86 protein-coding genes, 5 tRNA genes and 2 pseudogenes (1 of these 93 running past the window's edge) are annotated in these 115,343 nt (G+C 41.1%); 44 read left to right on the forward strand and 49 right to left on the reverse strand.

The window, feature by feature from the left end; translation table 11 throughout:
* Positions 1 to 34: the 3' end of a Rib/alpha-like domain-containing protein gene (locus DOD25_RS06520; RefSeq protein ID WP_162720541.1), read on the forward strand. Its footprint begins 2,033 nt before the window's first position; 34 of the gene's 2,067 nt are visible here — the last part of the coding sequence; the start codon falls outside the window, past its left edge; it ends in the stop codon at positions 32 to 34.
* Positions 1 to 1,149: pseudogene (locus DOD25_RS05290) on the forward strand (Rib/alpha-like domain-containing protein); the annotation flags it as partial. The gene DOD25_RS06520 and the pseudogene DOD25_RS05290, both read left to right, overlap by 34 nt.
* 66 nt (positions 1,150 to 1,215) lie before the next feature.
* Here the strand turns inward: DOD25_RS05290 and DOD25_RS05295 are convergent.
* The 12 genes from DOD25_RS05295 to DOD25_RS05350 form a co-directional block, all read right to left on the reverse strand.
* Positions 1,216 to 1,289, reverse strand: a tRNA-Gly gene (locus DOD25_RS05295).
* Positions 1,290 to 1,419: 130 nt separating this feature from the next.
* Positions 1,420 to 2,298 (reverse strand): M48 family metalloprotease, encoded by an 879-nt coding sequence (locus tag DOD25_RS05300; RefSeq protein ID WP_004106145.1) that lies wholly within the window; start codon positions 2,296 to 2,298, stop codon positions 1,420 to 1,422.
* Between the two features lie 105 nt (positions 2,299 to 2,403).
* Positions 2,404 to 3,882, reverse strand: coding sequence for an FAD-dependent oxidoreductase (locus DOD25_RS05305; protein ID WP_004119763.1), 1,479 nt, complete (start codon positions 3,880 to 3,882; stop codon positions 2,404 to 2,406).
* Between the two features lie 310 nt (positions 3,883 to 4,192).
* Entirely contained in the window at positions 4,193 to 6,505 is a 2,313-nt protein-coding gene (locus tag DOD25_RS05310; protein WP_112928827.1) for a heavy metal translocating P-type ATPase, read from the reverse strand.
* Between the two features lie 324 nt (positions 6,506 to 6,829).
* Positions 6,830 to 6,902, reverse strand: a tRNA-Ala gene (locus tag DOD25_RS05315).
* Between the two features lie 34 nt (positions 6,903 to 6,936).
* Positions 6,937 to 7,010: transfer RNA gene (locus DOD25_RS05320), tRNA-Ile, on the reverse strand.
* A 126-nt stretch (positions 7,011 to 7,136) separates the two neighbouring features.
* Positions 7,137 to 7,616, reverse strand: coding sequence for a Dps family protein (locus DOD25_RS05325; RefSeq protein WP_004106140.1), 480 nt, complete (start codon positions 7,614 to 7,616; stop codon positions 7,137 to 7,139).
* Positions 7,617 to 7,673: 57 nt separating this feature from the next.
* On the reverse strand, positions 7,674 to 8,969 hold the full coding sequence (locus DOD25_RS05330) for a hemolysin family protein (protein WP_064340211.1): 1,296 nt from the start codon (positions 8,967 to 8,969) through the stop codon (positions 7,674 to 7,676).
* A 76-nt stretch (positions 8,970 to 9,045) separates the two neighbouring features.
* Positions 9,046 to 9,816 carry a TIGR03943 family putative permease subunit gene (locus DOD25_RS05335; protein WP_004106138.1) on the reverse strand — a complete coding sequence of 257 codons (771 nt, stop codon included), beginning with the start codon at positions 9,814 to 9,816 and terminating at the stop codon, positions 9,046 to 9,048.
* A complete protein-coding gene (locus DOD25_RS05340; protein ID WP_112928828.1) occupies positions 9,813 to 10,907 on the reverse strand; it encodes a permease in 1,095 nt (364 codons plus the stop codon). The genes DOD25_RS05335 and DOD25_RS05340 overlap by 4 nt, the downstream gene beginning before the upstream one ends.
* A gap of 55 nt (positions 10,908 to 10,962) precedes the next feature.
* The gene (locus DOD25_RS05345; protein ID WP_004106136.1) at positions 10,963 to 11,622 is read right to left on the reverse strand and encodes a carbonic anhydrase; all 660 of its coding nucleotides are present in this window, start codon (positions 11,620 to 11,622) and stop codon (positions 10,963 to 10,965) included.
* Positions 11,623 to 11,849: 227 nt separating this feature from the next.
* Complete coding sequence (locus DOD25_RS05350) at positions 11,850 to 14,606, reverse strand: phosphoenolpyruvate carboxylase (protein ID WP_004119754.1); 2,757 nt, start codon at positions 14,604 to 14,606, stop codon at positions 11,850 to 11,852.
* A gap of 206 nt (positions 14,607 to 14,812) precedes the next feature.
* On the opposite strand from DOD25_RS05350, the gene DOD25_RS05360 reads away from it, so the two are divergent.
* A complete protein-coding gene (locus DOD25_RS05360) occupies positions 14,813 to 16,534 on the forward strand; it encodes a threonine/serine exporter family protein (RefSeq protein ID WP_004106133.1) in 1,722 nt (573 codons plus the stop codon).
* Between the two features lie 98 nt (positions 16,535 to 16,632).
* On the opposite strand, the gene trpS is transcribed toward DOD25_RS05360, so the two are convergent.
* Positions 16,633 to 17,724, reverse strand: a complete 1,092-nt coding sequence (gene trpS, locus DOD25_RS05365; protein ID WP_112928829.1) for a tryptophan--tRNA ligase — start codon at positions 17,722 to 17,724, stop codon at positions 16,633 to 16,635.
* Between the two features lie 145 nt (positions 17,725 to 17,869).
* On the opposite strand from trpS, the gene DOD25_RS05370 reads away from it, so the two are divergent.
* The gene (locus tag DOD25_RS05370; protein ID WP_004106131.1) at positions 17,870 to 18,250 is read left to right on the forward strand and encodes a DUF3073 domain-containing protein; all 381 of its coding nucleotides are present in this window, start codon (positions 17,870 to 17,872) and stop codon (positions 18,248 to 18,250) included.
* Positions 18,251 to 18,368: 118 nt separating this feature from the next.
* Here the strand turns inward: DOD25_RS05370 and DOD25_RS05375 are convergent, their stop codons facing one another.
* A complete protein-coding gene (locus tag DOD25_RS05375; RefSeq protein WP_004106130.1) occupies positions 18,369 to 18,785 on the reverse strand; it encodes a sterol carrier family protein in 417 nt (138 codons plus the stop codon).
* Positions 18,786 to 19,022: 237 nt separating this feature from the next.
* Here DOD25_RS05375 and DOD25_RS05380 point away from each other — a divergent pair, with 237 nt between their 5' ends.
* Together DOD25_RS05380 and DOD25_RS05385 are read left to right on the forward strand one after the other, a co-directional pair.
* Complete coding sequence (locus DOD25_RS05380) at positions 19,023 to 21,512, forward strand: glycogen/starch/alpha-glucan phosphorylase (protein WP_112928830.1); 2,490 nt, start codon at positions 19,023 to 19,025, stop codon at positions 21,510 to 21,512.
* A gap of 318 nt (positions 21,513 to 21,830) precedes the next feature.
* Positions 21,831 to 24,194 (forward strand): BspA family leucine-rich repeat surface protein, encoded by a 2,364-nt coding sequence (locus tag DOD25_RS05385; RefSeq protein WP_162720542.1) that lies wholly within the window; start codon positions 21,831 to 21,833, stop codon positions 24,192 to 24,194.
* 187 nt (positions 24,195 to 24,381) lie between these two features.
* Here the strand turns inward: DOD25_RS05385 and DOD25_RS05390 are convergent, their stop codons facing one another.
* Complete coding sequence (locus DOD25_RS05390; protein WP_004106126.1) at positions 24,382 to 24,591, reverse strand: hypothetical protein; 210 nt, start codon at positions 24,589 to 24,591, stop codon at positions 24,382 to 24,384.
* 161 nt (positions 24,592 to 24,752) lie between these two features.
* Between DOD25_RS05390 and DOD25_RS05395 the strand changes: the two genes are divergently transcribed.
* Positions 24,753 to 25,457, forward strand: a complete 705-nt coding sequence (locus tag DOD25_RS05395) for a rhomboid family intramembrane serine protease (protein WP_004106124.1) — start codon at positions 24,753 to 24,755, stop codon at positions 25,455 to 25,457.
* A 256-nt stretch (positions 25,458 to 25,713) separates the two neighbouring features.
* A complete protein-coding gene (locus tag DOD25_RS05400) occupies positions 25,714 to 27,030 on the forward strand; it encodes a THUMP-like domain-containing protein (protein ID WP_101885815.1) in 1,317 nt (438 codons plus the stop codon).
* A gap of 56 nt (positions 27,031 to 27,086) precedes the next feature.
* Here the strand turns inward: DOD25_RS05400 and crgA are convergent, their stop codons facing one another.
* On the reverse strand, positions 27,087 to 27,479 hold the full coding sequence (gene crgA / locus DOD25_RS05405) for a cell division protein CrgA (protein ID WP_004106118.1): 393 nt from the start codon (positions 27,477 to 27,479) through the stop codon (positions 27,087 to 27,089).
* A gap of 77 nt (positions 27,480 to 27,556) precedes the next feature.
* Between crgA and DOD25_RS05410 the strand changes: the two genes are divergently transcribed.
* Positions 27,557 to 28,312 (forward strand): DUF881 domain-containing protein, encoded by a 756-nt coding sequence (locus tag DOD25_RS05410; RefSeq protein WP_004106116.1) that lies wholly within the window; start codon positions 27,557 to 27,559, stop codon positions 28,310 to 28,312.
* 45 nt (positions 28,313 to 28,357) lie between these two features.
* The gene (locus tag DOD25_RS05415; RefSeq protein WP_004106114.1) at positions 28,358 to 29,464 is read left to right on the forward strand and encodes a class E sortase; all 1,107 of its coding nucleotides are present in this window, start codon (positions 28,358 to 28,360) and stop codon (positions 29,462 to 29,464) included.
* 401 nt (positions 29,465 to 29,865) lie between these two features.
* Here the strand turns inward: DOD25_RS05415 and pknB are convergent, their stop codons facing one another.
* From pknB to DOD25_RS05450, 7 genes are read right to left on the reverse strand one after another with little or no spacing between them, the layout of a single operon-like run.
* On the reverse strand, positions 29,866 to 31,869 hold the full coding sequence (pknB, locus tag DOD25_RS05420) for a Stk1 family PASTA domain-containing Ser/Thr kinase (RefSeq protein ID WP_004106112.1): 2,004 nt from the start codon (positions 31,867 to 31,869) through the stop codon (positions 29,866 to 29,868).
* Positions 31,866 to 32,828, reverse strand: coding sequence for a serine/threonine-protein kinase (locus DOD25_RS05425; RefSeq protein WP_112928832.1), 963 nt, complete (start codon positions 32,826 to 32,828; stop codon positions 31,866 to 31,868). The genes pknB and DOD25_RS05425 overlap by 4 nt, the downstream gene beginning before the upstream one ends.
* Positions 32,825 to 34,291, reverse strand: a complete 1,467-nt coding sequence (locus tag DOD25_RS05430) for a peptidoglycan D,D-transpeptidase FtsI family protein (protein WP_112928833.1) — start codon at positions 34,289 to 34,291, stop codon at positions 32,825 to 32,827. Before DOD25_RS05430 ends, DOD25_RS05425 begins: the two co-directional genes overlap by 4 nt.
* Positions 34,284 to 35,765 (reverse strand): FtsW/RodA/SpoVE family cell cycle protein, encoded by a 1,482-nt coding sequence (locus tag DOD25_RS05435; protein ID WP_004106107.1) that lies wholly within the window; start codon positions 35,763 to 35,765, stop codon positions 34,284 to 34,286. Before DOD25_RS05435 ends, DOD25_RS05430 begins: the two co-directional genes overlap by 8 nt.
* The gene (locus DOD25_RS05440) at positions 35,762 to 37,426 is read right to left on the reverse strand and encodes a PP2C family protein-serine/threonine phosphatase (RefSeq protein ID WP_101885817.1); all 1,665 of its coding nucleotides are present in this window, start codon (positions 37,424 to 37,426) and stop codon (positions 35,762 to 35,764) included. Before DOD25_RS05440 ends, DOD25_RS05435 begins: the two co-directional genes overlap by 4 nt.
* 3 nt (positions 37,427 to 37,429) lie before the next feature.
* Entirely contained in the window at positions 37,430 to 37,966 is a 537-nt protein-coding gene (locus DOD25_RS05445; protein ID WP_004119723.1) for an FHA domain-containing protein FhaB/FipA, read from the reverse strand.
* Between the two features lie 33 nt (positions 37,967 to 37,999).
* Positions 38,000 to 38,701 (reverse strand): FhaA domain-containing protein, encoded by a 702-nt coding sequence (locus tag DOD25_RS05450; RefSeq protein ID WP_004119721.1) that lies wholly within the window; start codon positions 38,699 to 38,701, stop codon positions 38,000 to 38,002.
* Between the two features lie 155 nt (positions 38,702 to 38,856).
* Here DOD25_RS05450 and DOD25_RS05455 point away from each other — a divergent pair, with 155 nt between their 5' ends.
* Together DOD25_RS05455 and mscL are read left to right on the forward strand one after the other, a co-directional pair.
* On the forward strand, positions 38,857 to 39,594 hold the full coding sequence (locus DOD25_RS05455) for a phosphatase PAP2 family protein (RefSeq protein WP_004106098.1): 738 nt from the start codon (positions 38,857 to 38,859) through the stop codon (positions 39,592 to 39,594).
* A gap of 23 nt (positions 39,595 to 39,617) precedes the next feature.
* Entirely contained in the window at positions 39,618 to 40,028 is a 411-nt protein-coding gene (mscL, locus tag DOD25_RS05460; protein WP_004106097.1) for a large conductance mechanosensitive channel protein MscL, read from the forward strand.
* Positions 40,029 to 40,113: 85 nt separating this feature from the next.
* Here mscL and DOD25_RS05465 read toward each other — a convergent pair whose 3' ends face one another.
* From DOD25_RS05465 to dnaA, 7 genes are all read right to left on the reverse strand, one after another.
* Positions 40,114 to 40,683, reverse strand: coding sequence for a DUF3566 domain-containing protein (locus DOD25_RS05465; RefSeq protein ID WP_407645754.1), 570 nt, complete (start codon positions 40,681 to 40,683; stop codon positions 40,114 to 40,116).
* 245 nt (positions 40,684 to 40,928) lie between these two features.
* Entirely contained in the window at positions 40,929 to 43,559 is a 2,631-nt protein-coding gene (gene gyrA, locus DOD25_RS05470; protein WP_112928834.1) for a DNA gyrase subunit A, read from the reverse strand.
* Between the two features lie 69 nt (positions 43,560 to 43,628).
* Entirely contained in the window at positions 43,629 to 45,704 is a 2,076-nt protein-coding gene (gene gyrB / locus DOD25_RS05475) for a DNA topoisomerase (ATP-hydrolyzing) subunit B (RefSeq protein WP_004106076.1), read from the reverse strand.
* Between the two features lie 181 nt (positions 45,705 to 45,885).
* A complete protein-coding gene (locus tag DOD25_RS05480) occupies positions 45,886 to 46,353 on the reverse strand; it encodes a DUF721 domain-containing protein (protein WP_004106074.1) in 468 nt (155 codons plus the stop codon).
* On the reverse strand, positions 46,353 to 47,654 hold the full coding sequence (gene recF, locus DOD25_RS05485; protein ID WP_004119711.1) for a DNA replication/repair protein RecF: 1,302 nt from the start codon (positions 47,652 to 47,654) through the stop codon (positions 46,353 to 46,355). Before recF ends, DOD25_RS05480 begins: the two co-directional genes overlap by 1 nt.
* Before the next feature lie 98 nt (positions 47,655 to 47,752).
* Positions 47,753 to 48,877, reverse strand: coding sequence for a DNA polymerase III subunit beta (gene dnaN / locus DOD25_RS05490; protein ID WP_004106071.1), 1,125 nt, complete (start codon positions 48,875 to 48,877; stop codon positions 47,753 to 47,755).
* A 429-nt stretch (positions 48,878 to 49,306) separates the two neighbouring features.
* Positions 49,307 to 50,920, reverse strand: coding sequence for a chromosomal replication initiator protein DnaA (gene dnaA, locus DOD25_RS05495; RefSeq protein ID WP_004106068.1), 1,614 nt, complete (start codon positions 50,918 to 50,920; stop codon positions 49,307 to 49,309).
* Between the two features lie 391 nt (positions 50,921 to 51,311).
* Between dnaA and rpmH the strand changes: the two genes are divergently transcribed.
* The 9 genes from rpmH (at position 51,312) to DOD25_RS05550 (ending at position 58,998) form a co-directional block, all read left to right on the forward strand.
* Entirely contained in the window at positions 51,312 to 51,446 is a 135-nt protein-coding gene (gene rpmH, locus DOD25_RS05500; RefSeq protein WP_004106067.1) for a 50S ribosomal protein L34, read from the forward strand.
* A 21-nt stretch (positions 51,447 to 51,467) separates the two neighbouring features.
* Complete coding sequence (gene rnpA, locus DOD25_RS05505) at positions 51,468 to 51,965, forward strand: ribonuclease P protein component (protein WP_004119708.1); 498 nt, start codon at positions 51,468 to 51,470, stop codon at positions 51,963 to 51,965.
* A 38-nt stretch (positions 51,966 to 52,003) separates the two neighbouring features.
* Complete coding sequence (gene yidD, locus DOD25_RS05510; protein WP_004119706.1) at positions 52,004 to 52,324, forward strand: membrane protein insertion efficiency factor YidD; 321 nt, start codon at positions 52,004 to 52,006, stop codon at positions 52,322 to 52,324.
* A complete protein-coding gene (gene yidC, locus DOD25_RS05515; protein WP_004106059.1) occupies positions 52,324 to 53,337 on the forward strand; it encodes a membrane protein insertase YidC in 1,014 nt (337 codons plus the stop codon). Before yidD ends, yidC begins: the two co-directional genes overlap by 1 nt.
* Before the next feature lie 136 nt (positions 53,338 to 53,473).
* Positions 53,474 to 54,028 carry a Jag family protein gene (locus DOD25_RS05520; protein WP_004106048.1) on the forward strand — a complete coding sequence of 185 codons (555 nt, stop codon included), beginning with the start codon at positions 53,474 to 53,476 and terminating at the stop codon, positions 54,026 to 54,028.
* A 138-nt stretch (positions 54,029 to 54,166) separates the two neighbouring features.
* Positions 54,167 to 54,877, forward strand: a complete 711-nt coding sequence (gene rsmG / locus DOD25_RS05525; RefSeq protein WP_004119703.1) for a 16S rRNA (guanine(527)-N(7))-methyltransferase RsmG — start codon at positions 54,167 to 54,169, stop codon at positions 54,875 to 54,877.
* A gap of 757 nt (positions 54,878 to 55,634) precedes the next feature.
* On the forward strand, positions 55,635 to 56,606 hold the full coding sequence (locus DOD25_RS05540; RefSeq protein ID WP_064340687.1) for a ParA family protein: 972 nt from the start codon (positions 55,635 to 55,637) through the stop codon (positions 56,604 to 56,606).
* Positions 56,606 to 57,964 carry a ParB/RepB/Spo0J family partition protein gene (locus tag DOD25_RS05545; protein WP_004106045.1) on the forward strand — a complete coding sequence of 453 codons (1,359 nt, stop codon included), beginning with the start codon at positions 56,606 to 56,608 and terminating at the stop codon, positions 57,962 to 57,964. Before DOD25_RS05540 ends, DOD25_RS05545 begins: the two co-directional genes overlap by 1 nt.
* A 383-nt stretch (positions 57,965 to 58,347) precedes the next feature.
* On the forward strand, positions 58,348 to 58,998 hold the full coding sequence (locus DOD25_RS05550) for a hypothetical protein (protein ID WP_112928835.1): 651 nt from the start codon (positions 58,348 to 58,350) through the stop codon (positions 58,996 to 58,998).
* 150 nt (positions 58,999 to 59,148) lie between these two features.
* Here the strand turns inward: DOD25_RS05550 and trxB are convergent, their stop codons facing one another.
* The 5 genes from trxB to DOD25_RS05575 all read right to left on the reverse strand — a co-directional run bounded on the left by trxB (position 59,149) and on the right by DOD25_RS05575 (position 67,455).
* Entirely contained in the window at positions 59,149 to 60,090 is a 942-nt protein-coding gene (gene trxB, locus DOD25_RS05555; RefSeq protein ID WP_064340308.1) for a thioredoxin-disulfide reductase, read from the reverse strand.
* 35 nt (positions 60,091 to 60,125) lie between these two features.
* Positions 60,126 to 62,345 carry a protein kinase family protein gene (locus tag DOD25_RS05560; RefSeq protein ID WP_004105807.1) on the reverse strand — a complete coding sequence of 740 codons (2,220 nt, stop codon included), beginning with the start codon at positions 62,343 to 62,345 and terminating at the stop codon, positions 60,126 to 60,128.
* Positions 62,346 to 62,511: 166 nt separating this feature from the next.
* On the reverse strand, positions 62,512 to 64,308 hold the full coding sequence (gene murJ / locus DOD25_RS05565; protein WP_101892174.1) for a murein biosynthesis integral membrane protein MurJ: 1,797 nt from the start codon (positions 64,306 to 64,308) through the stop codon (positions 62,512 to 62,514).
* Positions 64,305 to 66,728, reverse strand: coding sequence for a DUF6049 family protein (locus DOD25_RS05570; protein ID WP_004105811.1), 2,424 nt, complete (start codon positions 66,726 to 66,728; stop codon positions 64,305 to 64,307). The genes murJ and DOD25_RS05570 overlap by 4 nt, the downstream gene beginning before the upstream one ends.
* Positions 66,679 to 67,455: an NUDIX hydrolase gene (locus DOD25_RS05575; protein WP_112928836.1), complete on the reverse strand. Its 777-nt coding sequence runs from the start codon at positions 67,453 to 67,455 to the stop codon at positions 66,679 to 66,681. The genes DOD25_RS05570 and DOD25_RS05575 overlap by 50 nt, the downstream gene beginning before the upstream one ends.
* 42 nt (positions 67,456 to 67,497) lie before the next feature.
* Here DOD25_RS05575 and DOD25_RS05580 point away from each other — a divergent pair, with 42 nt between their 5' ends.
* Complete coding sequence (locus tag DOD25_RS05580; RefSeq protein WP_064340310.1) at positions 67,498 to 68,970, forward strand: CCA tRNA nucleotidyltransferase; 1,473 nt, start codon at positions 67,498 to 67,500, stop codon at positions 68,968 to 68,970.
* 58 nt (positions 68,971 to 69,028) lie between these two features.
* On the opposite strand, the gene DOD25_RS05585 is transcribed toward DOD25_RS05580, so the two are convergent.
* The 4 genes from DOD25_RS05585 to DOD25_RS05605 form a co-directional block, all read right to left on the reverse strand.
* Complete coding sequence (locus DOD25_RS05585; protein WP_004105817.1) at positions 69,029 to 69,655, reverse strand: LytR C-terminal domain-containing protein; 627 nt, start codon at positions 69,653 to 69,655, stop codon at positions 69,029 to 69,031.
* A gap of 129 nt (positions 69,656 to 69,784) precedes the next feature.
* Positions 69,785 to 70,681 carry a 16S rRNA (adenine(1518)-N(6)/adenine(1519)-N(6))-dimethyltransferase RsmA gene (rsmA, locus tag DOD25_RS05590; RefSeq protein ID WP_064340306.1) on the reverse strand — a complete coding sequence of 299 codons (897 nt, stop codon included), beginning with the start codon at positions 70,679 to 70,681 and terminating at the stop codon, positions 69,785 to 69,787.
* Between the two features lie 55 nt (positions 70,682 to 70,736).
* On the reverse strand, positions 70,737 to 72,197 hold the full coding sequence (locus DOD25_RS05595; RefSeq protein ID WP_004119612.1) for an aggregation-promoting factor C-terminal-like domain-containing protein: 1,461 nt from the start codon (positions 72,195 to 72,197) through the stop codon (positions 70,737 to 70,739).
* 449 nt (positions 72,198 to 72,646) lie between these two features.
* Positions 72,647 to 72,723: transfer RNA gene (locus DOD25_RS05605), tRNA-Thr, on the reverse strand.
* A 165-nt stretch (positions 72,724 to 72,888) separates the two neighbouring features.
* On the opposite strand from DOD25_RS05605, the gene DOD25_RS05610 reads away from it, so the two are divergent.
* Positions 72,889 to 74,727 carry a serine/threonine-protein kinase gene (locus tag DOD25_RS05610; RefSeq protein WP_004119604.1) on the forward strand — a complete coding sequence of 613 codons (1,839 nt, stop codon included), beginning with the start codon at positions 72,889 to 72,891 and terminating at the stop codon, positions 74,725 to 74,727.
* Between the two features lie 132 nt (positions 74,728 to 74,859).
* Positions 74,860 to 75,822 (forward strand): DsbA family protein, encoded by a 963-nt coding sequence (locus DOD25_RS05615; RefSeq protein ID WP_004105824.1) that lies wholly within the window; start codon positions 74,860 to 74,862, stop codon positions 75,820 to 75,822.
* Between the two features lie 95 nt (positions 75,823 to 75,917).
* On the opposite strand, the gene DOD25_RS05620 is transcribed toward DOD25_RS05615, so the two are convergent.
* A complete protein-coding gene (locus DOD25_RS05620; protein ID WP_112928837.1) occupies positions 75,918 to 76,877 on the reverse strand; it encodes a DsbA family protein in 960 nt (319 codons plus the stop codon).
* A 240-nt stretch (positions 76,878 to 77,117) separates the two neighbouring features.
* Here DOD25_RS05620 and DOD25_RS05625 point away from each other — a divergent pair, with 240 nt between their 5' ends.
* Together DOD25_RS05625 and DOD25_RS05630 are read left to right on the forward strand one after the other, a co-directional pair.
* Positions 77,118 to 78,245: an ABC transporter ATP-binding protein gene (locus DOD25_RS05625; protein WP_004105828.1), complete on the forward strand. Its 1,128-nt coding sequence runs from the start codon at positions 77,118 to 77,120 to the stop codon at positions 78,243 to 78,245.
* 248 nt (positions 78,246 to 78,493) lie between these two features.
* Positions 78,494 to 79,909 carry a DUF4032 domain-containing protein gene (locus DOD25_RS05630; RefSeq protein WP_004105830.1) on the forward strand — a complete coding sequence of 472 codons (1,416 nt, stop codon included), beginning with the start codon at positions 78,494 to 78,496 and terminating at the stop codon, positions 79,907 to 79,909.
* A 155-nt stretch (positions 79,910 to 80,064) separates the two neighbouring features.
* Here DOD25_RS05630 and DOD25_RS05635 read toward each other — a convergent pair.
* Both DOD25_RS05635 and DOD25_RS05640 read right to left on the reverse strand, forming a co-directional pair.
* Positions 80,065 to 80,137, reverse strand: a tRNA-Lys gene (locus DOD25_RS05635).
* A gap of 71 nt (positions 80,138 to 80,208) precedes the next feature.
* Complete coding sequence (locus DOD25_RS05640; RefSeq protein ID WP_004105832.1) at positions 80,209 to 80,469, reverse strand: glutaredoxin domain-containing protein; 261 nt, start codon at positions 80,467 to 80,469, stop codon at positions 80,209 to 80,211.
* A 187-nt stretch (positions 80,470 to 80,656) separates the two neighbouring features.
* Here DOD25_RS05640 and ftsY point away from each other — a divergent pair, with 187 nt between their 5' ends.
* The 6 genes from ftsY (at position 80,657) to DOD25_RS05670 (ending at position 89,324) form a co-directional block, all read left to right on the forward strand.
* Positions 80,657 to 81,838: a signal recognition particle-docking protein FtsY gene (gene ftsY, locus DOD25_RS05645; RefSeq protein ID WP_112928838.1), complete on the forward strand. Its 1,182-nt coding sequence runs from the start codon at positions 80,657 to 80,659 to the stop codon at positions 81,836 to 81,838.
* Between the two features lie 162 nt (positions 81,839 to 82,000).
* Entirely contained in the window at positions 82,001 to 83,782 is a 1,782-nt protein-coding gene (locus DOD25_RS05650; RefSeq protein WP_162720543.1) for an ammonium transporter, read from the forward strand.
* Between the two features lie 418 nt (positions 83,783 to 84,200).
* Positions 84,201 to 85,562, forward strand: a complete 1,362-nt coding sequence (locus DOD25_RS05655) for an MATE family efflux transporter (protein ID WP_112928839.1) — start codon at positions 84,201 to 84,203, stop codon at positions 85,560 to 85,562.
* A 64-nt stretch (positions 85,563 to 85,626) separates the two neighbouring features.
* Positions 85,627 to 87,087 carry a replicative DNA helicase gene (gene dnaB / locus DOD25_RS05660; protein ID WP_004105840.1) on the forward strand — a complete coding sequence of 487 codons (1,461 nt, stop codon included), beginning with the start codon at positions 85,627 to 85,629 and terminating at the stop codon, positions 87,085 to 87,087.
* A 15-nt stretch (positions 87,088 to 87,102) separates the two neighbouring features.
* Complete coding sequence (locus DOD25_RS05665) at positions 87,103 to 88,521, forward strand: Mur ligase family protein (protein ID WP_112928840.1); 1,419 nt, start codon at positions 87,103 to 87,105, stop codon at positions 88,519 to 88,521.
* A gap of 5 nt (positions 88,522 to 88,526) precedes the next feature.
* On the forward strand, positions 88,527 to 89,324 hold the full coding sequence (locus tag DOD25_RS05670) for a type 1 glutamine amidotransferase (protein ID WP_112928841.1): 798 nt from the start codon (positions 88,527 to 88,529) through the stop codon (positions 89,322 to 89,324).
* 128 nt (positions 89,325 to 89,452) lie between these two features.
* On the opposite strand, the gene upp is transcribed toward DOD25_RS05670, so the two are convergent.
* From upp to DOD25_RS05690, 4 genes are all read right to left on the reverse strand, one after another.
* Positions 89,453 to 90,091 carry a uracil phosphoribosyltransferase gene (upp, locus tag DOD25_RS05675; RefSeq protein ID WP_004119581.1) on the reverse strand — a complete coding sequence of 213 codons (639 nt, stop codon included), beginning with the start codon at positions 90,089 to 90,091 and terminating at the stop codon, positions 89,453 to 89,455.
* A 291-nt stretch (positions 90,092 to 90,382) separates the two neighbouring features.
* Positions 90,383 to 91,036 carry a hypothetical protein gene (locus DOD25_RS05680; RefSeq protein ID WP_004119577.1) on the reverse strand — a complete coding sequence of 218 codons (654 nt, stop codon included), beginning with the start codon at positions 91,034 to 91,036 and terminating at the stop codon, positions 90,383 to 90,385.
* Positions 91,037 to 91,082: 46 nt separating this feature from the next.
* Positions 91,083 to 92,243, reverse strand: coding sequence for an NUDIX hydrolase (locus tag DOD25_RS05685; protein WP_004119574.1), 1,161 nt, complete (start codon positions 92,241 to 92,243; stop codon positions 91,083 to 91,085).
* A 289-nt stretch (positions 92,244 to 92,532) separates the two neighbouring features.
* Positions 92,533 to 94,770 carry an RNA degradosome polyphosphate kinase gene (locus DOD25_RS05690; protein ID WP_004119572.1) on the reverse strand — a complete coding sequence of 746 codons (2,238 nt, stop codon included), beginning with the start codon at positions 94,768 to 94,770 and terminating at the stop codon, positions 92,533 to 92,535.
* Positions 94,771 to 95,402: 632 nt separating this feature from the next.
* On the opposite strand from DOD25_RS05690, the gene DOD25_RS05695 reads away from it, so the two are divergent.
* From DOD25_RS05695 to DOD25_RS05705, 3 genes are all read left to right on the forward strand, one after another.
* On the forward strand, positions 95,403 to 96,134 hold the full coding sequence (locus DOD25_RS05695; RefSeq protein WP_032842372.1) for an MIP/aquaporin family protein: 732 nt from the start codon (positions 95,403 to 95,405) through the stop codon (positions 96,132 to 96,134).
* Positions 96,135 to 96,306: 172 nt separating this feature from the next.
* Positions 96,307 to 97,356 carry a glutamyl-Q tRNA(Asp) synthetase gene (locus DOD25_RS05700; RefSeq protein WP_112928842.1) on the forward strand — a complete coding sequence of 350 codons (1,050 nt, stop codon included), beginning with the start codon at positions 96,307 to 96,309 and terminating at the stop codon, positions 97,354 to 97,356.
* 34 nt (positions 97,357 to 97,390) lie between these two features.
* Positions 97,391 to 98,191: a YggS family pyridoxal phosphate-dependent enzyme gene (locus tag DOD25_RS05705; RefSeq protein ID WP_004119565.1), complete on the forward strand. Its 801-nt coding sequence runs from the start codon at positions 97,391 to 97,393 to the stop codon at positions 98,189 to 98,191.
* Between the two features lie 38 nt (positions 98,192 to 98,229).
* Here the strand turns inward: DOD25_RS05705 and DOD25_RS05710 are convergent, their stop codons facing one another.
* Entirely contained in the window at positions 98,230 to 99,045 is an 816-nt protein-coding gene (locus DOD25_RS05710) for a fumarylacetoacetate hydrolase family protein (RefSeq protein ID WP_004119563.1), read from the reverse strand.
* A gap of 315 nt (positions 99,046 to 99,360) precedes the next feature.
* Between DOD25_RS05710 and clpB the strand changes: the two genes are divergently transcribed.
* From clpB to DOD25_RS05740, 6 genes and pseudogenes are all read left to right on the forward strand, one after another.
* The gene (gene clpB, locus DOD25_RS05715; protein WP_112928843.1) at positions 99,361 to 101,955 is read left to right on the forward strand and encodes an ATP-dependent chaperone ClpB; all 2,595 of its coding nucleotides are present in this window, start codon (positions 99,361 to 99,363) and stop codon (positions 101,953 to 101,955) included.
* Positions 101,956 to 102,099: 144 nt separating this feature from the next.
* Entirely contained in the window at positions 102,100 to 103,440 is a 1,341-nt protein-coding gene (rmuC, locus tag DOD25_RS05720; protein WP_064340416.1) for a DNA recombination protein RmuC, read from the forward strand.
* A gap of 58 nt (positions 103,441 to 103,498) precedes the next feature.
* Positions 103,499 to 104,344 (forward strand): annotated as a pseudogene (locus tag DOD25_RS05725) (hypothetical protein); the annotation flags it as partial.
* A 222-nt stretch (positions 104,345 to 104,566) separates the two neighbouring features.
* Entirely contained in the window at positions 104,567 to 105,373 is an 807-nt protein-coding gene (locus tag DOD25_RS05730; RefSeq protein ID WP_004105866.1) for a TrmH family RNA methyltransferase, read from the forward strand.
* Positions 105,374 to 105,519: 146 nt separating this feature from the next.
* On the forward strand, positions 105,520 to 106,512 hold the full coding sequence (locus DOD25_RS05735) for an ABC transporter ATP-binding protein (RefSeq protein ID WP_004105867.1): 993 nt from the start codon (positions 105,520 to 105,522) through the stop codon (positions 106,510 to 106,512).
* The gene (locus DOD25_RS05740; RefSeq protein ID WP_004574206.1) at positions 106,509 to 107,483 is read left to right on the forward strand and encodes an ABC transporter permease subunit; all 975 of its coding nucleotides are present in this window, start codon (positions 106,509 to 106,511) and stop codon (positions 107,481 to 107,483) included. The genes DOD25_RS05735 and DOD25_RS05740 overlap by 4 nt, the downstream gene beginning before the upstream one ends.
* A 197-nt stretch (positions 107,484 to 107,680) precedes the next feature.
* On the opposite strand, the gene DOD25_RS05745 is transcribed toward DOD25_RS05740, so the two are convergent.
* Together DOD25_RS05745 and vly are read right to left on the reverse strand one after the other, a co-directional pair.
* Positions 107,681 to 109,744: an ATP-binding cassette domain-containing protein gene (locus DOD25_RS05745; RefSeq protein WP_112928845.1), complete on the reverse strand. Its 2,064-nt coding sequence runs from the start codon at positions 109,742 to 109,744 to the stop codon at positions 107,681 to 107,683.
* Positions 109,745 to 109,882: 138 nt separating this feature from the next.
* A complete protein-coding gene (vly, locus tag DOD25_RS05750) occupies positions 109,883 to 111,433 on the reverse strand; it encodes a cholesterol-dependent cytolysin vaginolysin (protein ID WP_004574203.1) in 1,551 nt (516 codons plus the stop codon).
* Between the two features lie 500 nt (positions 111,434 to 111,933).
* On the opposite strand from vly, the gene gatC reads away from it, so the two are divergent.
* From gatC to gatB, 3 genes are read left to right on the forward strand one after another with little or no spacing between them, the layout of a single operon-like run.
* Complete coding sequence (gene gatC, locus DOD25_RS05755; RefSeq protein WP_004105888.1) at positions 111,934 to 112,230, forward strand: Asp-tRNA(Asn)/Glu-tRNA(Gln) amidotransferase subunit GatC; 297 nt, start codon at positions 111,934 to 111,936, stop codon at positions 112,228 to 112,230.
* A 3-nt stretch (positions 112,231 to 112,233) separates the two neighbouring features.
* The gene (gene gatA / locus DOD25_RS05760; protein WP_004105890.1) at positions 112,234 to 113,775 is read left to right on the forward strand and encodes an Asp-tRNA(Asn)/Glu-tRNA(Gln) amidotransferase subunit GatA; all 1,542 of its coding nucleotides are present in this window, start codon (positions 112,234 to 112,236) and stop codon (positions 113,773 to 113,775) included.
* A gap of 33 nt (positions 113,776 to 113,808) precedes the next feature.
* Positions 113,809 to 115,308 carry an Asp-tRNA(Asn)/Glu-tRNA(Gln) amidotransferase subunit GatB gene (gene gatB / locus DOD25_RS05765; RefSeq protein WP_064340578.1) on the forward strand — a complete coding sequence of 500 codons (1,500 nt, stop codon included), beginning with the start codon at positions 113,809 to 113,811 and terminating at the stop codon, positions 115,306 to 115,308.
* Positions 115,309 to 115,343: the final 35 nt, after the last annotated feature.

Consider the following 115,343-nt stretch of genomic DNA (forward strand, 5'->3'; position numbering starts at 1 on the left):
ACAACAAACACTGGAGAAACAACATTTATCGTAGAAATAACCTTTGCAAACAAAGCAAAACAGAAAGTAACTCTTAAAGCTCACGTTGTAGAAATCATTCCAGCAACACCACTAAACCCAGCTAAAAAGAGTATTACGTGGGCCGAGTTAATTCCTGCAAAGAAATCAACACCATGGACCGAGCTAACACCAGCGACACCAGCTCCAACACCAACTCCCGTACCTCCGACACCTGTTCCACCAACACCGGAACCAACGCCTTCGCCTACGCCGACACCGACGCCTGATCAACAACCTGCAGTGCCTCTGCAGCCGAAACCAAACCCGGTGAATCCAACACCCGTTCCGCCAAAACCTGCGCCTAAACCAGAGCCACAACCTGTTCCACCAACACCAGAATCTCATTCTGGCAACAGTGAGCACTCTAGCAATGGCGAACCTGATAAGTCTGCAAATAGCACAACCCCACAGACTAATAAGTTCGATCAAGACCATAAGGAAATTCCAAGCATGGGATTTCCCGGACCAACGCATCCTTCCAAAACTCTACAAACTCCTGCAGTTAGTAACGATTCTATGCGCGGAAACCACATAGAGCTTAACGCAAACTCAGAATCACACACATTACAGCAACAGATTCCATCAGCACCAAAGAGTATTGCAGATTTACTTCCAGCGTTGTGCAACACTCTCACCGTCGGGAATAATAACATTGCTTATGCGGGAAAAAATAACCATATCACTGTTACAGTAAATGCAACATCAGAATTCATGCGCAGATTACAACTAGAAAAAGCAGTAAAAGCTTATGCCTACATATATTCCAACCCTAAACTTCTTTATAGCGCAAATGGAATGAAATATGTAACAGTTCACATTAATGAATATGGCAGAATTGTATTCGACGTAGTTATTCCAGAAGAATATAAAGGCAATCATACGATTGTCCTTATTGACGAAAACGGTAAACAAGTTGCGTGGACGAATACTTTAGTAAAGAAAGACCCTCATTTACACAAACAATCCACAATAGCCAATAATGCACTCCCTCGTACTGGAATACAAATAATTCCAATTGTACTTAGCGTTGCATTGATGCTGTTTGCTAGCACAATTGTGACAATTGCAAGAAAAAGAAAGTTTAACTAAGCGTAAGTTGTAGTTTTTATACATCCAATGTACAAAAACTACAACTTAACAATTTTACAATCTGAATGGAGCGGATGACGGGAGTCGAACCCGCCTCTGAAGCTTGGGAAGCTTCCATTCTACCGATGAACTACATCCGCATGCTGTAACTAAAAGCAAACTAGTTTCAACAACCATCTAAGGGTATCATGCACAGCTTACCGCTTCAATATTTAGGAATCAGTTTATGAACTCAATAAACAAGACAAGCAAGTTCAACAAATAAAATATTCATGCAGCAATGCTCATTAGACGCCCAATCCTATCCTGAACAGTAGGACGCGCAGTACACAAACGCACAAGCGCAGGAGCGTTATTATTCCATGGGCAAATAATCATCAAAGAAGCAACAGCCTGCAATCCAGCAGTAGATTTCATCTCGTGAAGCTGCATGCCGTAGGTAATTTTATTAAGTGCGGAAGCAAGCGCAGCAAAATCTCCAGTAATTTCACTACTTCCCTTATCTGCGTCAAATTCACGCGAACCAGGAATAATTGCATTGATAATAACAGAAGCAATAGGAGCGAATAAAATATTTAAAAACTTACCAATAAATTTGCAATACTTGCGAATATCACGACGATATGTATCACCAACATAAACAAGCCAAGAACCAACGTACGTTAATACTGTTGCTGTAGCAGTAGCCAGCGAAGAAGCGAGAATATCATGATTATAAATATGAGTTAATTCATGACCAATAACACTACGTAACTCGCGCTCGTTAAGGATATTAATCAAACCACGAGTACAACATATGCTTGCATGACGCTCACTTCTACCGGTTGCAAAAGCATTAGGACTTTCGTAGGGAGAAACCATTACTCGCGGCATAGGTTTACCAATTCGAGCAGATAAATCTCTAACCATTGCGTAGAGCACAGGCTCTTCTTCTTCACTAACCTCTGTAGCACGCATAGCAATAATCGCAAGCTTACTTGAGCACCAATAAGCAAAAACACTAAATGCAATACCAGGAATAATGAACCATATTAGTGATGACAGATGCGAGCCAGCAAGAACCCAACATAAGGCAAGAAAAAGCCACACAACAACAAAAAATAGTGCGGCTTTTAAGCTGCCATAGTGTATTCTCAAGCCTTTCAACATATGATCTATCTTAATAATGCGAACTTAAATTTTTCTGAATATATACTGCGTATTTACTAACTACAAACTTAAATACTAAGTAATATTTTCAGTTTATTTAGGGCATTATTTGCTACCTAAAGCAATATTTACAAGTTCAGACGCTGAAACAACTTTCTTTCGAGTTCTCTGCTCATTGGCTCCAAGCTCACGCTCATAAGAGTCAACTCGCTTCCAACCGGCGTAATCAATTGGTTTAATGCCCTTTTCTGCCAATAATTTATCTATAGAATTTTCATCGCGATCAGGTGCGATTCGCCCAGCATTGCCAGCTTTAGATAAATCTTCAAGCATATTATTAACAATCAAAAGAGCATCGGATTTTGTAGAGCCGATTAATCCTACCGGCCCACGCTTAGCCCAGCCAGTTGCATACAATCGCTCACGGACTTCGCCATTTTCTACAGACGTCACTAAGCGTCCATCAATATTTGCAAGCAAAGTACGCTTTTCGTCGTAAGCAATTCCTGTAACTTCTGCAGGATGGTAGCCAATGGCATGGTAAACAGCTTGCACAGCGTAATCTTCAAATTCACCTGTGCGAGTCATTGTGCCATCCGCGCTTGTTACAGTTCGCTCAACTCGTATTGCTTTCACACGCCCATCTTCACCAAGAATTTCTACCGGCGCACAGTTGAAGTGGATAATATAGCGTTTGTCGGCTGGATTCCCCTCAAAATCAACGTTTCCGCCATCTTCCATATCTTCTGCCATGTCTCGAATCGCAAAAAGTTCCTCAACCATTTGACGCGTGAGCTTATCGTTACCGGCTACTTCAATAGTCTCATCGTCAAGTTCAAAATCATCCTCATTAATAACAATTTGCACTCCGGATAACTTTTCCATTTCGCGCAATTCTTGAACAGAGAATTTTGCTTGGGCAACTCCACGACGAATAAATAAATGCAAGGTTTGGGTTTTATTTTTTTGCAATCCCTCATACACGTCGTCTGGAATATCCGTATGCGCGCGCAAATAATCAGGATCTCGTAAAAGCTCACGAGCAACATCCATTGCCACATTTCCGCCGCCAATAACAGCTACTTCTTTTGCTTCAAGCGGCCATTCTCGATTGCTAGTCGGGTATCCGTCGTACCATTCTACGAATTTTGCAGCTCCGTACACTCCGTCTAAATCGGCGCCTGGAACTCCTCGAAGAGGCCTATCTTTCACAGCGCCGGTTGCAAATAGCACAGCATCGTAGCGTTCCAATAAATCTTCTAATGCAATATCCTTACCAAATTCAACATTTGCATAAAGATGAATATTTGGATTATCAAGCGTCTTTTCAAGCGCATCCGCAATAAATTTGATACTTGGATGGTCAGGAGCTACTCCGTAACGCACTAATCCAAAAGGCACTGGCAATTTTTCAAAAAGATCGATGCGAGCGCTAGAGCCTAATCCCAATTCTTCTCCACGCTTTGCAATCTGGCGTAAGAAGATATCGGAAGAATACACTCCTGCAGGGCCTGCTCCTATTACAGCAATACGCAGTTGAGATGTTTCTTGTGAAACATTTTCGCTTAAATTATTTTTTTCCATTATTATCCCCATATTGAGCTGTATTATACGGCACTTTTCGCCGTTTTCGCGCTATTTAGCGCGGCCTACAAGCATAGGTTGCCTCAATCCACTCAGCAGCGTAACTGTAAAGCGTTTATATGTAATTCTTCGCCAAAAATAAGTTACGTACAAGCTTGAGCTCTTACCGTTTGCAGCTAACTCGTATGCTTTCATAATTAGACTAGCGCATTACTTCGTCTTACAACATGCTCAAATAAATAAAATGCTCAAACGAATATTATTAAAGGTGTCGTAATGAATATCGTAAAAAATATTGCCAAAAATATTTTTATTTTCGTTCGCGCAATGCTGTTAAAGCCCACATAATAGCAACAACATCAATTGCTTCTTGCATCATTGCGCCAATAACTGCTGGAATAAAACCGAAAGCCGCAAAAATCATACTTATAATTGCCAATCCAATGCCCATCAATACTGACTGAACCATAACGCATTTAGTATGTTTTGCTACTCTTATTGCGCTTGCAACAGAAGAAATATCGTTGTTCATAATAACTAACTGAGCACATTCAGATGCTGCCGTATCTGTGCCATCCGTTACCGCTACGCCAATATCTGCAGCCGCAAGCACTGGAGCATCGTTTACACCGTCTCCAACCATCATTGTTACAGTCGAATCTTTCTTACTTTTGGCTGCATTGTAATTGTGCTTTTTTACATACGCTAATTTATCTTGCGGAAGCAAATCTGCATATATTGTGTCAATTCCAACGCTTTTACCAATTGTTGTTGCAGCTTGCAAACTATCTCCAGTAAGAATAGATATTGAGCGCGCACCAAGCGTACGCAATGCGTCAATAGTTGATTTCGCGTTATCGCGAGGCACGTCTTTTAACACAATCCGACCAACTAGCACTCCGTCAAAGGAAACATAGGTTGCCATTTCGTCTGCAGCGAGCGCATTGACTACATGTTGTGCCGCAATATGTTGTGTCGCAATATGATTCATGACCTGTTTATTAATATCAGTTTGCTCAGTAACATACTTTCTACGCCCAACGCGCACCAAAACACCATCTACAACGCCTTGAATACCCTGACCTGCAGTTTCCTTCACACTATGCACTACTGGGTATTCTCTAACGCTAGGCAATTGCGGAGTTGAAGATGGATGCGTGTGCTCCCACAAAACTGAACCTGCTTTTGCTATACCTCCAGCGAGAATATGCTGAGAATACGTTTCTAGCACACCTGCGAGCATCACAATTCGATCAGCTTTCTGCGTAGTATCGATTACGTCTACGTTTACAACTTGCGGCTGTTTTACAGTTAGCGTGCCGGTTTTGTCAAAAAATACGTCTGTTACACGACTTAATTGCTCAAGCACATCCTGACTTTTAACAACAATTCCAAGTTTTGCTAAACGCCCAGTACCAGCCATGCAAGCAACTGGAACTGCAATAAGCAGAGGACATGGGGTTGCTAGAACCAATACTTGCGCAAATCGCAATGCGTCGCCAGAAAAGCTCCAAGCAAGACCTGCAATCGCAAAAGATAATACTGTAAACGGCACAGATAGCATGTCTGCAAATCTAACTACTGCAGCTTTAGAAGACCTAGCAGACTCAACAAGCTGCATGATTTTCTGATACTGCGAGTTTTTAGACAGCTTTGTTACGCGCATAATAAGCACAACTCCACCGTTTACACAGCCTGAAAGCACTGCAGCTCCCGCATAGACTTCTCTAGGAACAGATTCTCCGTTAATAGCACTTGTGTCTAAAATTGCAGAACCGCTTAATAATTCACCGTCAACTGGCACTGTTTCGCCAGGAAGCACAATAATTACGTTTCCTATCTTTAGCTCATCAACAGGAACTGTAGCGTAACGCTGCAAATTTGAGGAGATTTCGTTGTCTGTAGATGCTTGCAAAAATGGGCAATTATTTTGTTTACAGTTGCAATTTTGCAAGTCATTATTTTCGCAATTACTTTCGCTATTTTGCTCGCTACTATTAGATTGCTTAGAATTAGCGGCATCTACTTTTCTAAATTCAGCATGCTGGCACAGAACACACGAGCTAGGCTTGCACTGATTTTCACTCAAACATGGCGGTTCGTATGATTTATCATTTGCTTGATTATGATTCATACCATGCTCAATACCTGGCAAAGTCATAAGGTGAGCAGTTTTTGGAGCTGCGCTTACTAAAAGAGATAGATTGCGCTGAGCTTTCATATGCGCAAAATCTTCTATAGCTTCTCCAGTCCAAACCATTACAACAATCAAATAACTTGCCCAGAACTCACCAATACAAAGTGTTGTAAGCAATGCAACAAAAGCAAGTAGATCAATACCTAAAGTTCCATGCAGTAAATGTTTAATCATATTACGCAAAGAAATAACGCTCGTATATAAAACGAGAATAGCGATAATAGTTTTGCCAAGACTAATACTTATGGAAATACTGCAATTAATTTTTAAAAAATCAAAGATTTGCTGCGAAAAATTAGAAATTTGCTCACAGAAAGTAGTTAATATAGGCAAATTATACGAGTACAAAGGCGCAATAAACGGAAAAGCAAGAATTACGACTGTTAATTGTGGTGCACGACGGCAATATGCTAAAAGTTTACGCATACACTTTCCTTACGCTGATCAGGTTAACTACGCTTAAGACGCTGCTAACACACGATTTCACGCCTTGTTAACCCACTGAGCGCAACCTAAATAGCGCACTCAATACACGGCGTAAAGATACTTATGTTGATTTTTGGTTAATCCCAATTTTGGAATTAACAATGACTTTTAATTATTTATTTGTCTCTTTAATATACCATGAAGCCTTGATGAGAAACATTCTCATAAACACAAGCTTAAATAATGCAAAACCAAAACAAATCCAAAAAAATAAATTAATAAACAAAAAAGTTCTGATTGGAAAATCAATCAGAACCCTGTTCGTGGAGCTAAGGAGACTCGAACTCCTGACCCTCTGCTTGCAAAGCAGATGCGCTACCAGCTGCGCCATAGCCCCATTCGGTATTGAATGAAATAATCACTCAATTCCGTGGGCCCGGGAGGACTTGAACCTCCGACCTCATCCTTATCAGGGATGCGCTCTAACCACCTGAGCTACGGGCCCAACTCGTACGCCTAAAACATACAAGTAGTTACATTAGCACAGACACAGAAAATGTCAAACCGCAACACGCCATAAAAAGAAAATAGCATGTTGCGGTTTGAATCAAAAAAATTAAACAGAGGTTAATTAATCAAGATGGCTACGCATGAACCACTGGAACTTTTCCAACTGTTGAACATGATCTTGAATAATATTTGAGCTAACTAAATCAAGCTCATCAAGCTCCGCGATAGCCTTGCGATCGTCTGCAATCATATCGTTATAGTATTCAATAAGCGCTTGCAAATACTCCTTTGTGGACTTGCGACCAGTCAAAGCAAAACGCTTCCATGTACGAGCAGCAACAACATCATCAGCACGTCCAAGTGGAGAACCGCCCAAAGTTGCAATTCGCTCAGCAGTTTCATCCGCCTGCGCCAAAACTTCAGCAACCTGTGGATCAAGCATTTCATGAACTGCAATAAAATCTGAACCAGTAACATTCCAATGCGCATGCTTAAGCACCAAAGCAGCTTCCTGCTCGTGGCTTAAACGATTCTGTAAAATGGCAACAGCCTTTTCACTGGCCGCTTCGTCGAGACCTGGCAAAATATGCAACAAAGCCATGTTCTATCCTTCCTTAGGTTTGTTAATACCGTTATTATTCTACTGCTATGGCTTAAACTACGCGCGGCGACGCACTTCAATCGTCGCAATACGCCTACCATCAACCGCAGTCACAGTCATATCGTAACCATCCGCATCATGCAAAACAGCTCCAACACTTCCCATTGAACCAGTATGCGCTAAAAAGTAGCCTGCAACAGTCTCATACGGACCGTCTTCAAGCTCAATGCCGGTAATGTCAGCAAAATCTTCAATGGTCATACCGCCATCAATTTTTGCAACACCATTTACAAAAGCAGTTGTTTTATTCACATTATTTTGCTCAGTTTCACCAGGCAAATCATATTCATCGCGAATATCTCCAACTAGCTCTTCTGTCATGTCCTCGAGCGTAACAATACCGTCAGTTCCACCATATTCATCGATGACAACAGCCAAATGAATACCACGTTTACGAAGAAGTTCCAGGCTCGGCAATAGTTTGGAAGTTCCAGGAAGACTAATTCCTTCGCGAGTTACATCTGCAACAGTTTTTGCATTTGGATCACGCACATCTAGCAAATCGCGAACATGCACAAAACCTATAACATCATCAAAATCTTTGCCAATAACAGGGTAGCGAGAATACGGAAGCTCACGAATTTTCGCGGCAGCTTCTTCAAGGCTCAATGAACCATCCAAAAACTCAACATCAGCACGAGGACGCATCACTTCAGCAACAATAGTTTCCGAAGCATCAAACACGTCATCCAAAATATTGCGCTCATCCTGACTTAAACGCTTATTGCTATTAACAAGCACGCGCAATTCTTCGTCAGAAACTTCGCTTTCCTTCTCATTAGGATCAAAGCCAAGAATGCGCACAAAACCGTTCGTATTCTTTCCAATAAGCCAAATTAAAGGCTTGCAAATCTTTGAGAAAATATCTACTGCCGGCACAACCGATCGCGCAATCTGCTCAGCACGCTGCATAGCAATACGTTTCGGAACTAATTCAGAAATAACAATAGAACAGTAAGAAATAACAAGAGTTAGGAAGATTGTTGTAAGTGGGCCAGCAACGTGCGAAGAAACACCCCATGAACATACAACCGGCACAACATACGGAGCTAAAGCAGACTCACCAAACGATGCGGAAAGAAAGCCAGAAAGAGTTACTCCAATTTGTAGAGCAGATAGAAAAGTGTTGGGATCGCGGGCAATTTTTGCAACTCTAGCGCCACGCGCATCCTGCAATTCCATGCGATCAATTTGCGAACTTCTCAAGCTCACTAAAGCTAATTCGGTTGCCGCAAATACGGAACCAAATAGCAAAAAAATCATAATGAGTAGAATATTAAAACCAATCGCCATACTTGTTATCTTAGTTTACTTCTATGCGATATCAACAATTCTAAAATAATTATCACCATTAACGAAGATAAATTATTTATGGGCGATAAAAATATCCAGTTGGAGCTTGAGCTGTTTGCATTGATATAACGTGCAGCACAACTCCAGGATGCTGATATCCAGGAATGCCAATATTGCCTCTAGAAACACGTGCACGAACACGCACCCATTCATGATCTTGAATTTCGCCAATATTTGATTTTTCGGCAACTAATCCAAACGGAGACATGTCGAGAATACAGCATGACATAAGCTGACGAGATACCCTAAATTGATTTGCATTCAACGTAGAATCTCTGCTAACAAAACCTGTAAGAGTAATCGTGTATCCATCATATTTTGCAGCATTATGATCGATTTCGTCATACCAGGAGCCAAAATCATCATCATCAACTGCTATCTCACGAGACTTTTCATACAATCCCGACAAAGGATAATTTTGGCTACGAATAGCAATAGCACGACCACCAGCATACTGGTCGAATCCATCTACACTAATATTTTGAGCGTAACGCAAAGGAACAATAATAAGTAGCGCAGGAACAACGAAAGCTACAAGCATACGCCAAACATCGCGCGAAGAAACAGAAAACCATCCAATCGCAGCGCATATAGACAGAATAAATAGCAAAATAGCAGTAATTAACAAATAATAATATGCTCTAGGCGTAGTAAAAAGCGTATATTGACCGCTTAAAGTAACTTCCGCAATTATGACTGCAAAAAATAGCAATAAAATAGCTTCTACCAATTGAGCTAAAGTGATTTTTTTACAAGCATTATGCTCAACACATTTTTGTTTTTTCATGCGATGAACCCCCAAGCCCAGTGAGCTAATAATGACGCTAGGAAGCACGCAAAAGCAATAGTTAATGTTAAGCGCCACACAAATTTACCACGGCAATCCTCAACGAGCATAAGCGTATTCTTTAAATCAAGCATAGGACCAAACAGCAGAAATACTAGCACCGACGACATAGGCAATGATGTTGCTAAACTTCTTGCAATTACAGCATCTGAGCTGGAGCATAGAGAGCTTGCGTACGCAATAGCCATCATTACAGGAATAGCAATTAACACATTACTCACTTGTACGCGAGAAGCAGGATCAGCTCCGAGCCATGCGCGAATTACAGAAGCAACTATAGTTCCACATACAATAATTGGAATTAATTTTATTAAATCCTGATGTATATGCTGCACATATTTGCGAATTTGCGCAGAAATACTATGCTTTTCAATATTATTTTTTGTGAGATTACTTTCGTTATTCAATTCGCAAGAACAATGTAAAGAAGATTTATTTTCTACTAAAATTTTCTTACGCAAAATATTGGTTTTTGAAGGGAATATAACAAAACTTAATCCAACCAGTAATGCAATACCAACACCTAGAGCAATACGCATAATAGCAACAGCTGGGGCGTCAGAGAACGCATAAAATGTTGCTAATACAGATACTGGATTTACAACAGGAACTGCACATAGAAAAGTTATGGCGCACGGTAATGGTAGTTTTCTTGCAACTAAACGAGAAAACGTTGGAACTACTACACAATCACAAACAGGCACGCAAACGCCAGCCAATATGGCAGCCAAAAAACCGTTTGCCGTAGATTTTGGAGCATGTTTCTCAATAAAATCAGCAGTTACCCAAGTTTCTACTGCAGCAGAAACAAGCACACCTATGAGAGTAAAAGGTATCGCTTGTAGCAACAAACCGGAAACACCTCGAATTGTTGTATCAATTAGAAACCAAGGATGTCTCCCCTGTAAAGCAGGAGCAGCTGCAATAATAAAAGCTACTAAAGGAGCTCCAACAAGCAAGAAAAGATAGTTCGCAGAATTAGCAGAATTTGCAGAATTCGCACCAAGCGTACCTTTAGATGATTGATTCATATTTGTAACCTAACAACGTATTAATAATTCTGTTAAAAATGTGACTACATGCTACTTAGCATGAAAGAACCTCTACCAAACCATCCTTCATTCTATACCTAGCACCAACTAGCATGAGGTTATCATTAAAAGCAGATTCACGAATAGTTTGAGATTTATTACATATTTCAGCAAGAATATTAGATACATGGATTCGTTCAATATCATCCGTGTTTAATTCTTCTTCAATACCAGCAAGTGCAGCAGGACCTAAAGAACGAAGCAATATTGACTCGCTAGACTCAATTATTTCGCTTGTTTCATCTTCGCCGTATTTAGAAACCAGCTTTTGCACATTCGGCAAAACGGCTTGTACTGCACCGCAATGCTCATGCCCAAGCACAACAAGCACTTTTACTCCCAAATCGCTTACAGCGTATTCTAAAGATGCAATTACAGCATCATCAAGCACTTCGCCTGCAGTGCGAACAGAAAAAATATCACCTAAACCGGCACCGAACACAAATTCTGGAGCAACGCGCGAGTCAGCACAGGAAAGAACAACAGCTCCAGGATGCTGACCTTCAATAAGAGATAATCTCGTTTCTTCACTAAGTCCATCACAATTTAATGAGCCTTCTGCAAACTTACGGTTACCAGCTAGCATCGCGCTCCACACAGATGTAGCCAAAAGTGAATCTTCTTTTAAAAGATCTTCTTTGACTGTCTCGTGCATTATTACCTCCTTGTATTGATGCGCTTGCGCAAAGGTGACGAATACAAGCTATCAACAAATTTTGAAAACACTTCGACTTATAAAACATATTCTATCGTTACTGTGTTAAATAGAAAATATGCTATAAAAGCTAACAAAATTTATAAAATATGATTATAAAAAGAAAAGCCAACGCACAGCTAACAAAGCAGCACGAAGGCTTTTCTTAATCATATAAACTTATAAAATCATCCAGTATTCTGCAAGCCTGCAGCAACACCAGAAACAGTGCAAAGAATAAGGTAGATGAACTCTGCCTGCTGGCTTTCGCTAAGCTCTTCTTTGTCTACCTTGTTGCGAAGCTTGTGCAATGCAAGCGACTGGATTACAGACAGCGCGTCAACATAAGGCGAGCGCACACGAATAGCCTGGCCAAGCACGTGACGGTGCTGCAAAGGCCACTTGTCGTCGACAATTTGCAAAACCCACTTGCGAGTAAGCTGCATTTCTGAAAGTACTTTATCGCTCAAATCTTCACGATCTCCAAGGCTTAAGTACATGCGAGCAATACGCTCATCTGTCTTAGCCAAAGACATCTCAATATTGTCAATAAAAGTACTGAATAGCGGCCACTCTTCGTAAGCTCTGCGCAAAGTTTCCAAGTCACCAAACTTTTCGCAAGCCGTGCCCAAACCGTACCATGCTGCCAAATTGATTCGCGCCTGAGCCCAAGAGAACACCCACGGGATTGTGCGCAAATCGTCCAAAGACTTCGCACCCAAACCGCGCTTAGCTGGGCGAGAACCGATTGGTAGCAAGCCAATCTCGCTAAGCGGCGTAACCGTGGAGAACCATGGAGTAAAATCATCCGTTTGCAACAAATCAAGGAAGCGCTCATGAGCTGCAACATCAAGTTTTGCAGCCATATCCGCATACTTCTTCGTCATATCAGTGTTAGTTTTCTCAACACTTGGCGAAGACTGAAGCAAAGTTGCAGAAGCAACAGATTCAACGTGACGAATAGCAAGAATTGGATTGCCATATCGTGCGAAAATAACCTCGCCCTGCTCAGTAAGCTTGAATCGGCAGTTGACGGAGCCAACAGGCTGAGCAAGCACTGCACGGTTTGCAGGACCGCCACCGCGACCAACAGCACCACCGCGGCCGTGGAACAGTGTCAAATCAATATCATGCTTCTTAGCCCATTGAGCAATTCGCTCCTGAGCGGAATGCAAAGCAAGCGTTGCGGAAGTAGGGCCAGCATCCTTGGAAGAATCCGAATATCCAAGCATAACTTCCATCTTGCGACCAGTAGCCTTAAGACGAGCTTGCACTTCAGGAATTTTAATAATCTCCTCAAGCACATTTACGGAATTCTGCAAATCTTCAAGCTGCTCAAACAGCGGAATGACGTCGATTGTTGGCGCATCCTGTGGATGAGCGAAAGCAAGACGATTTAGCTCAAATACGTCACGTACATGCTGAGCAGATTTTGCGAAGGAAATAATGTAGCGTCGAGCAGCGCGCATACCGTTGCGCTTTTGAATTGCTCCCAAAGCGCGGAACGTATCGAGTACTTCACGAGTCATTGGCTGAAGCGGACCGCGTTCGCCATGCAATCCATGTTCGCGAATATCTTCCAAAGCACGAGAATGCACGAGAGAATGCTGACGGAATTCCATTTCAACCATGTGGAATCCAAAGGTTTGCGCCTGCCAAATCAAATCCTGCAAAGGACCATATGCAGCACGAGGATCTCCGCCTTCTGCCAAAGAGCGTTGCACAATTTGCAAATCCTCAATGAAATCTTCGCAAGAATGATACATCAAATCCGTATCGCGGCTAATAGTGCGATGCAAACGGTCAGCCATTACAAGCATTACAGCACGATGCGGCTCACTGTTAGAAACATCCGAAGCGTTTTCTGTAAGCTGTTCGCTCATTTCGCGCTGACGATTCCACAACTCAAGCAACTCCACACTTGGAGGCGTTGTGCGCGTTTCCATAGTTAAGCATTTTCCAACTTCGCGAGTACGATTCTCCAAAGCCACAAGCACGTGATCGCTAAACTTTCGAGCGACTTGACGACTCACTTTAGCTGTCACATTAGGGTTGCCATCTCGATCTGAACCAATCCAGCTTCCTGGATGGAAGAATGCAGGGCAACGCGGAGGAACTAATCCAGCCTTCTTGCCAAGCAGCCAATCGTCAAATCGACGATACACGACTGGAATCGTGTCAAACAAAGTAGCGTCAAAAATGTCAAGAATAGTGTCGGCTTCTTCAACTGGAGTTGGCTTCTTCAAAGCAATCGGAGAAGTGCGAAGAAGCGCATCAATTTCGTTATAGAGACGACGATAATTTTCGCGCTTATCAGATCCGCCTAAACGATGATGTTCGCTTAATAATTGCGAAATTCTGCGAATTTTACCTGCAACGGCTTTACGACGAGCTTCGGTTGGGTGCGCAGTAAATACAGGATGGAACTCAAGCTTTGCGAGCAATTCTTTCGCTTCAGCAGGGCTCATTTCAGTAAGCAACTTGTGATAAGCACAAGTTAGTTCATTAACTGGATCAACCGGTAACGAATCTTCAACTTCACATTCACGCTGATGAAGTACAGAAACACGATAATTTTCCTCGCACAAATTTGCCAAGTGGAAATATGTTGCGAAAGCACGAGCTAAAAGCTGCGTATCGTGCAAATTCATTCCGTTGAGCTTGCTAACAGCTTTACTTAAGCCATCATCTGCAGTTACTTTTGCGTCTACCATTTGCGCAAAATGAGCTGCACTAGCTTCTACAGCATTCAAACGCACATCGTCGAATACTGCTAATAATTTTTCATCAAATTCGCCAAGAACATCGCGAAGAATATGCAAGCACAAATCCATGTCTTGCTTAAGTGATGCTGGAAGGTCACGCTCCTCTGGGCCTTTTCGCCCTAAACCAGACGTAACAATAGTTGCGTCTGCCGGAGTAACCTGCTGATTTTCTGTTGCCATCAGACCTCCTTACGCCAGACTAAGGTTGCTTGGTCGTCTGACTTCCGCGGCTCCTCCGCGGTTATGTAGGTCAGAAGTTGCAAGCCCACAGCCTTGTTTCCAGCGAGATACCAAGTTAATTGTGAAACTACCACCGGACGTAGTAAAGAATGCTGATTTATCAACAAAATATAACTCGGCAACGGGGTTGCGTATACTAAAAAATTGTGAGTACAGCAGAGAATAATATCGAGAATAATGAATACGACAACAGCATCAACAACTGCGATTGCGATAAGCCTGAAATTCTTTCGACTGGTCATATAGTCGGAAAACCTTCTGGGCGTTTTCATACTCATGCTATTCCACTCGATATGGACGATGTTGAGCGAGATTGGGATAAGCCAGTTACGCAAGCAGGAATTGCTGCGAAATCGAGTATTATTATTCGCGTCGGTGCGCTCGGTTTAGGAGCAGGCACAGGAAGCTACCGAGTTCGCGAGCTTATGCACAGAATCGGCGAACCAATGGGTGTACATGTGCGCGCGGACGTGAATCTCACAGATATTGAAGCAACTTGTACTGATAAGCATGAGCGAATTACTGAAGTTGTAGATCTTCCAACCACAGGTGTTAACACTGAGCGCATTTGGCTTCTAGAACATTTTGCAGATTGGTTTAACGTCAAGCTTGGAAACGATTCTTTATATCACTCTAAAGCTGCTGTTTCTAAGGAATTAGTTGACACATTGCAAGCGAGCGACGACGAACATACCATTGTACAAACAGCTAAGCAGTCTGAAGAAAATGCTACTAAAATTGCAAAAAAGAAAGCGTTGCAAGAAGCTATAAAAAAAGAAAAACCACGCGGCATTTTTGCATTGCAGCCAGAAAGTGCTTACGCTGAACATTTTTCGCACGTAAACGCATCTAATAGTAATGACGAATCTAAAAATGATCATCCTCTTACAGTTAGGGAAGTACACGACCGTCTTGATTTGATTAAAAATAGGAAACCGCTATACAAACCGTGGTTTGCTGGTCTTGCTTCGGCAGTTGCTTGCGCATCCTTTGCGTTCTTGCTTGGCGGCGGCATTTACGACATGATTGGTGCTTTTATTGGAGCAGGAATCGGTCACTATATTCGTCGCAGAATGTTTATGAAGCATCTAAACCAGTTTGTAGTTACATTCGTAGCTGTTGCAATAGGTGCACTATCATGCATTGGGGCTTTACGTCTTATTGGCTTCTTTGACCCTAGCGCGCTCAATCATACAACTGCATATATTGGTTCAGTGTTGTTTGTTATTCCTGGATTCCCTCTTATTACAGGCGGCTTAGATATTGCAAAAATTGATTTCCCTTCAGGAATTCAACGACTGTGTTACACAATGGCGATTATTTTGATGGGAACTCTTGCAGGATGGACGGTTGCAAGCCTTGTACAGCTCAATCCTCAAGGCTTCCCTCCTCTCGGATTAAACCCTTGGCTTAACACAGTTCTTCGACTTATTACAGCTTTTGCCGGAGTATGGGGCTTCTCAGTGCTGTTTAATTCTCCACAACGCATGTGCATAGTTGCTGGCATTATTGGCGCTATTACAGATACTCTTCGCTTAACTATGACAGATTTTGGAGTTGCTGCCGAAATTGCAGCTTTCAGCGGTGCTTTATTGGCAGGTTTGCTAGCTTCTGCTTGGAGAACTATCGTTCGTCACGGATTAGCGCCTCAATATTTGGGTTATCCACGAATAGGTCTTACGGTTCCATCTATCGTAATTATGGTTCCTGGACTTTATATGTATCGCGCAATGTTTTATCTTGGTCAATTCCACACGCTTCCGGCGTTAGACTGGACTTTCCGCGCTTTCATGGTAATTATTTGCTTACCTATTGGTCTTGCTGTAGCACGCGTTATTACAGATAAAAGCTGGCGTTACGACGTGTGATGTTCTAAGTTTCAGCCCGTTAATTTTTAACAAAAAGCCGCTTACAAGTTTTCTTGCGAGCGGCTTTATTTTTTATTACTTTACTTATTGAAATTTAATTAATACTTCATTCCCATAGCATCTCGCACTTGGGAAAGCGTTTCTTCTGCAATAGCATTTGCACGCTTATTGCCGTCATGTAAAATGTCTCGAACAGTATCCATGTCTTTTGCAAGTTCTGCACGACGCTCACGGTGAGGTGCCAAGAAATTATTTACATTTTCAATTACGTAAGCTTTCAATGCGCCAGCACCAGCGTTGCCAATTTCTTCAGCAATCTCTTTAGGATCCCTGCCTGTAACTAAACCTGCGGTAGTAAGAAGCGCAGAAACTTGCGGACGAGTTACTGGATCAAAAGTAATCATCCTCTCAGAATCAGTTGGACTCTTCTTAATTAATTTGGCAGTTTCCTCGACAGTAGCTCCGAGCATAATCGAATTACCGTAAGATTTACTCATCTTTCGTCCGTCCAATCCTGGAATTTCAGGAGCATCAGACAAAATTGCTGCTGGCTCTGGGAACACTGGATTCTTTTTTGCGTATCTCTCATTAAAACGGCGCGCAATCGTACGAGTGATTTCAACGTGCGGCAAATTATCTTTACCGATCGGCACAACATTAGCTTTGCAGAACAAAATATCGCAAGCTTGGTGCACTGGGTACGTAAGGAGCAATCCGGTTAAAGCATGTCCAGATGATTCCATTTCCGACTTTACAGTAGGATTCCTGTGTAACTCTGCTTCTGTAACAAGCGAAAGGAAAGGCAACATAAGCTGATTTGCTGCAGGAACTGCGGAATGAGTAAATATCATTGTTTTTTCAGGATCAATTCCGGCAGCCATATAATCCAGCACTAAATTCAAAACATTATCTTCAATATGCTCAGTAGTGTCACGATCAGTAATTACTTGATAATCTGCAATAATAATATTAGTTTTTACTCCGCGCTGCTGCATTGCAACACGCTCACGAATAGATCCAAAATAATGTCCTAAATGCAAACGGCCAGTTGGACGATCTCCAGTAAGCATAGTAAAAGACGAAGGGCTAGCTTTTAACTTTTCAAGCGTTGCATCTGAACGTTTACGCGCTGCAAGGAAGCTTGCGCTCATCTCATTACCAGCAGCTGTAACCTGTGCTTCTTCCGGCATTTTAGGCTCCTTAATTGTGCGTATTTTTACGCTGAAAATATGGCTTTTATGGTAAAAGTTTACACAGACAATATACTCGGTTGCGGTTAAGTGGTACGCTCTTGTGTGATGAACTGATTGTTACTTAATTTTTAGAGGGGGTCAGATGGGCCGCGGACGACAGAAGGCAAAGCAACAGAAAATTGCCCGTAAGCTCAAATACCTGACGACCGATACGGATTATGACGAGCTTGCTAAGGAACTTAATTCCAGCGAACCCGGACAAGGATCCTTCGATCCATTTGCGTCGAGCGAAAGCTATGAGGAAGATACATATCTTCCAGAAGAGAATGACACAGATCAAGAAAATGATGCCGTTGATGCTTCAAACGAAGATGATTTAGACGAGTATGCCAAGTGGGCTGCGGAAGCAGCTGCAAAAGCCGTTAGCAGCGAAAACTCTTCTACAAACTCGGGAGCGCACACGCCAGTGCATCATCATATCCCTATGCCAATTCCAAACTTCATACACAAACACGACAATTAAAAATTAAATTTTATTAAAATTATTTTATTTACGTATCCTGGGCATTCGAAATACTGTTTGCCCAGGATATTTGTAAATACATGCTGTAAATACGCAATTTAAGCTGCTTAAAGCCAACTTACAACGGCAAAATATCGCTTAAATCATCACGCTCGCCAATTGCACTTATGTTGCCAAAGTCCTGTTCCTGATGCCATTTAGTAACACCACTCGCTAATCGAAGCCATACTTTAGGCTCAAGTTCAATAACATCTGGCGGCGTGAGATTATGCGGATCCGAAGCTGGTCCTTCCAAAATTTTTACTGCACCAAAAGGCGCAACTCTTACTTCTACTGCACACCCAGGCACCTTATTTTCAAGAAGATATAGCGAATATCTAACTGCTAAAGCTTCGTCGCTTAAAGAGATATTTAAAATATTACTATTTATTTGCGTAGCTTCTACGCCATCGCCAAGTGCTTTAATAGCTGATTCGCGCCAGGATTGCCAAGCACATTGTCCTCGTTTTATATCTCGTTCAAGTATTACTGACATACTTTTTATTATCTTCTAAACAACCTACTTTCAGCAATATATTTGTATTAAGACGTTATATACAAATATTTAAAGGGGTTAGGTTGTGGTATTCTTGGGGTTATCGTGTGCATTCACATGCCTCTTGTAGTTATCTGCAAAGGTTATCTGCAAAATGGTGGTGGTTTAATTGTCTAAACACAAAGTTTTAGACTGCACACTTTTAGGAAATATATCAAACGGCACAAGGAGTCAAATATGACTAAACACGTCGCGCCGAAAGCCAAAACTACTGCGACGGCATTTGCCAAAGAACTTCAAGAGCACCTCAAGTACACCCAGGGTGTAACGCCAGAGCAGGCCACTACGGCAGATGTGTATGTTGCCGCTGCTACCGCAGTTCGTCGTCACTTGATGGACTCTTGGATGCAGACTCAGCATGACACGGTTAATGGCAACACCAAGGCTGTGGGCTATTTGAGCGCAGAGTTCTTGATGGGTAAGCAGCTTGAGAACGCTTTGTTGAACGCTGGTCTTACTGATCAATTCAATAAGGCTGTTACTAAGCTTGGCTTTGATCCAAAGGCTGTTATCGATGCTGAGTATGAACCAGGTTTAGGTAACGGCGGTTTGGGTCGTCTCGCAGCCTGCTTCATCGATTCACTCGCCTCTATTGGCGTTCCAGCATTTGGCTACGGCATCCAGTATCGTTACGGCATCTTCAAGCAGCGCTTTGATGAAGAAGGTAAGCAGGTTGAAACCCCTGATTACTGGCTTAGCAATGAAGAGCCATGGGGTCACATTGATTATGGTCGTGACCAGCGCGTCAACTTCGGTGGTGAAGTTGTAGAAGAAAACGGCAAGCGCGTTTGGAAGCCAGCTTGGTCTGTTCGTGCAGTACCAGTTGACTACATGGTTCCAGGTTATAATTCTGGTCGCGTAAACACTCTTCGTTTGTGGACTGCTAAGTCTTACGACGAGTTTGATTTGCTCACCTTCAACAAGTCCGAGTACTTGGACGCTGTTAAGCCACAGGTTGCAGCGGAAAACATTTCTAAGATTCTTTACCCAGAAGATTCCACTCCAGAAGGTAAGGCTTTGCGTCTTGAGCAGCAGTACTTCTTCGTAGCTGCTTCTATTCATGATGCTATCCGCGTATTCTACCCAGGTCAGGATAAGCCGGATCTCACCACCTTCCCAAGCAAGATTAACTTCCAGTTGAACGATACTCACCCAGTTATCGGCATTCCAGAGCTTATGCGCGTTCTTATGGACGAGTACGGCTACGATTGGAACACCGCTTGGGGTATCACCACCAAGACCTTCAACTACACTTGCCACACCTTGCTTCCAGAAGCTTTGGAAGTTTGGCCAGCCAAGCTTATCGGCGAACTTTTGCCACGCCACCTTGAGATCATTCAGGGCATTAGCGAGCAGTTCCGCAACGAGCTTCGCGGTAAGGGCGTTGCTGAGGATCAGGTTGAGCGCATGCGCATCGCTACCGACGCTGACGAAAATGGCGAAGGTGCTGTAGTTCGCATGGCTTACTTGGCTACCTACGGCGGTTCTTACGTTAACGGTGTTGCTGAGCTTCACTCTGAGTTGTTGAAGGATGTCACTTTGAAGGACTTCTCCAGCGTTTACCCAGATAAGTTCAAGAACGTTACTAACGGCGTAACTCCTCGTCGCTTCGTGCGCTTGAGCAACCCACGCATGTCTGCTCTTATCACTGAGGGCTTGGGCACCGACGCATGGCAGGGTGATTTGGAGCTTCTTGAAGGTTTGAAGCCATTGGCTGACGACAAGGCATTCGTTAAGAAGTTTGCCGAAGTTAAGAAGCAGAACAAGCTTGCCTTCGTTGATTTCGCAAAGCAGAAGTATGGCTTTGAAATCAACCCAGACACTATGTTTAACACCATTGTTAAGCGTTTGCACGAGTACAAGCGCCAGTCCATGAAGATCCTCCAGGTTATCTCCACATACGCTGGAATCAAGAATGGCACAATCGACGTTGACAAGATGCTTCCACGCACCGTGTTCTTCGGCGCTAAGTCCGCTCCAGGCTATGCTATGGCAAAGCTTACGATTCAGCTCATTAACAATGTTGCTCGCGTTGTAAACAACGATCCAGCATGCAAGGGCAAGCTTGCAGTGTTCTTCCCAGAGAACTACAACATTGAACTTGCTATGAACTTGATTCCTGCCACCGATTTGGATGAGCAGATTTCTCAGGCTGGTAAGGAAGCTTCCGGTACCGGTAACATGAAGTTCGCTTTGAACGGTGCTTTGACTGTTGGTACTCTCGATGGTGCAAACGTTGAGATTCGTGAGCGCGTTGGCGCTGAGAACTTCTTCCTCTTCGGCATGACCGTTGACGAGGTTGAGAAGCTCTACGCTGAAGGCTATGATCACGGCGGCTCCCGTAAGTACTATGAGTCTGATCCTCGCTTGAAGACTGCTGTGGATATGGTTGCTGACGGCACCTTCTCCAACGGCGACAAGAGCGTGTATGAGCCACTCGTTAACGATTGGCTTACCCATGATTACTTCATGGCAATGGCTGACTTCAGCTCTTACATGGATATTCAGGCTCAGATTGAGGAAACTTACCGCGATCCAATGAAGTGGGCTCGCATGGCAGTCTTGAATGTAGCCAACTCTGGTTACTTCTCTTCTGACCGCTCTATCGAAGATTACCTCGATCGCATTTGGCACACTGGTGCTCTTCCAACACCTGTTGCTGAGTAATTAAGTATTCTCTAATAGCAATACATAATAACGCCTGCGTGAGTTTTGTACTTCCGCAGGCGTTATTGTTTCTAAACTCACTACTGCTTTTCGTAGTGTTATTTATTTCGTAGTGTTATTTATTTCGTAGTGTTATTTATTTGCATAGTTACGTTATTTATGCATATATTTTTATTTTTAATCTTTTGAAGAAATTGTAAATATTGTTATTTTATTTTGCATGCACCTACCATTTGACACTAATAACTCCTAGAATAGCAATGTATTTTCAACAATATTCGCATGCCTTTAGTTGCGTGCTTTATTAAAGAAGGTTTTATGAAGAAGAAGAGTATACGCTTATCGTATTCATACATAATTACAGCAGTTATATGCGCTCTCGCGCTTTTGTTTAGTTTTGCAGCAAACAGCTTTGCTTTAACTTCTCGCGCAACTGCGCAGTCAACGCAACAGTCACAAAATAATAAACAAACGAATACCCCCCCCCTGAAACAAACTGATAGAAGCACAACTCAAACAAATAACACTGAACTACAATCTCTTAAACCATTAGACGAAAATATTTACGGCAAAGTTGACGTAAGTAAATGGACTGTTACAGTAAATAGCACAAGCGCGACCATTGAATCTTACAATGGCGATAAAAAGCATGTAGTTGTTCCAACGCTTGCAGATCTTAAAGATGATACAACTAATGGAAGCAAGTACAAAGGTGTTACTAGCTTAAGCATTGCAGAGAACACTTTATCTGGATTAATTGATAAAAATCAAACTGACACTACAAATAACACTAAAACTATTGCTATTTCTCATAATGGCAATCCTGTTAATATGCCTGACACTAACTTAAGTTATTTGTTTGCAAGCACAAAGCTTACACATATTGATCTTGCTAATTTACATACAGGTAGAATTACTGGTTTACATAGAACATTCTTTGACAATGGGGAACTTCAAACTATAAAAGGCATAGAGAATTGGGATGTAAGTACTGTTACTAGTTTAGAAGAACTATTTTCTCAATGCTATGTTTTGGTAGATCTTCCTAACTTATCTAGCTGGAATACTTCTAAAGTAACGAACATGGATTATGTATTCAACGGATTAAAAATAGTGCCAGATAAAGATTTTGGATTCTTGAGCAAATGGAAAACCGACAATGTCACAACAATGGACAGCATGCTTGCACAATGCTATGAGTTGAGATCAGTAGAACCATTGAAGAATTGGAACACTGCTAAAGTAACGATTATGAAAGATATGTTCTATGCTGCAGACATAAGAGATTTATCTCCACTTGCTAACTGGAATGTTAAAAACGTTACTAATATGCAACAGATGTTTATTTCTAACTATAATCTCGAAGACTTCTCTGGTTTAGGTAAGTGGCAGCTTAATCACGATGTCAATATGAACAGAATGTTTTCAAAACTTACCGGTACATTAATAGCTAAAGATTGGAAGTCTGTTACAAGTTATAAGAATAGTCCACTGTTTATTAAAATTATCAATAATATGGCACAAGGAGAAGAACAAGGGCCTTATAACAGATCAGGAATCGGCGCAATTTTCATAACTGATGGACCCTTTGTTAAGGAAATAAAAAATATAAGTGGATTCCACCATTGTGTGCGCCTCTATCATTCTCGCAAAGATTATGACGATAAAAAAGCTCCTTTTGCAACTATCAAAATGCCAGTAGTCTACTACAGCACAAGCATTGATGCTTCAAATAAAGATGCACAACGAAACGTTGTTCTTGCGGAAGCTCAGAAAAAAGTCAATAACTGGATAAAAGAAAAAGAAAAGAAAGATAATAAAAAATACGTAATTACAGATACCATTTTCGACAAGTTCAAAAACAGCTACAATGACGCTCATTTAACAGCTAACGCATCATTTGTTATTGAAGAAGTAAAATACAAAAAAACTATTACGCAAACTATAACAGTTCACGATCAGCCGGGCGAGCCAGAATATACTATTATTCGCAAAAGAGAGATTCATCGTACTCTTAAAACTGATAGCAAAGGCAATAAAGTGTTAAGCCCTTGGTCTAAAGCTGTTTTTGAGAAGTTTACACTTCCTCAAATTAAGGGATATAGTGTTATGCCAGTAGAAAAAGCTTCTACTACTGTCAATATTAAAGATGATGTTTATTATGTTCAATACAATAAGCAAACAACCACCGATACCGGCACGCAAACTGATACACCGGAAACAACCGACACTGGCACTGGCACTGGCACAGATACAGTGACAGATACGCCAGAAACCACTGATACTGGAACACAAACAGATCCAGAACCACAAAAGCCTGCAAATCCAGATCACTCAAATGTTCCAGACAAGCCGAATATTATTTACGTTCAAACTATGCCAAATAATGCCGGCACACAAAATCAAAAAGATCAACAAAATAACGATACTTCGCCTGCTTGCAATTGTGATTGTTCCGCTAAAAATATCGGTAATAACGAAAATAAAAGAAACAACCAGTCTGCAAATAGCACTTCTAACGCATCGCACACTGAACAAAATAATGCGTCAAAAAATCTATTAGCAGCAACAGGTTCTGCAACGCAATATGCAGCATTACTGTCGTTGTTCATTGCAACCTCCGTTGGATCGTTCTCCTTGGGCAAACTGCGTTTCAAAAAGCGCAAGCATGCAATTAAGTAATACTGCTGCGTAAATTACATAAAAGGCGGAGGCTGTTAATCAGTTTCCGCCTTTTTGTGTAGATTTTAGTTAAATTGCATGTAAGGCAAACGCTTTTGTTTGCAACAATTCTTTAGTAATTACAAATAAAGGCGACTACGAATATACGCAATCGCCTTTATTTTGGACTGTATAAAGCAAATGTCACTTATGCCTCAGCGGCAGGAGTATCGTTAGCTTCTTTCTCTTCTTTTTCTAACCCTAGGTCAATTGGCGAAGAACTGTTCTCCCATGGTTCCTCCCAAGGGTCATAATCAGGATTATGCTGCTTGTACACATACAACGCAGCAATACCTGCGAGCAGTGCTCCGAAGAGCAGTGCAAAGAACTTCCAACCGCCAGAGGATCTGTTCTCCATGATGGCTCCTTTCCGGTTAAGCTGACCTGCTCGTCCAAGTCAACAATCTATACCGCTTTTTGTCGCGTAATAACTATCATAGTTGCTTTTCTTCAGAGTTGCATCTTTTTTAAATAATGTTATTGATTAAATTTGTGAAGTAAAACCGATATCATAAGCATATGCACAACTTTGATATTAAAAATATTTTAAATAATATAAGACTTCGTTTTAACACAACCACAGCCATTTTAGTATATTCATGCATTTTTATTTGGATATTGGAAATGGTACTAAACTTTGCATATCCAAATTATTATTCGACTCTAATAAGCTATACTGCGTTTCTTCCAATTACTGCGTTACAAACACCTTGGACTTGGTTCACATCAATGTTTGTTCACGCACCAAATTTAACCCATATTTTCTTCAATATGCTATGTCTTTGGTCGCTCGGAGTTGAATTAGAACGATTCTTCGGTAAATGGAAGTTTTTTGGATTGTATTTAATATCCGGCTTTGGCGGAAGCGTAGCTGATATCGTATGGTGCAAACTCACTAATAATTGGTTCGTTGCTTCATACGGTGCTTCGGGAGCTATTATGGGGCTTATAGGTGCACTTCTCGTAGCACAATGGCGACTAGGAGAAAACATGCGAGGAACAATTATTTGGATTGCTATTACTCTCGCTATGCCAATTATTGTACCTAATATCGCTTGGCAATCACACGTTGGAGGCTTAATTTCAGGTACTGCAATTGCAGCATTGCTCGGAGTACAAAATCCGCTACTTAAAAAAGCTTCGTTTAATACGCGTTTCTTAGTATATTTTGTATCACTATTTGCTATTCTCACTGCTTGTGCAATGTTTTGTTTGAAGGCATGATTTATTAAATTACACACGTGTAGTTTTCCACCAATGTGCACAGGATTGTGTATAAGTTGTGCCTAAATTGGTGACAACTATATAAGTTATCCACATAGTTAATCACAAACGTTGATAACTTGCCTTTTGTGAACCTGTGCACAAGTGTATAAGAGTTATCCACAATTTAAGTTTTTTGTGGACTAAACTATCAACTACATAATTTTAAAATTTACTTGCTCTAAAATTTTCTACACCTCCATAAGGAATGAGATTCATGTCTACACTTCAAGTTCCAAAAACAATAGAACCAGCAAACGCTTCTACACTCACTTTTATTAAAGAAAACGCACAATTGTCGCCAAGCAAAGCTGCTCTTAAAGCTCCACGCAACGCGAATATCGACATACCGTTTGCAATTAACCAAATAGCAGGTAGACAGATTGCGCAACAAAAACTGCCAAAATGGGCTTCCTGCAACGAAGTTATATACCCTGCGCATATTTCTATGGAACAGTGTTCTTCTCAATCAACAGCACAATACAAGGCAAATGTTGCAAAAGAATTACTCAACAAATTAAATTCAGAAAATTTTAGTAGCACACTTGTGGATCTTACTGGCGGCTTTGGCGTTGATTGCACAATAATGTCTGAAGTTTTCGATTCTGTTATTTGTATTGAACAGCAAAACGAACTTTCTAGCATTGCACATCACAATATGAATGCACTTGGTATTACAAACGTAAAGTGCTACAACAACAATAGCCTTGATGCACTCAAAAATATTCCTAAGTCAACGGTAATATACGTCGATCCAGCTCGCCGTAACAAACAAGGATCTCGCACATACGCTATTGAAGATTGCATTCCAAACGTATTAGATCTTAAAAATCAGTTGCTCACTAAAGCAGAAATAGTGATTATTAAACTTTCTCCAATGCTTGATTGGCACAAAACAGTTAGTGATTTCAGTGGCAACGTAGAAGCCGTACATATAGTCGCACATAATAACGAGTGCAAGGAACTATTGATAATACTCAGTAACTCTCAGCACACAAAAGTACCAGTATATTGTGCAAACGATGATCAGATAACTGTTATACAAGCAACTTACAATACTTCAACAAATCAGGTGTCAATACAGCCTGAATCAAATGTTTTAAATAATAGAGAAGAAAATAATAAAAAAGATGAAATTTTAGATATAAATAACTGGCCAGAATGGTCGCAATACGTTTATGAGCCAAATGCAGCAATCATGAAAGCTGGTTGTTTTTCAGTGTTAGAAACTCAATACAATATACAACAAATCAGTGCGAATAGTCATGTTTACGTATCGGAAGAATACTACTCAGAATTTCCAGGAAAGACATGGAAAATTGAAAATATATGCAGCATGAATAAACGAGAAATAAAACAAACTTTTGCTGATATTACTCATGCAAATATTGTTACTCGTAACTTTCCAATATCTGTAGAAGCATTGCGCAAAAAATTAAACCTACAAGATGGCGGAAATACAAGAATTATTGCAACAACTGATAACAATAAAAATCACATACTTATTCGAGCAGTAGCAGCAACAAAAAAGTAGCTACGCAACATTTGCATAGCTACTTTTAAAACATATTAAACAGTTTGTTTTACAGACTAACGCCACCACATTGTCATAATGAATCCAGTCATTACTATTACTAATGCAATAACTAAATTCCATGCACCAATTCCAGGAATTGGAAGCACAGGGTTCAAATAATAAACAACAGCCCAAATTAATCCAACGACCATTAATGTGCAGAACAGCGGCACAAACCATGCAGCATTAGCTTTTGTGCCTTTAATGCTTTCTTCGACACGTCGCCTATTTTCAGCTTGTCTCTGCATCATTTGCTGAATCTGTGGAGAAAGCGTTGCTTTATCCGCAGTAGCATTCAACACTGCTTCAACTTCGTCCATAGGAACGCCATAAGTATTCTCATTTGACGTATCGCTCTTCTTTGCAGCGTCGTCAGCTGCAGTCGTGTGCAATTCTTCATCAGCCATAACTGTAACTCTCCAATCAATCGGCTACACGCTATAATAGTGGTTACACTCGAACGCGTGAAGGATGAAGATAAAATATGGCTAAGAGAACTGGGAAACATCGTGCTCAACACTCGCTGTTAAGCAGTTTTGCTGTTGCCGTTGCAGTATTTCTTACCGGCTATTTATTCGTTCTTAATTTGCGCGTAAACCGCTCTGCTTTTGTGACTTCTAATACGAGTCAAATGGTTGAAAGAAATTCGCAGCGCACAAAAAATTTACGAGAAGATATAAAATCTTTAGATTCTAAAATTAATTTACTTAATAAAACGCTCGGCAGCAGCACTAGTGAAGGAAAAGAATCTTCTGATACTGGAAGTAGTACCGTACTTCCAAAACTTGAAGGACCTGGAATTGTTGTAACTCTTAACGACTCTCCTCTATGGAAAGGCGCAGTTAATGGTTCCGGAACATCCGGAAATATTAATGATTACGTAATCCACCAGCAAGATATTGAAGCTGTAGTAAATGCTTTGTGGCGCGGCGGAGCAGAAGCAATAACTATTCAGGATCAGCGAGTATTATTTAACTCCGCAGTTGTTTGTATTGGTAACGTTCTTATGTTGCAAGGTCATCAGTACTCGCCACCGTATAAAATATCTGCTATTGGTCCAATGGATAGCATGGTTGATGCTCTAAACAATTCACCGGCCATACACACCTACAAGGAGTATGTAAGTTCGTTTGGATTAGGATGGAAAGTGGAGAAAAAGAATAATCTGCGATTCCCCGAAGCATCGGCCTTGTTGCAACCATTAAGGTACGCAACAGTTCCTAAAGTGCTAAACAAATAAAATATGTTGCAAAGTCTTCATACATCAATAAAGGAGTAGCACACTATGCAATCTGCTAATATGCAGGAAGGAAAAACGAAGCGTAGCAGCTCGAATTTCTGGTGGCAAGCCGCTGGAATTATTGGCGAACTGTTGATAGCTTTTGCAGTTATTTGCGCATTGTACATTGCATGGCAAATGTGGTGGACTGGAGAGCAGGCTGAGCACACTCAAGTAGAGGCGCGTCAAGCAATATCTTGGCAAAACCCAAAAACTGGCGATAAAACGAAGATTGCTTTACCACAGAATACTGACCCACCTGCTTTAAGCAAACCAAAGTCTGAAGACCTTGTAGCTCGTTTATACATACCACGTTTTGGAAATCAGTGGGAACGAAATGTTGTAGAAGGCATTACGCCAGACATCTTAAGCAAGCGTGGTTTAGGTCATTATCCAACCACACAAATGCCTGGCGCAATAGGTAATTTCGCAGTAGCAGGTCACCGAAATGGTTATGGTCAGCCATTGGGAGATGTAGACTTACTGAAGCCTGGCGACGCAATAGTAGTTCGTACAAAGGATTATTGGTTCGTCTATAAGTACACTTCTTACAAGATTGTTACACCAGATCACGGTGAAGTTATTGATGCAAATCCTGATCATCCTGGTGAGAAACCAACAAAACGTATGCTTACTCTTACAACTTGCGAACCTAAGTATACTGCTGCAACTCATCGCTGGATTAGCTACGCAAAATTCGCTTATTGGGCAAAGATTAGCGATGGCATTCCAAAAGAACTTTCTACTATTGATGAGCAAGGAAAAGTGAAGTTTATTAACAATGAGCAACAATCTCTAGTTTCTCATCTTTCTTCACTAGTGCCAGTTATGGTGGTTGTTTTATTAGTGTATGTGATGATTTTCGCAGCAGGAGCAATCGCTTGGCAATGGCCAGAACTTCGCGCTATTCATTCTGGATTAAAGAAAAAGCCTGATGCAAGCATTTTTGGCGGTCTTTTGCGCATACAACCAGGTATTACAGCGATTCGTTGGATTCTTTCGATTCTGATTTATTTCTTCATTGTATTAGCATTATTCCAGTGGATTTTCCCTTGGGCCGCATCTACAATTCCATTCCTTCAGCAGATGTCTAATTACTCAACAACTGTATGATAACGGGTTAAGTAGTAAGTTTTAAATATTCTTACGATTGCTTTAAAACTTACAAAATAAAAACATTTAAGGCGATTGCGTATGAAGTGCAGTCGCCTTTTGTTTATATTAATAAAATAAAAGCCTATAGAAACACATAAAATAACGCATTGCTATAAAACTATGTCTAAATAAACAAACATATCTTAAACAGCTATTTTTTCGTTTTATCACATACTTTGCAACCTAATATAAGTCTATTTTTGCAGATCTATTTTCACGCATCAATTTTTATAAGTAATATATGGATTTTATTAGAGATACAAACATTAGAGATACAAAAATGCTGCTTGCTCTACTTTTCTTGTAGAACAAGCAGCATATACATTATTTTTACAGACTTAATCTAACACAAATCTAAATCAGTCTGAATCAGACGAAGAACCAAGGCTTGGACGTGTAACTAATGTAATCGCTTTGCCCTTCTCAACCTTGCTTCCTGCTTCCTCAGACATGCTCATGACTATATCGTCATCTTTTGCCATTGAATCAGATACTACTCTCAAACCTTTTGCTTCAAGTATTTTCTTCGCCTGTTTGAAGGTAACAGTACCAAGATCTATACTAGGAACTTCAACTTTCGAAGCACCTTGAGAAACGTACACAGTAATAGAGCTGTGTGGTTTAACAGAGGAACCAGACGACGGATTTAGTCGAGTTACAGAACCTTCAGGCACATTATCTGAATCTTCCTTAACTACATCCGTAGTAAAACCAAAATTCTCTAATTGGCTAACCACAATGTCTTTGCTTTGACCAACAAGACCGTCAGGAATTTTAGTTAAGCCGGATGCAATATATAAAGTAATTAATGTACCCTTATCAGCAAACGAATCTGCGTCAGGATCTGTGCGAGTTACATGATCTTTCTTAATATCTGCACTATCTTCTACTCGAACATTAGCAATCTTAAACCCAGCACGCTCAAGCATTTTACGAGCAGCTTCTTGCGTTTTACCACTTACATCTGGCACGCGAGTTGATTGTGGTCCAACCGAGAACCATACAGTCACCTTGGATCCAGAAGCAACATGCTCACCTCCACGCGGTGATTGCTTAGTAAAAGTTCCCTCAGGTTGAGAAGAATGATCATCTTCACGAATATCTGGAACCAAACCAAGTGCACGCAACTTTTCACGAGCAGCATCCTGCGTTGTTGTCTCCATAAATGTTGGAACTACAACATCTCCAGTAGCACGACTTCGGTTGAGCATAAACAGCACACCCAGAAGAACTAATACTGTTACTAATACTCCAACTATAGATCCGATTACTACTCGTTTACGACGTTGCGCTTGCATTGTTGCTCTTTGTGACGCGCGCGTGCTAGGAGAAAATGCAATATTTGCAGATTCAACTTGACCAGTAATAGGATTAAACGATTGAGTTGCAGCACCATCTGTCATGCCCATAGCCATAGTTGCAGCATTCTGTTCAGCCTGCTTACGCGCCTTCATATTAGCTAAATCAGTCAATGGATTAAACGCTGCTGCAACAGGCACTCCACCGTTCATAAACGCTAGAATGTCATTCTTAAACTCTGATGCTGTGGCATATCTATTTTGTCTATCTTTTGCCATTGCTTTAGCACAAATCTTGTCCCACATAGCAGGCATGCCTGGAACAAGTGTGCTAAGAGGTGTCGCCACTTCCGAAACATGCTGATATGCGATGGCAACAGCTGAATCTCCAATAAAAGGAGGACGTCCAGTTAGCATTTCATACAGCACACACCCTGCAGAATACAAATCAGAGCGCATATCTACTTGTTCACCACGAGCCTGCTCTGGAGACAAATATTGTGCTGTTCCAACAACACCTTGAGACTGTGTCATAGTTGTTGCAGAATCATCAAGAGCTCTAGCTATTCCAAAATCCATGACTTTTACTAAGCCTTGTTCAGAAATCATAATATTTCCAGGCTTAATATCGCGGTGAATAATACCCATTCTGTGCGAATACTCTAAAGCATTGAGCACTCCAAGCATAACTTGTTCAGCGTCTCTCTGACTTAAAGCTCCATTCATTTTTAGAATATCGCGTAATGTTTTACCTTTAATGTATTCCATTACAAGATACGGTAAACGCTCTTCTAAGCCATTTTCTGCTATAACAGATTCTTCTCCAGAATCATAAATATTCACAATATTAGGATTGTTCATCTGCGCAATGGCATGCGCTTCCCTGCGGAATCGCGAAAGGAAAATCTCATCGTTCGCTAAATCGGAACGCATAATTTTCACAGCAACTGTACGACCTAAGCGCTTATCAACAGCAACACGCACTTCTGCCATGCCGCCACGGCCAATAAGCTCCCCTAATTCGTATCGACCATTCGCTAATGAGGTGGGCATTGTGGTATTCATTGCTGCTCCTTGCGATCATTGGTATTAAAAATATTAATAATATTTACTTGGCTTTGCGGCATACTTTTAATACATCTTCGTTGTCGCAAATTTGTAGAAAGTACTCCTGTTGTATTGTTGAAGGCTGTTTCTTGATCTAACAGTCTGCGCTCAATACGAGATAATACTTTCGACACGACTAATGCATCTTTTGGACGATCTTTTGGATTCTTTGCAAGCATAGACATAATAAACTGTTGCAATTGCAAATCAACATTTTCTGGCAAAGGTGGCACAGGATCATTAACATGTGCAGCAGCAATATCTACCGGCGTTGCTCCAGTAAATGGACGATGTCCACACAAGCCTTCATATGCCACAACACCTAACGAATAAATATCAGATTGTGCAGTAGCTTGCTCACCTTGCGCTTGTTCTGGAGAAATATATTGAGCTGTTCCAACTACCATGCCATCTTGAGTGATTTGTTCTTGGTCGCTGGAATATGACACGCCAAAATCTGTGATTTTCACATTGCCAGTATCAGAAACCATAATATTTGCAGGTTTTACATCGCGATGAATTACACCATGAGAATGAGCTACAAAAAGCCCTCGAGCTGTTTGAATAAGAATAGGAAGTAACTTAGTAGGATCAATTATTTTTTCTTTATGATACAAATCTGCCAATGATTTACTTGGCACATATTCCATAATTAAGAATCCAATACCATCATGCTCATAATAATCAAATAATGCTGCAATATTAGGATGCGCTAAATTGGCAGAATTATGCGCTTCAGCACGAAGACGACGTAATTTTGCTTCAACGTTTACGGTATCTGTGCGTAACGCCTTAATGGCAACAATTCGCCCAAGTTGAATATCAAAGCCTTTCCAAACTTCTCCCATACCGCCTTGAGCAAGGCGGCGATCAAGTCTATAACGATGATGAACTAACTGTCCTTCAACGAGTTTCATTGTTTAAGCGCCTCCTCCATCACTTGTCGCATAATAGGTCCTGCCGCGTAACTACCAAATGTACTTGTGTTATGTACTATAACTGCTATAGCTATTCTAGGATTTTCAGCAGGAGCAAATCCAATAATCCAACCATTAGCAGCTTGATTATACATTCCAATCTGTGCAGTACCTGTTTTAGCAGCAACATGAATATTAGGTAAAGCAAGATTAGGATTTTCTTTTGTAACAACAGCCTGCATCATAGAAGTTAATTTAGATGCACTGTCACTACTCATTACTTGGTTCATAACGGTTGGTCTAGTTTGTGACAATACTGACAAATCACTAGATCTTACACAATCAACAAGAGTAGGCTTCATCAATGTTCCATTATTTGCAATAGCTGCCGCAATCATAGCATTTTGCAAAGGTGTAACCTTAGCATCACCTTGACCTATTGATTCCAGAGCTAGTCTATCTGGAGTTGGCTTAATAGAAAAAGTAGATTTCACGGATCGCATTGGGAATCCAGTAGAATCAGAACCATCAATAGACAGCGAATCGAAGAATCCAAACTTTCTTGCTTGCTTTACAATTACGTCAGATCCTAAAGAATTACCCAATTGAGCAAAAGCAGTATTAGACGAATATGCTAAAGCATCCTCAAAAGATATTTTTCCATCAACGCCATTCGCTTGGTAAGTGACATTTGTAAGAGACGTCTTGGTTCCAGGCAAAACATAGCTCGCACCAGCAGGTATTTTCGTATCAGGCTTGTATTTTCCAGATTCTAATGCTGCTGCTGCAACAACAGTTTTGAACGTAGAGCCAGGAGCATAAAGCTCAGAAACAGCACGATTCAGCATAGGATTTGACACATCTGATGTTATTCTCTCATACGATTTATTTACTTCATTAATATTGTGAAGAGCAAGATCATTCGGATCATAACTTGGAGTGCTTACCATGGCGCGAATTCTTCCGGTTTTTGGCTCAATTGCAACTAAAGCTGCGTCTTTGCCTTTAAGAAGATTGTAAGCAAGATTTTGCAAGCGTGAATCAATTGACGTCTCTATAGAAGCTCCGCGATTAGTTGCTCCAGTAAATAATGAACGGAATTTTTGCCAGAACAGAGCGTCTGATTCTCCACTTAATAAGCTATTGCGAGAAGCTTCAATTCCTCTATCTGCACGCTGGCTAATAGAAAAATATCCAGTAACTGGAGCATATACTAATCCGTTAGAATACTGACGTTGATACACAAAAGCATCTTTAGATGGTTCAGATTTCGCTATAACTGTGCCATCTGATGTAAGTATTGCTCCACGTGGAGCACCAAACTCATGGTATAAAGCTCTGCGATTTCGAGGATCAGAATTTAGAGCATTCGCTTTAATAGAAGTAATAATTGTACTTGAAATACCAAGTATTACAAAAAGTACCAATACTGCAGTAAAAAGTTCTCTAAGACTTTTATTCATTGTTATCACCTCTCTCTGAAGAGGAAATAACAGCAGAAGCATCTATATTATTTTCATAATCTGTATTGTTATATTCGCTATTATTTGTATTCGTATTAGCTCGCTCTCGCAATTCACGCTCGCGCAACGCTGCTAAGGCAGCGTATTGGAAAGTATCTGAAACAGGAGCAGATTCAGGTTTATTTGCAGCGTGAGAAATAACAATAAGCAAAGATGCAAGCAAATAATTTGCCACTAAAGAAGAGCCTCCAGCTGCCATATACGGCAAAGTTAAACCGGTTAATGGAATAACCAAAGTAATTCCACCAACAACAGTAAACACTTGGAAAGCCATAGTAAAAACAAGCCCTGAAGCTAATAATTTTCCAAAGCCATCTTTAATTTTCATTGCAGTAATCATTCCAGATGCAATAATAATTAAATACAAAACCAATACGGCTAGAAGCCCAGTAAGACCAAGCTCTTCACCAACAGAAGCATAAATAAAATCAGAATTAGCTAGCGGTGTTATAGAAGGATGACCTTGTCCTAAACCTGTTCCGGTTGTTCCTCCAGCAGCCAAACCAAACAATCCAGATACAATTTGCGCTGAGCCACCAGGGAAACGATTATAGACCGCATTATCAAATGGATGAAGCCACGAATCCACACGATATTGCACATGTGCGAATAACTTTACTGCCATCAAGCATCCAGCTACAAAAGCAATACCTCCAACAGCAATCCACCCTCTGCGACCTGTTGCAACATACAACATTGACACAAACATTGCGAAGAACATCAATGACGTTCCAAGATCATGCTGAATAACGAGCACGCCCATTGATGCGGCCCATACTAAAGCAATAGGTCCCATGTCTTGTAAGCGAGGAAGGTGAATTCCCAAAACTTTATTTCCACCTACAGCAAGTCGATCACGATGATTAAACAGATACGCTGCAAAGAAGAACGACAGGAAAAGCTTAGCAAACTCTCCTGGCTGCACTGTGTGATCACCAAAACCTATCCAAATTCTTGCTCCACCAATTTCTTTACCTAATCCAGGAACCATAGGTGAAAGCAAAAGAATCAAGCCTATGACCATATTCACATAAGAAAAACGCCTTAAAATGCGATAATCATTCAAAAGAATAACGAAAATAATTGATAATACCAGTGCCGCACAAATCCACACCATTTGTTTTATTGCAACATTTGTATTATTTTGCCTATCAATTCTAGCTATAAGAACTGTTCCAATTGCAGTTAAAAGCATAATACAAGGTAAAATAGCTTGACTTGCATATGGCTGTTTAACAAGAAGAACACCCCAAAATACGAAAAACAGTGCCATAACGAGAATCAACATTGCTGCATAATTAGCAGAAATATAACCGTCAATACGGAAAAACATCTGTAAAAATGCCATGCCAGAAAGCAACGTTGCAAAAAGCAACAATGCTATCTGTCTGATACGCGTAGCAATCATATTCATGAGGTTTTACCCCCCTGCTTCGCATTATCTTTATTTTTATTTATTTTATTTTCTAATTTCTTTTGATTCTGTTCATTAAGTTTTTCTTGTTCTCGTGCACGCATTTCTCGACGAATTAACGAAGCATGACCACGAGCCTCAACTAAGCTGCCAAAACTAATGCCTTCTTTTAATTGATCCTGCCAAGATCTATCTAGTTTATTAACAGGGATGTCAGTAGATTCCACTTCATGAGATAATGCAATACCGAAAATATTTGTTGGCACTCCTTGGTAGATAACAACTTTGTTACTGTCTTTTCCAATATAATATTGCGTTTGAGTCCACGCATATACTCCGTAGCCTACTCCAGAAATAACAAATAATACTAACAATATTCCCAAAGATATGCCTATGCGAGTCCACCTGCGCCTCAATGAATGAGCACGATGTGCCTCATCCTGCTCATGTTTGACAGCACGAGCAACATCTGGATCATGAGGATCCGTTGAAACTTTACCATTCTTTTTTTTGACTATAGGAATCTCATTAGTGTCAGGTGTATGTAATTCTCCAACTTCTTCACGAATGTGTGAAGGTTGCACAATTCTTGTAATAGATATTGTTCCTTCATCTGGATTTTTAGAATTATCATCATCTTGAGCTAGCGCGGCTGCTCGTTGAGCTGGTGAATTCTTATCTTCGCGCAATGCCGGTGCTGAAGCTACTGCTTTATTTACGATATCTGCAATTGACTCGAGATCCTTACTTGCAGCTCCTCCAATAAGTGGAGTTTGATGCGGAAGATCAAATGCATCAGCATCAAGTGCAAGCGTTGCATCTGCAATAACGGCTGTAACATTATCTGTACTACCAGCACGAAGTGCCATAGATACTAATTTTTGAGCGCATTCTTCTTGATTAGAAATACTACTCATCACATCTTGAATAGTTGAATCTTCAAGAACTCCACACAATCCATCAGAGCAAAGAAGCCAACGGTCAGAAGGATGAGCTGAACGCAAAGCAATATCAGGACGAGGATCTATATCAAAATCACCTAATACTCGCATAACAACATTCCGTTGAGGATGATTTCGCGCTTCTTCAGGCGTAATATGACCTGTATCAATCAAATGCTGAACATAACTATGATCAGTAGTCATGCGCATAAGATGATTATCTCTTAGTAGATACGCTCTAGAATCACCTAAATGAGCCAGAACCCAGTATCCTCTTACAAGAGTTACTGCAGTCACTGTCGTTCCCATTCCAGCAAGACGGCGCTCACGCTTAGCTTTACCAACAATCGCATCATGAGCAGCCATAATCGATGTTTCCATCATTGAAGAAACAGTTTTAACATCATGCGGTCTTGAATCTTGTTCAATATGTGCAAGAGAACGAATCGCTATAGTAGAAGCTGTATCTCCTCCAGCATGACCACCCATTCCGTCGCAAATTGCAGCTAAATGTTCACCAGCAAATGCAGAATCTTGATTATTACTACGAACAGTTCCAACATCACTGACAGCCGTAGCATACATAAAAAGTATTTTTTCTACAGAATTTGCGCGATTTTCTTTAATATCATTTTTATCTGTTATAGATGATATTTTTTCTATTTGCCCAGTAACTGCGGTCTGAATTTCTTCTTCGTTATTTGAATTGATTTGTTTCATTTGTTACCTCAATTCAAACATTGTTGCGCCGATTCGCACAGAAGTACGCGGAGCTAATATAACAGGCTCAGTAACACGATTATGACCAATCATGGTTCCATTTGTGCTGCCTAAATCTTCAAGAACCCAAGAATTAACTGATTGATTAAAATAAACACGAGCATGGTGTGAAGATACAAATTCATCGTTTAAGACGACCGTATTAGAAGCAGCACGACCAAGAGTCACACCAGCAGCGTTCAATGGGAATGAAGATCCTGCCAAAGGTCCATCAATAACAACTAACAAAGTTGGAGAACCGGATGTATTTTCTTGATTTTCTGCTTTGGTAAATACTGGCGTCTCACGCACTTGCATGACTTGTGAAAACTTTGCTTCACGAGAATTACGACGAGAACTTTTCTTCCAAAAACGAGATTTTTTAGGACTAAATACTTCAATATCGCAGCGAAGCGAACGGATAGCGCACCATACAAAAATCCAGAGTAAGACTAGAAAGCCATACTTAAGTATTGCAAACGTTAATTCAGTGAACATCATGCGCGTTATCGTCTCCTAGCTCGGAAATACTTACTACTCCTGGTCTTGAGACGATGCCCAATAAAGAATACGCGTACGACCAATAGTAATAGTGTTGCCATCAACCAATGTTGCTGCAGGAACCTGATGACCTTCTACATATGTACCATTAGTAGATCCAAGATCACGAGCAATAACACCGTCAGGAGTTATATCAATACCAAGATGATGACGAGAAATACCTGGATCATCTATTACAATATCGCAACCAGACCCACGTCCTAAAATAGTACGATCCTTTGTAAGCAGGTACTGGTTACCATTAATTTCAAGCATAGGATGATTCTGTTGCTGATCGTCTGTGGTAACAGGAACAGCATTACCCTGAACAGATTCAGATGTCAAATGGAAATTACCTTTAGTTAATTCCAAATCCTCTTCAAAAATAACAACTACAGGTCCTACGAAAGCATAATGCTGACTCTTAGCATATTGAGTAAGATTATCTGCAAGCTCATTAGCTAATGCCTCACTGCCCCATTGTTCAATATGATCAAAATCAGGCGTACTCAGCTTAAAACGATACTCATTTGGAGCAACTGTGTGATCTCTGCCAATAGGCATGGCTTCAGCGTCAATTTCACGTTCCAAAGCACTCGAAAAATCGACTGGCTGCAAATCTTTGGAGCCGAATTTTGCGAAGACGCCGTTCATTGCACCTTCCACGCTCTTCTCAAATCGGTCAAACACGCTCATGGTAAACCCTTTCTATCTGTTCATCATAGTACTCGTCACCGGGTACGGTGTTCAACTACCACACGCTTTTCTTCTAATATATTTTCTTTTTTATACATATTATTTCGTACTCTCCAACGTGCATTTACATCATTGTGCGTGTAATCTTAACAAGTATGATGCAGAAAAATAACAGTAATCACAGCGGATTATCGGTTTTCACTAGAAATTCCGCTACTATTTTTACACTATTACTCGCAGTTGTTATTCCGTGCTTAGGAAAAGCACTACTAGTTACGAGTAAAGAGCGTACTTATGAATCATCCATAGTCTCCTGGTTCCACAAGAGTGTTCCCTCTGTAATTCTCAGTATTTCAAAAATATTAGCTTTAGTTTTTTCAACTAAGGGTTGCATAGCAATACTTGTTTTATTAGCAGCGCTTTCATTATTTATAAATAAAAATTGGAAGATGACAATAATTCAACTTTTAATTTCGCTTCTTCCTATGATTTACATTTTTGCAGTTAAATTTGCTGTAAATCGTCCGCGTCCGTACATTGGTTTGAATATTAAATTACCACCTGATCCAAGTTTCCCAAGTGGTCATACTTCAGCAGCTGTAGCAGTTTGCGTTATGGCAATGTTAATTCTTTACATTAATAAACCATCGTCAGTTCAATTTGGATTACTTTTTAGCGCAATTCTTGTTGTTATAGTTGCTGTTTCACGTATTATTGTCGCTGCTCATTTCCCTACGGATGTATTAGCTGCAGCAATTATATATCCACTACTTTCTGTTACAATTTTGCGCTCGTTCCAGCGACATAATTTATATATTGACAACAGAAATGATGACAAATCTACTTACGAAGAACAAGTACTAGATTCTAACTCACAATCTAATATTCAATAATGTATAAAGGGAAGAAAATACTAATGATAAAAGGATTTAAAAAATTTATTTTACGAGGCAGCGTAATCGATATGGCTGTCGGTGTTGTTATGGGTAGTGCAGTAACTGCAGTAGTAACAACGATAGTTAATTATATTATTAATCCTCTTATCGCAATGATTTGCGGAAAGCCAGAACTTAATGGCGTTCTAACTATTAGTATGAATGGTGCAACAATTTCTTTTGGCGCAGTAATTGGAGCATTATTGAATTTCCTTATTGTTGCTACAGCAGTTTATTTCTGCATTGTTTTACCTATTAATAAATTACGTGAAATTGGTGCAGATTTGTTGCAAATTGAACATGAAAAAACTGAAGAAGAAAAAAGAAAAGAGCGCGAAGAAAAAACTATTCAACTGTTACAAGATATTCGTGACGAACTAGTAAAACGCTAATTTCTTATTTTTCTTATAAAAAATTCCCACTGCTTCGTAGTAAACAGTGGGAATTTTATTATCCAAAACTAAATTATTCACACTATCAGTCGTCACCTAAAGTAATGTGAATTCCTCCAACTAATGAACCAACAACGTTATATAGAAGGGCAATTATTGCAGATAATACGGTTATTATAATTATTTCTACAATTGAAAAAATAGTTACAGCACTTAATACTGTTGGAAGTGAGAACACATCTGCAAGATTAAAACCGTTACTATCCAAACCAGTAGAAGAAACAATCTGCGTTACTTGATCAAATACACCAATCATATTCAAGAACAACCACACTAAACCTGCAGCAATAACTTGAATAATTCCTCCTGCAACACTTAGAAGGAATGTTACTTTTGCTACAGACCATGCATCTACTCTTACTAAAGAAAGACTCATACGACGAGCACGCGGAACACGTCCTGATTTTGTTGCGTTTGTTTTATTGGAAATAGATGAAGCAACGCCACCAATTGTACGACGATACGTATTGGAACTACCACTAACACGTCCAGAAGATGATGAATTTTTAACAATATTTCCTAAAGAAGAATTACCAGATACTTCATCAAAATTATTTTCTTCACTTGAATAATTAGCTTCCTTAGAAGGAACCATTTTTTCTGCAGATAATTCTGTGTCATTAGACAAAAATCTTGCAGATTCCTCATTCATATTCATCGGATTTTGCGATGGCTCAAAATTTTCGCTCATCTCAGTGTTCCTTCTCTTATTAATTTGCTTATAATCAGTGCCATTATACCAATGAGAGTACCAATAAAAACAGACTAGAACAGTTTTTATTAGTACTCTCAAATTTTTAAGAAATAATATTATTAATATTATTCCGTATAAGAAGTTTCTTAAGCTTCCTCATTTTCTGAAGTAGCTTCTTTTTCTTCTAATTGATTTTCTTCGTCATCCGTTTCTTCATTACGGGCAATAGAAATAATTTCATCGCCTTTATCCGGCTTAGCTAAGGTTACGCCTTGAGTTGTTCTACCAGTACGCTTCACTTCGTTAACGTCAGAACGAATTACCTTACCGGACTTCATAATTGCCATTACTTGATCTGTTTCTTCAACAATCAAAGCTCCAACTAATGAACCACGACCCTCTGCAAGTTGAACAGCTTTAACACCGTAGCCGTTTCTTCCTTGCAAACGATACTCTTCAATAGCAGTTCGCTTAGCAAAACCTTCATTAGTAACAACAAGAAGATCTTTACTAGTTTCTGCTGCAACAACGTCCATATCAAGTAATTCGTCACCTTCACGGAATCTCATACCCTGAACGCCGGCAGTCTGACGACCCATTGGTCGAAGTTGTTCATCATCTGCTCTAAACTTCAAACTCATTCCAAGCTTAGAAACAAGAATAATGTCGTCTTCTGAATTACACAAAGCTGCACCAATAAGCTCATCAACAGGTTCACCTGTTTCTTCATTTGCCATCAAACGTACAGCAATCAAACCGCCTTGACGTGGAGAATCATACTCTTGCAATGCAGTTTTCTTAACTTTTCCAGAACGAGTTGCCAATACCAAGTATTTAGCGACATCATAATTTGGAATTGATAACACTGCTTGAATTGTTTCTCCAGGAGCAAATTGCAACAAATTAGCAACATGCTGACCTTTAGAATCGCGAGATCCTTCTGGAAGTTCGTAGGCTTTCAGACGATAAACTCGACCACGATTAGTAAAGAAGAGCAACCAATTGTGTGTAGAAGTTAAGAAGAAGTGATCAACTACATCATCTTCACGAAGCTTTGCACCCTTAATACCTTTACCACCGCGGTGTTGAGCACGATACTCGTCTGCCTTAGTACGCTTAATATAACCTGCGCGAGTTACTGTTACAACAACGTTTTCTTCAGCAATAAGATCTTCAACATTCATTTCACCAGAGAATGGAAGAATCTTAGTTCTGCGATCATCACCATATTTTGCAACAATTTCATCCAGTTCATCGCCAACAATTTTGCGCTGACGTTCTGGGCTTGCCAAAATATCGTTGTAATCAGCAATTTTAATCATCAAATCTTCATGCTCGTCGAGAATCTTCTGACGTTCCAAAGCTGCAAGTCTACGAAGTTGCATTGCAAGAATAGCATCCGCTTGAACTTCATCAACATCAAGCAAATTCATTAAACCAGTACGAGCAGTTTCAACATCTTTAGATGAACGAATTAAAGCCACAACTTCATCAATCATATCCAAAGCTTTCAAATAGCCTTGCAAAATATGATCTCGCTCTTCAGCTTCACGCTTTAAGTAACGTGTACGCCTATCAATTACTTCAAGCTGATGGGTTACCCAATGACGAATAAACGCATCCAAGCTCAAAGTTCTAGGAACACCATCAACCAAAGCAAGCATATTTGCGCCGAAAGTTTGCTGCAATTGCGAATGCTTATACAAGTTATTTAAAACAACTTTTGGAACAGCATCGCGCTTAAGAACAAGAACCAAACGCTGACCAGTACGACCAGACGTTTCGTCGCGCATATCTGCAATACCTTGAATTTTGCCATCTCGTACAGCTTCACGAATAGAAGCAGCTAAGCGATCAGGATTAACTTGGTATGGAAGCTCGGTAACAACCAAGCACATACGTCCCTTAATTTCCTCAGTATTAACTACTGCTCGCATCGTAATTAAGCCACGACCTGTACGATAGGCTTGCTCAATTCCCTTATGACCTAAGATTGTTGCTCCAGTAGGGAAATCAGGTCCTTTAATTCGCTGAATTAAAGCTTCAAGAAGTTCTTCCTTGCTTGCATCAGGATGATTCAACGCCCAGTGCACACCATCAGCCACTTCACGCATATTATGAGGTGGAATATTGGTTGCCATACCAACAGCAATACCAGCAGAACCATTAACTAAAAGATTCGGGAAACGAGCTGGCAAAACCGTAGGCTCTTGAGTTTTACCATCATAATTTGGCAGGAAATCAACGGTGTCTTTATCGATATCTCGTACCATTTCCATAGCCAACGGTGCCATACGGCATTCCGTATAACGCATTGCTGCTGCAGGATCATCACCAGGAGAACCAAAGTTTCCTTGACCATCAACAAGCATATAGCGCATTGACCAAGACTGAGCCATACGCACTAAAGTGTCATAGATAGCAGAATCACCATGAGGGTGATACTTACCCATAACATCACCGACAACGCGAGAACACTTGTTATATCCGCGATCAGGCCTGTATCCTCCATCATACATTGCATAAATAACACGACGGTGAACAGGCTTTAAACCATCACGAACATCTGGTAAAGCACGCTCAACAATAACAGATAATGCGTAAGCTAAATAAGATTCGCGCATTTCCTGCTGCAAATCCATGTTCTTTACGCGAGCACCCTTCATTAAGCCATAATCAGTATTATCTGCTTCCTGAGGGCTCTGTGGTTCCATAGAACCATCTGGAAGCTGATCTCGCTCAGCATCATCACGAGCGGAATTTATTTCGTCTACCACTTCAATTCCTTCTTAATCTTATAAAAATTAAAGTTTTTTCTTTTTATCTTTTCGAATAAATTAATACTTTTAAGCGTCAATAAACCTTGCATCATGAGCATTTCTTTGAATAAAGAGTCTACGAGGCTCTACTTCATCGCCCATAAGCATAGAGAATGTTTCATCAGCTCGAGCAGCATCTTCAATATGAATTTGCTTCAAAATACGATGTTCAGGATCCATTGTTGTTTCCCACAACTCCTGATAACTCATCTCACCCAAGCCCTTGTATCGCTGAATACCTTCACCTTTAGGAAGTTGACGACCAGCAGCTTTACCTTCTGCCAAAACTCTGTCTCGCTCAGCATCCGTATAAACAAAGTCATGTGCTCCCTTGCTCCACTTCAAACGGTACAAAGGTGGCATAGCAACATAAACGTATCCTGCAGTAATCATAGGACGCATATAGCGGAAGAATAGTGTCAAATTCAAAGTAGCAATATGAGCGCCGTCGACATCAGCATCAGCCATAATAATGACTTTGTGATATCGAACCTTGCTTAAATCGAAGTCTTCTCCATAACCACCACCAACAGCAGTAATTAAGGATTCAATAGTTTCAGACTTCATCATTCTGTCAATTGAAGCGCGTTCAGTATTCAAAATCTTACCGCGCAAAGGCAAAATTGCTTGCGTAATAGGATCGCGACCTTGAATTGCTGAGCCACCTGCAGAATCACCCTCGACTATGAATAATTCACATTCCTCAGGATTACTTGACTGGCAATCCTTCAACTTATCTGGCATTCCAGCAGTTTCAAAAATAGACTTGCGACGAGTATTTTCGCGAGCTTTTTTAGCAGCAAGTCGAGCACGAGAAGCTTCTATAGCTTTTTGAATAATATTTTTTGCTTCATTTGGATGAGCATCAAACCAATCTCCAAGCTTTTCAGTCATAACTCTTTGTACAAAAGTCTTAGCTTCAGAATTTCCAAGCTTTGTTTTAGTCTGACCTTCAAACTGTGGAGTTGTAAGCTTTACTGAAACAACTGCTGTTAAGCCTTCGCGAACGTCATCACCAGAAAGATTAGTATCTTTCTCTTTTAAAATATTCTTTTCGCGAGCATAACGATTAACTAAAGTAGTAAGCGCTGCACGGAATCCTTCTTCGTGAGTACCGCCTTCAGTAGTTGAAATAGTATTAGCAAAAGTGTGAACTGCTTCAGAATAAGCAACAGTCCATTGCATAGCAATTTCCGCAGAAATACCAATTTCAAGATCTTCAGCCTCAAAGTCAATAACATCTGGCTCTACTGGAACAGCTTTTCGAGATTTAACTAAGTAATCAACATAGTCTTTAATACCATGCTCATACTGGTAGCTTACACTTCTATGCTTTTCTTCACTAGAAGATTCAGAATCACCTGCAACTTCATCTCCAGCTTCATCTGGCTTACGTAAATCAGTTAAAGAAATCTTCAAACCCTTATTTAAGAAAGCCATCTGTTGGAAGCGAGAACGCAAGGTTTCAAAATCATAAACTGTTGTTTCAAAAATTGTTCCGTCTGGCCAGAAAGTCACAGAAGTTCCAGTAGATTCTCCTTCTGCCATTGGCTCACCTTTTGCCAAAGGAGCAGTTGGATGCTGATCAACATAAGTTTGAGTCCAGTGGAATCCTTGACGACGAACCTCAATTTCTACACGAGTAGAAAGTGCATTAACAACAGAAATACCTACACCGTGTAAACCACCAGAAACAGCATAACCGCCGCCACCAAACTTACCGCCAGCGTGAAGCTTAGTCATAACTGTTTCAACACCAGAAACACCTTCGCCTGGCACTTCATCTACTGGGATACCTCGACCATCGTCGACAACACGAATAGCATTATCAGGCAAAATTGTTACTTCAATATGCGAAGCATATCCTGCCAAAGCTTCATCAACAGAATTATCAACAATCTCATAAACCAAATGATGCAATCCACGAGGACCAGTAGAACCAATATACATACCTGGTCTAATACGAACTGCCTCTAATCCTTCTAGAACGCGAAGGTCACTCGCATCATAATGTTCAGGAGCAAGTGAATCATCGAGTTGAGCATCATCAAGTTTATGCTCTTCGACGGCATTATCCATCGAATTATCTTCCGTGTTTGCCACTTTAGGTCCCTTCACAAATTGCCTCATATCAAAAGGCATTTATAGAGCCAACACATGCTAGAAAGCACATAAAAGGGGATTCTAGCGTTTTAGCCATAATACATGACATTCTACACACATACTATGACCTCTCTTCAGAAAGAGGCATTTTTACTATTTTTAAAAAAATATAATACTATTATTAAAATTTATTTCTTAAAAATCCTAATCCACTCGTTGTTGGACCAATAACTTTAATTTCTTTTATTTCAATATTTTCAAGGTTATTATTAATTTTTTCTTTTAATTGTGGAATTAAATAAGAAAGTTGAGTTGCCCAAACTGTTGATTGAGCACGAACAATAAGCACACCATTTACAACTTGACTTATTTCACAATGTTTTGCAATACTTTCCCCTACTACTTTATGCCAAGAAGAACGTAATTTTGCTATAGAAAGTTGACTATTCCAGTTACTTGTAGAAGCAAAATTTTTTAAAATACCACAGAATGATTTAGGATCTCTACCAGGTTTTCCAAAATTTTCCCAAGCTTGTTCTGCAATTTTTTCACGATTATTTTCGCGTTCAGCTTTTTTATTAATAGGATCAAAAATAATTGCAGGTAATTTTCGAGTATCAATTTTTAAAAGAATATTAACAGGAATCATTATTTTTCCTCCTGCTTATTTTTTCTTTGTTCTATTACATCAAGCAAAATATTATTATGCTCTTCACTGAAATTATTAATTTCATTATTTTTTTCTAATAGTTCTCCAATATTTATAAGATTTGTTTTTTTAATATATTCTTTATTAGGAATGTCGCTAAGAGAAGAAGTAGTAATAAAAACTTGACCTTGATTAAGTGCAAAATTTAATATTCTTATGCGCCTATTTTCATCAAGTTGTGCAAATACATCATCGAGAATAACAATAGGTTTATTATTATTTTTTTCTTCTAAGGCCTTGCATAATGCCATTTTTGAAGCTATTGCAATTGTCCAAGATTCACCATTCGAAGCAAAATCTTTAGCAGAAATATTATTAATAACAAAGTCAATATCATCACGATGAGGGCCAATAAGATTGCATCCTCTAGCTAGTTCTCCCTCATAAATACGTTGAAAATGCTCACTTATTTTAGAAAAAAGCTCGTTTTTATTTTCAACATTTTCCTCACTATTTTTTTCAAATAATACTTCTTCAAAAGAAGGAACATATATTATTCCCGTATTCTCTTCATTAGTAAAAGATTTAATTATATTTTTGAAATATTTATTAATAATTTGCACAGTTTCTTGTCGTGCTTTTGTTAAGTTAATACCACTTTCAATAAATTTACCAGTCCAAATTTCTAATCCGGATAATGAAACTGTCTGATTTTTGTATGAATAATCTCTAATATTTTTTAACAGTGCAGCACGCTGTTTAGAAATATGTTTAAATTCTTGCAATAGTTGCACATAATTTGGTACTAACAAAGATCCAGCTTGATCGATAAAAGTACGCCTAACATTAGGATCACCAATTATAAGAAATTGGTCTCTTGGAGTAAAAGAAACTATTGGCAATAATCCAATAATGTCTTTAACATATAATGCTTTACCAGAATTTATATGTGCTCTATTAGAACCTTTTAAGTAAAGGTCTATTTCATAAGTTGTTTTATCTAAATTACTTTCTAAAGATGAAATATTATTTAAATCAGTATTTGTTTCATCTTTTTTATAATTTATTTCGTTATTAATTGTATTTATTCTTATTATTGATTTTTCATAGCCCTTTTTAATAAGAGGCAATGTTGAAGATGTTCTGTGACTTATTCCAGTACCAGTAACTTCTAATGCTTCTACAATATTGGTTTTCCCTAAACCATTATTGCCATATATAACATTTATTCCAGGTTTAAAATCACAAATTATATGGTTCCAAGAACGAAATGTATCAAGGGCAATTCGCGAAATATACATTGCTTAATTACCCTTTCTTAATAGTTTTAAAAGAAAAATGCGATATTACATTGTACATCAAAAAATAATCTAAAATACAATGCAATATCGCAACAATATTAATTATTAAAACGCATAGGAACAAGCAAATAGCGATAATCTGTTGATTCATCACCATCTGATTCCTGCTGACCATTAAATTCAACAGGTTTTACAGCTGTTGCCATTTTCATATGAACAAATGGCTCTGGAATAGCTCCTAAACCTTCAAGTAAATAGTTTGGATTAAAGGCAACAGTTATGTCTTCTCCATCCATATCGATATCAAGTACTTCTTTTGCTTGTGATTCGTCAGCAGTACCAGCACTCAAAGTTAACTCCTGATTTGAAAAAATCATTCGAATAGGAGCATTTCTTTCGGCGACTAAAGATACTCGCTTAATTGCATTTATCAATAATTGTTTATTAATAATTGCGTGAATAGGATATTCATCTACAAATAGTCGATCTACAGAAGGGAATTCTCCATCAATTATTTGTGAAGTACTTGTACGACCGGAATTTTCAAAACCTAAAAGTGACTTATCTTCCTCGTTAAAATGAATAATAACATTTTGATGATCGTCAAGAGAATGAGCAATATCTCTTAGTAATGACCCACGAGTAAGAGTGGTTGAATGAATGTCATTATGTTCTGGTGTCCACTTAAAAGTAGATCTAGATAGACGGAATCTATCAGTAGAAGTCATAGTAACGGTGTCATCTTCAAATTGGATCCTAATTCCAGTTAAGACCGGTCTATTTTCTTCTCTAGATGTAGAAACAGATGCTTGGTTTACAGCTTGAATAAATGTTGGTGCATCAACCTGACCTAATTTATTAGGCAATTTAGGCAAATCAGGATATTCTCCAAGAGGCATAAGTTGCAGAGTAAATGTTGATTTTCCGGAAGTAATAGTCAAAGTATTATTTTCAGATTTTAGATAAGTTTTTTCTGCAGGAAGAGACTTAGTAATATCTGCCATCAATTTGCCTAGAATAAGTATGCTTCCCTCTTCGTCAACACCAGCTTCAATGTGATGGCAGCTAGAAATTTGATAGTTGAATGCAGAAAGTTGCAATGTGCCATTTGCTGCTTCAATCTTTAAGCCTGCAAGAATAGGGTTTGCAGGGCGTGCGTCAATTACGCGTGTAGTCCAAGCTACAGCATCAGCAAATGATGCAGAGTTGACTTCTACTTTCATGCTTCCTCTTTTCTGTAAAGTCTGCATTTATTCTACAGTATGATGTTGCCTATAAAAAATATTTTTAAATGATTACATTGCTTTTGCAATTGTTATTTTTCTTATTAAGTAAGTAATAAATAAAAGCAGTAATAAAGACTGTGTATATGTGGAAAAGTGGTTAAAAATCGCTTTTTAAAAGACTTATTAACAATTAAAAGATGTGGATAACGCAAGAACAACAATGTGGATAAGTAGGCAACTTATCCACAGCTTTTTCTATTTTTTAAAGTTTCCACATTTTTAAATGCCTTATAAACAACTTAATAACATTTTTAAGCGGCGTTTTCCACGAGTTATGCTCAGCTTTTACCCACATTTGTTATTAAGTATGTGGATAACTTTTTATAAACTTTTAAACATTTCTTCATAAATATGTGGAAAATAAGTTTACTTTCTACGCTCAACAGGATTTTGTTTTAAACGAACAGTTAATTCCATGACGTAGTTATAAATTTCTTGCTTTTCTTGCATCTCGCCACTTACTCGAGTATAAGCATGCATAACTGTAGTATGATCCCTACCGCCAAAAACTTCGCCAATATCAACCAAACTCATGCTTGTCATTTCTCTTGCAAGATACATTGCAATTTGACGAGCGAGTGCAACATTCTTTGTGCGCTGACGACCAACAAGTTCATCAAAAGTCATGTGGAAATACTGAGCTACTTGACTAATGATGTCAGTTGGTCTTACTTCAATATCTGTAGCAAAGAAATCTTGTAATGCTTGTTCAGCTAAAGCTTTACTAACAGGCTGATTACTTAAAGATGCTACAGCAGTAACGCGTGTCAATGCACCTTCAAGTTCACGAATATTTTCCGTAAAACGTTCAGCAATTAAATCAAGTACGTCACTTGGAACATTACAGTGATTCATTGATGCCATCATTCTCAGAATTGCAATACGCGTTTCCAAATCTGGCGGTTTAATATCAACCGTAAGACCTGATTCAAATCTGGAAATTAAGCGTGCTTCAAATCCCTTAAGATTTTTTGGCGCAACATCTGAAGCTATAACTATTCGCTTATTTGCTTGATATAAAGAATTAAAAGTATGGAAGAATTGTTCAAGTGTTGCTTCTTTTCCACCAAGGAACTGAATATCGTCAATAAGAAGAACATCTACTTCACGATATCGCCTATTAAAATCAGCAATTTGACCTTGACTTTGATTTGGTGTTTGAAGAGCTTCAATAAATTCATTAGTGAATTCCTCACTTGTTACATAACGAACTTTAAGTGAAGAATCTTTTACTAAAGCATAATTGCCAATTGCATTAAGCAAGTGAGTTTTGCCAAGACCGGAGCCACCATAAATACATAAAGGATTAAAATCTCTGCCGGAACCCTCTGCGACTGCCAAAGCTACAGTTCTTGCAAAACGATTTGAATCGCCAGGCACAAAAGTATCAAAAGTTGCACACGTATTTAAATGTGTAATTGCATCGCGTTGAACAGAGACAGGCATTTTTTGCTGTGCAGCCTGTTCAGTAGAAATATCAGTTTGTTGAAGAGTAGATATTCCAGTTGCATGATCAAAATCTGGTTGTACAGGAGATACATCATTAGCTGTAACTGATGGCAAATCATTAGATGCTGAAACTGAAATATTATCAACAGGTAAAACTGTATTATCAGTTACTGCTTTATTTAAAATCGTATTGTTCTGTGCTTGATGAGATAAAGAATTTGAAGGACTTTGTGCAGTTTTTTCCTGATATTCAGATTGAGGAACAATCCTAAAAGCAGGAAACATATCTTTACCAGTGCAAATCTTTAATGCTGTAAGTAGAGGAGAATTTAATTCATTTTGCAAAGCTTGTTGCGTTTCAGCATTAGATACACACAAAACAATGGTTGTACCAAAGATTGCTTCTGGTTTAACACCTTCAAACCAACCTTTATCGCGCGCAGTTAAAAGGGCATTATGCTGTAAAACAGTAAGCGTATTAGACCATACCAAAGCAGCTTGCGATGTAGGATCGCCTAATGTATCAGCCATTTCACCCCCCCCAAACTTGCATTTAGCGCATGTAATAATGCTGATTCTGTTTACGAGCGCACGTGTGTAATAAGTATCAGTAAGATATGTTTACTCTGACCCTACGAAGTTATCCACAGTCTAGCGTGTTGAAATTGTTTAATTGTGAATAACATGTGTGTAATTTGTGGATAAGTTTAAAGCTGAGATTTGGCTATTTTTCAACGATTCTGCGTGTATAATAAATTATGATAGAGATGTGAATAAATCATTTTTATTTATATCTGACTATGTTGATTCTTTAATAAGAAAATGTGGAGTTTTGAACATTGGTGAGGGGTAATAGTATTTTGGTATAGCTTGACTCATACGGGGCCATGCTTTTGCATGGCTGAATACAGGAGCATTAGTTATGAAGAGGACATTTCAGCCGAATAATCGTCGTCGTCACATGAAGCACGGCTTCCGCGTTCGCATGCGTACGCGTGCAGGTCGCGCAGTAATCAATCGTCGTCGTGCCAAGGGCCGCAAGTCACTGTCTGCCTGAGTTAAGGTAGCGTCGTAAGGCATGGAAAGGCTGAAAAGCCACCGTGATTTTGTTGCGGTGCTAAAAAAACGGCGCAAGGTGAGTTCCCGGGATATCGTCGCGCATTACATTATGCGTGACGATATAGCCGTGCAGAGCACACTTAACGAAGATAGAAGTGCAAGTTTAGATTATATTGCCACGGGTTTTGAAAGTGATACTCCCGCGGCATTTTCTGGTACCTTCTTACATGATCAAAAATTTGAACATGTAAAGAGGCTAGGTCTTGCTGTATCTAAATCAGTGGGGAAAGCTGTAGTTCGCAATAAGGTAAAAAGACGTCTACGAGTAATCGCAAAAAATTATGAATCTTTATTACCTGCAGGTTGTGATGTGGTGCTAAGAGCAAAACCTTCTGCAGCTCAATCTTCATTTGATTCATTACAATGCCAGATACAAAAGCTTTTTGGCAAAATTAGTGCAGATTTATGTTCTACACAAAATTGCAAAATGCATGAGAATAATCAGAATCAAGGATAATTGAAATATATTATTTTGAGTAAATGGTGGTTATTGTTATGCGTAGTAAAAAAAGTTTAAGCTCTAAGTTTGTAATTAGTGCAATTAGATGGTATCAGCGCACGATTTCTGCAAATAGACCAGCTTGCTGTAGATACTATCCTACGTGTTCGCGTTATGCTATTGAAGCAATTGCTAGATATGGCACGTTCAGAGGTGGTATTCTTGCATTATTACGCCTTCTACGCTGTAGACCTTGGACAAGCTGCAGTATTGATGATGTGCCACGCAAATATTCAATTTTTTACAGATGTGCTTGGTCTAAGGCACATGAAGAGCCACGGCTAACTCCCTTGGCTGAAGAAGACAAGGAAAACTAATGTTTAATCAAGATAACTTCATACTTGATAATGGATTCTTGGGATGGTTTTATAAAATCTTGACGCCAGTTGAGTGGCTTATGACTCAAATTATGTCATTATTCCACAAGTTATTAACTCTTCTTGGAATGAATGAAATTGGCTTTTCATGGGTTTTTTCCATCGTATTCTTGGTATTAGTTGTGCATGCGTGCATTTTCCCTGCATTTATTAAAAGCATTAAAGGCATGCGCAAAATGCAAGCTATTGCGCCTAAGGTTAAGAAAATACAGCAGAAATATAAAGGTAAAAATGACCCTGCAAGTAAAGAAGCTATGCAGCGTGAAATGATGAAGCTTTATCAAGATAACAAAGCTAATCCTGCTGGTTCGTGCTTGCCTATGATGATTCAGGGTCCTGCATTTATGAGTATTTGGTATACGCTTTCCGTTATTCCTTTTATTGCTCGTGGTAAGCATGCAGCTCTTGGTGCCTTTGATATTGCAACAGCACAGCAATTCGTTAAAACTCGCGTATTTGGGGTTGGTGTTGCAGATACTTTTATGACAACTGCTGGCGCAGGTAAAATTGTTATAGTTATATTTGTTGTACTTATGTGTGCTGCAATGTGGTACATGCAATTCAATAATATTCGTAAGAATCTTCCGCCTGAGTCTAAGCAGGGTAGCCAATATACTGTACAAAAGCTCATGATGTGGGGATTCCCGTTGATTTACGTTTTCTCTGCGTTTGCTATGCCGTTTGCAATGTTGGTTTACTGGTTAGTAAACAATGTTATAAATATGCTGCGTTCAATTTGGCAGGTTTATGCATTCCCAACTCCTGGATCTCCTGCAGCTGAAGAAAAAGAAAAGCGTGATTATCAAAAAGAAACTGCTCGGCGCGAGCGCGAAGGTTTGCCTTCTATTGAAGAAGAGAATCTTCAAAAAGCTCGTGAAGAAGCTGAGCGTAGAGAGATTGAGGGATTCCAACGCAAGCAGCCGCAACGTAAGCGTAAGGTGGCAAAGCGCTAATATTTAGATACATTTTGCGGATATATAAAGTCATTTTTATGACTTTAAAATAAGTTAGTAACTTGGCTTTATTATCCGCTAAACTAGACTTCAGAAATTTTTAAAACGTGAATTTTCTCACGATAAGGAGTAATTAATGGTACAAGATGAGAAGAGGACGGTTGATCAACTCAATGAAGAAGCTGATATTGCCGCAGATTATTTAGAAGGCTTACTCGATATTGCTGATTATGAGGGTGATATTGAGATGGGTGTGCGCAATAATCGCCCAATGATTCAGATTGTTGCAGATGATGACACTGATATTAAGAATTTAATTGGTCGCAATGGTGAGGTTGTCGATGCCTTGCAGCAATTGAGCCGTCTTGCTGTTCAGCAAAAAACCGGTGATCGTTCGCATCTTATAGTTGATGTAGATGGATTCTTAAAGCGTAAGCGCCAGCATTTGCGCGATATTGCGTTAGATGCTGTTGATGAGGTGCGTGAAACTGGTGAACCTGTGAATTTGAAGCCAATGAATTCTTTTGAACGCAAAGTTGTTCATGATACTGTACGTGACGAAGGTTTGCGTTCCCGTTCACATGGTGAAGAACCACACCGCTATGTAACTGTTTACATGCCTTCAGTTGCTTCTGAAGATGAAAATATTGACGAAATTGACGATGTAGACGGCGAATATTCTGAAGAATAATTAATTTTTATTTAATTGTTTCTTTTCAAAGGAAAAGAGAAATAAAATGAAAAGTAACACAATGAAACAAAAAATGTTTTGTTGTGTTACTTTTTATTTATTTTTTATTATATTTCTTTTATTTGTTTTGGGGAAAATATGGAAGCTAGTTTAGATAAAAAATATGAGGAAGATGCACAAAAAGTAGCGGACGAATTAGAAGGATCCCCATTGTTAAGTGAAGTTTTAGGTGAAGCATTAGAAAAGTGCAAGCTGTTTCACGTGAAACTTCAGCAAGAAGGATTAGTAAGAGGTCTTATCGGTCCTAGAGATATGAATATTCTTTGGGAAAGGCATATATTAAATTCTGCAGCAGTTGTTCCTTTTATTAAAGAAGCAGTAGTTGGTAGGAAAAATAAAAGAGTTGCAGACGTAGGTAGTGGCGGAGGTTTTCCTGGTCTAGTTTTAGCTGCGTGCTTACCTGATTATGACGTTACTTTGATTGAACCTATGGAGCGTCGTGTTGATTGGTTGTGTGAGTGCGTTGCTCTTATGAAATTAAAAAATGTTACTATATTTCACGGCAGATCAGATGAAGTTATTGACAAAATTAAGTCACATGAAATTCCAGCGTTTGATGTAGTAACATGCAGAGCCGTAGCTCCTATGACGAAATTAGCTGGATGGACTATTCCTCTATTGAATAAGCACGGGAAATTAATAGCATTAAAAGGTAAATCTGCTCAAGCAGAAGTAGAAAAAGCTGTAAAAATGATTCGAAAAGCTGGTGGCACAAATCCTCGCATTCTTGAAGCGCCAGTTGCATCTGGTTTGCAGCCGACTACAGTCGTATTAATCGATAAAGCCTAATTTTTTTAATTAAAATTTGTGTTTGCGCGAGTTATCGTTTAATGTGGCGCGAGTTTTGGGCTGGTGTTTGGCTGGCGGGTTTCTGAAGTGGCTGTGTGAGATAGGAATTACTAGCGCGACGACCTGCTTTCGCGCTCAGAGCGTAGCGCGCGAAAGCAACTCGGAGCGTGAGCTTGTTCAGACGGAAAGTCCAGTGGACTTTCCGTGCAAGCTCAGCCGAATGGCGATTAGCCATGAGGACAGCGCTCCGCTCTTATACCTTATTTGGACTTAGCGGTTGTGTAGTTAAGTTTAGTTTTTTACTTACTTTTTCTGCAAAAATAGTATTCGTCAATAAGATTATTACTATCGTTCCGCTTTTATATTGCTCGACAAGCAATTCCTATCTCCCATACGTTAATTCCAATCACAGTTGTTTTTGGTACGGTAGGAGTGCCTGGTATGGCGTGTGCAGCAGCAATGGCGCTAGTGTTCTTTAAGCAATAAATACTCAACGTCTGCAGAGCAATACTGTTAAAGCTCACTAAGCAACAAATAATCGCTGTTAGCAAAGCATTACTGCAAAGCTTCATGAACGTGCAAGATTTAATCAGTGCGAAAAATCGAAAAAATACGTAGTTAGTTATGGAATAAGGTGTTGATGTTTCATGTGAAACATCAAAAAAATTTGTGCTTTTTATGTCCATAGAAACGACGAAACTTAAAACACGATATTTTATTTTAAGAGTTTCGCATATTTAATTGGGGGTGATACATCGTGGAATCAGCTGCTGAAACGATTCAACGAATTTTTGGAGATTCGAAATCCTCCCTAGGTATTGAATTGGCAGATTTGACATCTCGTTTTCATTCCATTGAACAGGCGAAATATCCTAAGCCTAAGCAAACGCGTTTTATTGCTGTTGCTAATCAAAAAGGTGGAGTAGGAAAAACAAGTTCTGCTGTAAATCTTGCTGCAGCTATGGCTGTGAGTGGATCAAAAGTACTTCTTATTGATATGGATCCACAGGGGAATGCATCAACTGCATTAAATGCTCCTCATGCTTCTGGTAATTTGTCGGTTTACGATGTTCTTGAAGGGCGAAAAAGTATCGCTGAAGTAAAACATGCTTGTCCAGATATTGAGGGACTTGATGTTGTTCCAGCATCTATTGATTTAAGCGGTGCTGAATTAGAGCTTGCAGATATGGATAATCGTAATAATCTGTTAAAGGATGCCTTGCAAGAATATCTTGATAATAGCAGCGAACACTATGATTATGTTTTTATCGATTGTCCTCCGTCGCTTGGCTTATTAGTTATTAATGCAATGTGTGCAGCACGTGAAATGCTTATACCAATTCAAGCTGAGTATTATGCTCTTGAAGGTTTAGGACAGCTTATAAGAACTATTGGTTTGGTCCAGCAACATTACAATCCAATTTTAGTTGTTTCTACAATGCTTGTTACTATGTTTGACAAGCGAACTTTATTAGGCAGAGAGGTTTTCCAAGAAGTTAAAAAACATTATCCAAATATTGTGCTTGAGACTACGATCCCTCGTACTGTGAAAATACCTGAAGCGCCAAGTTTTAACCAAAGTGTTATTACTTATGATCCTCATGGATCAGGAGCGATTTCTTATCGCGAAGCTGCGTTAGAAATCGCGAAGAGATCTAAGACGGTATTATCTGTTATTACAGCAAAGCAAGATGCTAATCGACAAGAACAACAACAGGAGAATAAATAATGAGTGGAAATAAGTCTCGCCTGGGTAAAGGTTTAGGCGCTTTGTTCCCAGCTTTGCCTGGCGAGGATGCGCTTGCCGATGCGTCTAATAATTTGCAATTTAATGTTTCGCATGAAACAGAAAAATCCGAATCTGTGGATAGTCAATTAGAAAAACAAGCAAAAGTTTCACGTGAAACGTTACATAAAGATAATAATCAATCAAAAAATGTTTCACATGAAACAAAGGTCCCTAGTATGAGCAATTCAATTGCTCCTCATGTGGATAAGAATAATAACAAAATAAAGAATGTTTCACGTGAAACCGTGCCGTCAATTCATACTAACAAGCATTCTCACAAACGTTCAACTATGCCATCTCTTGGAGATGTCACTAGACCTATGGATTTCTTTTTTGGAGATTCAGCATCGACTACATTTATGTCATCTAAGACAAAAAATAATGAAGAAAATGCTTTTGGCGAAAAAAATAAAGCTGTTGAAAAATCGAATAAAACCGCAAAAAATGAGCCTTTGAAGCCAGTAAAAGGCGGATATTTAGCTTATCTTAAGCCGCTAGATATTGTTCCTAATGCGCATCAACCGCGAACAATTTTTGATGAAGATGAGCTGCGAGAACTTGCATCATCTATTAAAGAAGTTGGCGTTTTACAGCCTATAGTTGTGCGACCTATTGTTGATGCCGATAAAAATGATGAACAAATTGCACATTATGAACTTATTATGGGTGAAAGAAGATGGCGTGCTTCTCAGCTAGCTGAACTTGATACAGTTCCAGCGATTGTGCGCACAACTGCTGATGAAAATATGTTAAGAGATGCATTGCTTGAAAATCTTCATCGCGTTGCTCTTAATCCTCTTGAAGAAGCGGCAGCATATTCTCAGATGATAGATGATTTTGGTTTAACACAGATTCAGCTTTCTCAGTCTGTATCAAAATCACGTCCACAAATTGCTAATACTTTAAGACTTCTCAATCTTCCTGCTAGCGTGCAAAAACATGTCGCCTCAGGCGTGCTTTCTGCAGGTCACGCACGAGCACTACTTGGCTTGGAAAATCCAGAAGATATGGAAAGTCTAGCTAAGCGCATTATTGCAGAAGGATTGTCAGTTCGTAGTACTGAAGAGATTGTTTCGTTGAAGAATGAAGATACATCTCATGGAGCAGTACGTACGCGTGTGCGTCGCAATAATCAGTGGTCTTCTTCGCCTGTGCGCAAGCAGCTTGAGGAGCATTTTGCTACCAAAGTTTCTATTAAGGGCACAGAAAATCATGGTCGCATTGAAATCGTATTTTCTTCTCCTGAAGAAATGCAACGAATTATTGGTTTACTTGTTGATGGGAATGGTAAAAACTAGAACCAGATTTGAAGAGCATGTAGCACAAAATATAACAGTAAGTAAATTGCGCTAATATTCCTATCTCCGCAGTTTATGGACGGAATAAATTTATGCAACGAGTAATTGCATCTCTGTTAAGAACTATTAAGAAATAAATATCGGAGTGTGCAAATAAGTTGCTCAGTAGTAGCAACGTAATTAGGATGGCATGTATAAGAATAGCATGTGAAGTAAGTAAAATAGGAATATCAAATCCAATATTATGCATAATGCTTGATTTTTGATCGGTTCGTATATAGCCTAATGTTTAGTGTTATCCGATATTTAAAACAGATAACGCTCATTCGCATAAATGGTGAATAATATTTGCAAAAATGCATATATAGAAGAAAGGGAAAGATATGTTAAATAAGAAAGTTGCTAAAACTTTTGCTTTTAGTGTAAGCGTGGTTTGTGGGCTAGTTGTTTCTGGATTATTTGCATCCAGTGCTCATGCATGTGTTTTTGATGATGTTGATCATAGTGTTTATACCAATCCTTCTAGTTCTTACCTGAGTAGTTTAGACTCATTTGATAATCTTTATTCAGGTAAAAAGGTTTCAGTTGAATTATTGAACAAGTGTGATTATATGACTGGTGGGGATTGTGCTCCGCTTCCGCCTTATGCTTCTATTCTTGACGGTGTCGATTCTGATACCTATGTCAATCCTTCTTCTTATCACTTGGGTGATTTAGACTCATTTGATAATCTTTATTCAGGTAAAAAGGCTTCAGTTGAATTATTGAATATGGGTGATTATACAACTGGTGGGGATTACACTTCGCTTCCATCTTATGATTTTACTTTTGACGGTGTCAATCTCGATACTTATGCTAATCCTGGCAACACTAACATAGATGATGACATCAGATTGGATGAAGTAAATGCTTACGACACGATCAGCTCGGATTCAGAAATTGAAAATGAGTTGCTAGAGAAACATAAAGAATTAGCCGAGGCAAAGTTGAATGCTAAGATTGCTCTTCCTGTGCCAGGTTCTCAGCATAACTAAATGCTAACTAATATATCTATTAGATAAAATCGTTTTTCGGCTGAGCTTGTTTCACGTGAAACTTACTCAGCCGAAAATACTTTAATAATATTTTAATAATAAAATTTAGTAATTTAACAAATATAAAAGCTGGAGTTTATATTATGATGCTTAGCTATATTTTTCGTTGAGATAAGTTTGAGCATCAAGAGCTGCTCTGCATCCCATTCCTGCTGCAGAAATTGCTTGACGATACATGTTGTCGACAACATCTCCAGCAGCAAAAACGCCTTCAACAGAAGTGCGAGTAGTTGCGCCATCAACAACAATCGTTCCATCTTCATTAAGCTTTAATTGGCCGTTTAAGAACTTTGTTGCAGGAGTGTGACCAATTGCCACAAACAATCCGGCTGACTCAACTTCTTGAGTTTCTCCCGTAATAACATTGCGAACAGTAAGTGAAGTAGCTTCTACATCGTTGCCGTGCACTTCATCTACAACACTATTTGTAATAAATTTGATTTTTTCGTTCTCTTTTGCTCTGTCAACCATAATCTTTGAAGCGCGGAACTCATTTCTGCGGTGGATTAAAGTAACAGAAGAACCAAATCGCGTGAGGAATAATGCTTCTTCAAAAGCAGAATCTCCCCCACCAACTACAGTAATTGGTTTTCCTCGGAAGAAGAAGCCGTCGCAAGTTGCACAATAAGATACACCTCTGCCGGAGTACTCGAGTTCTCCCGGAACACCCAATTTGCGCACTTGCGAACCCGTAGAGACAATAACTGCGTCGGACCCATAAGTTATACCGTCATCGGTAGTAACGAGCTTTACAGCGCTCTTAAAGTCTACAGAAGTGACATCGTTCAACAATACTTCTGCGCCAAACTTTTCAGCTTGTTTTTGCATAGATTCCATTAAGTCAGGGCCTAAAATACCTTCTGGGAATCCTGGATAATTCTCTACTTCCGTTGTGTTCATCAATTGACCGCCTGGAGTAAGAGCTCCAGCAATAACAAGTGGTTTGTACCCAGCGCGACCCAAATATATTGCAGCAGTGTATCCTGCAGGTCCGGATCCAATTATGATAACTTTTCGAAGTTTATTTTCCATTACTTATTTCCTTAAAAGCACTTATTATAAGAGATTCAGTACAGTTTTACAGAATTGATGTACAAACTGTTCTTAGGCATGCTATCTTTTGGAACCCATAGCATGAAATCTTGAGATTTTACAATCTTCTTAAGTTTTACATCTGTTGTTCCACTTTCGTCGAATGTAAATTCTGCTACTTGAGTTCCCTTAGTTGGATCATCTTTAGTATCTGCCAACAAATATGCATGACCTCCAGAGGAACGTATCGAAACAACGAAGCGATACACAGTTTGTGGTTCGGTTAAGTGAATATAGTATCCATATCCAGCTTGATTAGCCGGGAAGCTTAAGAATTGATAACGATCAGCTTCGTAAGCAACGTTATTAGTAGGAATTTTAGGCTTAGGCACAGGTTTTACTTGCTTACGACCCATATTTTTCTTAGCAGGTTGTTTTTCTTGAGGAAGAATACCTTGGCTGCCAAACGGAACATTTTCTAGACTAGTGCTATCCCATGAGCCGTTGTTTCCGAAGCTATCTGTGCTTTCATGATTTCCAAATAAACCATGTAATGCCAAAGCTAATCCAGCTACAAGGAGTAACGAAACAGCACCGATAGCAATAACTTTGGTTGAAAGACCCCACCAAATTTTAGCATCTGCAATAGTGTTGTTATTTTGTGTATTCTGCTTTTGTTTGTGCAAAGTAGCAGCTTGTTCCAGAGGCTGGAAGCTTGGCGGCAAAGAAGGTGCTCCATTTTCTTGGATATCGTCGTTTTGGTCACTGTTTATTTCGTCTCTAAGTGCTCTTGCTGATTCCTCTCCAGGAGCTACAAATCTTCCGTGAGAATCAACAACAGGAACGCGACCAGTAGATTCGCCTTCTGAAGTTAAGTTTTGTGGTCTTGACATTAATTCTGTGTGCTGATTATTTTCAGTAAGAAGATGCCCAAAATCAAAACTACTAACTACGCCTGTTTCGTTAATAGTATTTTTGGAAGTTTGATTTCTTGTATTTTCAGCGTGATCAAAAATATTTTTAGACGTAGCAGTATCAGGAAAATGTTTATATGAAGCAGACAATGTTGGGAAAAGAGCATCGTCTGTATCAAGTTCTGTAGGAGCGAGAATGCTAGCCATTTCTGCTGCTGCAATATCATGAAAATCTATATCTGTATTAGTGTTAGTTTCGTCACTAAAACTATTGTTACCAATGCCTTCAGAATCTGAGTTAGTGTTGCTTCTTTTAAGAAGAGATCCTAATGTTCTCCCAGCATTTTTGAAACTATTACTTAATTTAGCGGATCCATTTGTATTGTTTGAAATAGTGTTGGCTGAATTAGTTGAAGAAAAATCGTTAGAATCCTGATTATTTCTTTGCATTAATTGTGCATCAAATTCTTCTTCACTTTGTGAAAGACCTTCAGGCAAAGGTAATATAAAATCATCTTTTGCTTCGCGAAGTCGAACATTGCTAATAGAAGCAGCACTTGTTTTACCATCAAGCACAATATCTTTTGTTGTGAGCTTCGATAAAGGCGTATATGAACCTAATAATGCTACTAATTCTGCAATAGACGCCATAGGTATTACGTTGTTATTTTTATTTGGAGCTAGGCTTCTTGTGCAAATCATCCTAAATTCTGAAGGAGTATTATCTGGCAGAAGAGACGCATCAAAACGAGCTTGTATTCGAGAAGAAGTTTTAGTAATCAAAGTGTATAACAATGACGCAAGTTGCTTAGTTGCAATATGTTCAACATTTTGCCTTGGAATTTGATCATCATCTTTTTGAGTCACATCTTCCAAAAGAGGACTTACTGGAGTATCTGCTAACTCAATTCCTGAAGAACTTATGCGAACAGTGTCACTAGAAACAGCGTGGTGAGTGATATTGCTAGCAAGTAATCTGCTTAAAGCTTGTGCAGTTTCTGCAACAATAGTTCTTATTGCTTCGTAGCTTAAAGGTGCTTTTTTAAGAGCCAAATAATCATTGATAGTAATACCGCGATCTAAAGCTGTAACAATAATTGCAACAGAATCATGATGCCGTAATTGAAGTACTTGCGTAAACTTGCGGCTATGCGATAAAGCCAAGGTTGATGCAATTGTATTTACTTGCGGCAAAAAACGTGAATCTCGTACAATAAAAAGCTGGCAATCCTGCGTAAGTATGCGGTCATTGGCTTGCCATACTTGCAAGCCTGCTTCGTTGCGCAAAAGCGATACTAATACGTATCGATTTAGTACAATATCTCCTAACCGAGGTTCCATTTGTTCCTCATCTTCCTACGCATGTGCAATAAGTAACTTAACATTTTTTACTAACACATAATTGTACTGGTGAGCCGTCATGTTATGTACAGCATTTTGCTGTTATTGAAATAATTTCCCAAATAATCACATATTTTAAGGAAAAGCTCAATATGAAACTACGCTCTTAGAAGTTTTTGCTGTTAGAAGAATCATGATATTTTGCATCGGATTGTATTCTACGCGGAATTCTAAGATTTTTCTGTTCGTGCTGTGATTGACTTTTTGCAGTTTCTTCAAAAATTTTAGCAAGAGGAGCAAGAGCAGGAATCTTTTGGGCAAGCTTACTAATTATTGGAGCAGACAAATCTACAAGTTCTCTGGTCCTCAAAAGTAAGAGTGCTGACAGATAAACAACAGCAATAATAATTGTTGTTATTGCGCAAATAAGTATTGCGTATACCCACCTTAATACTCCATGCATATGTGGGGAATTGAAGTTTAAAACATGCAATAGCGGTTTACTCACTAAGAAACCAACAACAATAGATACTATTGAAGCAATAATAATTTTTATATGCGTAATTATAAGATTTCGATCATCTAAGTCATTGTTGAAACGATTTCGAAGCATATGAACAAGTGATGGGAAAGTCAAGAAGTAGCTTATTGAAACTGATGAGCCTAAAGCTGTAACCCAATAAGTAGGTGACAGTACATTAATGCAACCGATAAAAGCGAAAAGCTCAGTAAAAAGTTGCGCTGCTGCGAAAATAAAAGGACTTTTACCGTCTTCAAAAGCAAAGAATGTGCGTTGAATAATCAAATAGCTACTAGTTAAAGGCAAGCCAAAAGCTAGCATCATTAGAGGTGCGGACATAAGGTTTGCTTCTTGAACACTTATTGATGGTATTAAAGCTAACGAAATAGGTGTTGGAATAACAATAAAAATGACTGTAAAGAAGCACATAATTATGCTTACATGCCTGAGTGCTTCACTTAAGTCATTGCGCGCGCTATGTAAATCGTGAGATGCAATAGAGCGTGAAATTTTAGGGAAAATTGCTGTTGCAACAGATACTGCAACTAAAGAGTATGGCAATAGGAACATTGTGTAAGCGTTTTGATAAGTAGCATTACCTGCTACTTCAAACTGATCTAATCCTAAACGTTTTTCAGCAACAAATGGGACGCTTGTTGTTATATGCGTAGTAATCATTACAACTATTTGTGTAACAATAACAATGCCCATGCTCCATGCAGCAACAGGGCCCATTGATCTTAAACCGATATCTCGTATACCAAAACTTGGCTTGTAGTGTATTCCGCATTTTATAAGAGGTAGGAATAACACTAAAGCTTGTGCTGCTACGCCGATAGTCCAGAATCCTGCAGTGAGCAAAAGAGTATTGCCATTCCAAAAACTTAGTGGCATCCTATTTGCTTTACCAAAGATGATGATAAAAACGCCAAAGCCTAGGCAACTAATAATATTTGCTGCAACTGAACTCCACGCGTACATGGCAAAATGCTCTTTTGCTGCCAAAACTTGCCCAAGTACTGTATAAATACCGTAAAAGAAAATTTGAGGCATGCACCATAAAGTAAATGAACAAGTTAATGTTTGCATTTCGGCGCTTCCGCCGGCGTATAGCATAGTGAGCACAGGCGTTGCTATAGACATAAGAACTGTTAGCGCGAGAAGCAGAAGAATTGCAAATGTAATAAGTTTATTTAAGCGTTCCTCGGCATTTTTCTTTTCGAGAGTGCGAACAATTTGCGGTACTAATACAGCGTTGAAAATTCCACCTGAAACAAGCGTATATATTAGCTGTGGAATCATAGATCCAGCTTGATATGCGTTTGCTGCCAAACCTGTTGTTCCAAGGGCTGCTGCTAATAAGATAGTACGTATTTGACCTGTAATGCGTGATGCGGCTGTTCCGCTAGCCATAATTACAGAATTTCGACCTACTGAACTCATTCGTCTGGATCCTTCTTACGGTGGAATTGCCTCCAAAGGCCAAGAAGACCAAGAATGAAAGCAAATACTATAATAATCGTACCGCTTTTATCACTAATTTGCAGTGTACTAGTAATAAGTGTGCTCTGTTCTTTTGCAAATACGCGATGCTGATTGTCTTCAAGCACAAAAGTAGCTTTTGTGTGAATTGATGTAGTAATTCTCAACGGTAAAGTTACTTGAGTTTCGCTATTAGCTGGAATTTTTACTAAAGTTTTACGGCGTGTAACAATTTCCATAGCATGAGTATTTGCAGATAAATACACTTGCACAGGGTAAGAGTATGTGTTGCTTATCGTAATAGGCATGCTTGCTGTTTCGCTTACGGCAGTAATATCATGCGGTGGGATTATGCGAATGCCATTCATCAGTGTATTTGCAAAAGTCTTAGCAGTATTTTTACTTATACAAGACTTGTTATTTTTCTTGCTGTGTGCAGTAGTTTTAGCTGAATTTTGCTGCTTGATTGTATTATTGGTAAATTCATGCAACGAAATATCGTCGTATAAGCGTAATAGATACTTTTCTAAGTCTTTTATGCTAATAAGTTTTTTTGTTTTGGCTGTTTGCTTTGCAAGTGCTTGAGCGTCACCTTCAGTATTATGAGGATGCTTAGCGGCACTATAGTCGAGAATATTCTTAGTAAAACGTAAAACGTCTTTCCTTGAATGTGACAAATCGTTTAGGCAAGAGCGTCTTGTTTTAGTAATATTCGCGCTTATAGAGCTGTTGCGAGATATTTCACGCATTATGGAATTTTTCTTCCAGTCAGGCAAGGCATTTTGCTTCGTATTTGCCATTGTTTGCAAGTCGCTTAACGACAGCCAAGGAGATTGTTCTAATGCGTTCATAACAGCATCAATATTTGAATTAGATGCATTATTCGAAAAAGTAATAAGAATATGCCTATCAACATACGGCTGTTCCATTTGGTAGAACGCGCTTTGTGCCACTAAACGATTAATGCGCCCAGCCTGAGTTCGTTCGCTTGTTGCGTTATCGCTTGTAGGCTTTCCATTTGCTAGAAGAGTAAGCACTGATTGAGGTGACAAAACTCGCACATTCCCTGCAGGCGTATCTATATCGTATATGCCATTTCTAACAGCAAACTGTGAAGCATTATTGTCAAATTCGTCTGTTGCAATAACAGTTTCATATCCATTACGTTTTGCTTGCTCTAGTGCATGAATAGTCCACTTGCCATATGTTTGCCATGCATAAGCTTTATTTAAATTATGATTAGCTGAGTCGGTTTGTTTTGAATTATTTGCTTTAGTAATATTTTTCTGCGATTGCGAATTTTTTGCAGACCATTTTTCTTTAGTAATTCCTGCCGATTTATACAAATCGTCATTATTGTCATCTGCATAAGCACTGATATCAAAACCAGATTGTTGCATATAAGCGCTTGGTTTGAGTGTTAAATGCGATGCTTGTATTGTGCTTAAATCTGCGATTGTTTGTAATTTTGAGTGTTTATTTGCTAAATCAGCTTTCCCAATAATGTTGTGAATACTATCTTTGTCGGCTCTAAGTAGCGTTTCTAAATGATCGCTAGGCTGAATGTTATTAGTTTTAAAATTGCGTAAATCGTTTTGTGTACGAATTAATATTGGCATAAGCGCAGTAAGTTTCATCGCTGGTAAGCTAGCTGAGTGCATGCCAATATTTGCTCTTGTCAAAAAAGAATGTATCGATTTGTATTTTGAATAATTTTGTGAGAAATACGTAATTTTTAGTGGTTTTGGACCCCAATTCAGGATGGAACGTAATTCTTGTTTATCTGCGGGTATGTTAAAGCTAAGAGTGCACGTGTGACCGGAAGCTAAACTTGGAGTTTTTACGGAATCTAAAATTTGAGGAGTTGGTATAAGAGATTCCTCTTGCGACCAATTTTGCACGTCCGTGCGCGAAACAAAAGTGTAATTGGAATTTATAGAAAGTTGTAAAGTGCCTTCTGGAAGTGCCGTTTTTACGGCTTTTAGTGTTGCAGTAAGGTGGTATCCGCTTTTATCTGTTACTACAGGCGTTGCTTGAGTTATATCTATTTCAATGCCCTTGCTATGCGGATTCTCATACGTAGATTGTTTTTTATTTTGCCTTGTAGAAGTTTTGTCAGATAAATCTGCTTTTTTCGTGTTTGCATATGCATAATTTACTAATCCTGCATATTTTGCTGTTGGAAAAGCAAAAATCGTTGCAAATACTACGAATAATATAAAAATAAAACGTGCAGAAATTAAGCAAGTCTGTAACGTAATTCGTAATAAAGAAAATACGTATGAAAGTGATTTCTGCTTTAGAGCAGTAGACGCATTTGTGGTCTGATGTTTACGCGTGAGTTTCTTCACTGTTAGACCGCCTATGTGCTTTTTTGGCATAAAGCCATGCAATTTTACGTTCATTTGGATAGCTTAATATTGCATTAAGTTCTTTAAAATTCACCCATATCGCATCTTCTGCTTCGTGATCAGGATCTCCTAATACAGATAAGTCGCCACTTACATAACGTAACGCAAAATGGTGCACTAGCTTGTGTACTCTATGCGTTGTGCCTGTAAACCAATAGTCGATTGTGGCAATCGAATCTACTACTTCGCCAACTATACCCGTTTCCTCATGAATTTCGCGAACTGCTGTTTCTTGAGGTGTTTCACCTTTTTCTATATGTCCTTTTGGTAGACACCATTCAAGGTGTCCGCTTCTCGAATGACGAGCAATAATTGCGACACGCCCAAGAGAGTCAAATACTAAACCGCCTGCGGAATATTCTCGAATAATTGGCAAGTCTTGCGCATCTAAAGAAGCAAAAGTTGTAGGAGTATCTGCCTGTCTACGTGGTGGCATAAGTGCTGGAGATACGCCTGAGAAAGAAGATGTTTTTTGAAGATTATCTTCCGGCGATTCTGAGTCTTGCGCAGTGTTGTTATCCTTAGAAAACAGCGGAATATCAACAACATTTTGTTCTTCACAACTGTCTTGCTGGCAAGACTTTTTTCTATGCATTTTAGCTAAATCAAGTGGCGTAATAACAGGAGCAGCTTGATTTTGGGCATGATTATCCGCAAGCTTGGCGAGCGTACGTCGTAAGTCTGCAGGAGTAATCATATAGTCAACATTACTCAATCCGCTGTGCATTGGGGTAACGGTATGCTGGAATATAGATTGATTTTTGCTGAAAGGGTGTCGGTAAGGGTGACTGAGAACTTCGAAGTTTGGCCTGAAGCTATAGAGTTGGGGCGACTTTTTGCTGAGCGTCATTATGAACTTGCATTAGTTGGTGGTCCTGTGAGAGATATGCTACTGCATCGCGTGTCGCATGATCTTGATTTTTGTACATCAGCTCGACCTGAAGAGTTTGAACATATTTTGCGTCGCTGGGGACATGATGGTTTTTGGGATATGGGTCGTAAATTTGGCACGTTGGGAGCTATGCGTCGGCGTGCTGATGGTACAGAAGTAAAAGTTGAAATTACTACATATCGTTCTGATGTGTACGATCCAGATTCTCGTAAACCTGAAGTGCAATATGGCGATACTTTAGAAGGTGATCTTTCTAGGCGTGATTTTACTGTCAACGCAATGGCGTTGCGCGTGCCAGATTTAGAGTTTGTGGATCCTTTTGGCGGTGCTAGTGATTTAGCTAAAGGCGTGTTGCGAACCCCGGTTGATCCTCGTCAATCTTTTGATGACGATCCTTTGCGTATGATGCGTGCAATTCGTTTTGTTGCGCAACTTGGGTTTAGTATCGAAGCAAATACTGCTGAAGCGATTGTAGACATGGCAGATAGGTTAGATATTGTTTCTGCTGAAAGAATTCGCGACGAAATTACTAAAATGTTACTTTCGGACAGACCTCGTAAAGGATTAGAAGCTCTTGTTGAATCTGGTATAGCTCAGCGTGTTCTTCCGGAAATTCCAGCTTTACAGCTTGAAATTGACGAGCATCATCGTCATAAGGACGTTTTTGAACACACAATGATGGTTCTTGAGCGCGCTATAGCTTTGGAAACAGATCAAGAAGGTCCAGTGCCGTCTCCAGATTTAACATTGCGCCTAGCTGCTTTATTGCATGACATTGGGAAGCCAAAAACTCGAAAATTTGAAGATGGAGGGAAAGTTAGTTTCCACCACCATGATGTTGTTGGCGCAAAAATGACTCGTAAACGTTTGAAAGCACTGCATTTTGATCATCATCTTATCGACGATGTTACTGAATTAGTGAATTTGCATTTGCGTTTTCATGGGTATGTTGATGAACCGTGGACTGATTCTGCAGTTCGTCGTTACGTAAAAGATTCAGGCCATCTGTATGAGCGGTTGAATCGACTTACTAGAGCAGATGCAACCACTCAGAATCGTCGCAAATCGTTAATGTTTGAGCATGCGATGGACGAGATGGAAGAGCGCGTAAAAGAGCTTAAAAAGCAGGAAGATTTTAACGCTATTAGACCTGATGTAGACGGTAATGAAATAATGCAATTATTGCATTTGCAACCAGGTCCAATAGTTGGTGAGGCTTATAAGCATATGCTTGATTACCGTCTCGATAATGGTCCGGTAGACCATGATATTGCTGTAGAAGAATTACAGCGATGGTATGAGGAAACGTACAAAAAGTAAAAGTTTCTTCACTTAAATAAAAGAGTAGCAGTAAAATATTTTATACTGCTACTCTTTTTTATCTAACTTCCTTATGCTGATCTGCCTTAGGAATGTTTTTCATAAGGTCAGCTCTTATACATCCTTGCACTTCATGTATTGCTGCGCCTGCTGCTGGAACATCTACTTTAGGGCGAAGATTATTAAAAGTAGAGCCAAGCACAATATCGACGAGCTTATCTTTTCTATCATCCATTCGCATAATTGCATCGGTAAAATTAGCGTTTACTGTATAAGCTTCATTAATAGCGTTTTTTCCAAAGTAAATGATTGTTCGTTTAATATTACTTGATTTGTTATTGTTAACCTCTGTTAAGTTAAATCCACGAGCGTTTAAAGCTTCGCCAACAGCGCGAGCAAAACCGCGGAACTTTGTGCCGTTTAGAACTCTGATTGCTACAGCTCTATTATCTACGTAAGGGGCTTTGGCTCCTTCTTTTCCTATTATTGCGCATGGAGCTGGAACACCATAATTTGGGTTATCTTTTGGAGCACGCACAGAATTTATACCAAAAGCGTGGAATTGCACAAGTAAAGCAAATATAAAGGTGACGCCTAGGCCTACGCCCACTGTGGTGAGTACAGATCTTTTTCTTTGATACATGAAAGCTTTACGAGCAATACGTTCGTCGTATTCTTGCGTCATGTTCACTTCCGATCTGTGGTTTGTAACTTTGTTAGCAGCAAGTTTACACAAGCTGCAGAATATACGTAATATTTCATTGCGTAATATTTTATTTTGCATATTTATTCAACGAATAAATATGCGTTTTATTTATAGTTGACAATCTTTGCATGCGCGATACAAAGCAATAAATTCATCGCAAGTAAGCGTCTCGCCGCGTCTAGTTGGGTCAATTCCAGAATTTTTATATGCTTCTTCTGGAACTTGATTTTTAAGAGCTGCGTGCAATGTCTTACGTCGTTGCTGGAAGGCTGCATCAATGAAAGCGAATACTCCCTCACGCTCATTGTTGTCACCTTTGCTTGTGCAATCGCGAGTAAAAGAAACTAATGCTGAATCAACGTTTGGTGCTGGCCAAAACACATTATGACCGATAAGCCCTGCGCGTTGGGCTTTGCCGTACCACGCCAACTTAACACTTGGTGTGCCATATACTTTATTCCCAGGTTGTGCGCATAAACGATCTGCTACCTCTTTTTGAACCATAACTAGAAAATTCTGTAAGTTGCTAAATTTTTCTAGCAAAGTAAGAATAATAGGCGTCGCAACATTGTATGGCAGGTTTGCAACAAGAGTAAATTTTTTAGCCTGTGCAATTTGTGGAACATCATCGGCATTTACTGTTAAAGCATCTTTTAGAATGACATTAAACTTTTGCATTGCTTTAGGCATAAATTCTTCTACAGTATGCGGCAATCGTCGAGCTAGCGGAGGGTCTATTTCTACTGCAGTAAGCTGTGCTCCTGTTTGCAATATTGCAAGAGTAAGAGAACCAAGACCAGGCCCTACCTCCATAACGATATCGCCAGATTTAACGCCAGCTGCCGCTACTATTTTTCGCACTGTACCAGGATCAATAACGAAATTTTGACCAAACTTTTTGGTAGGAGTAATGCCTTCCTCGGCAGCAATACGTCTAATATCTGCTGCACCTAAAAGCTGACCTTCATTTTCAATGCTGATTTCTGTCAAAGTTTTACCATCCAAATTTCGTAACAATTAATCTGTTGCACCAAAGTGCGTTAAAACACGCTGCTGCCTTTTAATACCAGCCAATTTCGCGCGAATGCTTTACTGCTCCACTAGGTGTTTTATATTTGCCCTTAATGTAACTTAGACCCCAGCTAATTTGTATTGCGGCATCTTCATGCCAATTAGCTCCTGCGCTGCTCATTTTATTTCCAGGAAGAGCTTGAGGAATGCCATAAGCGTGTGAGCTAGGATTTTCTGCGTTCCATCTCCATCCAGATTCCTTATTCCATAACCATAAAAGATCTTCCCATTCTTTACCGGTCCAACCCATTTGCGCAGCCGCGCCCTGAGCAAATAGTTTAGCTTGTTCTGGAGTAGCATGTACAAGGCTATCGGGATTAGAGCTTGGAGCGGGTGCAGGTGGATTAGCTGCAGGTGCGGGGGCAGCAGATGCGGTTTGTTGTTGAGTTTGTGATGTTTGCGCACCATTGTTACCATTCTGGTCTTTGCTTTGAGCCTGATTTTGCGTTTTCTGATTTTGTTGAGTTTGCTGTTGGCTGTTTTTCTTCTCCTGTTTTGCAGGCTGCTCAGTATTCTGCTTTTTGTGTTGAGAGTTTGTTTGTTGTTTGGATTGTTTTGACTTTTGTGTATTTGTATTATTTTTGTGAATTGGTGCGGGAGCAGCCTTACCTACAGCAATAACTTGATTAACTGCAGGCTTTACCAAATTTTGCGAAACTAGAGTTGCGCTTTCTGCTTTGCCATCTACGTATGTAACGTTATAAACATCTTCCCGCTCACCATTCACGCCAACTTGTTGTACAACGCGAGAATTTGCTGGAAGTTTAGGATCTACTACAGTTTGTGTGGCAAAAGGTAATGAAACCGTACGAGTTTCTTTGCCATGAGTAACTCGAGAAACACGTAAAACAGTATTTCCATCATCTTCTTCTACGCTTACGCGATCTTCCTTGCCGAGCACTATACCTTGAGAATCAAGAATTGCGCTCGCAGGTAAGTCTCCATTTTGCACAACGCGTGTTTTCCCGTCAGCGATAACGCTAATTGGACCTTTTTTATTAATCGATAAGCCGCAAGTTAGTTTATCGTAAATATTTTGCAAATTTACTGTAATTCGTGAAGCGTTCTTAGCATTAGCTTTAAAAAAGCCGATTAATTGATCGACACTAGTTGCAACAGTCCAGAACGGTATAGTTACTCCATCTACAGTGATAGAAGTTTGATAAGCACTGCGAACTGTTACAGTAGAATGATTTGTGAGAATATCTCCAGAAGAAGAAATAATTTGATCGTGAGTTTTTACTGGCACGTGTTGTTCTTCCAATAAACGTATTGGATTTGTTGAATAAGTGCTTACAATACGCGTTTTTCCATTTACGATCATTGCAACAGATTTTTTAGCTGTAAATATAAACAAGCTTGTTGCTGTGAGTGATATAGATAAAACGCAGGCGATTATTCTTGCACGACGCATCACTATTAATCGTCTAGGCGTCCATCGACGTGCCATACAATCACTCCCTTCGCAATAATGCTAACTTTTCTATTATACCTTCAGTTTGGCATTCAAAATCGAATGCAAAACAAAATAAAAGTGGGGGCGGGAGAGAAGGGGATATTCCCGCCCCCTATGAGGTGGAGCTGGTTGGGGGACGCTCCACTCTCACCTCGGAAACCCTGAGTTGGGGGAAGGTTCCCGAGTTCTTACTCGCGAAAAGTTTTTTGTTATAAAGATGATCATGTGCGCAGATATAGATTTGTCATTTTCATAATACGCCATAATTGGCACTGTATATGAAAAATAGAAATCTTTTCTATTTTTGAATAGTTAATTAGCCACTATCCCCTCTGCTTTAATCATTTCACGTCATTATATGTGATACGAAAGATAACAAAACTATAGTTCTGGAATATGTGAACAAAAAATAAGAAATACTCACGAAACGAGTGGAATAAAAATGGAGCCTCCTGCCGGGATCGAACCGGCGACCTGCCGCTTACAAGGCGGCCGCTCTGGCCATCTGAGCTAAGGAGGCGATGTTTTCTCGTTAGCATAACAAATCATGCTAAGTAGAACAATTGATTAGTGTACCATATGCCACGTCATTACAAAATTACGGCGATGTTGAATATAGAAACGGCGTGTTTTTTGTTGTTTATATTTGTGTATTTGGCAATATAAGGCATTAACATAATGCAGTATGGAAGATACAAGCATGTTCGATTTGCAGCCAGGGAATAATGTAGGCGGATACACGCTTATTTCTAGGCTTGGCGGCGGCGCAATGGGGTCAGTTTGGCGCGTTAATGACGATGGCGGCAATCAATATGCTATGAAAATATTACGTGCTTCTGTTCGTACAAAACAGAGTGAAGATGAGGATTCTGAGCAGGAACGTGCTCGAATGCGTTTAAAACGTGAAGCTTTGGCTTTGCAGAGGATTCATCATCCAGGTGTTTGCGCGATAGTGGATATGGAATTAGATGCTTCAATCGCTTTTATTGTGACAGAATTGATTGAAGGACATAATTTGCGCGAAGACGTGGATGAGAATGGGCCCTATATTGCAGATGATTTAGAGCGTCTTGCGCATAAGCTTATTGAAGCTGTTAAGGCAGTTCATGAAGCCGGTATTGTTCATCGCGATATTAAACCAACTAATGTAATGATTTCTGCTACTGGACCAGTATTAGTAGATTTTGGTATTGCGATGGGTGAAGGTGAAAGCCATGTTACTCGCACGGGATTAGTGATGGGCACTCCTGGTTTTATTGCTCCAGAAATTATTGAAGGCGGAGATTCAGATGAACTTACAGATTGGTGGTCTGTTGCTGCTGTGCTTGCATTTGCGGCTACCGGTAAGCCTGTTTTTGGCACAAAGCCTATGATGGCGGTTTTGGAGCGTGCTGCCTCAGGCAATGCAGATTTAACTGGGTTGCCTCCTAGAACAATGGCTGCTTTTCGTAAGGCGTTGAATCCGATTCGAGAACAGCGTTGCATGCTATCTGATTTAGAAAATGCAATTAGTCAAGATGCTATGGATCCTTTAGCCTGGCCGGAGGTGAACCGCCCTTTTGACCGTAATGCCACTAACATAACTATGCGTAAAATGTGGCGTGAAACGAGTCGTGAAACAAAAGAAAAAACTGCTATACTAACAAATTCTCGTACCTGCGATGCAGCTGGTACAGCTGGCATAACAAATCTTAACTCTGATGGAGAAACGCCAACCGTAACTGTTCGTTCTACTACTGTTATGCCGCATTCATTAGATAGTGAAGACGATAAAACATTTTGTGTAGATGAAAAAACACGAATTAATGCGTTAAACGATGTCGATTTACAGCATATACAGAACGACAATTCAAACAATTCACGTATTGCACAATCTTCAAAACTTATTCATGCTTCTAATAACGTTTTTGATAATGACAATATTGAAAATGAAGCAGGCGATTCCCTTCATGTTAAAAGTGATGAAGTGCCTTCTGTTGATCATACTCTTAATCAACATGATTATGTGCGTAAAGGAACATGGATACTGCTGATTTGTATAATTCTTCATTTAGCCATTGCTTGCTTAAGCATTCTCGATTCTATTGGTTTTGCGATGGTTTTTATGTGGATTAGTGCAACATCCGGCTACAGTATTTCATCAAGCTTGCGAAGATGGCAACTTAACGATGGAATAATTCCTCGTCATGATTCTGTAGTGCGTATTGCAACTTTGCCATGGCATATTATTCGAGGATTCGTCTACATGCTTCCACGAGTTATAGCTATTGTGATTTCTGGAGGTATTGGAGCTGTTATATATCCATTTCTCTGTGGTGATAATCCTGAATTACTTTCTATAGATGTTGGATCCTTGCGTATTCTTTTGCCAGCTTACTCACCTAATATTTTTTCAAATACTGCATTTGGATATACTCTAGGATTTATTGTTGCATGGGTTGTTTTTGCTGTAGTTAAATGGACTACAAAATTCCGTTTAGGATTAGGTGCGTTATTTTATTCTGGAAAATCATTTGAAAAATAAAAATAGTACGATACGTAATGTGTATTTTCCGTTGATGCCATCTACTAAACTGTGGTGAGGTTATTATTTCATTAGCAAGAATGCTGCTAGGAACTAGTCTTAGCATGCGAAATAAAGGGTTGAAGGATAACAATGCCTAAAATTCAGATGCGTGATAATAAGCAGGGAGATTCATCTGCTACTCGCCTACAAAGAACCATAGAAAATCGCGAACGTGCCGCGCGTGAGCGTCGTCAGCAAGCAATTATCGGCGTTATTGTAGTAATTATTGTTGCGGCTATGTTGGCTGCTGTAGGCATTACTGCGTATCAGGCAGCTTACGTTCAGCCTCAGAAAAAAGTAGAGCAATCTGCAAAATCTAATCATAATTTGGATAATATTGATCCAAGTATTCGTCCAAGCGGTGTTAATTCTAAGAATGGAATTCTTCTTAGCAAGGATGGGTACGGTAAGCAAGCTGCTGGTGCTCCTACAGTTGCTACTTATTTTGATCCTTTGTGCCCTGGTTGCGGAAACTTTAATCGTACTGTTGATGAAACTTTAATTAAAATGGTTGAAGCAGGTCAAATTAACCTAGAACTTCACCCAATGTCATTCTTGGATGGACTTTCTACTGACCATTACTCGACTCGTGTTTCTAGTGCTATTGCTTATATCGCTTCATATGATAACGATCCAAAGCATTTGCTTCAGTTTATCAATGGTATTTTTAACGAAAAATTCCAGCCGGAAGAAGGCGAGGGATATAAGCCTGTAAGCAATAAAGAATTGATTAAACTGGCTAAGAAATCTGGAATTCCAAACGAAATTGCAAGTAAAGCTTTTAACCGCCAATATTTGAAGTGGCAGCTGCTAGTTAATAAATACACTCCTGATCGTAAGGAATTGTGGAATGTCAGCGGTTCAAATAAAGGATCTATGACAACTCCAACAGTAACTATTAACGATAAATTGCTTGATATGAATGCCATTAATGAGAAAAAAATGAAGGTGCTTGATGCTCTGCTTCATTGCATTGGCTTGGATAAAAAGCAAGTTGGAGTTGCAGGTCAGATGCCTAAAGTGTCTGACACTAGTTCCCCTATTGCATTGTAAATAAGCTAAATTATAGAAATATAAATTATTAAATAAAAACGGACGTTGAGTGTATTCTTAACGTCCGTTTTAGTATAGAAATTACTTAATTTTATTTATAAATCAAGCGGCTTGCTCTTATATGTAACTTTTGGCATATGGCCAGATTTGCCAACATGTTCTTTATCGATTCCCAAAGACTTTAATATAGCTTCCAAAGGATCCATCTGCTTTTCAGAAGCTGCATTGAGATCTACTAGCTTACCATTAATTGTTACTGTTGGAGTTGTCATAGCGCCTTTATTAGAGCCAGAAACATTCCATAAAGCTTTTTCTTCTGGAGTATTCTCATTAATAACTTCTTGCCACTTAACATAGTGTAGGTTAAAGGCTTCATTCGCAATCTTATTTGCAACTCCAGCATCTTCAGCTAAATCAATAAGAGCTTTATTCGGTGTTGCTTGGTATCCATCGCCTTCTTCCGGCTGGAATCTTTCACTAAAGATGCTATTGATAAACTGAAGCAAATGCTTTGGATCGTTATCATATGAGGCGATATAAGCAATACCGCTTGAGACGCGATAAGAATATTGATCTGAGCTAAAACGATTTAAGAATGACATAGGGTGAAGTTCTAGGTTAATTTGACCTGCTTCAACCATTTTAATTAAAGTTTCATCAACAGTACGATTAAAGGATCCGCAACCAGGGCACAAAGGATCAAAATAAGTAGCAACTGTAGGAGCACCAGCAGCTTGCTTACCGTACCCATCCTTGCTAAGAAGAATTCCGCCTTGTAAATTAGATGCCGGTGGGATGTCAGAAGAAGGCAGTTTTTTAATCTCTTTGGCTATTTGGGAGTTTGCTGTATCCTCAATTTGTGTATCTGGCTTATTGGTTGTTGGATTTTCAATTTTTACTTGTGGTTTATTGATTGAATTGTAATAAGTCATAAACCCAGCTCCTGCAGCGAATGCAAGAATAACTAGTGCTATTACGATGCCAATTAAGCTTTTACTATAAGGGGTATTTGATTTTTGTATTTCATCATTTGTTGTTTCTTGTTGTTGATCCATAGTTATTCTCCTTTTGTGCGTCTTACTCGACACGCCGAGTTTATGCAAAATACTGATTTTTTGCTGTTTTTCTAAGATAAACATGATATATTAAGGCATGGCTCAACGAAGAGAACCTTCAATGGACCAGGTAAGTAAACTGTGGACGATTGATACCCGCCGATGTAGGAATTGGGGTCATGAGTGCACACCCTTCACTACGGATCGTTCGGCACGTACCTGCCGATGAAAGGACATATCATGGCAGAAGTTGTATTTGATCATGTGACTCGTATATACCCGGGCAACGATAAGCCTTCGGTTGATGACTTGAACATGACTATTAAAGATGGTGAGTTCCTCGTACTCGTTGGTCCATCTGGTTGCGGTAAGTCAACTACTTTGCGTATGTTGGCAGGTCTTGAAGAGGTTAACAAAGGACGTATCCTCATCGGCGGTCAAGATGTTACTACAATGCAGCCAAAGGATCGCGATATTGCAATGGTCTTCCAGAATTATGCACTGTATCCACACATGACAGTTGCTGATAACATGGGCTTTGCTTTGAAGATTGCTGGTGTTCCTAAGGAAGAAATTCGCAAGCGTGTTGAAAAAGCTGCAGAAGTGTTGGATTTGACAGAGTATTTGGATCGTAAGCCGAAGGCTTTGTCTGGTGGTCAGCGTCAGCGTGTTGCTATGGGTCGCGCAATTGTTCGTGAACCAAAAGTCTTCCTCATGGATGAGCCTCTTTCCAACCTTGATGCTAAGCTCCGCGTTCAGACTCGTACTCAGATTGCTGCTTTGCAGCGTCAGCTTGGTGTTACTACTCTGTACGTTACCCACGATCAGACTGAAGCTTTGACCATGGGCGATCGCATTGCAGTGATTAAGCTTGGCGTATTGCAGCAGGTTGGAGCTCCTACTGAGCTTTATGACCGCCCTGCAAATGTATTCGTTGCAGGCTTCATTGGCTCGCCATCCATGAATATCAATCAGCACCCAGTTGTAAACGGTCGAGCTCAGATCGGTGAGGATTCTATAGTTCTTCCAGCTGAGGCTGTTGACAAGCTCACTGCAGAAGATAACGGACAGATTATTGTTGGCTTCCGTCCAGAAGATGCAAGCTTGGCAACATCCGATGATCCAAATGCGTTCTCCTTGAAGGTAATGAACGTGGAAGATCTCGGTTCCGATGGCTATATCTACGGCAATATCATCACCGATGGTTCTCCTGAGGAAGCATCTACGATGATGTCTGATCAAAACAAGCTCACTACTATTCGCGTGAACCCACGTGCTCTTCCAAAGGTTGGCGACACCGTGAAGATCAAGATTGATCCATCTAAGATGCATCTGTTCGCACCTTCTACGGAGTTGCGTTTGAACTAAAAGTGTTGGTTTGCCTGCTTATATGAGCTAGTAAGCAAACTTTCGGTATAAGGTATAGCGGGGTTCGCAGTATGACGCGAACCCCGTTTTTGGCACAAAAAAGCAGCATAATAAGTGTGCAATAATACATCATTACAATGCATCGCTTATTATATATAGTTGTTATCAATAATTCGTCGGTGGTTGAGCTGTGTTTATCTGGAATGCAGTGATATCGTTGGCATGAGCTTGATTGGTAAATAAACTTTATGGAATGGAATGACGCTCCTCAATTAGACCCGCGTGCTGTGCAAGCAACTTCGGTATCTGCACAGGACGAGAATGCGTCGTCTCAAGAGCCGCAGGCACTGAAGATTACTGCGGCTAGTTCAGATCCAAAAATGTTTACACTGCCTTGGGAATTACCACTTTCTCAATGGCCTGCTGATTTATTCGTGAATTTGCCGCGTGGTATTTCTCGTCACGTTGTGCGATTTGTTCACGTTGGCGATGAAGTGTATGCAATGAAGGAAATTACTCGTCAAGTTGCAGAACGTGAGTATGAGCTTTTGCGTAGGCTTCGTAAACTTGAGTTGCCTACAGTTACTCCTATAGCTGTTGTTGCAGGACGCCATGACGCTAATGGTGAAAAGCTTGAGGCAATGTTAGTTACGAAACATTTAAAGTTCTCACTACCATATCGTGCATTATTTGCTCGTACGTTGCGTCCGGATACTGCAGAGCGCCTTATCGATGCGCTTGCTGTTCTTATGGTGCGCTTGCATCTTTCTGGCTTCTATTGGGGCGATGTATCGCTTTCCAACGTGCTGTTTTTGCGAGATGCAGATGCTTTTTCTGCATTCCTAGTTGACGCAGAAACTGGTGATTTGCATGGAAGTTTAACAGAAGGTCAACGAGAATACGATATCGATTTAGCCCGAACCAACATTATTGGTGAGCTTATGGATTTGAGCTCCGGTCAGCTTTTACCGACAGAAGTAGATGAAATCAGTATAGGAAATCGTCTAGTAGATCGCTATCATTCGCTTTGGAGTACGCTTACTGACGTTGATAAGTTCAGTCCTGATGAGATGTGGCGAATTGAACGTCGTGTCAATCGTCTAAATGAGCTTGGTTTCGATGTTGACGAGTTAGAGATGAAGACTTCAGAAGATGGTCGAAGGGTTTTGGTTCGACCTCGCGTTGTGGATGCTGGTTATGCTTCCCGCAAGCTTCTTCGTCTTACTGGATTGGACGTTCAAGAGAATCAGGCTCGAAGGCTTCTGAACGATTTGGATGCGTATCGCACTTCTACATGGCGTCAAGGTGAAGAGCTGGAAATCGTCGCAACTGATTGGATGCGTGAAATTTTCGAGCCAACAGTTCGTATGATTCCTCCTGAGTTCCGTTCGCAAATTGAACCAGCTCAGTTCTTCCATGAAGTGTTGGATCATCGTTGGTTTATGGCAGAAAAAGTTGGCCATGACGTTGCTATGCAAGATGCTGTAACTAGCTATATTAAGAACGTATTACCACAGTACAAAATGGATAAGCATGTTCTTGCTGCTATTAATGCAGATGCTGATTCTGGCGTTGTGGATGATGAATACACGTATTCTTCTCCAGCACCTGTAGGCCACGATATAGTTGAAGATGATCAAGATGCTAGTGTTTGGGCGAGTTGAGTATTGCGTTATATAAGTAATTAGCTAATTCTCAACAAGTATGGCATTGATTGTCGTTTTTGATCTTAAGTGAATTTTTCGTAGGGGGAGCTTCGACTCCCCCGTTTTTTTTTATTGCAGTTTACTCGCTTACCCTAAATTTGGATATAAAAAAGTGCCCCCTGTGGGACTCGAACCCACAACCCAAGACTTAAAAGGACTCTGCTCTGCCAATTGAGCTAAAGGGGCAACAAATGCCAAGTATACTACATTCAATCGACGAAGTGAATATCGTGTGAACTTATGCGTGTTATATATATTTATTGCAGTATTCCGAGTGACTCCAGTTTTGCTTTTATTTGTGTTGCAGATGGCTCAACCATAAAAGTATTATCCGCAAAAGTAACAACTGGAATGTGCTTTTGATTGCTAATTTCAATCGCTTTTTCTTCAGCACCTTCTTCTGTTTCAATATCGTGCCAAACGAATGCCACACCATACTGGGTTAGCGCAGCTTTTGCACGTTTGCAATCTCCACACCAATCTGCACCGTATACATTTACGGTAGGCTGATCTGACATAAAATCCTCCTTAATGATTTTGTGAATTCAAATTTTGCGTAATAATAGCTCGTGCTATTTATTACTACTTTTATTAGTGTAATAGATGCAGATGTACTTAAGCATATTGACGTTGAAGTGTGACAAAGATGAGAAAAAATAGTGAAATGTATTGCTAGTGTCCCTTGACTTTCATAGTCTTGATGTCATGAATATGGTTATGGATATGAACATGCTAATTTGGTTTGCGGCTGCGGCTGTTGTTATTGCCATCTTATTAGTAACAGTTGCAGTGATTTTGCGCATTCACAGCAATAGTCATGGACCAGTAATTCCTGAAAGCGTTGATAGTTCAATCGATACAGGCAAAACTAAAGCGCGTGGAACAAAAAAATCTGGAAAACAGATAGAAAGTAACATAGCTGTTATACCTAATGAAGAAGTAAAGTCTGAATTATTGCCAGAAAGTACTTCTTCGCGTATTAAACGTCTTCGCGAACGTTTGGCTCATAGTGCAAATCCATTTGGTCGTGCATTGTTTAATATCATAAGCAAGGACCATCTTTCGGAAGAAGATTGGGAAAATGTAGAAGATACTCTTCTTATGGCCGATGTTGGCTCTCGAGCTAGTGAAGAATTAGTAGAAGATCTACGCAAAGATGCACGCATTGCTGGTACTTCTAGTTCAGAAGATGTGCATTCAGCATTGCGTACGAAACTATTGAAAATAGTAGATGAAGACGCTGATCGACGCTTAAATGCAGATAAATCAGATGCGCATCATCCTAGCGTTATTATGATGGTCGGCGTTAATGGCACCGGTAAAACCACTACTGCTGGTAAATTAGCGCGATTGTTTATTGCCCAAAAACGTTCAGTAATGTTTGCTGCAGCAGATACTTTTCGTGCGGCTGCAGCTGATCAACTTGAAACTTGGGCGTCTGCAGTAAGCGTGCCAGTTGTTCGTGCAGATAAAGATGGTGCTGATCCTGCTTCTGTTGCTTTTATTGCTGCGAATAAGGCAAAAGAAGAACAAACTGATTTATTGATTGTAGATACTGCTGGTCGTTTGCAGAATAAAGCAAATTTAATGGAAGAGCTTGGCAAAATTCGTAGGGTTATAGAAAAAACTATGCCTGTTGATGAAGTATTGCTGGTATTGGATGCTACTACTGGTCAAAATGGCATGTCTCAAGCAAAAGTATTTGCTGAAGCTATTGGCATTACGGGCGTAGTCCTTACTAAGCTTGATGGTTCCGCTAAAGGTGGAATTGTTATAGCTGTACAGCGTGAACTTGGTGTGCCGGTTAAGCTAGTAGGTCTTGGCGAAGGACCAGATGATTTGGTCCCGTTTGATGCTCAAAGCTTCGTAGACGGTCTGCTCGCTTAATGCTGAGCATTGATGTAGCTGCATGAGTGGTAGTTTTTAATCTTCCGCTAAAGTCTTTATGAGTTTTGGCTATAAGAGTTTCTCGGTACAATAGTTATATAAAGTAATACTTAAGCTGCAATGATGTTATTGTTGCGCTGTTTCAAATAATTGAGGTGAAAAATGACCACAATGGATCCGCAATGGGCATTGTTGGCTGGCGCGTTGGTGTTTATTATTACGCCGGGTATTGCCCTGTTCTATGGAGGCCGTGAACGCGCTACTTCCATGGTGAATATGATGATGCTTTCAGCTGGCGCTATTGCTGTAACTACACTGGTTTGGACGCTGTGGGGATGGTCGTTAGCTTTTGCTGGCAAAGATATGGCTGGTGGTGTTATAGGTGATCCATTGAGTGGTTTGCTATTCCGTGATTCGATGGTGGCAGATCATGGTGTGTTTACGTCTATGGACGCAAATTCCGGATTATCTGGCGGCATTCCTGCAGCTTTTCGCTTAGCATGTGCTGTTGTTGCAGTAGCGCTTATTACTGGAGCTCTAGCCGGTCGAGTGCGTTACGCTATTTGGCTTATTTTCGTAGCTGTGTGGATTACTTTAGTATTCGCTCCGTTAGCGCATATGGTGTGCGGTGGTGGATTGCTTTCGCCTAATGGTGCTATTTCACAGGCGTTAGGTATTTCAGTGCATGACTTCGCGGGTGGCTCTATATTGCATATTGCTGCGGCTGTTTCGGCTTTTGCGATTGTTATGATCATTGGCGGACATGCTCACTTCCCTCTTAAGCGTTTTGTTTTGCATATTAAGAATGTTGCGCATACGAGTGGCAACGCTAATTCTGGAGCTACTAATTCGCGTAATCCTAAAAGTCGTTTATCGCGCGCATTGTGGGCTGATGTTGAGCATGCTAAAAATGCCGCTAGTGAGACTGTTGTCTCTCCAGTTGCTACAGTAACTGAAGTTGCTGCAGAATCCACTGCAACGCAGTCAGCAGTTGAAAATGGTGTTGCTGCTCGCCAACCGCATAATGTTCCTTTCGTTATGCTTGGCGTTTTCTTGATTTGGTTCGGTTGGCTTGGGTTAATGATTGGTTCTTCTGCAGGCGTTCCTGGAGTTGCAGGTTATGCTTGGGTGAGTTCCACAATAACTGCTTCTGCTTCAATGCTTGCCTGGGGTGTGACTGAACGTTTACACTCTGGATGCTTTACTGCTTTGGGAGCTGCGTCTGGTGTTATGGCTGGATTAGCTGCAAGTGCTGCAGCCGCGGATGTTATTGCTCCATTGTGGGCTTTAGTTTTGGGTGTTCTTTCTGGTGTTATTACTTCTCTAGTGACTCACTCTCGTACTTTTGTGCGCTACGATGGTGCCTTGCATGTAGTTAGCGTGAATGGTGTTGCTGCGCTTATTGGTGTGCTTGCAGTAGGCTTATTTGCTGATGGCTCTGGATTACTCGCTGTTGGTGATTGGCATCAGTTAGTTGCACAACTGTGCTTGATTGGGATTACGGTGCTTTATGCAGGTGCTGTAACTGCAGTGCTAGCTTTTGTTCTTGAAAAGCTTTTTGGATGGCGAATCTCGGAAGCTAAGGAACGTAAGGGCGTTGATTTAGCTGATCAAGGAGAGCGTGCTTACGATTTTTCTTCTATTGCACAAAGTCATGATGGCGCTGTAGTTGCTGTTGCAGATGATGATGCAAATAAAACTCAAATGGCTGTTCTTACTTCTGTTGATATTGATATGAGTGAAAACGAGGTTGAACAATCTGATTTTATGGTTGATCAATCTGAGGCAAATCCTGAGCAAGGCGATTCTGAGGTTGATGATACTAAATCTGAAGTTGAGCAGAAAGAGTCTTCTTCTGAAGAAGAGTCTGAAACTGTAGAAAAAGATAAATCAGCGCAGAATAATAAGAAAACAGGAAAACGAAATAATAGTGCTAAAGAATAGACGTATGTGCGTAAGCGCTATTGTTTAGCAACAAGTTCTAGTTATTTTGATATAAACCGCATGTCTTATCTAAGATATGCGGTTTTGTTATTTTTGCTAATTTAAAATCAAGTTTTTTAATGAATAACTTATTTTTAGTGAATAAGTTATTCATATGACACGCACGAATTGCTTGATGTGGATAAAAAAGACAAGTTATCCACATTTTAGGCGTGTCTACGTGGATATCACACAAATTTATCCACATAGTGGGGATAACATTGTGGATATCCTGCGGATAACTTTTTAAAATAATATTTTTATTTGCGATTTACGCATATTTGTGTTACTTCACTTGCAATTGTTTTTGCATAAAATTGTTAGCAATTGCAATCTTCTTTTATACAAGCGTGACAAAGTAGCGGTAGAATGAAGCATTATGACAAATCAAAAGTTGGACAACCAGAACAAAAAAGACGTACTGCGCAATATTTGGCTACTAGCCGTACCAACTTTTGGACAGCTCATATCTGAGCCAGCATTTGTACTTATTGACACTGCTATTATTGGCCATATTGGCAAAAGTGCTCTAGCAGGTCTTTCTATCGGATCAACGGTACTTCTTACTACTACAGGTCTTTGCTTATTTTTGGCTTACAACACAACTTCACAGGTTGCGCGTCTTTTAGGCGCAGGTAAGCGTCGAGAAGGTTTTAGCATTGGCATGGATGGATTGTGGCTTGCATTATTGCTTGGCATAATTCTTACAGTCATACTTATTTTTGCCGCTGAACCGTTATGCTACGCAATAGGCGCGCGTGGCTCTACGTTGCAAAATGCTATTGTGTATACACAAATGGTTATGCCTGGATTGCCTGCGATGCTACTCGTATATGCAGCAAATGGCATATTTCGCGGTCTTTGCAACGTGCGCATAACATTATTTGCTGCTGTAAGTGGAGCTGTTCTAAATACAGTTCTCGATATAATCGCAGTATTTGGTCTCAACATGGGAATTGCTGGCTCTGGTATTGCAACAATGATTGCGCAATGGTATATGGGACTTGTTCTCACTATTCCTGCAATTATTTGGGCTACTCAAAGTGGTGCGCGTCTCAAACCGCATTTCCAGCATATTCTACATTCTGCTGGAACTGGTATGCCTTTGTTTGTTCGTACACTTGCATTGCGTGTGTGCATGGTAGCTACGGTTGTTACTGCGACTCATCTCGGTACCAATACTCTCGCTGCGTATCAGGTTGCTAATTCTTGCTGGAATTTTGTTATGAATATTTTAGATGCAATTGGTATTGCTGCGCAGACTATTGTTGCTGCAGCGCTAGGTGCAGGCTGTCGTAAGCGCGCAGGAATGATTACGCGTATTTGTGCTCAAGTGGGAGCTGTAAGCAGCGTAGGAGTCGGTTTATTCATGATTTTCGTGGGTTGGAGTTGCGCGCCACTATTTAGTCAGCATACAGATATTCAGTTTTTAATTTCTGTAGGTATGACAATATTAGGATTGTTCTTGCCTCTTGCTGGATGGATGTGGGCGTTAGATGGCGTATTGATTGGCGCAGGTGATCATCGCTACTTAGCAAAAGCTTGCTCAGTAATGGCTGTCGTATATTTAACATTTTTGGCGCTCACAAGCGTTTTTGATGTCATCGTTGATGCTAATGACGTGATAAGAACTATTACTTTGTGGGTTGTTTTAAATGCTGTTTATATTGGGGGGCGTGCAATAGGCAATAGTTTGCGCATAAGAAATGATACGTGGATGGATTCTGCGCTAAAAATGTAGATAAAGTTTTGTGTTAATACATTTACGTTTTTCATAATACGTGCGCGCGTTTATACTCGTTTTTATGGCAGATAATGATATGTGGCAATCTACTAAAGGCAATGTTATCCGCGCAGGTAGCAATCATGGTGGCAATGGTGACGCCTCTGCATATGGTTCTGGCGTTGCAAATCGTGGTGCCGAAGTAGGTGCTACATTGTTTGATCGTGTGCCTCCTCACGATGTTGATGCAGAAATGGCTGTGCTTGGCGGAATGCTCATGAGCAAAGATGCTATTGGCGAAGTGTCTCAATTACTTGAAACATCAGATTTTTATTTACCGCAGCACCAAACAATTTACGATGCTATTCTTACGCTTTTCGCTGGCTCACAGCCTGTTGACGTTGTGCTTGTAGCTAACGAATTAATGAAAGATGGAAATCTCGATAAAGTTGGCGGAGCTGACTATTTGCACAGCCTAGTAGCTTCTGTGCCAACAGCCGCAAACGCAATGTACTACGCAGATATTGTGCATCAAAATGCTGTTCTTCGTAACGTTATTACTGCTGGCACAAAAATTGCACAAATGGGCTATTCTGCTTCCGGGGCGCAAGCAGAAGATATTGTAAATCTTGCGCAATCAGAAGTGTATGAAATGAGTGCTGGCAAAGTGCGTCAAGATTACGTTGCTATTGGTCCAGTTTTGCAAAATACACTTGATCAGTTAGATAAAATGCAAAATCACGAACTTGAACAAGGTGTGCCGACTGGATTTAGAGATATTGACGAAGTTACGCAGGGTTTGCAGCCTGGTCAAATGATTGTTGTTGCTGGTCGTCCGGCTATGGGTAAGTCAACACTTGGCATTGATTTTGCTCGTTCGGCTGCACTGCACCACAATATGACGTCTATTGTATTCTCTCTAGAAATGAGCAAAGTGGAATTGGCTCAGCGCATTATTGCTGCAGAAACTAATATCCCACTCGCTGCTATGCGAAGAGCGGAAGATATTACTCCAGATCGTTGGAATACTCTTAATACTTTTTGGACAAAAATGCAAAACGCTCCGCTTTTTATTGATGACAGCCCAAATATGAGCTTGATGGAAATTCGCGCAAAATGCCGTCGTTTGAAGCAAACTAATGATCTGAAGCTAGTAGTTATTGATTATCTTCAGCTGATGAGTTCTGGCAAGCGTGTGGAAAGTCGTCAGCAGGAAGTTTCGGAATTCTCGCGTGCGCTGAAGCTTCTTGCTAAAGAGCTTGAAGTGCCAGTTGTGGCTTTGAGCCAGCTTAATCGTGGACCGGAAATGCGAAACGACAAGAAACCACAGCTTTCAGATTTGCGCGAATCTGGTTCTATTGAGCAGGATGCTGACGTTGTGTTCCTAGTGCATCGCCCTGATTTTTACAATAAGGAAGATCGCCCAGGCGAAGCAGATATTATTATGGCAAAGCATCGTAACGGCCCTACTGACACGTTTAATCTTGCCTTCTTGGGTGCAACTTCCAAGTTCATGGATATGCCGCAAGACTACCAGCAATAAGGGGTGTGATTTAGTATGTCAAGCCGCGACCATGAATCGCATAAAAAGTTGCGCCAAAATTTGCATAAGCATTGGTACAGTTTTGCCATGCCTGCTGTTGGTAAACTTGTTTGCGCGCTTTCTAGGCTGCTACATCATGGTGGAAGCGCATTGCCTGGGAAAGTTATTGAGAGCCTCGATTCTGGCTTTTTAGCGCGCACTCTTGCCGCATTGCCGTACGGAATAGTGTTGATTTCTGGCACCAATGGCAAAACTACCACAACGCGTATGGTAACTTCTATGCTGCGCGACGCAGGACTTAATGTATTTACTAATCCAACCGGTTCAAACTTTACTAGAGGAGTAGTGGCAGCCCTTGCAAAAACAATGCCTGCTTTTGGCACAAAACTAAATGCGGATATTGCAGTTTTAGAGCTCGACGAAGCGTACGCAGTGCATTTTGTAAATCAGATCAAGCCTCGCTACTCTTTATTGCTAAACGTTATGCGAGATCAGCTTGACCGATTCGGCGAAATTGACACAACTGCAAAACTATTAAGCAACGTAGCTGAAGCAACTGAAGGAACAGTAGTCCTAAATCGCGAAGATCCACGTATTTGCGCGCTTGCAAAAGTTGTTCCTTCCGGGACTTGTGTGCGGTATTTTGGTTTGGATGACGCTGTAAAAAGCATGTTCCCGACGGATGATGATTTGCACAATAGTTCCGAGAAAAGCGAAAATTGCGAAGATGCTGCAGTAGGGGAAAATAGCAATCTTCCCAAAGCAGACGTTGTGCTTTCAAAAGTTGGAGACCATGAGGCTGAGTTTATACTTGATGGCAAGCGTAAAACTACTTCTGTAAAACTCGACGGCGCTTACAATATTTTCAACGCTGCTGCTGCAGCAACAGTAGTTCGCGCTATCTTGGCGGACGCTGCAAAACAAAATTCTGCGCTGCAAAAATTTGATGACGATGCGCTTATGGAAGCGATTTCGCACGTAACTCCTGCTTTTGGTAGAGGCGAAGTAATTGAAGTTAATGGTGCTCCTGTTGAGCTTGTTTTAGTGAAGAATCCTATTGGTTTTAGGCTTGCAATCGCTTCGGATCATCCGCAAAATCACGATACCATGATTGCAATTTGTGACGAATACGCTGACGGTAGAGACATGAGCTGGCTGTGGGACGTTGATTTTGCAAGCTTTAGCGGCACTGGAGTTGAGTGCGTTTCTGGTACTCGCGCATGGGATATGGCTTTGCGGCTGCAATACGATAAGGTTGAGGCTCGCAATGTGAATACGGATTTGGAAGAAGATGCTAAAGCTTTTGTAAATGGCGATTTTAGTGGCAATACTAAAAATGCTAAACGCATATATTGCACGTATACTGCCATGCTTCGCGTGCGCGCGGCTTTAGCGCAACTTGCGGAAGTTAAAGACGTTGGAGTTGGGAAGTAATTGTCATGAATGGTTCCAGTGATATTAGTAAAGCAAATGCTACTTTTGAAGCCGAAAATCGCGTGCTACATATTGTGTCGCTATATCCAAAAGACATGAATATTTACGGCGACTACGGCAATGTGCTTACGATTATGCGCCGAGCGGAATTGTACGGTTATAAGCCTGTGCTTCACGAGTACAACGTTGGCGATTTATGGCCAGAGCGCGTGGATATGATTCTTGGCGGCGGCGGTCAAGATCATGGGCAAAGCAGAGTCACTGAAGATTTATTTGCGCGCGCGGACGCGATTCGTGAGCTTGCAAAAGATGGCGTTCCAATGCTTATGATTTGTGGACTTTACCAGCTTTTTGGAGAGTATTTTGAAACCGTTGAGGGTCAAAAGCTTAAAGGAATTGGAATACTTGGTGAGCATACGGTTGGTCAAGATGTGCGCATGATTGGAAATCTTGTGGAACATAGCGACGATTTTGGCGATATTGTGGGCTATGAGAACCATTCTGGACGAACAAGCTTGGAGGGTGATACTCAGCCACTTGGCTCGGTTGATAGTGAAAATTGCGGTAATAATGGCAAGGATCACACGGAAGGAGCGCGCAAATACAATGTTATTGGCACTTATATGCACGGCTCAGTTTTGCCAAAAAATCCGCGTCTGGCTGACTTTTTAATCCGTACTGCTGCGCAAAATCGTTACGGCGAATTTTCGCCAAAGCAGACTGATTCTCAACGCGCGGAAATTGCTAAACTAGACGAATTAGCAGAGCGCGCTCGCGAAGTGGCCGTAACTCGTCCGCGGTAAAGAGATTTATCTGCGCAAAATTTGTCAACGCTAAACACAAAAGCCTGCTGAACTTGCAAAGTGTTGCAAAATCAGCAGGCTTTTTGTAGTTTTTGATTCTAGCTTTCGCTTGATTTGGTTAGTAACTATTAGTCAATCAAGCCATACAAGCGATCGCCGGCGTCGCCAAGACCTGGAACGATATAAGCTTTGTCGTTCAAATGCTCATCAACAGCGCAAACAACAACCTTAAAGTCAATAGAAGGATCAATCTCCTTCTCCAGGCGTTCCAAGCCTTCTGGAGCTGCCAAAATGTTAATAGCAGTAACGTCCTTAGCACCGCGCTCAGCCAAATAGTGTGTAGCAGCAATAAGAGTGCCACCAGTGGCAAGCATTGGGTCAAGAAGGAAGCACTGACGGCCAGTTAAATCTTCTGGTAAACGGTTGGCATAAGTGATGATGTCGAGCGTCTGCTCGTCGCGCTTCATGCCAAGGAATCCAACCTCAGCGGTTGGAAGAAGGCGAGTCATGCCATCGAGCATGCCAAGACCAGCGCGCAAAACCGGCACAACCATTGGGCGTGGGCGGTTCAAATGCTTGCCAGTCATCTTGCAAATAGGAGTTTCAATCTCGCGATCGCTAACTTCCAAATTGCGGGTTGCTTCGTATGCTTCGAGGGTTACCAATTCGGAAACCAACTCGCGGAAAATGTTAGAAGGTGTATTCTTATCTCGCAAAACGGTGAGCTTGTGGTCCACCAGCGGATGATGTAAAACATGAAGATCCATACTTTCTAGATTAGTGCAAGCATTGCACGTTAAGCTAGCGGCGTGCCGTTATTTTTGCGCAAAATATAAACAAATGTGAGTGGAAAATATATTTTATTTAAACTTATCTAGCAAAATCTAAAATCTAAAATTCAAAACAGAAACGATACTGACTTGCGAAAGCGCCTGTCGGCGCAAACGCCGCTCGCAGCGGCAAAAAATGGAGCCCGGGGCTTAAGCACAAGCCAGCATCATTTTGAGTATACCTTGTTTTCTGTTTTCACGCGCCGCACAATTTTAATCGAAAATAATTTATTCCAACTTTCCTGCTCGCCACAATTTTGCTCCATGAGCAAAAGATAGTGAAAGAGCGTGCATATTTGCGGATATGTGCAAAACCTTTGAAATTTTTTGCGTGTGTATTGTATTTTCTTGCTCGTCTAACTTTTTTGCGTAAACTCGCATTCCGCTCGCAATAATTGAAGTAAAAGTTGAAGCGCGGTAAAGCGCTACAGCAAAATCGCCTGTAAAAGCGCCGGAAAGAATAGAATCTGCAAGTCGCGCAATATCTTCTCCGGTAGGAGTCTCATCAATTCCTGTAATAGCTGAAGCACTTGTTGCTTCAGGCTCGCCAAGACTCCAGTACTCAGCGTAAGCTTCGCGCTGTTTTCGTAAAGACATGCGCAGTAAATACAGTCGCCACAACATTCCAGGAAGAGACTCAGCCTCCGCATGACTCCACAAATCTGCAATAACTTCAATACCTTCATTTTCAACCAAATTCAGCACGCGCTCAACGATTTCCGGCGACTGTGTTTTATGAACGCGGTTAAGCAAAACAGCAGCGGAAGTGCGGCTAATCTCATGCACAATTTGCGGATCCGTGCCTCCTTCAATCTGCGCGAGCATCGCAGGATCCATTTGTGCAGGTCGGCTTGGGCGGGCAGAGCCAGTGGGGCTTGGCATAAAAGCAGATCTGCTTGAATGAATAGAACTCGATTGTGAATTTAAACTAGTAGACACTTGGAAGAACCTTTTCAATATCGATAATGCGAGCGCCTTTAGGGGTATTAATTATGTGCAAAACTATTGCGCTTCCTGTAGGCATGTATGGAGATTTTTGGCTGAGTATGCGTTTGTGTGCTCTAGGTTTTGTTATTTCGCGTAAATAATCGAAGAAAGTGCCGATAACCGGGCGATGCAAGCATATGACTGTTGCATTGTTGGTTGTGCTTACATTGTTAGTTTCGCTTGTATTTTGTGTGTTGCACTCAAGATTTTGTATTTCGTTTATAAGCACAGACAATGTAGATTTTGGTTTTTTCTCGTGACAATCTTCTGTAAGTTCCGCAACCTGTTCGATAGAAAGCGAAGAGTCGTGCGCAAAAGCCGCAACTGTTTCTAAGCAACGCTTCCAAGGAGACGATATGATTTTATTCGGCGCGTAGCAGGCAAGCTCGCGGCCTAAAGCGTATGAGGCGGCAGCACCTAGAGGCGTGATTGGTCGAGTCGCTTCGCTTCCTTGCCAAGTTTTTCGAGACTCAGCTTTTCCGTGACGCACTAAAAGCAACGTGCTATATTCTGCTTGACCTTCGTGTAGCTTCTCTAAGAAAGCATCTAGCACTTCGCGGTCACTATCGTGCGTAAGCTTTTTTCGTGCTTGAGAAGGAGTAAGCCATAACACATTGCCGATTTCAGTGGGTTTAGCAGGCTTAATTGGTCCGAAAGCAGGAAGACGCTTTGCTGCGGTTGGCTTATCGATTAAGCGCATCATCCAGTAGTGGATTCGCTTTATTACTTCCGGCTGAGAATTGCGATTTTGGTTGCTATTTGATGTGTTGCTCTTGGAAGATTTTTTGCCTTCGCGCTCAAGCGGATACTCTATTTTGGCGATGTGCGGACCTAGTGTGACTGAATATCCTGTTTCTTCTCCAACTTCGCGCACTGCTGTGTGGCGATGTGATTCTTTTGGCTCATTCTTTCCTTTTGGCCAGCTCCAATCGTCATATTTAGGACGGTAGACTAGGCAAAGCTCAAAATCATCGTCGCTAGACTTTATTGAGTCGCTGCTTGTTTTTGCCTCTCCACTTGCATTTGAGCTGTTTGTAGTATTGCGCTTGCGATAAATAATTCCGCCAGCTGCTTCAACGTATTGCGTCGTTACTGCACTCATATTCACTATTTTAGCGGTTTTCTTTCACAACTTTTAGTTGTGCCGTAATCTTTTACTTTTGTCACAGTCATAACAGTAACAAATTGTTTTATAATCCTTAAATTTGCCAAAACTGATAAATAATTACTTAAAAAACTTCCTAAAACTGGCAAATGGTGCTGTAGAAGATTTCGACTATTGCTGGAACGCTTGAGATTTAGTCAGATTAGAAGTGGTAATAAACACAAAAAGAGCCAGAAACATGTTACTGAATCTGGCTCTTACTTATCGTTTATTTAGTTGCTTGCGATTAGTTCGCACCGCGAGGCTTACGCGTGTGAGTATGGATTAGGTAAGCCTGGCTGTCTACGAGCGGACGGCCTTCCTTATCGCGAGAATGCAACGTGTATGTGCCATCGCCATCCATCCACCACGAAACAGTTGAATCAGCCATTTGCAAATCAATATACTGAATCAAAGCTTCAACCTGATCTGGCGCGCTAATTCTAACCAGAGTCTCAACGCGACGGTCAAGATTACGGTGCATTAAATCAGCCGAACCAATCCACACTTCTGGTCCGCTTGCAGGGCCATCACCAATCTGCGGGCCGCAAGAGTTAGCAAAAGCGTAAATGCGGCTGTGCTCAAGGAATCGTCCAAGAATAGAGCGAACGCGAATATTGTCGCTCAATCCCTCAATTCCAGGCTTAAGCGAGCAGATGCCGCGCTCAACAATATCAATCTTTACTCCAGCTTGCGAAGCACGATACAAAGCGTCAATAGTCTGCTCGTCAACCACAGAATTGACCTTAATCTTAATCCAAGCTTCCTTTCCAGCAAGAGCCGCGGCTTCCTCACGCTGAATTCGCGCAATAATACCAGTGCGAACTGTACGAGGAGCCACAAGCAGGCGGTGGAAACTAGACTTTGGCGCATAGCCAGAAAGCTGATTAAACAAGCGAGTCAAATCCTGGCCGACTACAGGATCGCAAGTAAGCAAACCCAAATCCGTGTACAAGCGAGCAGTCTTAGGATTGTAATTACCTGTACCAACGTGGCAGTAGCGGCGCAATCCTTCTGCTTCTTGGCGAACCACGAGCGAAAGCTTGCAGTGAGTCTTCAAACCAACAATGCCGTACACAACGTGAACGCCTGCGCGCTCAAGCTTACGAGCCCAAGCAATATTTGCGTCCTCGTCAAATCGCGCCTTAATCTCAACCAGCGCAAGCACCTGCTTTCCAGCGTGAGCTGCATCAACAAGAGCGTCAATAATTGGCGAATTGCTAGACGTACGGTACAAAGTCTGCTTAATTGCAAGCACTTTTGGATCCGCAGCAGCTTGCGCGAGGAATGCTTGCACAGAAGTAGAGAACGAATCGTAAGGATGATGCAACAAAATGTCATGCTCGCGAATAGAAGCGAAAATATCTTGCGCGTGGCTAGTTTCAACTTCTGCAATCTGACGATTCGTAGTAGGAATAAACGGACGATACTTCAAATCAGGGCGATCAAGCGCCTGCAATTCAAACAATACCGTCATATCAAGCGGCGAAGGCAAGCGATATACTTCCTCAGGGCTTACGCGAAGCTGATTTGCAAGAAGCTGAGAAAGGAATGGGCTGGCCTCGTTAGAAATTTCCAAACGAATAGGCGGTCCAAAGCGGCGGCGAAGAAGCTCCTTCTCCATAGCGTTGAGCAAGTTCTCTGCGTCATCTTCCTCAACGTCAATATCCTCATTGCGTGTAACGCGGAAGGAACGAGCTTCCTTAATAATCATTCCTGGGAAAAGCGATTCCAAGTGTGCTGCAATCAGCTTTTCCATAGTGATGAAGCCGTAACGCTCTTCGCGACCTTCCTCATCTGTTAAATCGTCAACTGGTACAAGACGGTTCAAATTATCTGGAATTTTTACGCGCGCAAAATGCGACTTTCCAGAATTTGGATTTTCGACGATAACAGCCAAGTTAATAGACTTGCCGGAAATGTATGGGAACGGGTGAGCAGGATCCACCGCAAGAGGCGTAAGAACTGGGAATACTTGCTTTTTGTAGTAATCAGACAAACGCGCTTTTTCTGATTCTGTAAGCTTATCCCAGCTGAGCAAAACAATACGCTGCTTTGCAAGCTCAGGAAGAATATGCTCAATAACATAGTGAGCATGCTCATCTTGGCGGCGGTGAGTGACCTCACTAATAGCGCGCAATTGCTGGCGTGGGCTTAAGCCGGATGCTGCAGTTACTGCTATGCCAGAATCAATGCGGCGCTTTAAGCCTGCGACTCGAACCATAAAGAATTCGTCGAGATTTGACGCAAAAATAGCAGCAAAATTAGCGCGTTCAAGTAGAGGCAAATCAGTATTTTGAGCCAACTCAAGCACGCGTCGATTGAACTTCAGCCAGCTTAATTCGCGGTCGAAGAAACGATCTTTTGGCAACGGTAGCTCACCCTCACGAGCTTCACGTTTTTCTGCCTTTTCATCTTCGGCGATGTGTTCTGCAATTTGACCTCGCAAAATCGCCTTTGAGGGAGCGTCAAAAATTTGTACCATACTCCGTAATTGTATGCGTTGTAAGGGAAGTGTGCGAATGAGTGTCGGGTGGTGCGACACGCCGACAGTTGTGTAATTCGAACGTAAACGCACATGATAACCTTTGCATGTTCACAAAAGTGTGCAATAGATACGATTTTTTTAGTGCAATTGAACAGTAGTGACAATATGTGAACAAAGCTTATTTTGTGCTTTACTATTGAGCAAAAAGCGGCGATAATAAAAGTACAAAAACAAAAAAGAGATAGCGGTAACCCACAAAAGTGTATGGATATGAAATCCGTGGACGTTGGACGGGATATTTAAGACTTTAACCGTTGCAACGAGGATGTTGTGAAGATGAAACCGCAGATATTGTTTTTGTAGATAAGAGGCTCGCCAAAGTGGCGGGCCTCTTTTGATGTGAGGGCGATTTTACTATTTACGCAGACTGTCGCGCGTATAAGGGAAACTATCAAAGAATAAATGTTGGAATTCATTTTCTTAGCTTCTTTGAAAATGAGAATATATTGTGTTCCATGCTGTGCTAATCGCAATTGCGAGTTGTTGGACGATTGTTAAGCGACGAGTCGTTATTTATGCGCGTGATTACGTGTGTGGAGTTTGAAACAGGTAAGAAGGATCGAAGGACCATGCAACATTCGTTTATGGCAATGTTGGCTGCAGAATTTATTGGCACTGCTATTCTCATGATTTTTGGAAACGGTGCTGTTGCAAACGTTGAATTAAAAAATACTAAAGGACACCATGCCGGCTGGCTAAATATTGCTATGGGCTACGGTTTTGGCGTGATGTTCCCAGTGCTCATGTTTGGCGGAATTTCCCACGCGCATATCAATCCTGCTATGACAATTGCGCAAGCTGTAAACGGCATGTTCCCATGGGCTAACGTTGTGCCTTATATTGTAGCTCAGCTTTTAGGTGCGCTGGTTGGTCAGCTTATTGTGTACGTAACGTATTTGCCGCACTACAACGAAACTGAGGAGCCAGAAGCAATTCTTGGCACTTTCTGCACTACGGATGCGTATAACAACAAGCTTAACTACTTCCTTAACGAGTTCTTCGGCACACTTGTGCTTGTTCTGGCTGCTCTTTGCTGCCTTACCTCTCCATGGGGTGAGAAGAATTTGGCTGGCGCTTCAATCGTTGTCGGCTTCGTGGTTTGGGGTTTGGTGACTTCTATGGGCGGACCAACTGGTCCTGCTTTGAATCCTGCTCGTGATCTTATGCCGCGTTTGCTTCACGCAATTTTGCCAATTCCGCACAAGGGATCTTCTCGCTGGGGTGAAGCGTGGATTCCAGTTATTGCTCCTATTGCCGGCGCAATCTTGGGTGTGGTTATGTATAAGTCGTTATTTGCATAAAGTAGTTGCTTTTAGCTGTAATTGATTGCGGTCTATTGCGATTGATTACTATTAATTGCGATTGTAAGAAGCGCGTAATGCTAGTATGAATGCGTTACGCGCTTTTTATTTTGTAAGCTTATGTTTTGCAAGTTTATGCTTATTAATTAAAGATATTAAGAAAGACTAAATCATGTTTTCGAAGTCAACTATTGCAATTGGTCGTTTTGCGCCTACTCCTTCCGGGCGTATGCATATTGGCAATATGGTAGCAATGTTGGCTGCGTGGCTCTCTGCAAAATCGCAAGGCGGACACATGCTTTTACGTCTGGAAGATCTTGATATTGCGCGCATGCCAAAGGATGCTAGCGCGCGAGTTATTGACGATTTGAAGTGGGCTGGGCTTGATTGGGTCGGCGAGCCGACTTATCAGCATGAACGCACCGCAATTTACCAAGAAGCTCTTGAGGCGCTAGAATCTTTGCAAGACGACGACGGAAAGTCGTTGATTTACCCTTGCTTTTGCTCGCGTTCCGATATTCGCGCGATTGCAGCTCCGCAAGAAGGCGACGGTTTTATACGCTACCCGGGTACGTGCAGAAATCTTCGTAAAAACGCGGAAGGTCTGGCACAAATCGAAAAGCGTTTGCAAAATAATCAGCAACATTCTTTAAGGCTTGTTGTTCCCTCGGCTGATTCGCCGCAAGCAAATGTGAGTTTTGAAGATGCGATTTTTGGTGCGCAATCGTTTAACATTAATCGCGATTTGGGTGACATGGTGATTCGCCGCGCGGATGGCGTTTTTTCGTACCAGCTTGCGGTTGTTGTTGACGATGTTCTGAGCGGAGTAAACGACATTGTGCGCGGCCGCGATTTGCTTCGTTCTGCGGCGCTTCAAATTTGGATTGGTGAGCTGCTTGAAAAATCAGGATTTTTTGCGGCTCACGGTACGCATTATGTGCGTCCGCAATTTGCGCACTTGCCGCTAATTGATAACGCTCAAGGTGAGCGGCTTGCAAAAAGTAAGCACTCGCTAGACGTCGGTGCGCTTCGAGAATCTGGCTGGAGTGCCGAGCGCATGATTGGCTATTGTATGTATCTTCTGGGATACAAAAAGCATGGTCAAAATCAATCGGTAGATATGAGTGCTGCCGATGCGCTTGCGTTGTTTGAAAGCCTTGACACGCCGTGGGATTCTGTTCGCGCAAACCTAGCCGACAAATCCGTGCCCTTCCTTGACTAAACTATGTAGTTAGGTTTGATAGATTGGGGCATAAATGGCATATATGACGCAAAAAGATTTAGCGAATACTGAAGTCGATTGTGTTCGTGCGTGTCAAATTGCCGACGGCGTGCACAGCGTGCAAGACGCCATTGCTCAAGCCGAATTGCATTATGGTCGCAAAGCTGAGTCGGTTACGCTACTTGCCGCAACTAAAACGCGAGATGTTGGCGAAATCATGGCAGCGCTTAAAGCTGGAGTGCGAGTAGTTGGGGAAAATCGCCCACAAGAAATCGTTGCAAAAGCCGAGATTTTACGCGCACAAGCTGCTAGAGAAGGTTTAAGCGTTGGAGTGAACGGTGAAATTCCACTCTACTTAATCGGTCAGCTGCAAAGCAATAAAATAAATAAAGTTTTACCACTTGCAAATGGTATTCAGTCGGTTGACGGCATTGAACTTGCGCAAAAAATATCTACGCGCGCGCAAAATTTGGGACTTTGCACAGACGTTATGTTGGAAGTGAATGTTTCGGGAGAAGCTACGAAATCGGGATGCGCGCCAGAACGTGCGATTGATGAAGCGCTCGCTATATCTAGTCTTCCGGCGCTTAATTTGCACGGATTTATGACGCTCGGAGCGCGCGTGGATGATGAAAAAATAGTGAGAAGTGGTTTCGCAAAATTGCGAGAAATTCGAGATTGTGTAAGTGGACAACTCGCGCAAGATTATGATGGAAACTCTGCAAAATTAGAGCTTTCGATGGGAATGTCCGGCGATTTTGCGTGGGCGATTGCCGAAGGCTCGACGATGGTTCGAATCGGTTCGGCAATCTTTGGCCCACGCGCATTTGTGTAGTCTTAAGTCAAAGTTTTAAGCCAAATTGATGATTGTAGTTACGCATGCACAATCACATTGCGCAGCGAACCGATGCCATCTACGTGTACAATCGCTTCGTCACCCGCGCGTAAAGTCCCAGCCGGGTATGGGGTTCCTGTCAAAATCACGTCTCCTGGAAGAAGCGTTGAGAAGCTTGAAATCGCTGCAATTTGCTCAGGAATACTGTGAATAAGTCGAGCTGTAGTGCCGTCAGCTTCCGGCACATTTTCACCATTAAGCGTAAATGAAATATGTGCATCGCGCCAATTTAGCTCGGTTGTAATCCAAGGTCCAAGTGGGCAAGAAGTGTCGAAACCTTTTGCGCGCGTCCACATTGGGTCGCTTCCTGCGCAATCTCGTAGAGTTACGTCATTTACGCAAGTAAAGCCAAAAACGTAATTCATTGCGGTAGCTGCAGTTACATTTTTGGCGATTTTGCCCATAACAACTGCCACTTCTGGCTCAAAATTCATGTCGTTTGAGCAAGCAGGAATCACAATCGGATCGTCCGGACCAATTACAGAAGTGCTCGGCTTTGTAAAAATCACCATGTCTGCAGCAGTATGCGAAGATGCCGCAGGAGAAGCAGCGCGCTCGTCGTCAGAACGGGTATCGTAATTTTTTGCCAATCCGTATACTTTTGATGGAATTACAGGCACGAGTAAACGCACGCCATCAGCGTCCAACGCGTAACGTTTACCAGTTGGCTTAACTCCTTGCGGACTTAAAGGATGTCCTTCAAGGGCTACTAAATAATCTTTACCGTCGGTTTCGTCTTTTTGGACGAAAGCGTATTGCGGAACTTCATTATACGAAAAACGTGCAATTCTCATGTTTTTAAGATTACGACATATTTGCTACTTAATTAAGCATTGCTCGATACTTAACTAAACTTTGCTTACTACTTAATTAAATTATTTGTGTAAATTATTTGCGATTGAAAGTTCTTGAAAACAAAACTTGAGTCTAGTACACTCAAGTTTTAGGAATAAAGTTATAGGAAAATCTGTTATACGTATCAGATACATGAAAGTGAAAGCTCGTTAGGACTCAAAAGTATCGTCAAAAAGCTTGAAATTGCAATAAAAATTGCAGCGATTTGACTTAACTGAAATGTGTTTTACAGCTTTCGTGGAAATGAGGTAGATATGGAACAAAAGTTTACAACATTAGCGCAAGACGCATTAAGTGATGCTGTGCAAAGTGCAGCGGCTGCTGGCAATGCGCAAGTTGACACTTTGCATTTGGCGGATGCCTTACTTCGCCAAGAGCAGGGCGTTGTGCGTGCGCTTATTGCTCAGGCGGGGGCGGACGCGCAACAAATCGGTTCTGAAATTCGTAACGCATTAGTGGCATTGCCTTCATCTACTGGCTCAACTACAACTAAGCCAGATGCAAGTCGTCAGCTTTTGGCTGCGCTAAGCCAGGCAGAAAAAGAAATGCGCGCAATGGGAGACGAATACGTTTCTACGGAACACATGCTTATTGGCATGGTTGCTAGCGAACCAAACGCTGTTGCGGATATTTTCAAAAAGCACAACGTTTCCGCAGACGTGTTGCGTAGGGCTGTGCCAACTGTGCGCGGTGGTGCAAAAGTGACAACTCCGGATGCTGAAGGCAACTACAAAGCGCTCGAAAAGTATTCTGTTGATATGACTGCGCGCGCTCGCGAAGGAAAGCTCGACCCAGTAATTGGGCGCGATCAGGAAATTCGTCGCGTGATTCAGATTCTTTCTCGCCGCACGAAGAACAATCCTGTGCTAATTGGCGAGCCGGGCGTTGGAAAAACGGCAGTTGTAGAAGGATTGGCTCAGCGAATTGTGGCAGGAGATGTGCCTACGACTTTGCAAAACAAGCGTCTTATCAGTCTCGATTTAGCTTCGATGGTTGCAGGTTCGAAGTATCGCGGCGAGTTTGAGGAACGCTTAAAGGCAGTGTTGAAGGAAATCCAGCAATCGGACGGTCAAATTATTACGTTTATTGACGAAATTCACACTGTTGTTGGCGCAGGATCTGCAGAAGGTTCAATGGATGCTGGCAATATGCTTAAGCCAATGCTCGCACGCGGTGAGCTGCGCTTGGTTGGTGCAACTACGCTTAACGAGTATCGTGAGCATATTGAAAAGGATTCCGCTCTTGAGCGCAGATTCCAGCAAGTGTTTGTTGGTGAGCCATCTGTTGAAGATACTGTGACGATTTTGCGTGGACTTAAGCAACGTTACGAAGCGCACCACAAGGTGACGATTAGTGACGATGCAATCGTAGCTGCAGCAACGCTTTCAAACCGCTATATTACTGGCAGACAGCTTCCAGATAAGGCGATTGATTTGGTGGATGAAGCGGCAGCTCACTTGCGTATGGAACTTGATTCTCAGCCAGAAGAGATCGACGAATTGCAGCGCAAAGTTACGCGTCTTGAAATGGAAGAAATGCAATTAAAGAAAGCGGAAGATGCTGCTGCGCGCGAACGCTTAGAAAAGTTGCAGGAAGAATTAGCTAACTCGCGCGAAAAGCTTTCTGGATTGAAAGCGCGTTGGGATGCGGAAAAGGCTGGCCATAACAAGGTTGGTGATTTGCGAGCGCAACTCGACGCTAAGCGCGTAGAAGCCGACAAATTCACACGTGAAGGCAACTTGGAACAAGCAAGCCGTATTTTGTATGGTGAAATCCCAAGCATTCAAAAAGCTTTGGAAGAAGCGGAGTCTGAGGCCGCTAATGCTAAAAGTGAAGCGAAAGAGCCAATGGTTCCGGATCAGGTTGATGCTGATTCTATTGCAGGAGTCGTTAGCGAATGGACGGGCATTCCTGTTGGTCGCTTGATGCAAGGCGAAAATGAGAAGCTGCTCAACATGGAAAAGGAGCTTTCTAAGCGTGTGGTTGGTCAAAGTGAAGCAATTCAGGCTATAGCAGATGCTGTGCGCAGAAGCCGTGCTGGAATTGCAGACCCGAATCGCCCAACTGGTTCCTTCTTGTTCTTGGGTCCTACTGGCGTTGGTAAGACGGAGCTTGCTAAGGCTCTTGCTGACTTTTTGTTTGACGACGAGCGTGCAATGGTTCGCATTGATATGAGCGAGTACATGGAAAAGGCTTCCGTTTCGCGTCTAATCGGTGCTGCTCCTGGTTACATTGGCTACGAGGAAGGCGGCCAGCTTACTGAAGCTGTGCGTAGACGTCCGTATTCTGTAGTGCTTTTTGACGAAGTTGAGAAGGCACATCCAGAAGTATTCGACGTTTTGTTGCAGGTTTTGGACGATGGTCGTTTGACTGACGGTCAGGGTAGAACGGTTGATTTTACGAATACGATTTTGATTATGACATCAAACTTGGGTTCGCAATTCCTTGTGCAAGAGGGCTTGGACGATGCTGCTAAACGTAAGGCTGTTATGAACGCTGTTCACGCTGAGTTTAAGCCAGAGTTCATCAACCGTTTGGATGAGCTTGTTATGTTCCATCCGTTGAGCCGCGAAGAGCTTGGTGGAATTGTGGATATTCAAGTTCGTCAAGTGGCTGCACGCTTGAGCGACCGCCGCATTAGCTTGGATGTGAGCGGTTCTGCTCGCGCTTGGCTTGCGGAGCATGGCTATGATCCAGTTTATGGTGCTCGTCCGTTGCGTAGATTGGTTCAAACGGAAATTGGCGATCAGCTTGCTCGATTGCTGCTTTCTGGCGATGTGCATGATGGCGCTCGCGTAGTTGCGGATTGTGAGAATACTAGCGACCATGTGACCCTAAAGATTGCGTAGTTCCTGCATTCTTCAATGTAGTCAAATAAAAAAGCGTGCTGTTTATTGGATTATTTTCCAGTAGACAGCACGCTATTTTGTATTAGGTAATGCACGTGTTTAATTATGTTTCAAAAGTCAACTCAATAGTGTTTAATAGAACGTATGTTCGATAATATTGTGATGTTTGTTTTAATGGTGGTTGCTGTTGTAATAACCGCCATTGTTGTGCTGGCTATTGTTAAGCGCAACTCTGGAACGCAAGGCGCTAATGGCGTAAACCAGCGCGAATTTAACGAATTGCGCTCGCAGTATGAACAAGCGCGCGCTCAAGCTCAAGAAAATGGTAATCAGGCTATACGGTATCGCACGCAAGCAGAGCAGCTTGCTGAACGATTAAAGTTTGTTGAAGCAGAACTTGCTAAAGCGCAGCAAGCAGAGCAATTGCGAGTGAATCGCGAAGAGCAATTGCGCGCAGAGCGAGAAGAACGCGAACGGTTAAATCGTGAGAAAACTTTGAAAGAACAAGGTAAAGTTTTGGAAGCGCTTGCTCCAGTAAAAGACAATCTCGAAGCATTGAAGAATAAAGTTTCGCAGATTGAAGAAGGGCGTAAACAAGAAATGGGTGTGCTGAGCACTCAGCTTAAAGGCTTAAGTGAGCAGCAAACAAGGCTTGACCGCGAAACAAGTTCGCTTTCTGCAGCATTGCGAAATAATAAGGTTCGCGGAGCTTGGGGCGAGGCTCAACTAAAGAATATTGTTGAATCTGCAGGCTTGCTTGAGCATGTTGATTTTGATACGCAGGTTGTTGTAACTGGAGTAAATGGCGAACAGCAGAGGCCAGATATGGTTGTGCATCTGCCAGGAGGCAAAACAATTCCAGTTGATGCAAAAGTTCCGTATGCGGATTATCAGCGTGCTTGTGAAATCCCAGATAACGCAAGTGACGAAGAATTAGCTAGAAGGAGCGAGCTTCTAAAAGCGCACGCTAAGGCTTTGCGAGAGCATGTTAGAGTATTAGGAGCTAAAGCGTATTGGCAGGCTTTTGAAACAGCACCAGACTTTGTAGTTGCATTTATTCCAAACGAAGCATTGCTTCAGGCGGCTCTTGAAGCGGATCCAACGCTTATGGATGATGCTTTTGCACAAAAAGTAGCACTCACTTCACCAGTTACTTTGTGGGCTGTGCTTAAGTCTGTTGCGTACGCATGGCAGCAGCAAAGTCTTACAGATGATGCAAAAGAACTTTTCGATTTATCTAGAGAATTGTACGATCGCTTTGCGGTTCTTGGAGAAAATGCTTCAAAACTTGGCGTATCTTTGGCAAGAACAGTTGCAGCTTACAATAAGTTTGCTTCCTCACTTGAGTCTAGAGTGTTGGTAACAGCGCGTAAACTTCAGAAGTTAGATCAAAGTAAGGTTATTGCTTCAATAGATCTTATAGATTCCGATAAAGCTGATGTTAAAGAGCTGAGCGCTCCAGAAGTATCAGTAGAAGATCGTTAAGCATAAAAACATCAAAGCGTCAAAAATTGAACAGCTCTAAACGCTAAGGAGTGCAAAAATGGCAGAATTACAAGAGGAACGCGCGGAACTTAAGCGCATGCTTTGTGCGGATATGAGTGCGAAACCATTTAGCGAACTGTTTTCTGTTACATTTGCTCAGCGCGGCTCTAAGCTGGTTGGAGATGTTCTTTTTGATGCAATTGAGAAAGCTGGGTATTCGTTAGAACGCGATGTTGACGCTATTGGTGCGTTAACTGCTGCTGCAGTGCCGATGGTTTTTGCGCTTATTCATGCTGCAGAACGTAAAGGAATTGCACTCGACGGCTTTGTTATGGATTTTGTTTTTCCTGCAACAAAAGGTCCGTCAGTTAAAGGCAAGCGAGTATTGTTACTTGACTCTTGGCTTTCTGAAAAATCGTATGTTCAAACTTCTTCGCTTGTTACTTTACGACACGGCAATGAATTAAGTCTTGATTTTGGCATTGTTCATCAGCAAGGCGCGCAAATTCTTGCTATAGTTGCATTAATTGGTGGTGTTGACGCCGACGAACAAGGCATGAGGCATCTTCAATTAGTAAATCCAATAAGTGAGGAGAGTACTAAAATGGCATTTGTTCAAGCTTTCGGTGAAGAAGAATTACGTGCAGATGCAGATCACGAAGATTGCTGCAACGACAATTGCTGTGGCGGCCATTGTGAGGTTAAATGCACGGGAGATTGTGCTAACGATGGTTGCACTGAGCTTTGCTGTGAAGATAACTGCTGCGGTGGCCATTGCAAAGTAGAGTGCACGGGAGATTGTGCTAACGATGGTTGCACTGAGCTTTGCTGTGAAGATAACTGCTGCGGTGGCCATTGCAAAGTAGAGTGCACGGGAGATTGTGCTAACGATGGTTGCACTGAGCCTTGCTGTGAAGATAACTGCTGCGGTGGCCATTGCAAAGTAGAGTGCACGGGAGATTGCGCTCATGACGGTTGCACTGAGCCTTGCTGCGAAGACGATTGCTGTGGCGGTCATTGCAAGTCAGGTTGCACAGGCGATTGCGCAACTGATGGCTGCCAAGACTAGTTGTAATTACTAGCTGCCAATACTAAGCAAAAGTATTAAACGGAGCAAAACTCACACATGCACGAACCGAATCCAATTACTTTGGCTGCAAAAGCTTCCGATGAACCAGAATTTCGACCTATAGGAGTTGGCCCGTGGGAAGAAGAGCATCCAGGTGAGCCTCGTCCAGATAATCCAGAATCGCCAAATTATGATGCGCGGTTTAGCGCTGAATTACTAGACGAAGGCGACCAGCGTAACGTCCTAGACCGCTACAGATACTGGAAAGTAGAAGCCATAAAAGCGGATCTCGATTCTAAAGGACGCCACGAGTTTGAAGTAGCTGTAGAAAATTGGACTCACGATTTCAACATAGGCTCTATGGTTCGCACTGCAAACGCGTTTACTGCGAAAAAAGTGTATATCGTAGGGCCTCATAAATGGAATCGTAAAGGCTCGTTAATGACTGAGCTATACCAATACGTTGAGTGCTGTCCGACGATTGAAACTCTAGTAACTAATTGGCGCGAAAATATGCTTAAAGAAGCAGAAGAAGCGCATCAACTTTTGCTGAAAGCACAAACAGAAGGCAACAAAGAAGCTGAAAAAATCGCAAATATAAAGGAACACGACGCTAAAAACGCGCGCGTTATAGCGCTCGATATTATTCCAGGCGCTGTTGCTATGGAAAACTACAAGTTCCCTAAACGTTGCCTTATGCTTTTTGGTGCAGAAGGTCCGGGTCTTTCTAAAAAAGCGTTAGAAATGGCGGATGACGTTGTTTATATTTCGCAATTTGGCTCTGTTCGCTCGCTAAACGCAGGAGCAGCTGCGGCTGTTTCCATGCACGCATGGATTGCGCAACATGCAGCACCAAATTGCTGAATCTTAATAAAATATTAATTAGAATTTCGGTAGCAGAATTTTATCAGCAGAATCTCATCAGCAATATTAGTTAAAACGCAGTAGCTTGTACTCATAAACGCTTACATTTGATGTTTATTTTTTTTTATTTGTGATATTGTTAATTTATGTTAGAATTTCAACATATTACAAAGCGTTTTGGTGCAAAGACAGCGCTTAACGATGTTTCTTTCGTCGCCGAAGACGGTAAAGTCACGGGCTTTTTAGGACCTAATGGCGCTGGTAAATCTACAACCATGCGTTGCGCGTTAAATCTTATTCATGCAAATAGTGGCACTTCTCTTATTGACGGCAAACCTTACGCAAAAATTGCATCCCCAATGACGGAAGTTGGCGCAGTTCTTGATGCAAAGTCTGCTCACAGAGGTCGAACGGCTTACAATCACCTGTATTCATTGGCTTTAACTCACGGAATATCAAAGAAACGTGTCGATGAAGTCATTGATATTACTGGTTTAACTAGCGTAAAAAATCGCAAGGCAGGTTCATTCTCGCTTGGCATGGGTCAGCGTCTTTCCATTGCTGCGGCTCTTTTAGCAGATCCACATAATCTCATACTTGACGAACCGGTTAATGGTTTGGATCCGGAAGGTGTTAAGTGGGTTCGCGAATTATGCAAGTATTATGCAAGCCAAGGTCGTGCAATACTACTTAGTTCTCACTTAATGAGCGAAGTCGCGCTTACTGCAGATAATCTTGTGATTATTGCGCACGGAGAAATTTTGGCGCGCACAACAGTACAAGATTTTGTTAATGCACATTCTCAGCATGCTATACGTTTAGTGACACCTGAAGGCGAAAAACTAAAGTCTGTGCTCACTCAGAATCATCCGGAATGTAAGATTTTGTCTGATAATCGCACACCTCAAGATGTTCAAGAGGGCGAACTTTTTAAGGTAACAGGTTGTGAGCTTAATCAACTTGCTCGCGAAATTGCAGATAATCAAATTATGGTTTACCAGCTAAATCAAGAGCATGCATCGCTTGAGGAAGCATATTTGGCTCTTACGCACGGCCAAGAGCAGTACGTAACAAAAGCATTGCCAAATGCTACTGCTGCGACTGGAACGCAATATGCGGATGGAGGAAATGCAAAATGAGTGAGCAAATTAATCAATCTGTTGATCAATCTGTTAATCAAGAAACAAGCAACTCTTACAAAACCGGCAGAAGCATGAACGCTCAGCATCTACGTCTTACATTTATGCACTCGCTTAAATCTGAGATGGTTAAGTTGCGTGGACTTGCATCAACCTGGTGGTGTATGGCATTGGCCATTGTTTTGCCTGTAATTTTCAGCTTTATTATCGCGATTGTGCAAAAAACAATATCTAAAGTTGACTTTACTAAACATGGTGCGTCTGCTGGCAAATCAAGCGGTGTAGTCACCATGGGGCCGAGCGATAAAAGCAGCCTCATTTCTTCTCAAGAAGGTATTTTCAACTTAGTTATTAGTTTTGCCTCTATATCTTTGATTATTATTGCGATTTTTGCAGTGCTTGCTATAACAGCTGAGCATTCCACAACTTCAATTCAAGCTTCGCTTACGTCTGTACCACGCAGGGGTATGTTCTTTACTGCTAAGTTTGTTGCAATCACAATCTACGTTTTTGTTGTGCAACTTATTGCAATGGCAGTTTCGTTAGTTGCTGCAGAATTAGCATTTATGGGTGAGAATATCTCAGGCTTGTCTGGAAGTAGAACATGGCAATTACCTCTTACTCTGTTCCTTGGCTCACCTGTAATTATGGTTGTTGTGGCAGCAATGGCGTACGGTTTCGGCATGATTTGCAAGTCAACTGCTGGCGGAATTATGTGCGTTATTGGAGCCGTGATGATTTTGCCTACTTTTGTTAGCATTATTATGATTACGAGCAATTTCGCGAAGTGGACTTCAATACTTATGCAGCTTTTGCCAGCCAAGGCTGTGAGCCGATTCTTAGGAACGGGCGAACAACTTCCGCCAGACGCAACTGCTTTCGAATGGTGGCAGTCCGGTTTAGTGGTTCTCGCTTGGGCTGTAGTCATGTACGCAATTGGCTACGTTATTGAAAAGCATCGCGATATTTAAACATAGTAAGTATAAATAAAAAATAAGCCCCGTTCGATTGCAATCATTACTGAGCAAACGAGCGGGGTTTATTTGTTGCAACTATTTGCTGATACTAGTTTTAATTCTTTTTGCTAGAAGTAAAGCGCCCACTGCAAATAGCATAACGCCCCGAGCAACCATAGCAATAATAGATGGCACTAATTCTGGCACTAAGCTCATTGTGCATTTTCTTGAGAATCCTGATCGTTTTGTTTCTTTTTAGCAAATTGAGGATGAGCATACTCTGGCCCAATATATGAAGTATCAGGCAATGGTAGCTCGGTAGTAGGCTTAGCATACTGAGGTTGCGCATACTGCTGTTCACAATGCTGTGGTTCAGGATACTGATCTTGTTGCACATACTGTTGCTCATAGTATGGTTGCTGACTGTATTGCGGATTGTAATATTGTGGCTGCGCGTACGGCTGTTGTCCGTACGGCTGTTGTGCATACGGCTGACCGTATTGGATTTGTTGCGGTTGCTCATATTGTTGCTGCGCATACTGATTTTGTTGTGCGTACGGTTGTTGTGCATACGGTTGCTGCGCATACGGTTGCTGCTCATATTGCTGTTGAGCGTACTGCTGACCGTATTGTACTTGTTGTGGCTGTTGTGCATACGGTTGCTGCGCATACGGTTGTTGCTCATATTGCTGTTGTGCGTACGGCTGCTGAACATACTGATTTTGTAAAAATTGTGGAGTCTCCTGCTGCGGTTGAATAGGTTGTGCCTTTTGCGCTGACAAGTCAGTTTGAGAGGCTTCTTCTATTACGTTGGCGTGTAGCACAGGTGCAGGTTCGGCTTGAGGTTCAGGTTCAGGTGTTACTTGCGCAGAAGGTTCAGTATTTGCTTGCACAGCAGCCTCAGGCACTACCTTTGTTTCATGCTCTGTCATTTGCTGCGTATCAAGCTCAGGAAATACCTGTGCTTCAGGCTCAGTAGTCACATGCGTTTCAACCGCGATTGTTGCCTTAGGTTCAACTGCTTGAGGTTCTGCATATATCTGAGATTCTTCCGTCAGCTGAGGCTCTACTTCTGCCTTTACTGCTGTCTCTACTTCTGCCTCTACAGTTGTATTCTCTGTTGTTAGTTGAGGCTCAGGAGTCAATTGTGGCTCAGGCTCAGTCGTTAGTTGAGGCTCAGGCTCATTTTCAGACATAAATTGAGGCTCTACTGCCGCATCTTGCGTTAATTGTTGTATTGAATTTAGCTGAGTCGTTTCATTGTTGACATTATTAGGGATGTGTTCCTGAGCATATGCTTCTGTAGAATTTTGGTATTTTTGTACATTGTTATAAACATATGGAGGTTTGGACACATATGCTGCGTTGTCTCCTATTGCCGCCATATACGCATCTTCGAGTGAAACGCATTCTTTACTCAACTGATATGTAAGTAATTGTTTATCGTTAAAGAATTGCGCCAAATCTGCAATATTTGCATTATTTATAACGAAAGCTGCGCCTTCCTGCACGTCTTCGTTTTTGTGCTCAACTTGCATAATAGAGCATTCACTATGCTGCGATTGCATAATGTCAAATAGCTTTTCTGGCTCAGGAGTAATAACTCGTACAGTGTTCTGAGAATATGCAGTAAGCAAATCTGTCACGCTTGTTTTTTGTAGAATTTTACCATGCGCAATAATAACAAGATCGTCTGCAATAAGAGAAAGCTCACTAATGTTATTAGTGCTGATAAGTACCGCACCACCGCGTTCTGCATAGTATTTGCAGATATCGCGCATCCATCTAACTCCTTCAACGTCTAAGCCATAGAATGGATTATCGAGAATAAGATTATGAGGATCTGCGAGAAGTGCTGCAGCAATCTCAAGTCGTTTGCGCATGCCGGTTGACATTTCTTTAATTTTCATATTTTGTATAGAGCTGATTCCGGCAATATCCATAATCTCCGATACGCGCGTTTTTGGAATTTTGCAATACTTCGCGACGAATGTGAGCTTTTTTATAGCACTAGTATTTCTATAATTAGCTTTTAAATCTAATACTGTGCCGACTGTTTCTATTGGGGAATTAAGTTTTTTGTATGGGACGCCGTCGAATAATGCTTCACCTCCATTGGCTTTTATGAGTCCCAATGCGCAATATAGTGCAGTTGATTTTCCGGAACTGTTAGGTCCAACAAAACCTGTAACTTTACCATCTTCTGCTACAAAAGAAATATTATTTAGTACTTGCTGTTTTTTATAGTACTTAGATATATTTTGTATCTCTAACATAACTAAATCCTACTGCTAAAAATGTAATAAAAAAATCCTATTTGTGTAAAAAATTAAGGACTTCATCTCATAACTGGCTATAAGATAAAGTCCTTAATTTTTCAGTTTTATTTATTTATGCTCAATTGCAATATGAGTTCAGTCATTCTTTACAGTTTCAGCAACGCGAGGCCACAAGGTTGTGCCCCAGTTCTTGATTGTGCGCTGGCGAACCAACGGCAAATCAGTACGGTTGTACACTGTACGCCATGGTTCCCATACTAAGCCGGTCTTTTCTTCCAACTTAATGCGAAGATTGCGCACATTGCCCTTGAACTGAATCGTTGTGCTGAAGTGAGCGGTACGATACTTGCCGTTTCCTTCCCAAGCGCGAGAACGTACGTATGGAGTTCCGTCGATATCAGTGCCGTACTCATCCCAGTAGACGTAGTAGCGAGCTACATAAGCCCCACGATGATCCAAGGTCAAATAACCGTCACGGTAAGCAGAAACCTTAGTCTCAACATAATCGCTGTTGCTCTGGAGAGTTGCTACTTCGTTATCTTTTACGAAGGAAGTAGTGTAAGCGATTGGAACAGCTGGGCTAGAGGTGCTCAAATTTGCACCTTCCTGAATCAAAGCCTTTAGCGTATCGATATTGCCGGTAATAACCTTTGCTGCACCGTTAGCGCTGCCGCCGAGAATCACTGCAGTAACAGAAGTATTCTGGAGAATGCGATGGAATTCGGTGTTTGGCTTGATTTCTACGCCCTTAATTGCTGCTTCTACTGCAGCCTGGAAATCAGTGCTCTTGCTGGTGGTATCGAACTTTACGTACATTGAGCGACCATAAGCTACGTTTGACACGTAAACTGGTGGACGTTTGCTGTCAACGCCACGGTTCTTCAAGCTTTCTGGCGTGGTGCATGGAGCAAAGAAATCTGCTGGGCTATCTGGAGCGTCGACGCTTACTGTGTAGTAAGTTTGCTTGAAGTTCACAATTTGAGTCTGCTTCTCACCCTTGTGTACCGCATCGAAATCAATCTTCAGCGGTACGCCAATCTTTGCAAAATCAGCACCAAACTTAGCCTTGAGCTGGTTCATGCTTTGTGCGCTTGCGGAATCATACTGCATACGAGCTGCTACATGATGGCTTGCTGCATATTGTGCATTCCATTTAGAAACTAAACCGTTAACTGCTGAAGTAACGGAGCTCTTGGTTGGATGTTGCACAGTTACAGCACTCTCGCCGCCGTGGAAGCCTGGCAAATCAATGCTCAAAGTTAATGGTGCGCGATTTGCTGAAATCAAGCTTGGCATGTTATCCATCAAATTCTGGTCAGCGCGGAATAATGCACCAGGATACACGCGATCATTGTTGGCCGAAGTTACCGACAAGTTTGACGTTGTATTGGTGATGTTCTTCTTCTGATGCTCAACAACAACGAATTCGCCGTTCTTGTTGAAGCTGTCGCTGGAGAATTTATTGTTAATTGTTTCGCCGTGACGTGCGAGAATATTTGTTTTATCGTAATGCAAATCCCACAAGTAGTTGTTCAGCGAGTCCTTGCTAGCTGCGCAAGATGCAGCTGGTGCAGAAGGCTTTGTGGAAGAATCTGCCATTGCTGGAACTGCTAAGCATTGTGGAATAATAGTCGCGCCCGCGAGCAACAACATTGCTGCATTACGGTAGAACTTTGTGCTCTTCATATGTATCCTTCGATTTTTATTAGATTTTATTTCAAATTATTTTTCAGTGAGATGCCGCAAAATACGTGCTTCAGTGCATATATATGCTTCAGTGCATCAGCTTCAGCTTCTCACATCACATGATTATTACACACTTTTTATTTATGCGATAATTGTTTAAAATAATTTTTTTAAGTTTCAAACAAAAGTTTAAATAATGCTGAAATACCAACACTTTTTGGTTACGTCAGTTTTGTTGTTTCGGCGTGTTGACAGATAAAACGAGCGGATTTTACGTATTTTGATTCGTGATAATTTTGTGAAAATATATGCAAAATATTTGTGCAAGTATTATTTAGTGTTACGCATGCGCAATTTTTAATTGCTTCAGTCTTAAAAAATTAATTTGTAGTACTTTCTCAATAAAACAAAAATAATCAACAAATAACTCTCGTAAAGCTTTTATCCACATTGCTTTTTTCTACTAACGAAGGTCACGTATCACACATATAGTTGAGGTTATGCCTACATTCACACGCGAAGAAATTGAGCATTTGGGCGTTTTGTCCCAGATTGCTTTAAGCGACGAAGAAATCAGTCGCTTGCAAGGCGAATTAAACGTCATTGCAGAATCTATTAATAAAGTGCAGGAAGTTGCTGGCGAAGATGTGCCACCTACTGCAAATCCAGTGCCTTTGGAAGCTTATTTGCGTCCAGATGAGCCTGCTACACCTTTGACTCAAGAAGAAGCTCTTTCGGATGCTCCTAGAAGTGAGTCTGGCATGTTTGTAGCGCCTCGAATTTTGGGGGAGGAATAAAACATGACTAATACTCAAGATTTGGTAAAACTTTCTGCTGCCGATATGGCAAAGGCTGTAAAAGCTAAAGAAGTTTCTAGCCGTGAACTTGTTGAAGCTCACTTGGCAGTCATTGAATCTGCAGAGCCAGAAATTAAGGCATTTTTGCATGTTTCTGCAGATATTGCTCTCGAGCAGGCAGATGCTTTTGATGCTAAGAACGCTAAGGGTGAGACTGAAGGATTGCCTGAGTTGGCTGGTGTGCCAATTGCCATTAAAGACATGATTGTCACTAAGGGCATTCCTACTACTGCAGCATCGAAGATCCTCGAAGGCTGGGTTCCACCTTACGATGCTACTGTTATTGAAAAGCTCAAAGCAGCTGGCATGCCAATTCTCGGCAAGACTAATTTGGATGAGTTTGCTCAAGGTTCTTCTACAGAACATTCTGCTTATCAAACTACTTGCAATCCTTGGGATACTGAGCGTGTTCCTGGTGGTTCCGGCGGCGGTTCAGCTGCAGCTGTTGCTGCATTCGAAGCTCCTATTGCTTTGGGTACAGATACTGGTGGTTCTATTCGCCAGCCAGGTGCTTTAACTGGTACAGTCGGCGCAAAGCCAACTTACGGTGGTGTTAGCCGTTTTGGTGCAATCGCTATGGCAAGCTCTCTCGACCAGATTGGACCTGTTTCTCGTACCGTTCTTGATTCTGCGCTTTTGCAGGAAATTATCGGCGGTAACGATAGGCGCGATTCTACTTCTATTCCAGCTCCTGTTCCTCCAATGGCTCAAGCTGCTCGTGAGGGCGCTCGCCGTGATTTGAAGGGCTTGAAGGTTGGTTTAGTTAAGGAGCTTAGCGGTGAAGGCTTCCAGCCAGGCGTTGAAGCACGCTTTAATGAAGCTGTGCAATTGCTTAAGGATATGGGCGCAGAGGTTACGGAAGTTTCTTGCCCTCACTTCCCTTACTCTTTGGCTGCTTATTACATTATTATGCCTTCAGAAGTTAGCTCTAATTTGGCTCGCTACGACGGTATGCGCTACGGTTTGCGCGTCATGCCACCAGCAGACAAGCCTCAGACTGCTGCAAATATGATGGCTGCAACTCGTGAAGCTGGCTTTGGCGACGAAGTAAAGCGTCGTATTATTCTCGGCACTTACGCACTTTCCGCTGGCTACTACGATGCTTGGTATGGCTCTGCACAAAAAGTTCGTACGCTTATTATTCGCGATTTTGAAGAAGCGTTTAAGAAAGTAGATGTTCTTGTTTCTCCAACAAGCCCTACAACGGCATTTAAGTTTGGCGAGAAGATGGATGATCCACTTTCTATGTACATGAACGATATTGCTACAATTCCTGCAAACATGGCTGGAGTTCCTGCTTTGAGCCTCCCAGCTGGCTTAAGCGACGACGGTTTGCCTGTTGGCATTCAGATTATTGCTCCGCAATGCCACGATGAAAAGATGTACAAGCCTGCAGCAGCGTTGGAAGCAGCGCTCGAAGAGCAGTGGGGCGGTCCAATTTGGAAGTCGCTTAAAGCTGGTTGGCTCGATTCATTGGCTAAGTAAAGTGAAGTAAAGCTTAAGTAAGAAGGATATCTAATGGCTGAAAAACTTATGAAATATGCCGATGCTGTTGAGCAATTCGATCCAGTATTCGGTTTGGAAACTCACGTTGAGCTTTGCACTCGTACGAAGCTGTTCTGCCCAGCAGAAGTATCTTTTGGCGGTGAGCCAAATACTCAGCTAACTCCTGTAAGCCTTGGTTTGCCAGGCTCTTTGCCAGTTGTAAACAAGACTGCAGTTGATTATGCAATTAAGCTTGGTTTGGCTTTACATTGCGAAATTGCTGAGTGGAGCCAGTTCGCTCGTAAGAACTACTTCTACCCAGATATGCCTCGCGATTATCAGATCTCCCAGTACGATAAGCCTACTAATGGCAACGGTTACTTGGATGTTGAGCTGGAAGACGGCACCGTGTTCCGTGTGCCGATTGAACGTGCTCACATTGAGGATGATGCTGGTAAGAATACTCACGTTGGCGGCGCTGACGGCCGTATTGAAGGAGCAAATCACTCTTTGGTTGATTACAATCGTGCAGGTGTGCCTTTAATCGAGATTGTAACTAAGCCAATCGAAGGTGCAGGTAGCCGCGCTCCAGAAATTGCTGGTGCTTATATGCGTGCTATTCGCGATATTGTTCGCGCTCTCAACATCTCTCACGCTCGTATGGAGCAGGGCAATATGCGTGCTGACGTGAACGTTTCGCTCCGTCGCAAGCCAACCGATCCATTTGGTACGCGTTCAGAAACTAAGAATGTGAACACATTCCGCGGTATTGAAAAGACGCTGCAATATGAGATTCGTCGTCAGGCTGCTATTTTGAGCGAAGGCGGCGAGATTTTGCAGGAAACTCGTCACTGGGATGAGGCAACTCAGACCACTGCTGGTGGTCGTGTGAAGTCGGATGCTGACGATTATCGCTACTTCCCAGATCCTGATTTGGTTATGCTTCACATCACTAAAGAGCATATTGAGCGAATGAAGGCGCAAATGCCGGAAATGCCTCGTGAGCGCCGTAACCGTTTGCAAAGCGAATGGGGTATTAGCGATCTTGAAATGCGCGATATTTTGAACGCAGATGCTCTTGATTTGGTTGAAGAAACCGTTAAGGCTGGCGCAAGTGCGGCAGGTGCTAAGAAGTGGTGGCTTGGTGAGCTTGCTCGCGAAGCAAACACTCGTGGCGTGACTTTGGAAGAATTGCCTATTACTCCGCAAGATGTGGCTGAAGTTGAAAAGCTAATTGCAGACGGCAATCTTAACGATAAGCTCGCTAAGCAAACTGTTGCATGCGTTTTGGCTGGCGAGGGTAAGCCTGATGAAGTTGTTAAGAAGCACGGATTTAAGGTTATGAACGACGACGGTGCTTTGGAAGCTGCTGTTGACGCTGCTCTTGCTGCTGATCCTGAAGTTGCAGAAAAGCTTAAGGCTGGAAATATGAAGCCGATGGGTGCAATTATTGGTGCTGTTATGCGTGCAACTAAAGGTCAGGCTGATGCTAAGGCTGTTACTAAGATTGTGATGGCAAAAATCAAAGGCTGAAAAGTGCCGTAAAGGCTGAAAAATTTAATATTTGA

The sequence above is a fragment of the Gardnerella leopoldii genome (assembly GCF_003293675.1).
Taxonomy (GTDB): Bacteria; Actinomycetota; Actinomycetes; order Actinomycetales; family Bifidobacteriaceae; genus Bifidobacterium; species Bifidobacterium leopoldii.

Bases quoted from the DNA above. Each gene is read 5' to 3' on its own strand.
- DOD25_RS05300 (WP_004106145.1), bottom strand. From the start codon at position 2,298: ATGTTGAAAGGCTTGAGAATACACTATGGCAGCTTAAAAGCCGCACTA.
- DOD25_RS05305 (WP_004119763.1), bottom strand. From the start codon at position 3,882: ATGGAAAAAAATAATTTAAGCGAAAATGTTTCACAAGAAACATCTCAA.
- DOD25_RS05310 (WP_112928827.1), bottom strand. From the start codon at position 6,505: ATGCGTAAACTTTTAGCATATTGCCGTCGTGCACCACAATTAACAGTC.
- DOD25_RS05325 (WP_004106140.1), bottom strand. From the start codon at position 7,616: ATGGCTTTGTTGCATATTTTGCCAGGTCTCGACGAAGCGGCCAGTGAA.
- DOD25_RS05330 (WP_064340211.1), bottom strand. From the start codon at position 8,969: ATGGCGATTGGTTTTAATATTCTACTCATTATGATTTTTTTGCTATTT.
- DOD25_RS05335 (WP_004106138.1), bottom strand. From the start codon at position 9,816: ATGAAAAAACAAAAATGTGTTGAGCATAATGCTTGTAAAAAAATCACT.
- DOD25_RS05340 (WP_112928828.1), bottom strand. From the start codon at position 10,907: ATGAATCAATCATCTAAAGGTACGCTTGGTGCGAATTCTGCAAATTCT.
- DOD25_RS05345 (WP_004106136.1), bottom strand. From the start codon at position 11,622: ATGCACGAGACAGTCAAAGAAGATCTTTTAAAAGAAGATTCACTTTTG.
- DOD25_RS05350 (WP_004119754.1), bottom strand. From the start codon at position 14,606: ATGGCAACAGAAAATCAGCAGGTTACTCCGGCAGACGCAACTATTGTT.
- trpS (WP_112928829.1), bottom strand. From the start codon at position 17,724: ATGCCGGAAGAAGCACAGGTTACAGCTGCTGGTAATGAGATGAGCGCA.
- DOD25_RS05370 (WP_004106131.1), top strand. From the start codon at position 17,870: ATGGGCCGCGGACGACAGAAGGCAAAGCAACAGAAAATTGCCCGTAAG.
- DOD25_RS05375 (WP_004106130.1), bottom strand. From the start codon at position 18,785: ATGTCAGTAATACTTGAACGAGATATAAAACGAGGACAATGTGCTTGG.
- DOD25_RS05380 (WP_112928830.1), top strand. From the start codon at position 19,023: ATGACTAAACACGTCGCGCCGAAAGCCAAAACTACTGCGACGGCATTT.
- DOD25_RS05385 (WP_162720542.1), top strand. From the start codon at position 21,831: ATGAAGAAGAAGAGTATACGCTTATCGTATTCATACATAATTACAGCA.
- DOD25_RS05390 (WP_004106126.1), bottom strand. From the start codon at position 24,591: ATGGAGAACAGATCCTCTGGCGGTTGGAAGTTCTTTGCACTGCTCTTC.
- DOD25_RS05395 (WP_004106124.1), top strand. From the start codon at position 24,753: ATGCACAACTTTGATATTAAAAATATTTTAAATAATATAAGACTTCGT.
- DOD25_RS05400 (WP_101885815.1), top strand. From the start codon at position 25,714: ATGTCTACACTTCAAGTTCCAAAAACAATAGAACCAGCAAACGCTTCT.
- crgA (WP_004106118.1), bottom strand. From the start codon at position 27,479: ATGGCTGATGAAGAATTGCACACGACTGCAGCTGACGACGCTGCAAAG.
- DOD25_RS05410 (WP_004106116.1), top strand. From the start codon at position 27,557: ATGGCTAAGAGAACTGGGAAACATCGTGCTCAACACTCGCTGTTAAGC.
- DOD25_RS05415 (WP_004106114.1), top strand. From the start codon at position 28,358: ATGCAATCTGCTAATATGCAGGAAGGAAAAACGAAGCGTAGCAGCTCG.
- pknB (WP_004106112.1), bottom strand. From the start codon at position 31,869: ATGAATACCACAATGCCCACCTCATTAGCGAATGGTCGATACGAATTA.
- DOD25_RS05425 (WP_112928832.1), bottom strand. From the start codon at position 32,828: ATGAAACTCGTTGAAGGACAGTTAGTTCATCATCGTTATAGACTTGAT.
- DOD25_RS05430 (WP_112928833.1), bottom strand. From the start codon at position 34,291: ATGAATAAAAGTCTTAGAGAACTTTTTACTGCAGTATTGGTACTTTTT.
- DOD25_RS05435 (WP_004106107.1), bottom strand. From the start codon at position 35,765: ATGAATATGATTGCTACGCGTATCAGACAGATAGCATTGTTGCTTTTT.
- DOD25_RS05440 (WP_101885817.1), bottom strand. From the start codon at position 37,426: ATGAAACAAATCAATTCAAATAACGAAGAAGAAATTCAGACCGCAGTT.
- DOD25_RS05445 (WP_004119723.1), bottom strand. From the start codon at position 37,966: ATGATGTTCACTGAATTAACGTTTGCAATACTTAAGTATGGCTTTCTA.
- DOD25_RS05450 (WP_004119721.1), bottom strand. From the start codon at position 38,701: ATGAGCGTGTTTGACCGATTTGAGAAGAGCGTGGAAGGTGCAATGAAC.
- DOD25_RS05455 (WP_004106098.1), top strand. From the start codon at position 38,857: ATGATGCAGAAAAATAACAGTAATCACAGCGGATTATCGGTTTTCACT.
- mscL (WP_004106097.1), top strand. From the start codon at position 39,618: ATGATAAAAGGATTTAAAAAATTTATTTTACGAGGCAGCGTAATCGAT.
- DOD25_RS05465 (WP_407645754.1), bottom strand. From the start codon at position 40,683: ATGGTTCCTTCTAAGGAAGCTAATTATTCAAGTGAAGAAAATAATTTT.
- DOD25_RS05480 (WP_004106074.1), bottom strand. From the start codon at position 46,353: ATGATTCCTGTTAATATTCTTTTAAAAATTGATACTCGAAAATTACCT.
- recF (WP_004119711.1), bottom strand. From the start codon at position 47,654: ATGTATATTTCGCGAATTGCCCTTGATACATTTCGTTCTTGGAACCAT.
- dnaN (WP_004106071.1), bottom strand. From the start codon at position 48,877: ATGAAAGTAGAAGTCAACTCTGCATCATTTGCTGATGCTGTAGCTTGG.
- dnaA (WP_004106068.1), bottom strand. From the start codon at position 50,920: ATGGCTGATACATTAGGCGATCCTACATCGCAAGCTGCTTTGGTATGG.
- rpmH (WP_004106067.1), top strand. From the start codon at position 51,312: ATGAAGAGGACATTTCAGCCGAATAATCGTCGTCGTCACATGAAGCAC.
- rnpA (WP_004119708.1), top strand. From the start codon at position 51,468: ATGGAAAGGCTGAAAAGCCACCGTGATTTTGTTGCGGTGCTAAAAAAA.
- yidD (WP_004119706.1), top strand. From the start codon at position 52,004: ATGCGTAGTAAAAAAAGTTTAAGCTCTAAGTTTGTAATTAGTGCAATT.
- yidC (WP_004106059.1), top strand. From the start codon at position 52,324: ATGTTTAATCAAGATAACTTCATACTTGATAATGGATTCTTGGGATGG.
- DOD25_RS05520 (WP_004106048.1), top strand. From the start codon at position 53,474: ATGGTACAAGATGAGAAGAGGACGGTTGATCAACTCAATGAAGAAGCT.
- rsmG (WP_004119703.1), top strand. From the start codon at position 54,167: ATGGAAGCTAGTTTAGATAAAAAATATGAGGAAGATGCACAAAAAGTA.
- DOD25_RS05545 (WP_004106045.1), top strand. From the start codon at position 56,606: ATGAGTGGAAATAAGTCTCGCCTGGGTAAAGGTTTAGGCGCTTTGTTC.
- DOD25_RS05550 (WP_112928835.1), top strand. From the start codon at position 58,348: ATGTTAAATAAGAAAGTTGCTAAAACTTTTGCTTTTAGTGTAAGCGTG.
- trxB (WP_064340308.1), bottom strand. From the start codon at position 60,090: ATGGAAAATAAACTTCGAAAAGTTATCATAATTGGATCCGGACCTGCA.
- DOD25_RS05560 (WP_004105807.1), bottom strand. From the start codon at position 62,345: ATGGAACCTCGGTTAGGAGATATTGTACTAAATCGATACGTATTAGTA.
- murJ (WP_101892174.1), bottom strand. From the start codon at position 64,308: ATGAGTTCAGTAGGTCGAAATTCTGTAATTATGGCTAGCGGAACAGCC.
- DOD25_RS05570 (WP_004105811.1), bottom strand. From the start codon at position 66,728: ATGCCAAAAAAGCACATAGGCGGTCTAACAGTGAAGAAACTCACGCGT.
- DOD25_RS05575 (WP_112928836.1), bottom strand. From the start codon at position 67,455: ATGATTACTCCTGCAGACTTACGACGTACGCTCGCCAAGCTTGCGGAT.
- DOD25_RS05580 (WP_064340310.1), top strand. From the start codon at position 67,498: ATGCTGGAATATAGATTGATTTTTGCTGAAAGGGTGTCGGTAAGGGTG.
- DOD25_RS05585 (WP_004105817.1), bottom strand. From the start codon at position 69,655: ATGACGCAAGAATACGACGAACGTATTGCTCGTAAAGCTTTCATGTAT.
- DOD25_RS05595 (WP_004119612.1), bottom strand. From the start codon at position 72,197: ATGGCACGTCGATGGACGCCTAGACGATTAATAGTGATGCGTCGTGCA.
- DOD25_RS05610 (WP_004119604.1), top strand. From the start codon at position 72,889: ATGGAAGATACAAGCATGTTCGATTTGCAGCCAGGGAATAATGTAGGC.
- DOD25_RS05615 (WP_004105824.1), top strand. From the start codon at position 74,860: ATGCCTAAAATTCAGATGCGTGATAATAAGCAGGGAGATTCATCTGCT.
- DOD25_RS05620 (WP_112928837.1), bottom strand. From the start codon at position 76,877: ATGGATCAACAACAAGAAACAACAAATGATGAAATACAAAAATCAAAT.
- DOD25_RS05625 (WP_004105828.1), top strand. From the start codon at position 77,118: ATGGCAGAAGTTGTATTTGATCATGTGACTCGTATATACCCGGGCAAC.
- DOD25_RS05630 (WP_004105830.1), top strand. From the start codon at position 78,494: ATGGAATGGAATGACGCTCCTCAATTAGACCCGCGTGCTGTGCAAGCA.
- DOD25_RS05640 (WP_004105832.1), bottom strand. From the start codon at position 80,469: ATGTCAGATCAGCCTACCGTAAATGTATACGGTGCAGATTGGTGTGGA.
- ftsY (WP_112928838.1), top strand. From the start codon at position 80,657: ATGAATATGGTTATGGATATGAACATGCTAATTTGGTTTGCGGCTGCG.
- DOD25_RS05650 (WP_162720543.1), top strand. From the start codon at position 82,001: ATGACCACAATGGATCCGCAATGGGCATTGTTGGCTGGCGCGTTGGTG.
- DOD25_RS05655 (WP_112928839.1), top strand. From the start codon at position 84,201: ATGACAAATCAAAAGTTGGACAACCAGAACAAAAAAGACGTACTGCGC.
- dnaB (WP_004105840.1), top strand. From the start codon at position 85,627: ATGGCAGATAATGATATGTGGCAATCTACTAAAGGCAATGTTATCCGC.
- DOD25_RS05665 (WP_112928840.1), top strand. From the start codon at position 87,103: ATGTCAAGCCGCGACCATGAATCGCATAAAAAGTTGCGCCAAAATTTG.
- DOD25_RS05670 (WP_112928841.1), top strand. From the start codon at position 88,527: ATGAATGGTTCCAGTGATATTAGTAAAGCAAATGCTACTTTTGAAGCC.
- upp (WP_004119581.1), bottom strand. From the start codon at position 90,091: ATGGATCTTCATGTTTTACATCATCCGCTGGTGGACCACAAGCTCACC.
- DOD25_RS05680 (WP_004119577.1), bottom strand. From the start codon at position 91,036: ATGCCAAGCCCCACTGGCTCTGCCCGCCCAAGCCGACCTGCACAAATG.
- DOD25_RS05685 (WP_004119574.1), bottom strand. From the start codon at position 92,243: ATGAGTGCAGTAACGACGCAATACGTTGAAGCAGCTGGCGGAATTATT.
- DOD25_RS05690 (WP_004119572.1), bottom strand. From the start codon at position 94,770: ATGGTACAAATTTTTGACGCTCCCTCAAAGGCGATTTTGCGAGGTCAA.
- DOD25_RS05695 (WP_032842372.1), top strand. From the start codon at position 95,403: ATGCAACATTCGTTTATGGCAATGTTGGCTGCAGAATTTATTGGCACT.
- DOD25_RS05700 (WP_112928842.1), top strand. From the start codon at position 96,307: ATGTTTTCGAAGTCAACTATTGCAATTGGTCGTTTTGCGCCTACTCCT.
- DOD25_RS05705 (WP_004119565.1), top strand. From the start codon at position 97,391: ATGGCATATATGACGCAAAAAGATTTAGCGAATACTGAAGTCGATTGT.
- DOD25_RS05710 (WP_004119563.1), bottom strand. From the start codon at position 99,045: ATGAGAATTGCACGTTTTTCGTATAATGAAGTTCCGCAATACGCTTTC.
- clpB (WP_112928843.1), top strand. From the start codon at position 99,361: ATGGAACAAAAGTTTACAACATTAGCGCAAGACGCATTAAGTGATGCT.
- rmuC (WP_064340416.1), top strand. From the start codon at position 102,100: ATGTTCGATAATATTGTGATGTTTGTTTTAATGGTGGTTGCTGTTGTA.
- DOD25_RS05730 (WP_004105866.1), top strand. From the start codon at position 104,567: ATGCACGAACCGAATCCAATTACTTTGGCTGCAAAAGCTTCCGATGAA.
- DOD25_RS05735 (WP_004105867.1), top strand. From the start codon at position 105,520: ATGTTAGAATTTCAACATATTACAAAGCGTTTTGGTGCAAAGACAGCG.
- DOD25_RS05740 (WP_004574206.1), top strand. From the start codon at position 106,509: ATGAGTGAGCAAATTAATCAATCTGTTGATCAATCTGTTAATCAAGAA.
- DOD25_RS05745 (WP_112928845.1), bottom strand. From the start codon at position 109,744: ATGTTAGAGATACAAAATATATCTAAGTACTATAAAAAACAGCAAGTA.
- vly (WP_004574203.1), bottom strand. From the start codon at position 111,433: ATGAAGAGCACAAAGTTCTACCGTAATGCAGCAATGTTGTTGCTCGCG.
- gatC (WP_004105888.1), top strand. From the start codon at position 111,934: ATGCCTACATTCACACGCGAAGAAATTGAGCATTTGGGCGTTTTGTCC.
- gatA (WP_004105890.1), top strand. From the start codon at position 112,234: ATGACTAATACTCAAGATTTGGTAAAACTTTCTGCTGCCGATATGGCA.
- gatB (WP_064340578.1), top strand. From the start codon at position 113,809: ATGGCTGAAAAACTTATGAAATATGCCGATGCTGTTGAGCAATTCGAT.